Source organism: Micromonospora sp. NPDC003197 (assembly GCF_053590565.1).
Genome location: NZ_JBSFTE010000004.1, coordinates 115344 through 230686 on the forward strand (window position 1 = coordinate 115344; position 115343 = coordinate 230686).

The window sequence follows — 115343 nt, forward strand, 5'->3', positions numbered from 1 at the left end:
TCTTCCCGACGGCGGTGTACCCGGCATGAGTAGTCCGGAGCGCAGCAGAGGGGGCGGCATGAGCGCAGACGGGATGAGCGAAGTGGAGGGGAAGGCGTGAGCCTGCTGACCGACGAACTGCGCGCGCTACTGGGCACCCGGAAGGTGTATACCGCGCCGGAACCGCTCGGCGCGGCAGCCGGCCGGTACTTCGGCATGGCCGTCGGCGACGACAACCCGCTGTACTCGGACACCGAGTTTGCCCGCGCGCAGGGCCTGCCGGGCGTGACCGCCCCGCCGACGCTCATCTGCGAGACCAACCAGTACGCGAACCTCCCGATGGACCGCGACGGCTACGCCGGGCACTCCTGGCACCTGAACGTCCCCGGCACCCGCCAGGTCCGGGGCGGCAACAGCTACACCTTCCACCGCCGGGTACGCCCCGACGACGTCATCACCGCGACCTGGGAGATCCACGACCTGACCGAGAAGCAGACCCGTACCGGCGCGGACATGCTCGTGGTCTCCTCCCGTGCGACGTACACCAACCAGGACGGTGAGCTGCTCGCCGTCAACGAGGAGACGATCATCCTGGTCAGCCTGGACGGTGCGGCATGACCGCCCAGCTGCCACCGGACGTCGGGGATGAGCTGCCCGCGCTGGAGCGCACCATCACGCTCACCGACATGGTCGCCTACGCCGGCGCCACCTGGGACTGGTACCGCCTGCACTTCGACCCCGAGTTCGTGGCCGCCGCGCAGGTCCCGGGCCCGGTCGTGGACGGGCAGGTGTTCGGTGCGCTCTTCGTCGAGCTGCTGCAGGACGCGCTCGGCCCGCGCTGCTTCGTACACGAGCTGTCGTTCACGTTCCGGAACCTGATGTTCGCCGGCGAGACCGTGCGGTGCGCGGGCACCGTGGTCGAGGTCGGTGCCGACCGCGTCCGGGTCGAGCTCTCCGCGACGATCCTGGCCAGCGAGTACGGCCCGCAGCGGCCGGCGGCCCGCCCCGCCCACGCGACGGTCCTGCTGGGTACGGCCGACGGGCCGGGCGCGCGGTGACCGGCGTCGCGATCGTCGGCGCGGCCGAGTGCGACCTCGGCCGCACCGGAAAGTCCACCCTCACGCTGCAGACCCAGGCCGTCACCCGGGCGCTCGCCGACGCCGGGCTGACCCTCGCCGACGTCGACGGACTGGCCACCACCGGGGTGTCCCGCTTCTCCACCACACAGCTCGCCGACTATCTCGGGTTGCGGCCCCGCTGGGTCGACTCGACGTTCGTCGGCGGGTCGGCCACCGAGATGATGGTCGCCCGCGCCACGCAAGCGATCGAAGCCGGTCAGGTCTCCACCGTGGTCATCAGCTTCGCGTCCAACCAGCGCTCCGCGCGCTCGCGCAGCCTCGGCGGGGTCGTCGAGGAGCACACCCCGGAGGCCCAGTTCGAGACCCCGTACGGCCCGCTGTACCCGCTGTCGTACTACGCGATGGCGGCGCAGCAGTACTTCCACCGGTATGGCGGAACACGGGAGAAGCTGGCCGAGATCGCGGTCGCCGCCCGGGAGTGGGCGCTGCTCAACCCGGCCGCGTTCCGCTACGGTGCCGGGCCGCTGACCGTCGACGACGTACTCGCCGCGCCGATGGTCTCCAGCCCGCTCACCGTTGCTGACTGCTGCCTGGTGACCGACGGCGGGGGAGCAGTGGTGCTCACCGCGCTGGACCGGGCCCGCGATTTGCGGCACCCGCTGGTCCGGGTCCTCGGATACGGCGAGCGGTCGACGAACAATTCGATGACCGCCGTCGAGGACCTGACGGTCACCGGTGCCCGCGAGTCCGGCCGGGAGGCGTTCGCGCGGGCCGGCATCACACCATCGGATGTCGACGTGCTCCAGGTGTACGACTCGTTCACCATCACCGCCGCGCTCAGCATCGAGGCACTGGGCTTCTGCGGGCCGGGCGAGGTGCTCGACTACATCCAGGACGGTCGGATCCGGCCCGGCGGTGAGCTGCCGCTGGACACCTCCGGCGGCGGCCTGTCGTACTGCCATCCCGGGCAGTACGGGGTGCTGCTGCTGGTGGAGGCGGTCCGGCAACTGCGCGGCGAGGCGGGCGCCCGGCAGGTGCCCGACGCCCAGGTGGCCGTGGCACACGGCACCGGCGGAATCCTGTCCACGCACGCGACGGTGGTGCTGGGGGTGCCGCGATGAACGTACCGCCGCCCGACGACGTGACGGCCGACTGGTGGGAGGCCACCCGCCAGCACCGCTACACGCTGCAGACCTGCGGGTCCTGCGGACACGTCCAGCACCCGCCCCGAGCGCTCTGTACCGCCTGTGCGTCGACGGCGGACCTCGGGTTCGTCGAGGCGTCGGGCGACGGCGTCGTGGACACCTTCACCGTGGTGCACCGGGCACCCGTTTCGGGGGTTGCCGTGCCGTACACGATCGCCCGGATCCGGCTCACCGAGGGGCCGATCGTGTTGTCCACGCTGGATGGTCAGGACTGGCGGATCGGAGACCCGGTCCGTGTCGGCTGGCTCGATCTCGACGACGGCCGGGCACTGCCGGTCTTCCACCGTTGAACGACCGGGCACTGCCGGTCTTCCACCGCTGACGGAGGCTCACCATGGACTTTACGCTCACCGAGGAACAGCAGGACTTCCGCGCCCTGCTCCGTACGTTCGTCGACCGCGAGATCATCCCGGTGGCGCGGGAATGGGAGCACGCCGGGCGGTACCCGACGGAGATCGTGCGGGGGATGGCCGAGATGGGGCTCTTCGGCATTACCGTGCCGGAGGAGTACGGCGGCCTCGACCTCGATCCGGTCTCGTTCGCGCTGGTGTTCGAGGAGCTCTCGCGCGGTTGGATGGGCATTGCCGGCATCCTCGGCAGCCACTCCCTGGCCTGCCGGATGATCGCCATGCACGGTACCGAGGAGCAGAAGCAGGCATACCTGCCCGACCTGGCCACCGGTGTCCGGCGGACCGGCATCGGCCTCACCGAGCCGGACGCCGGCACCGACCTGCAGGGCATCCGCACCACCGCCCGCCTCGACGGCGACCACTACGTGGTCAACGGCACCAAGATGTGGATCACCAACGCGCGGTACGCCGACCCACTGCCGGTGCTGGTCAAGACCGACCCGCACGCCACGCCCGCGCACACCGGCATGAGCGTGCTGCTCATCGACACGACGCTGGAAGGCTTCCAGGTCCTGCGGGACCTCCCGAAGCTCGGCTACAAGGGCACCGAGTCCTGCGAGATTCTCCTCGACAACGTGCGGGTACCGAAGGACCGGTTACTCGGCGGCGTCGAGGGTGTCGGCCTCAAGCAGGCGTTGTCCGCCCTGGAGTGGGGCCGGGTCAACATCGCCGCGCGCTCGGTCGGCATCGCGCAGCGCGCCCACGACGAGGCGCTGGCCTACGCCCAGCAGCGCAAGGCGTTCGGTAAGCACATTGCCGAGTTCCAGGCGATCCAACTCAAGCTCGCCACCATCGCGATCCAGTTGCAGGCCGCGCGCCTGATGGCGTACTGGGCGGCGGACGCGGTCCGGCGTGGGCGCGCCGACGGGCAGACCGGGATGGCCAAGGTGTTCTGCTCGGAGGTTGCCCTCGAGGCCGCGATCGACGCGATGAAGGTGCACGGCGGCTACGGCTACTCCACCGAGTTCGAGGTCGAGCGCCTTTACCGGGACTCGATCCTGATGAGCATCGGCGAGGGCACGAACGACATCCTGCGGACCGTTGTCGCGAAGGCGCTCGTCCGCGGCGAGGTGACCATCTGACGAGAGCCGCATGCGGGTCTACTGAACTGGCCCAACTCGACGGTCTTGCTGGCGCGTAGGTATCCGTCGATACTTCCTCTGGAGCCGGCCGCAATCGAGGGACGAGGGCAACTCTCGATCGTCACCCGTCCATGCGCCATGCTTCGAAGGACCGACTCTCATGAGCCCTCTCCACCGCAGACTCCCGCGCCGCCTGGCACCCGCCGCCGTACTCGTTCTCGCCGGCACCCTGGCCCTCGTGCACCAACCCGCAGCCGTCGCCGACGTCGTGCCCGTGACGGTCACCGTGAACACCAAGGCCGGCCTGGCGACCGTGCCGGACACCGCCCTCGGCGTCAACGACGCGATCTGGGACGCGCAACTGGGCACCACCGCCGTCTCCGACCTGTTGCAAGCCGCCGGGGTGCAGATGCGCCGGTATCCGGGCGGCTCCTACTCGGACATCTACCACTGGGAGGACCACACCGCGCCGGGCGGCTACGTGGCACCCGACACCGACTTCGACACCTTCATGGCGGGCGTACGCCGCAGCGGCGCGCAGCCGATGATCGTGGCGAACTACGGCACCGGCAGCGCCGAGGAGGCAGCCGGTTGGGTGCGGTACGCCAACGTGACCAAGGGCTACGGCGTGACGTACTGGACGGTTGGCAACGAGAACTACGGCAACGGCCACTACGGCGCCAACTGGGAGGCCGACGACCATCCCGACAAGAGCCCACGGCAGTACGCCACGGAGGTCATCGCGTACGCCGACGCGATGAAGGCGGTCGACCCGACCATCAAGGTGGGTGCCGTGCTGACCATGCCGGGCAACTGGCCGGACGCCGTCGTGGCCACCGGCGACGCCGGAAGCTGGAACCAGGTCGTGCTCTCCCTCGCCGGCTCGAAGATCGACTTCGTCGACCTGCACTGGTACCCGGGCGGCAGCACCGCCGCCGAGGCGGTGGCCAAGACGGAACACGTCGTCGACGCCGTGTACCTCGCCCGGCAGCAGATCACCCGGTACGCGGGCGCGAACGCCGACCGCATCGGCATCAGCCTTACCGAACTCAACGTCGGGGTCGGGCAGAACACCATGCCGGGCGCGCTCTTCCTCGCCGACGCCTACAGCGGCCTGCTCGCGAACGGCGTCTTCACCGTGCAGTGGTGGAACGTGCACAACGGCATCGGCACCGTGTCGACCGTCGCCGGGCAGACCGACTACGGCGACTTCGGCCTGCTCTCCAGCGGCAACTGCACCGCGGACAACAGCGTCTGCCAGCCCCCGATGAACACGCCCTTCGCGCCCTACCACGGGCTGTCGATGATGGGCAGGTTCACCAACACCGGCGACCAGTTCATCCGCGCCGGCAGCGACCAGGCGCTGGTCACCACACACGCGGTACGCCGACCGAACGGCGACGTCGCGGTGCTGCTGCTCAACAAGGACCCCGACAACGCGTACGCGGTCGCGCTCGACTACGCCGGTTTCACGCCGGCCGCGTCGGTGCCGACCGTGCACACGTACACCAACGGCGCCACCTCCATCAGCACGGCCCAGAAAGGAACGGCCACGTCCCAGACGCTGCCGCCGTACTCCCTGACCGTCGTCGAGACGCGGAGCGCGAGCGTCGTGACCGGCGCTCCCACGGCGCCGGGCCAACCCGTCGCCGACGCGGTGACCGACCAGGCGGCGACGATCAGCTGGCCGTCGGCGCGGGCCGGGGCCGACCCCATCGCCAAGTACGAGGTCTACCGACAGTACGGCCCGGTCAGCGAGCAGTTGGGGGAGACAACCGGGACCTCCTTCACCGTACGGAACCTGAGCCCGGGCACGCGGTACACGGTCAACGTGCTGGCCCGCGACACGGCGGGCCGGATCTCGTGGTCGTCGCCGCCGCTGACGTTCGCCACGGGTAGCCCGGCGGAGAGCACCTGCGCCGTGCGGTTCGGCGTCGTCACCGACTGGGGCAACGGGTACGTGGCGAACATCGACGTGACCAACACCGGCCCGGACGCGATCAACGGCTGGACGCTCACGTTCGACTGGCCCACCGCCTGGCAGCGCCTCGACAACGGCTGGAACGCCAACTGGTCACAGCACGACCGCGCCGTCCGGGTGACCAACACGGAGCACAATGGCCAGCTCGCGGCCGGCGGCGGCACGACGTCGGCGGGCTTCGTCGGCGGGTACGGCGGCCCCAACGTGCCGCCGAGCACGTTCCGGCTCAACGGCACGGTCTGCACGATCCGCTAGTACGAGCCGCTAGTACGAGCCGGTACGCATCGCCGGGACGGGCGGACAGGGCAGTGATGGGATCGCCAGCGCTGTCACCCGCACCGTCCCGGCTACCCCGGGACTTCCTGTGCATCACCGGTGGCGTCGTGGGCAGCCATGGTTGCCTGCCGGTGGGGTTCCTCGCGCAGGATGGCGCAGTGCAGCCACCGGTCCGGGATGGCGAAGCCGTCCACCAGGGTGCGCATGTGCGGGCGCAGCTCCTTGAGTAGACCGTTCACCACACCGGTGATCGCCTTGGAGCGGGCCGGCGTGATCCGGCCGTGCTCCAGGAACCATCTCTTGTCGGCCTCGATGACGCTGAGCGCGTACAGGTCGCAGACCCGGGAGAGCAGCGCCCGGACCGCCGGGTCCGCAGTGTCTTCGATGCCGGCGACGAACGCCTCCAGGGTGACCCGGTCGATGTGCGCGGCGGCAACGGCGAGGACGTGGTCCTGGACGTCGTTGAAGATGTCGAAGGGGCGGTCCTTCTTTGTGGCCGCGCCGTCGCGCAGACGGCGGACGGCACCGTCGAGGAGGTGTCGCTCGCGGTCCTCGAAGGTCTTGAGCTGCCAGCCGCGATCGGTGACGGCGACCTCGTCGTCGCGGCCGGGCACAGCGCTGATCAACCGTTCGATCAGCGAGCGCGCGGCGGTGCGCTCAAGCACCATGTCACGAACCTGTTCGGCGACGAACGAGGCGCGGCCCCAGCCGTCCAGCGAGCCGAACTCGTCCCGGTAGCCGGTGAGCAGCCCCTTGGCCACCAGTTGCAGTAGCACCGTGTTGTCGCCCTCGAACGTGGTGAAGACGTCGGTGTCAGCCTTCAGGCTGGGCAGCCGGTTCTCGGCCAGGTAGCCGGCGCCGCCGCACGCCTCGCGGCACATCTGGATGGTGCGGGTCGCGTGCCAGGTCTGCGCGGCCTTGAGACCGGCGGCCCGGGACTCCAGTTCTCGTTGCCGGTGCTCGTCGACCGGCCCGTCGCCGCCCTGCAGCTCACTCAGCGCGGCGACCAGCTCGGCCTGGGCGAAGTGCAGTGCGTAGGTGGTGGCCAGGGCGGGCAGCAGTTTGCGCTGGTGGGCCAGGTAGTCGTTGAGCAGCACCTCCCGGTCCGCGTCGGGCGTGCCGAACTGGCGGCGGATGTCGCCGTAGCGCACCGTGATGGTCAGCGCCGACTTGGTGGCCGCCGACGCGGCACCGCCCACGCTCACCCGGCCCCGGACCAGGGTGCCGAGCATGGTGAAGAAGCGCCGGGAGTCGTTCTCGATCGGGCTGGAGTACGTCCCGTCCGCCGCGACCTGACCGTAGCGGTCCAGCAGCATGTCCCGAGGCACCCGCACGTGGTCGAAACTGATTCTGCCGTTGTCCACGCCGAGCAGGCCGCCCTTGGGCCCCGCGTCGCCGATGCTCACGCCGGGCAACGGGTTGCCGTGCGCGTCGCGGATCGGGACCAGGAACGCGTGTACGCCGTGCCGCCGACCATTGGTGATCAGTTGTGCGAAGACCACCGCCATGCGACCGTCCCGAGCCGCGTTGCCGATGTAGTCCTTGCGAGCCGCCTCGTACGGGGTGTGCAGATCGAAGGTCTGTGTCTGCGGGTCGTACGTACAGGTGGTGCGCAACTGTTGGACGTCGGAGCCGTGGCCGGTCTCGGTCATCGCGAAGCAGCCGAAGATCTCGCCCGAGATGATGTCCCGCAGGTAGGCGTCGTGGTGCCGCTGGGTGCCGAGGGCCGCGACCGCACCGCCGAACAGACCCCACTGCACGCCCGCCTTGACCATCAGCGACAGGTCGACCTGGGCCAGCATCTCGCTGGCGATGATCGAGCCGCCGACGTCGGATCTGCCGCCGTACTCGGTGGGGAAGGCCGACGCGACGCCCAGCTCGACGGGGAGTTCGTGGAGCAGTCGGGTGATCCGCTCCCGTGCCTGGTCACCGGTCTCGCCATACACCGGGAGGAACTGCTCGTCGAGGTGATTCCGGTGCGCGTTGCGAACCTCGGCCCACGGTCCGTCGAGCATCTCCTGCAGGTGGGCGAGGTCGATACGGCCGGATGCGTGATCGGGCATGGTCACCCCTCGAGCTGGCGGACATATAGGTACAGTCTGGTCTCGATCAAGACTACCGGCCCGTCCGAGGGCCGCGCGTGCGGTGGCCCGCCCCCTTGCTGAGATTCATTCGCAGGCGTAGGAAGAACAGCACGCCCCACCCGCCGTGATCCGCCGTCCGATGTCGAAGGAGACGCGCGTGAGCAGACCCCGACGGCTCCGTCTCGCCGTGTCCGTGCTGGTGACCGTAGGCGCCGTCCTGCTCGGCACCGGCGCCACCGCGGCACCGCCCGCGACGGCGACACCGGGCGGGCACCCGGGCTGCGACCCGATCGACCCGACGGCCTGCCTCCTGCCGTTCCCGAACGACTACTTCACCGTGCCGGATCGGACCAGCCCCACCGGCAAGCGGGTACGGTTCGCGGCCTCCGCGATGCCCGCCAACGCGCAGGGGACTCCGATCGACCCGACGGAATGGAACCGGCAGGACGGGTTCAGTCCCGGCTCGCCGATCCTGGTGCGCGTGCCCGGCCTCGACGCCGCGGCGACCGGGATCGCACCGGTCACCGACATCGGCCGCTCGCTGGCGCCGGACGCGCCGATTGTGCTGCTCAACGCCCGGACCGGCAAGCGCACGCCGTACTGGGCCGAGCTGGACGCGCACGCGGCCAGCCAACCGGACCAGCAACTGCTGATCATCCGGCCGGCGGTGGCGCTGACCGAGGGCACCCGGTACGTCGTCGGCCTACGCGGCCTGCGCGACGGCACCGGGGCGCTGATCCCGGCCCCGAAGGCGTTCACGAAGTACGTGACCGGTGCCGGCCTCGACCATCGGGACCGTCGCGTCCCGCAGCTGAAGCGGATCCTTGCCGACCTGACCAGAGCCGACGTCAGGCGGCACAGTCTTTACCTGGCCTGGGACTTCACCGTGGCCAGCCGGCATGGTCTGACCGGGCGGATGCTGGCGATCCGGGACGGCGCGTTCGCTGCCCTCGGCCGGGCCGCACCGTCGTTCACCGTGACGCAGGTGACCGACTACCCGCCGGAACGGGATCCACTGATCGCCCGGCAGGTGGTCGGCACCGTCGGCGTGCCGTCGTACCTCACCGGTGACGGTAGGCCCGGCTCCCGGCTGCACTACGGGCCGGCCGGCGGCGACGGCAGGCCACCGACGCCGGACGCCCTGCCCACACCGTCCGGCGCGACGGTGGCGGCGGACTTCGTCTGCAACATTCCGCGCAGTGCCTCCGCCACGAAGCCGGCGCACCTCTCGCTCTACGGCCACGGCCTGCTCGGCCGGCCAACCGAGATCAACGCCAGCAACGTCAAGACGATGTCGGACACGTACGACTTCACGTTCTGCGCGACGAGCTGGATCGGCATGGCCACGGCCGACGTCCCCTATGTGGCCGGCGCCTTCACCGATCTCAGTGCCTTCCCCTCGGTGGCGGACCGGCTGCAGCAGAGCTACCTGAACTTCCTGTTCCTGGGCCGGGCGATGATCCACCCGGGAGGGTTCGCCGCCCACCCGGCGTTCCGGGACGCCGCCGCACGGCCGCTGATAAACGTGGCTGGCGGGCTGCACTACGACGGCAACAGCCAGGGCGGCATCAACGGCGGCGCGCTTACCGCCATCGCCCAGGACTGGACCCGGTCGGTGCTCGGTGTGCCGGCGATGAACTACTCCACGCTGCTGCAACGCAGCGTGGACTTCGCCCCGTTCCAGGAAATCATGAACGGCTACTACCCGGACAAGGCCGACCAGCAACTGGTCCTCGCGCTGCTGCAAATGTTGTGGGACCGCGCCGAGGCCAACGGGTACGCCCAGCACATGACCGATCGGCCGCTGCCAGGCACCCCGGCGCACCAGGTGCTGATGCACGTGGCCTTCGGCGACCAGCAGGTCTCCACGGCCGCGGCGGAGGTCCAGGCGCGCACCATCGGCGCCCGCCTGCACACCCCCGCGCTCGCCGACGGCTGGTCATTGGACGTGCGGCCGTACTGGGGCATCGCGCCGATCCGCAGGTATCCGTACACCGGCTCGGCGATGGTGGTCTGGAACAGCGGCACGGCGTACGCGCCACCGCCGACCAACCTCGCCCCGGCCGGGCCCGAGTACGGCGCGGACCCACACGAGTTCCCGCGTGCCCAGACCGCAGCCCAGAGACAGAAGGCGGTGTTCCTGCTCACCGGCAGGATCGTCGACGTCTGTGCGGGGACGCCCTGCCGGTGACGCCGACCCGGAGGCCGTGCTGGACCCTGTGCCCGCCGATGACGGGCCGGCCGCGGCGGTCGGCAGAGGGCGGGTGATCATTTCTGCTCCTGCAGGACCTTCTCCTCGCCGGCGATGACCGCCTTCGGTGCCACGTCCACGGTGGTGCGCAGGGAGATCGGTTCGAGCAGCACCGCCGCGACGACACCGAGGACGGCGACGGCCGCGGAGATGAGGAAGATGCGGCCGGTGGCATCGCCGTACGCCACCGCAGCCGGCTCCCCGGCCGCCGTGCCGGTACTGACCTGGCGGGCGAGGACGGCACCGAGCACGGCGACGCCGATGGTGCCGCCCAGCGATCGGAAGAACACCACGGTGGCGCTGGCGGTGCCGATGTCGGAGAGCGGGACGCTGTTCTGCACGACGAGGACGAAGTTCTGCAGGGTCATGCCGACGCCGGCGCCGACGAGCAACATCGCGACCGCGATGAGGACCATCGGCGTGCCCTCGTCGATGAAACCGAGGACGGCGAAACCGACGGTGAGACTCAGCGCGCCGGTGACGAGGAAGGGCTTCAGTCTCCCGGTACGGGAGACGAGCCGGCCGGCGACGATCGAGGAGATCAGGATGCCGGCCATCATCGGGATGGTGAGCAGGCCCGCCTCGGTGGGGGAGTGGCCGCGGCTGCGCTGGAAGTACTGCGCGAGAAACACGGCGGCGCCGTACATGGCGGTGCCGGCGGCGAGGCTGCCGAGGATGGCCAGGGCGGTGGCACGTTGACGGATGATGCGCAGCGGCACGAGAGGTTCCGGAGCCCGCGACTCGACCCAGAGCGCGATTCCGAGCAGGATCACCGTGCCGCCGACCATGGCAGCGGTCTGCCAGGAGGCCCAGGCGAACGCGTCGCCGACGAAGGAGACCCAGATCAGCAGCAGGCTGACGCCCGCCGTGATGAACGTGGCACCCCAGTAGTCGATCTTCACGTTGTCGCGGCGGTACACGGGTAGGCGCAGGGTGAGCTGCAGGATGATCAGTGAGGCGATCGCGAACGGTACGCCGACGAAGAAGCACCAGCGCCAGCCGAGCCAGGACGTGTCGACGATGAAGCCGCCCAGCAGTGGGCCACCGATGGTGGAGATCGCGGTGACGCTGGAGAGGTAGCCGGCGTAGCGGCCGCGTTCGCGCGGGGACACGAGCGCGCCGATGGCGATGCTGACCAGGGTCTGCAGGGCACCGACGCCGATGCCCTGCAACCCCCGCGCGGCGATGAGCTGTCCGGCGGTCTGGCTCAGTCCCGCGGCGATCGAACCGGCGACGAAGATCAGGACACCGATCTGGATGAGCGCCCGTTTGGAGAACAGGTCGGCGAGCTTGCCGAAGATCGGGGTGGCGACGGTGGCCGTGAGCAGGGTGGCGGTTACCACCCACGTGTACTGGGTGGGCGAGCCGTGCAGGTCGCCGAGCATTCGGGGCAGGGCCGTGGCGACGACGGTGCTGGCCAGCGTCGCGACGAACAGGGCGAGCAGCAGGCCGCTGAGCGCCTCCAGGACCTGGCGGTGTGATCTTTCGGTGGTGGTGCTCATGGTGCGGCCTCCGTGCGGTTCGTTGCTACGACGCTGCCCTCGCCGTCGGCAACTCGCCCACGCGCAGGCCCTCGATGCCGGTGCCGTGCAGCCCCGCCGGTGAGCAACCCGTAACAGCCGTCGCCCGCGGCGACCGCCTTGATCCGGTCGTGCAGGGCAAGCTATCCGGGTCGGCAAAATTAAGTCAAGTGATTGCTTTGCGGTATCGCGTGCGTCACCGCGCCGGGCCGGGGCGCTCAGGGGCGGGCGTCGGCAGGCGCGCGGTACAGCCCTTCGATGGCGTCGACGAGACTCGCTGCGGTCACCGACCAAGCGGCCGCGGCGGCCTCGCTCTCCGCCGGCAGCGTGCGTTCGCGCTGTGCGCACATGTGCACGATCAGCGTGCGCGCCATCTCGTCCCGCTCCCGCAGGACCCGGAGGCTGAGCGCCGGGAGGCAGCGGTGCAGGCCCTCGGTCACCGCGTGCCGCATGGGCGCCTCGTGCAACTCCGCGGCGGCGAGCTCGCGCAGCTTTGGTTCGGTCAACAGTTGTGCGGCGAACCGGGCGTACCAGGTTGGTGCGTCCAGCGACCTCAGGTGCTCGGTGAACGGGAGCACGACGCAGCTGACCCAGTCCCGCAGTCTGGTGCTGCCACCGTGCTGGGCCAGCAGGCCTGCGCGGATCTGCTCCATCGACGTGGCATGGCGCGCGACGATGGCCCGGACCAGATCGGCCTTGGTGCCGAAGTGATAGCCGACCGCGGTGTTGTTGCCCTGGCCGGCGGCCTCGCTGATCTGACGGTTGGAGACGGAGTAGACGCCGTGCCCGGCGAAGAGCTGTTCCGCCGTCGTCAGGATGCGCTCACGCGTCGGGCCTGCCTTCGGTATGACCGGTTCGGCGACGGGACCCACGATTGCCGCCGTACCGCCCGCCGTGAGGGCGAACATCCGGTCGATGATCTCGAACAGCGCGCTCAGGCCCTCCTCGGCGTGCCACACCGTGAGGCTCTCGCGCACACACGTCAGCGCGAGACCGGTCAGCACCCGGCCGGGCAGTTCCCCGACGCCGCGTTCGGCGAGCCAGTACAGGATGGTCTTCTCGAGGTGGGCGTCGGCGACGACGTGGTGGTGGCTCAGCTCCGGCTGGCGCTCGATGATCCGCCGTCGCGAGGCGACGACGCGGGACTCGGCCGCCAGGTACGCCTTGAGGGTCCGGGTCAGTGCCGGCCACGGCTGGGCGTCACCCTCGAAGGCCAGCAGTTCGGAGACCCGGGCCGCCTCGTCGGGGTCCGGGTCGAACAGCACCCCGAGCTTGGAGTCGAAGTGGTTGAAGAACGTCCGGCGCGAGACGCCGGCCGTGGCGGCGATCTCATCGACGGAGACGGCGGCGAAGCCGTGCTCCTCGAACAGCACGAGCGCGGCCTCGCGCAGGCGCCGCCATCGCCTGAGCCGGTCGGGACCGGGGCTGGTGGTGATCACCTCTAGACAGTAGGCCGTCGGCGGACGAGTTGCACTTGGTGCAAGTCGTCCGCCGATGCCAGTGGGATCGGTTTGAACATCTCCGGCTCGTCCTCCGGGAAGAGCGCGGTCGGGCCGTAGATCCAGTCTGTGAAGGAGTAGTCGTGGACCGCCCGGGCGCGGAGCAGGATGTTGCGCTGCTCGCGCTCGACGCCGTCGAGGTGCCAGAGGTTGCCCCACGCGCGACCCGTCAGCAGCACACGTCGGCAGTGCTCCGGTCGGACCGCCTCGTAGGCCGCGAGCGCGCCCGCCCAGTCGATGACGCCATCGCCACCCCGAAGTCGCTTGACGTGCTCGGCGAGTACCCAGCCGTCCTCGATCGCCATGATCGCGCCCTGCGCCATGTACTGCAGCGGCGGGTGCGCGGCGTCGCCGAGGAGGGCGATCCGGCCGTCGACCCAGGTGCTGATCGGGTCGCGGTCGTACATCCGCCACCACTTGTCGCGCCACATGTGCGGCAGCCCCTGCTGAACGGCGTCGCAGGTCCCGGTGAAGGCGGCGTCGAACTCGTCGGGGGTGCCCCAGTCCTCCAGCCCGGCGAGTGCCTTGGGCGACTCGAAGACGGCAACCTGGTTGAGCAGGTCACCACCGCGCAGACCGTAGTGGACGAAGTGGCAGCGAGGGCCGACGTACACGACGACCTCGGAGACGTCGACCGGGCGGCCCACCTCCGCGATCGGCACGGTGCCACGGTAGGCGACGTAGGCCGAGGAGACGGGCTGATCGTCGACGAGGAGCTTGCGGGCGACGGAGTGCAGACCGTCGGCCGCGATCACCACGTCCCCCTCGTGAACGGTGCCGGATTCGGTCGTCGCGGTGGCCTTCGCCCCGTCCTGTGCGTACGCCACGACCCGCTGCTCGGTGAGCAGCTCGACGCCAGCCTCGCGACAGGCCGCGAGGAACAGTCCGTGCAGGTCACTGCGATGGATGACCAGGTACGGGAAGCCGTACTCGCGCTCGAGGTCACGCAGGTCGAGCGCGGTCAGATCGCTGCCGTCGACCGCGTCGCGCATCACCATCTTGTCGGGTACGACGCCGCGGGCCTTGGCCTTTTCCAGCAGTCCGTAGTCATCGAGGATCCGGGTGCAGTTCGGTGCGAGCTGAAGGCCCGCGCCGACCTCGCCGAACTCCTTCGCCTGCTCGAGGACCCGCACCTTCAGCCCGACGCGGGACAGCGCGAAGGCGGCGCTCAGCCCGCCGATCCCGCCACCGACGACGACAACGTCAGGGGTGCTCACGTTCCTTGCCTCCTCAGAGCCAGGGGCCGAGGTCGGGAACCCCGGCGAGGGAGTGGGGACGGCCGGCCAGGTAGGCGACCACCTCGGGCAGCGGCCCGTCGGGAACCTCGGTGAGACCGCGCTTGGCCTGGATCTCCACCAGCAGCGCGGAGAGGAATCCGTCGGGAAGGTCGGCGAAGGTCAGCCCGGTGCCGAGATCGACGGCGTGTACGCAGACCTCGCGGGCACGCATCCAGGGGATCTCCGTGGCGGGGACGGTACGGCCCTGCGCGGTGACGACCTCGGCGCGCCATTGCTCCGTGCTGAGGGTGCCGATCGCGACCGCGAGATTGCGCGCGGATTCGGTCACCCACGCCGCCAGTTGGGTCGCGGGAAGCTTCGCGCCGGAGGTGATGTCGGCGTTCCGCTGCTCCATCGAGGAGTACATCGGTGTCCGCTCGCCGGTCCGGGCCCAGTGCACGAGGTTGCCGAGCGCGTCGGCGTTGGCGGCGACGTGCGCCACGAGATGTTTGCGGGTCCAGCCGGGCAGCGCGCTGGCCTCGGTCATCGCCGGTTCGTCCAGCGCGGCGACCTGCGTGGCGAGCAGCTCCGTTCCGCGCTCGACCCACTCCAGCGAGTCGACGTGCGTGCGCGACATCAGGACTCCTTGACGATCCGGTTGGTGCAGGCACCGATACCGGCGATCTCGGTCACGACGGTCTCGCCGCCGACGAGGTACACCTTCGGGTCACGCGCGTGGCCCACCCCTGCGGGCGTACCGGTCGCGATCAGGTCGCCCGGGTTGAGGCGGATGACGGTGGAGACGTACTGCACCAGGTGTACCGGGTCGAAGAGCAGCGTGCCGGTGTCGTCCTGTTGCATGACCTGGCCGTCGACGGTCGTCTTCACCTCGAGCGCCGGGCGGACGCCGCCGACCTCGTCGGGCGTCACGACGTACGGGCCGACCGGGGTGGAGGAGTCCCAGATCTTGCCCTGGGTCCACTCGATGGTCCGGAACTGCCAGTCGCGGACCGAGATGTCGTTCATGACCGTGAAGCCGGCGATGGCGGCCTCGGCCTCCGCCTCGGTGGCCCGCCGTACCGGCTTGCCGACCACGACCACCAGCTCGACCTCCCAGTCGAGGGCGTCGGTCTCGGCGGGCTTGGCGATGGGGTCGTTGGGGCCGATGAGGGTGTCGGCGAACTTGGGGAAGAGGGTCGGGTACGTGGGCAGGTCGCGACCCATCTCCTTGATGTGGTTGGTGTAGTTGTGGCCGACGCAGATCACCTTCGACGGGTGGGGCACCACCGGCGCCAGGTCGGCGCCCTGCGCCGGCCAGGTCTCACCGCTCGCGGAGGCGGCGATCGTGGCCCAGTCGTCCTGTGCGAACAGGGCACCGAGGTCCTCGTAGCCGAGGTCGACGAGGACGTCCCCATCGAGGCGGACGGCACGGGTGCCGCCGTTGACGCGGAGGGTGGCGAGCTTCATCGGAGGGTCTCCTGACGGTCGAGTTGGAGCGCCGAGAAGATGGGCGCGTCCGAGAAACGGAACAGGTCGAGGGCACCGGAGTCGGAGTCCGTGGTGCCGGCCTCGGACCGGGCGGAGAACTGCTGCCAGGACGGGACCACGAACAGGTCGCCCCGGGTGACTGACCAGGTCTTGTCGCCGACGGTCACCGTGCCGGAGCCGTTGAAGACCTGGTAGACCGACGACCCGGTCTCGCGAACCGGGGCGGTTTCGGTACCGCGAACGATCCGGTGGAACTCCGCGCGAATCGTCGGAAGCACGTCCGTGCCGTCGTGGGGGTTGCTGAACCGGATGGCTGCGTGGCCGGGCTCGACGGTGCCGCCGTACCCCTCCTTCTCCAGCAGTAGTTGGTCGTTGAGGGCGGCGTCGGTGTGTTCCCACTTGTAGGCCAGCAGTGGCGATCCGGGGGCCACCTCGGTCACCGAGAGCGGACGCAGGCCCGGATGGCCCCAGAGCCGCTCGGAGCGCGAGCGCGTGGGTGTGATCCGTTCAGCCTCGCTGATCTCGTCGCGGCCGAACTGGAAGAACTGTGCCTCGGTGACGTACTGGAACGGGATGTCGAGGCCGTCGATCCAGGCCATCGGCGTGGTGGTCGCGTTGTGGTGCGCGTGCCAGTTCCAGCCGGCCTGCGGCAGGAAGTCGCCGCGACGCATCGGGACCGCGTCACCGACCGCCGTCTCGCCGTTGCCGCCGACCACGGTCCACACGCCGGAGCCTTCGACGACGAAGCGGAAGGCGTGCTGGGTGTGCCGGTGCTCGGGGGCATCCTCGCCGGGCATCAGGTACTGGATCGCCGCCCACAGTGTCGGCGTCGCGAACGGCCGACCGCCGAGCGTCGGGTTCGCCAGGGCGATCGCCCGACGTTCACCCCCGCGGCCCACCGGGACGATGTCGCCGGCCTTCTCGGCCAGGCGCAGCAGGTTCTCCCAACGCCACAGGTGGGGCACGGCGCGTGACCGTGGGTGTGCCGGCATCAGGTCGCCGATCTCGGTCCAGAGCGGCACCAGCAGTTCCTGCTCGAAGCCGCGGTACAGCTCCTTGAGCGCAGGCGTCACGTCCGGCTGGTCCGGGGCCGAGACCGCCGTCAGGCGGACCGGGGTGTCAGTCGTGCTCATGTCGCCTAGGATGAACCTTGTCGAGCCAGCAGAACCAAAGATTCTGGAAGACGGAACGAGCAGGCCATGGGCAGTGTCGAACCGAAGGCCCCACCGACGTACGTCGTGACCAGTGCCGACCATGCGCTCCGGATCGCGGTCATGCTGCAACTGGAGGGTGGGCTCACGGTGAGCCAGGTCGCCGAGCGGCTCGGCGTGGCCCGGTCGACGGCCCACCGGTTGCTGCAGACGCTCGTCTACCGCGACTTCGCGGTCCAGGACGATCATCGGGTCTACCACCCGGGGCCGGTGCTGGAGCTCGCCACGCACTCGCAATCGCGTACCTCCCAGCTCCGGCTGGCGGCGCTGCCGCATCTGCAGCGGCTCGTCGACACCGTGGGGGAGTCGGCGAACCTGGCGATCCGTACGGGCGACACGACGCGGTTCATTGCCAGCGTCGAGTGTCGGCAGGCACTGCGGGTGGGGTCACGCGAGGGGATGGTGTTTCCTGCCCACCGCACCACGGCCGGGCTCGTGCTGCTCGCGCAACTCCCGCCAGTCGAGGTGGACGCGCTCTACGCCGCTGAGCGGTACCTCCGACGCCCCGACGAACGACCGGACATGGCGACCCTTCGTAGCCGGCTCACCCGCGTCCGTCGGGCCGGGTTCGCACTCAACAACGGGCTGTCGGAGCGGGGGATCGTCGCGATCGGCGTGCCAATCCGCGACCCGGACGGTACGGCGTTGGCCGGGCTCTCCATCTCGATGCCGGCGGTCCGGTACGACCGCCCGCAGCTTCCGGCGCTCGTTGCCACCCTGCACCGGGTGGCCGGAGCCATCGAAGCAGCCGGGACCGTTCAGACAGCCGGAGCCATCGACGCAGCTGGCGACTGAGCTCGACATATGCACTGTGTGCATGTCGCGTCATGCGAAACATGTGTTTGCCTGATGTGGTCGTGCTCACTTCAATGGGGTCACCGAACTACCGAACCAAGGTGAACCGATGAGCGAATCAGTCGCACCCGTCTCCGACATCGACCTGTTCGACGACATGGTGCTCGTCGACCCGTACCCCGCGTACGCCGCACTGCGTGACATGGCCAGCGTCGTCCGCCTTCCCGCGAACGACGTCTATGTGTTGACCAGGTACGACGTCATCCGCAACGCCCTCGGTGACTGGGAGACGTTCTCCTCCCAGGGGGCGATCGGATTCAACCCGATGGTCAACGAGGCCCTCACCGGCACGTCCCTCGCCTCGGACCCGCCGGTACACACGCAGCTGCGGGCGGCCCTGACCGAGAACCTGTCCCCGCGTGCACTTCGCGGTCTGAAGGACGGCATCCGCGCCAAGGCCGACGCCCTCGTCGAGGAACTGGTCAGCAAGGGCTCGTTCGAGGCCATCGACGGGCTGGCCCGCGCCCTGCCGCTCGCGGTCGTCGCGGATCTCATCGGGTTCACCGGTCACGTCCGGGACAACATGCTGCGCTGGGGGCAGGCCGCGATGCAGGTCATCGGGCCGATGAACCAGCGCACCGCGGAGAGCTTCCCGATCGCCGGCGAGCTGTACCAGTGGTGTTCGACCGTCACCGCCGAGGACCTGACACCCGGCTCGATCGGCCGGGGCATCTTCGACGCCGAGGCGCGCGGCGACATCCCGCCCCACACGGCGGGCCACATCATCCACCAGTATCTGGGGGCCGGGCTCGACACCACGATCGCCTCGATCGGCAACATCGTGGCCCTGTTCGCGGCCCACCCCGAGCAGCTCGCGCTGGTTCGGGCGAACCCTTCGCTGGTGCCGGCCGCGTTCAACGAGGTGCTCCGCTACTGGGCACCGATTCATGCCTGGGCACGTCGGGCGACCCGGGACGTGGTGATCGACGGTGTCCTGGTCCCGGCGGGCGCGAAGGTCGCGGTCCTGTTCGGCGCCGGTAACCGGGACCCTCGGCACTACCCGGACCCTGACACGTTCCTGGTCGAGCGCAACCCGATCGACCATCTGTCCTTCGGGTACGGCCCGCACGGCTGCGCCGGACAGGGGCTGGCCCGACTCGAAGCACATGCCGTCATCGAGGCGCTGGCCAGCCGTGTCGGTCGCCTGATCGTCGGGCCGGAGGTGCGGAAACCCAACAACGTCACCCGCAGCATCGAGGAGCTGCCCGTTCTCGAGGTGGTGGCGGCATGAGGATCGTCCTGGACCGTCCGCGCTGCGAGGGGCACGGACTGTGCGAGGAGGCCGCGCCCGACCTGCTGCACCTCGACGACGACGGCGAACTGGTGCTCGACCGCGAGGAGATCGGCGACGCCGACGCGGCACGGGCCAATGCCGCTGTCCGGGTCTGCCCGGTCGCGGCCCTGCGCCTGTCATGAGTACGCCGATCCACCGGGTCGTCGTCGTCGGAAACGGCATCGCGGGCCGCACTGCGGCCGACGCGCTCCGGGAGGCTGGTTTCGACGGGGAGCTCACCATCGTTGGCGACGAGCCGCACGCCGCGTACAGCCGTCCGGCGCTGTCGAAGGCGTTGCTGCTCGACGCCGACGACGCGTCGTCCCACGAGCTGCCGCCGAGCGGTCACGGGGCAACCGAGTTACTGGGGGTACGCGCGACCGGTCTCGACGTCGACCGTCGACTCGTCACGCTCGACGACGGCGCGAACCTTCCGTACGACCGCGTCGTCCTTGCCACCGGGGCCCGTGCGCGTCGGTTGTCCGACCTTCCCGAGGAGTTCGTCCTGCGCGGCCTGGACGATGCGCTTGCCCTGCGCGAGCGCATCGCTGGCCGCCCGTCGGTCGTCGTGGTCGGCGGGGGCCCGCTCGGCATGGAGATCGCGTCGGGCTGTCTGGCCGCCGGGTGTCAGGTCACCCTCGTCTCCCAGGGCCTGCCGTTGATCCAGCAACTGGGCCCGTACCTGGCCCAGGTCTTTGTCAAGGCAGCGCTGGAGCGCGGGCTCACCATCGTCGAGACCGGATCGGCGCGACTCGGACAGCGGGACGGCGGGGCACGTGTCGTACTCGATGACGGCACTGTCCTCGAGGCCGAGTTGGTGGTGAGCGCCGTCGGCGACATCCCGAACACGGAATGGCTCACCGACACCGGCCTGGCTGACCAAGGTGTCGTTCAGGTCGACTCCCGGGGACTGGTCCGGCCCGAGATCGCTGCCGTCGGCGACCTGGCAGTGTTCCCGACGCCCTACGGCCTGCGCCGCATCCCGCTCTGGAACAGCGCCATCGAGCAGGCGAAGGTGGCGGCAGCTGCGCTCGTTCGTGGGGACGACACGCCACCGCTCCAGTTTCAGCCGTACTTCTGGACCGAGCAGTTCGGGATCAACCTCAAGGCCGTCGGCTATCTTCCGCTGCCCGGAGAGCCGACGTATGTCGAGGGCGGGCCCGGCGGGCCAGCGCTGATGCGCTGGCCGCGCGACGACGGCCCCGGCGCGGCGGTGGCCCTCAACTACCGGATACCGATCCCACGACTGCGTCGGGTGAGTCGGGAGGCCGGGTAGCCTTCTCCTCGCGATGAGCGATGACGGAGAGGGCACCACGAGTTCCGGGTTGTATCGACTGACCTCGGTCAACCTCAACCTGCTGGTGCCCCTCCTCGCGCTCTTGGAGGAGCGCTCGGTGACAAAGGCGGCTGGGCGCGTGGGTCTGACGCAGCCGGCGATGAGCCATGCGTTGGGTCGCCTGCGGCGGCTCCTCGACGACGACCTGCTCGTCCGGCAGGGCGGCGCTGTCACATTGACCCCGCGCGCGCTTGAGTTGATCGGGCCGCTGCGGGCCACGCTCCAGCAGGCCGCGCACGTGGTCAATTTTCCGGGCTTCGATCCGCTGACGGATCGTCGGGTCATGACCATCGCGATGACCACCAGCACGGCCTTCGTCATCGGGGCGCGGCTGGCTCGACTCGTAGCGGAACGAGCCCCGCAGGCGATCCTCCGTCTGCGCACCATCACCGTGCCGACTGACGCCACCTTCACCGAGCACGGGGTCGACGTCGTGCTGCTCTCCGAGGGTTTCGCCTCGCCGTATCCGCGGGAGCGCCTGTACGACGACCGCATCGTGGTGGTGGCTTCGGCGGACACACCACCGGAAGCCAGCGCGCTCGACCTGTTGACCACGCAGCCGCATGTCGTCGTCGACACCGAGCGGCGAGTTTTTCCCTACTCGGTGCTCGAGGAGCAGGGGGTCACCTACCGCATCGGTCAGCTGATCTCCGATTTCCTGCTCGTGCCGTACCTGGTCGGCCGTGCCGGCGGAGTCGCCCTCCTACGGCACCGGGTCGCGGCGGAGATGCGTACCCTGGTCGACCTGCGAATCGAGGAATTCCCGTTCCCACTCCCCGGGCTGGGCATCGACATGGTGTGGAATCCACACCTGGGTGACCGCTACTTCATCTCCTGGCTGCGTCAACTCCTGTTCGACGCCGCGAGACCCTGAGGCCGCATCAGAGCCCTGGCGGGCATCAGAGAGCGCTGAGGCGTATCGGGGCGCTGCGCGTTCAGTGGCGTCCGATCGCCCCGATCCAGCTCTCGGTGAGGACGTCCAGCATCTCGTCGCGCTCGACACCCCAGGTCCCGGCTGTCCAGTGGCGCGCGACGTGGTCGAGTGCAGTGATGGCGATGACGCTGCGGATTTGGCGGGTGTTGGCGGAAAACCGGTCCGCGCGGTCGAGCCCGTCCTTGATGTCGCTGATGGCCTCATTCATCCACTCATCGAAGAGTGCCCGGATTTCGGGGTCGACGGCTGCGGCGGCGAACGCGGTCGTGGTGTAGGGGCGGATCTCATCCCATCGTTTTGAGGTCGACGCGAGCCACGCGCGGATGCGTTCGCGGGAGCCGTCCTCGACCACGGCAACCAACCCCCGCTCGGTCGATCCGTGCTCGGCAGAGGGGACCCGGTCGAGCGCGGCGTTGAGCCGTCCCGATACGAGGGCCTTCATCAGGTCGACCTTGGAGGGGAAGTACGCATAGAAGGTCATTCGCGTCGTCCCCGCCGCTGACGCGATATCGTCGATCGTCGTCGCTACATAGCCCTTGGACACGAACAGGTCCAGGCCGGCGTCGAGGAGGAGTTTTCGCGTCATCTCCTTCTGCGCCTTACGAAGCGTAGTCACGCCGGTCAGCATAGGCCACCGCGAATTTCATCTGTTCTTGTCGATTGTTTTGTTTGCGCGTTGCGCGGACTCCTGACGCTCGGTAAAGCACTCCGCCTTACGGCGAGTAACTCGTCGCCACCGTCTGACGAGGGGTGCGTCCTCGAGGGCTAGCTGGCCTGGGGTCGCCGAGGCTGAATCGAGGCCCCGGCTGCGCTGGGGGGTGGGCCTCCGACCTGCGGTGTAGCATGAGTCAAAAGAATTTACTTGCTCAACATTCTCTTGACACGCCGTAAACCTACGTGACACCGTTCACGTCGGCGGCGTGACCCCAGTCACTCGCTGTGACCGAGAGGAGTGCCAGGGATGGGCGCAGAGACTGCCGAGAACACCGTCAACACCGTGCTTGGTCCTGTCCCCGCGCAGCAGTTGGGGGTTGTCGCGGTCCACGAGGCGCTGCTGTCGGTCGTCCCTGGGGCGGAGTACGCGTTCGACATCACCATCGACCGTGCGGAGATCTTCGAGGCCCTGGCCGAGAAGCTGACGGACTTCCGTACGCACGGCGGCGGGACGATCGTCGACAGCACCGGCATGTTCCACGGGCGCGACGTACGGCTGTACGAGGCTCTCTCGCGCACGACCAACGTGCACATCATCGCGTCGACCGGCCAGGGCCCCGAGGAGATGCTCGGCGGCTACTTCCTGACGCCGCAGACCAACCCGCCGACGCCATGGCCGGCGGAGAAGTTCGCCGATCTCTTCGCCAAGGAGGTCACCGAAGGCATGGTGGTTCCCCGGGTCGAGCGGCGGGGTGCCGCAGGACTCGTGGCCACCGTGGCGACGCCCACGGGCATGACCGCAACCGACGAGAGCCTGTTCCGGGGTGCGGCCCGCGCCGCCTTGGCCACCGGTGTCCCGGTGTCGATCCGCTACGGCGACGACGCCGTACACGATCTTCAGGTTGTCCTGGACGAGCAGTTGCCAGCCGACCGCGTGGTCGTCGGCGGTCTCGACCGTACGGACGCCGTCGCCGCCGGGGCACCGTTCGAGGTCGCGACCTGCGGTGCCTATGTCGGCCTGGACCACGTGGGCACCGAGGACGACGCCCACATCACCGATGCCGAGCGTGCGGCCCTGGTCGCCAAGCTGGTGGAGAACGGCCACGGCAACCGGATCCTGCTCTCGAGTAGCGCGACCGGCGTTGCCAAGGGGCACCCGGCCAACGACCTGCCCTACAGCTATGTCCTGACCACGTTCGTCCCCCTCCTCAAGGCACAGGGCCTCAGCGATGAGGACGTCCGACGGATCCTCGTCGACAACCCGCGCGACCTGCTGACGGTGCGCTGAGCGCCCGGCAGCCCAAGACATCGATCTCTTCTGCAAAAGGTGGGTGTTGTGTCGAGAGTGAACACGGTCCTGGGGCCGATCCCGACCGAAGAACTGGGTCTCGTGGCCATCCATGAGCACATCGGGTACGGCATGCCCGGTTCCGAGCTGGACACCAAGTGGTGGAAGAGCCCCGAGCAGCGCTACCAGGAGACCGTGCCGAAGCTGCGCCAGTTCCACGAGTATGGCGGCGGCACCTTCGTCGACGCGACCGGCATCTGCAACGGCCGGGACATCGACTACTACAAGTCGCTCTCCGCGAAGACCGGCGTGCACATCATCGCCAGCACCGGCTTCGTCGGCGGTGACACCGCCCTGCCGTACTTCGCCCGGGCGAGCGTGGAATACCTGGCCGCGCACTTCGTCCACGAGATCACCGTCGGCATCGGCAACACCGGTGGCCGCGCCGGCATCATCAAGGTCGGTGTGAGCCGCGGTGGCCGCATGACGGACCTGGACAAGCGGATCTACCGGGCTGCCGCCCGGGCGGCCCTGACCACCGGCGTGCCCATCTTGACCCACCTAGCCATCGACGTCGAGAACGCGATCGCCATCTTCAACGCGGAGGGTCTTCCGCTCGACCGTGTTCTGTTCGGGCACGTCGACGACGGCGTCAACGCCGAGAAGACCCGGGTCAGCTGGATCGCGGAGCAGGGCGGCCGGGTCGGGTTCGACACCTTCGGCTACGAGACCGAGCTCGAGGACCCGCCGTTCTGGGCCCGCCCGCGCAAGGAACGGCTGGACCACTTCCTCCGGATCATCGGTCAGGGGCACCTGGGCAAGGTGCTCGCTTCGGCTGACGCCAACTGCAGCCCGCTGGGCTGGCCCGGGGTCAAGGACCACACCATCAACTACATCTTCGAGGACCTGATCCCGGACCTGCGCGCCGCCGGTCTCAACGAGGCCGAGATCAAGACCATCTTTGTCGACAACCCCGCTGACTTCCTGACCATCAAGAACTGACCAAGGACAGAACCATGCAGACCTCAGACCTTGAGCGCCTGAACGTCGCCATCGTCGGCGCCGGGTACGCCGGTGCGGCCGCAGCCAAGGCTCTCTCGCTCCTCGGTGCCAACGTCAACGTGTACGAGCAGGCGACCCAGATCCGGGAGGTCGGTGCCGGCATCGGCCTGCGCCCCTCCACCATGGATCACTTCCGTCGGTGGGGAATCTTCGACGCGATCGCCAAGGTGAGCTCGCCGAGTGACTACTTCGAGATCCTCACCGCCACCGGCGACCCGATTACCCGAGAGGCCTGGCCGGAGATCGACACCTTTGGTGCGAAGACCCACCTGATCCACCGCGGGGACTTCATCGAGGCGCTGGTCGGCGTGCTCCCCGAGGGCATGGTGCACCTCGGGCACAAGCTGGAGGCCATCGAGGACCGGGGCGACCGCTCGGTCCTCACCTTCACCAACGGCACGACCGTCGAGGCAGATCTGGTCGTCGCCGCGGACGGCATCAAGTCGGTGGTGCGTCAGCAGCTCTTCAGCGAGAAGAGCCCGGTGTTCTCGGGTGAGCACGCCTACCGTGCGGTGATCTCCGCAGACGACGCCTACGGCTTGTGCGTCGACGACAACCTGCGGATGTACATCGGCCGGGGCACGAAGGTGTACTTCCTGCCGCTGCGTCACCGCAACCAGGTCTCGTTCGATATCACCGCGTTGTGCCCGGACAGCACCTGGGCACCGCAAACCACCAAGGACGACCTGCTGGCGATGGTGGAGGGCTTCGACGAGCGGATCGTCAAGATCGCCCGCGACCTCGACATGGCCACCGTGAACGTGCGCGCGGTCTACGACATCGACCCGGTCGACACCTGGCACTCGCGTTCCGCCGTCCTCGTCGGCGACGCCGCCCACTCGATGCTGCACCACCAGGGCCAGGGCGCGAACTCGGCGATCCTGGACGCGGGTGCGCTTGCTGACGCCCTTGTCCAGGCCGACTCCGTACAGGAGGCGCTGGCCCGCTACCAGGCCACCCGTAAGCCGGTGACCGATGAGCTGCAGCGAATCTCGCGCCAGGGGTGGAGCGAGGACGAGGTCAACGATGTCTTTCCCGGGCAGAAGCCCGCGTCCCAGCAGCCGAGGAACTGACACCATGGCACTGCATCCCAAGATTGCCGAGATCCTGGCGAGCCTGCCGGCCCCACCGGACGGCCCGCTCGACCCGGTTGCCATGCGGGCAGCCGAAGAATCGCAGGTTCCCCCCGTCGAGGAGCGTTTGCCGCTGCACTCGGTCGAGGACACCACGGCCCAGACTCCGACGGGCGATATCCCACTGCGGATCTACACGCCGACCGACGCAGCGGCGTACGGCCTGCTGGTCTACTTCCATGGCGGCGCCTTCTTCCTCGGCAGCCTGGAGACCCACGACCACATCGCGCGGTCACTGGCGACGGAGACCGGGCTCAAGGTCGTCTCCGTCGGCTACCGCCGAGCACCCGAGGCCGCCTTCCCAGCCGGCCTTCAGGACTGCTACGCCGTGGTCCACTGGGCTGCCGAGAACGGCGAGCGCCTCGCCTGGGACGGCACCACGCTCGCCATCGCCGGTGACAGCTCGGGTGGCACCTTCGCTGCCGCCGTTGCCGCGATGGCCCACGACGACGGATTCGATGGGATCACGCATCAGGTCCTCTTCTACCCCTCGCTCGACCTCGACTTCGACGTCGACCGCTACGCCTCGCTGCGGGAGAACGCCGTCGGCTACGGCCTGGAAACGGCCGGGCTGAAGCCGTTCAACGCCTTCTACCTCGACAGCGGGGCCGACCCGGCCGACCCGCTGGTCTCGCCGATCAAGCGGGCCGACCTTACCGGCCTGCCGCCCGCGCTGATCGTTACCGCGGAGCACGATCCCATGCGGGACGAGGGCGAACGCTACGGCCAGCGGCTCAAGGAAGCCGGAGTCGACGTCACGGTGAGCCGCTATCCGGGTGCCGGCCACGGCTTCGTTCAGCACTTCTCCTGGATCCCGGAGTACCACCGGGCCTTCGCGGAGACGGCTGCCTTCCTCAGCGGTGAGCCATGGCGCGGGTAGCCGTCCATCCCCTGGTCTCGCCGTGGGGTCGGTTCGGCCTGTACAGCTTCTTCATCGACGCCCCCGAGCCGGCCATCGTCGACACCGGGATCGCCTCCTCGCCCGCCGAGGGGATGGTCCCGGCGCTCGCGGCCATCGGGCGTCGCATCGAGGACGTGCGCTGGATCCTGCTGACCCACGGTCACATCGATCACGTCGGCGGGGCCTACGCCCTGTGGGAACTCACCGGCCGGCGTGCGCAGGTGGTCATCCACGAGGCCGACGCCGCGATGCTGCGCTCGCGCCGGGCCCACGTGGACGAGTACCTCCACGGTCGGGCGCAGTACCTGAACGACCCCGAGGGCGCGGCGAAGGTGACAGCCGCCACCAATGCGGTCATCTCCGGCGAGATGGAGCCGACGATGCTGCTCAAGGGCGGCGAGACGCTTTCGCTCGGCGGCGACGTGACCGTCTCCGTGCACTCGGTGCCGGGTCACACGCCCGGATCGGTGGCCTATGTGATCGACGGCCAGCGCTCGGTGTTCGTCGGTGATGCCGTCCAGGTCCACGGGGCCGCCAACAACTTCCCCGGCTACGTGGATCCGGTGGCGTACCGGGCCAGCCTGCGGTACCTGCGTGACGAGATCCGTCCGCAGCACCTGTACCTCGGGCACCCGTACCGTCGCGCAGACGGCACGCCGTACGGCGTCGAACTCGACGCCGACCAGGCGCGGGAGGCGCTGCAGGGGAGTCTGGACATCGAGGCCGGGGTCAGCGAAGCGGCCTGCCGCTGTCTTCAGGACGGTCTGCGGGCCACGGACTCTCCGTACTCCCCGTTTGCTCCGGTCGCCGAGCGGCTCGGCTACACCGGCGACCCCGCGCTTGAGCCGTCACCGTTCTTCACCTCGATGCACGGCTACCGCACGCACTTCCACCAGAACTCGTAACCGAGAACAAGGAACTTCGCATCATGGCTGACTTCCAGACCACCCGGGCAGGCGAGCAGACGATTGCCGTCCGCAAGGACCTGCGGGTGCCGATGCGCGACGGAATCACCCTCGCCGTGGACGCGTACCACGGCCTGGCGGACAAGCCGCGGCCGGCCCTGATCGCGATGAGTGCCTACGGCAAGGAGCTACAGGCCCTCGCCCTCACCACGCCGCCACAGCGTCGCCCGAGCCCGATGTGGGACGGCTGCATCGAGGCCGGAGACATCGCGCGCGTCGTCCAGGAGGACTACGTCCATGTCATCGGTGACATGCGGGGCACCGGTGACTCCGACGGCGTGATGATCGGCAACTACAACTTCGGTGGTGTCTCCCAGGGGCAGGACCTGTACGACCTCATCGAGTGGGTCGCCGAGCAGCCCTGGTGTGACGGCAATGTCGGCATGATCGGCATCTCCTATTTCGGCTCGATGCAGGTGCTCGCCGCGGCCGAGCGGCCACCGCACCTGAAGGCGATCTTCGTCAGCGGCGGCCATTTCGACTTCTACGAGACCACCTACCACGGCGGCGTCATGTGGTTCATGCCGCGCGCTGCCCGCGAGGGACGTGGTGGCGACTCCGGCATCGCGCACACCAACGTCAAGTCCCGCATGCAGGAGATGTACTCGCCGGAGGAGCTGAAGAAGCTCGTCGCCGAGCGGCTCCGGGACCCGGACGTGGCCGCGTGGCCGAACCTCGTGCACGTGCTGAAGTACCCGAAGAACCGTGAGCTCTGGTTCGACATCGTGATGAACAACCTCGACGGGGAGTGGTACGAGGAGCGCAACCCCATCACCCTGGCCGAGAACATCGACATCCCGGTCTATCTGCAGATCGACCAGGGACGCGGCTGGACCGTGGACGGACACATCGAGCTGTTCGACGTGCTCAAGGGGCCCAAGAAGCTGGACATCGGTTCCTACCCGCCGATGCAGTCGCGCCCCTGGGTCGAGGAGCACGACAAGATGTTCCGCTGGTACGAGTACTGGCTCAAGGGCATCGACAACGGCATCATGGACGAGCCGGCCGTGAGCGTCTTCGTGGAGGGCTCGCGGAAGGTGGTCACCGCAGCACAGTGGCCACCGAAGGAAATCGAATACAAGCCGCTGTACCTGCGCCCACGGCACAAGCTCTCCGCAGAGCCGGAGCTGATGGGGGCGGAGTACGCCGCCCCGGACGGCTTCTACCAGGCACCGCTGACGGTGACCGACCAGGTGGCGACGGTCAGCTGGAGCACCGAGCCGTTCGAGGAACCCACGGAACTCATCGGCACCGGCGCGGCGCACCTCTTCGCCGAGATCGACCAGGACGACACCAACTTCATCATGCGGATGTGGGACGTCGCCCCGAACGGCAAGCGACAGCTGATCACCACAGGTTTCCTCAAGGCGTCACACCGCGAGTTGGACGACCGGACGACCGAGGGCAACCCGTACCACCCGCACACCCGCAGCGTGCCGGTCGAGCCTGGAAAGATCGAGGAGTACGTCCTGCGGCTCTATCCCTTCGCGGCGACGTTCAATCCCGGCCACCGTCTGCTGGTGGAGCTCTCCAACGACGAACCACTGGCCGACGCGCACAACGCGTTGCTGCCGCCGGACGCGTTCCACCTGCCGGTGGGTCGCCCCGTCACCCACAAGATCTACCGTGACGCCGCCCACCAGTCCCGGCTCGTGCTGCCGTTCACGACGCGCACCGCAGCGGAGAAGGGGTAGTCGAACATGGCATTCGTCTACGCAGCGGCCCGTACTCCCTTCGGCCGGTTCAACGGAGCGCTGGCCGGCGTACGTCCCGACGACCTCGCCGCGACCGCGATAGCCGGTGTGCTCGCGAAGGCACCGGCGCTGGACCCGGCCGGGATCGGCGAGATCGTGTGGGGTTGCGCGAACCAGGCGGGCGAGGACAACCGCAACGTCGGCCGGATGGCCGGACTGCTCGCCGGAGTCTCGGTGTCGGTGCCGGCGACCACGGTCAACCGGCTCTGCGGCTCGTCGCTCGATGCCGCGATCATCGGCTCCCGCGCGATCGACACCGGTGACGCCGATGTCGTACTTGTCGGCGGGGTGGAGTCGATGACCCGGGCGCCGTGGGTACTGCCGAAGCCGGACCGGGCATTTCCGGCCGGCAACACCACCGCCGTTTCGACGACCCTCGGTTGGCGCCTGGTCAACCCCCGGATGCCGGCGGAGTGGACGGTGTCGTTGGGGGAGTGCAACGAGCAGCTACAGGAGCGGTTCTCGATCTCGCGACAGCGGCAGGACGAGTTCGCCGCACGGTCGCACCAGCTCGCGGCGGCGGCCTGGGACGAAGGCTTCTACGACGACCTGGTGGTTCCGGTCGACGGTGTCGACCTGACCCGGGACGAAGGCATCCGCGCCGGCTCCACGCCGGAGAAGCTCGCCAGCCTCAAGCCCAGCTTCCGCCCCGACGGCACGATCACCGCCGGCAACGCCTCGCCGCTCAACGACGGGGCGTCGGCGGTGCTGCTCGGCTCGGAGGCCGCCGCCGCGCAGATCGGGCGCGACCCGGTCGCCCGGATCATCGGACGTGGTGCGTTCGCGCTGGAGCCGCAGGCCTTCGGCTTCGCCCCGGTTGAGGCGGCCAACCGAGCGCTGGACCGGGCCGGCATCGGCTGGGATCAGGTGGGTGCGGTCGAGCTCAACGAGGCCTTCGCCGTCCAGTCGCTCGCCTGTGTGGACGCCTGGAAGATCGATCCCGCGATCGTCAACGTCAAGGGGGGCGCGATCGCGATCGGGCACCCGCTCGGCGCCTCGGGGGCCCGCATTCTCGGCACTCTCGCCAAGGTCCTTATCGAGAAGCGCGAGCGGTACGGCGTTGCCGCGATCTGTATCGGCGTGGGTCAGGCGCTCGCGGTGGTCCTCGAAAACGTCACCGGAGGAGCGGCGTGAGCAGAACCCAGATCTTCGGATCGCCGGCTGAGGCGGTGAGTGTCGTCAAGGATGGCGACACCGTCCTGGTGGGTGGCTTCGGATTCGCCGGCATGCCATTCGATCTGATCGACGCCCTGATTCGGCACGGCGCAGGCGACCTCACAATCGTGTCCAACAATGCCGGCAACGGCGATGTGGGCCTGGCCGCCCTGTTGAAGGCCGGCCAGGTGCGGAAGGTTCTCTGCTCCTTCCCGCGGCAGGTCGACTCGTACGTCTTCGACGACCTCTACCGCCGTGGGGAGATCGAGCTTGAGGTTGTCCCGCAGGGCAACCTCGCCGAGCGGATGCGGGCGGCCGGGGCGGGCATCGGTGCGTTCTACTGCCCGACGGCCGTCGGCACGCCGTTGGCCGAGGGCAAGGAGACTCGCTCGATTGGCGGGCGGGACTACGTCCTTGAATACCCGATCAAGGGTGATGTCGCCCTGATCGCGGCGCACGTCTCCGACACGATGGGCAATCTCGTGTACCGCAAGACCGCCCGAAACTTCGGCCCGGTGATGGCCACGGCCGCCACGACGACCATCGTCCAGGTCTCGTCGATCGTCGAGGCGGGGCAGATCGACCCGGAGGTCGTCATCACCCCGAGCATCTACGTCGACCGGGTGGTCCAGGTCGAACCGCGTCACTACACGGTGCAGGGAGCCCGCTGATGTCACTCAATTCCGACCAGCTCGCGGCCCGGGTTGCCCAGGACATCGAGCCGGGTAGTTTCGTCAACCTCGGCATCGGTCAACCCACCAAGGTCGCCGACCACCTTCCGGCCGAGCTCGGCATCGTCCTGCACACCGAGAACGGCATGCTGGGCATGGGCCCCGCAGCTGTTGGCGACGAGATCGACCCGGAGCTCACCAATGCCGGCAAGGTGCCCGTCACCGAGCTGCCTGGGGCGGCATACTTCCACCACGCAGACTCCTTCGCCATGATGCGTGGCGGCCACCTCGACGTGTGCGTCATGGGTGCCTTCCAGGTCTCGGCAAGTGGTGACCTCGCCAACTGGGACACCGGTGCGCCCGGCGCTATCCCCGCAGTCGGCGGCGCGATGGATCTGGCGATCGGAGCCAAGCGGGTCTACGTGATGATGACGCTCTTCGCGAAGAACGGCAGCCCGAAGCTCGTGCCCACCTGCACCTACCCCCTCACCGGCGTCGGCTGTGTCAGTCGGGTCTACACCGACCATGCCGTATTCGAGATCACTTCTGCTGGCGTCCGCGTGATCGAGTCGTTCGGCATCTCCGTCGAGGAGCTTCGCGCCCGGCTGGACGTCCCTCTTTTGGTGGACGTCAACTAACCGTCGTTGCTTCCGGCTTCCGCCGCCCTCATCGAGGTCGGCGGCTCCGCCACGTACGTCCGGCTCTCTGGTTGGGCTGTGCCTGGCAGAGGCGTTTTTCTATCCCTTGTGGCTTGGCTACGCCTATTTCTCTGATGTACGGTTCACACCGAACTGACTGAAGTGCGTAACTGAGCGGGCCACCGGTCAGGTCCGGAGTGCCGCTCCACCGGCTAAGCCGGCTGGGCGGCGGTGGGCGACCCAGGGGAGTCGATAATGGCCAGGCCTTATGACTGGTGGGTGTTGGACCTGGACCGGGATCCGACCCCGGGGGCACCAGAGCGGCTTGACGTGATGGGCGACCGCTTTCTGGACTTTGCCGACGTCGCCCACCGGGCGTACCGGTCAGTGCAGTCGTTGCAGGGTGACGGCGCGGTGCTGACCTGGGTGGGGCTCTCCGGCGACGCGTTCCGTGAGCAGTTCGGTGAGTTGCCGGAGCAGCTGCGCAAGTTGCACACGTCGCATCAGATGGCGGGCGACGCATTGCACGTGTACGCGCCGAAGCTCACCACTGCCCAGGCCCAGGCCGACCGGGCGCTGGCCGACGGGCGGGCGGCACGTGAGCAGCTCAGTAGCCTCAACAGCCAACTAGCGATAGCTGAGAGCGACTTCGCCGCGATCTCCCGGCAGGCCGACGAGTTGCGGGATCTGCCGTCGGAGACCAACAGGCCCGATCCGGAGCAGGTCCGGCAGGCGTTGCGTGACGCGGAGGTCGCCGGGCAACGCCTGACCACCGTACGCGGCCAGGCGGCCTCGGCCGAGCAGGCGTTGCAGGCCGCGAAGATCCTGGCTGACCAGGCCCGGCAGATGCGCGATGCGGCAGCCCAGACGTGCGAGCGGGAGATCCGCGAGGCGTCGGATGTCGGCATCCAACCACGCTCGTTCTGGCAGAAGCTGGGCGACGCGTTCAAGGCCATCTGGGACGTGATCTGCGAGATCGCCAAGTGGGTGGCACTGGTGGCGGGGGTGATCGCCCTGGTCATCGGCGGGCCGCTGGCCTGGGTCGCGCTGGCCGCCGGGGCGGTGCTGCTGGTCAAGGCAATAGTCGACTTCGCCCAGGGGAAGGGAGAGATTCTCGACCTGGTCTTCGGCGTTCTCGGGATCATCCCCGGTGTACGTGGCCTCACTTCACTGTCGAAGTTGCAGTCGCTCTACAAGGCGGGCGGCCTGAAGGAGATCGGCAAGGCCGCGCTCGGCTCGATGAAGAACCTCGCTACCGAGCTGGCCGCGGTGGTCAAGAACGTCGGTGCCGGCACTGTCACCGTGGTCAAGAATCTTGGCGGCAGCCTGGACAACATCGTGCCGAAGATCAGCTTCGGTGGGCGGGGCGGGCGTAACAGTCAGGCGATCGTCAATTACGGGGGGTGGGGGGATGACGTCTCCGATGCGGCGAAGATGGTCGACACCAAAAATATCGAGTCCCACCCGGTTGTGGCCAAGCTGCGGACCAGGGAGGGCGGGAAATGGGTGACCAAGGATCAGGTCATCGGCGTGAGCTTCCCGGGCAAGGAGGGCGACCTTCCGCGGCAACTCAAGTGGGGTGAGAAGAAGAGTTCGAACAACACCTCGTACTTCAGGGTGGGCGACACGCGGCCGATCAATGCACCCTGGAGAGAAGGACGCGGCAGCCCAGAACCGATCTTCGTCATTGCCCATTCCGACCAGACCCGGGTAGGTCTTACCGCAGTCGACATCGGAAAGATTTCGGTGGATGGCTCGACCTTCGCGAAGATCCTCGGGGACAGCAACGCGTTCCAGCAGGCTCGCAGCGCCAATCCGGACGGGCCGATCGTGCTTCTCGCCTGCAACTTTGCCAGGTCCGATGATGTTGTCAACGAGGTGGCCAAGCCCTTCTCCGACACCCTGCGTAACATCCTCAACAACAACGATCTGAAAATCTTCGGGGCGACCGAGAAGGTCGATGTCACCGACGACGGCAAGTGGCCCGTCCACAAGGGTGGGGAGTTCAAGAGCCTGTGAGCACGGACGAGCACGGCGGAGTGCCCAACCAGCGTGAGGCGCAGCAGCGGTGGGTGGTTCTGCTGGACGCGCCCTGGTCGGGGGAGGCGGACGGGCCGGTCCCGACCGAGGCGATGATCGGTGGCTGGCCGATTCGTGACGACGGCACTGCGTTGCCGTTCGAGCCGAATCCGGACTACCGACCGAGGCACCCCGACGCGCCGACCGACCCGGTCGACGCGGCGACCCGGATGGTGGTGGCCGGCCACGCCAGCGGCGAGACGGTGCTCTGGGCGCTGCGTGACTCGGTCCTGTGGTTGGCGGTCGACGAGACCGGGGCACCCGAGGTGGACGTGGCGCCGGACGGAGTGCGGTGCGTGCTGGTGGCGACCAGCGGTCAGCACCGGGACCGGATCGATGGACCGCGCTGGCGCCAGGTGTCCGGCGCGCAGCTCGCCGTAGCCCTTCCGGAGCACACCGACGTGCTGGTCAACCTTGGCGGCCCGGCCACGATGCGGCTGATCGGGGACGTGGTCCGGGCCGCGATGACCGACCCGGTCGAGTCCTGACCGGTCGGGCTCACCGGTGAGCCCGACCGGCTATGGGCGGATTTGACCAAGACCCGTCAGGTGGTCACGGTCCAGGGAAACTCTCTGTGCTGCCAGCGAGTCAGGCGCGGGAGCGGGCCATGTGCCGGGCGGCACGCATGCCGAAGACGACGGCTGGGCCGATCGTGGAGCCGGGACCCGGGTACGTACGGCCCATCACCGAGGCGGAGTTGTTGCCGGCCGCGTACAGGCCCTCGATCACCGTGCCGTCCTCGCGCAGCGCACGCCCGTCGGAGTCGGTGACCACTCCGCCCTTGGTGCCGAGGTCGCCGATGACGACCTTGTAGGCGGTGAACGGGCCTTTCTCCAGCGGGCCGAGGCAGGCGTTGGGGTGCACGGTGGGGTCGCCGTAGTAGCGGTCGTAGGCGGAGTTGCCACGACCGAAGTCGCCATCGACGCCGGAGCGGGCGAAGCCGTTGAACCGGTCGACTGTGCCCTGTAGCCGGGCCGGGTCGATGCCGATCCGGCCCGCGAGCTCGGCCAGGGTGCGGCCCTTCGCCATGATCCCGGCTTCGCGCATCGCCTTGTTGTTCTTCGGGTCCAGGGCGAAGGTCCGCAGGTAGCGGTGAGCGTGCCGGGCGTCGGCGATCATCCAGTACGAGCCGTCCTTGTCGTGTTCGAGCATGTGGTGACCGAGGTCGACGTAGGACTCCGACTCGTTGGCGAACCGGTCGCCGTGGGCATCCACAATGATCGAGTACGGCAGTGAACGTTCGCCGACGATGAAGGACGGATCGTGGCCGGGGGTGGCGGCGATGGATCCTCCCCACCAGGCGTCGTCCATCAGTTCGAGCGCGGCGCCGGCCTGCTGGGCCAGTTCGATGGGCCGTCCCAGGTTGGCCGGATTGCCGGAGGGGGAGCCGTCGATGCCGTGGTATTTGCGCCGCCACTCGACGTTGTGGTCGAACCCGCCGCCGGCCAGCATGACGCCCAGGGAGGCGCCCACCGTCACCGACTTTCCGTCGCGCGTGACGCGAACCCCGACGACCCGGCCGTCGGTGACCATCAACTCTTCTAGTGGGGAGTTGAGCCACAGCGGTACGCGATTGTTGAGTACCACCGTGCGCAGGAACGATGTGGCCAGCCCGGCGCCGATACCGACCAGCCGCTGACCACGGACGACCCCGCCCAGCGCCCGGAACACGAACTGGGCGCCGCGGACGAAACCCGCAGGGGTGGACCAGGCCCGGCCCAGCAGCCAGACGTCATCGGTCTTGATCGGCATCCCGGCAGGCGCGCTGATGGTCTTCCACCAGTCGCCGATCGTCTTCGCGTTCAGCGGTTTTACTTCGATTGCCCGGCCGATCTTCCCGCCGGGCAGCTCAGGGTAGTAGTCGGGGTAGTCGGTGGAGCGGGCGAAGACCATGCCGTGCCGCTCGGCGGTGGTGACGAAGTCTTCGACGCCGTCGACGAAGGCCTCCTTGCGTTCCCGGGAGGTGGCGCGTCCGGTGTCACCGACCGTGGCCTCCAGATAGGCGAGCGCCTCCTCTCGGGAGTCGCCGACTCCGGCGCGCCGCATCAGCGGGTTGTCCGGCAGCCACATCCCACCGCCGGACATGGCAGTGCTGCCACCCCACTTGGCGCTGCCTTCGAGCAGCAGCACGCTCAGTCCCTCGTCGGCCGCGCCGAGCGCGGTGGCGAATCCGGCTCCGCCGCTGCCTACGACGACGACATCGTAGGTGTGGTCGAACGTCGCGGCGGACCGTACGTTGGCGTCGGTCATGGCGGGCTCCCTCCGGACTCCCGAAGAACCGGACAAGGTTGTCCGGTTGTTAGAGTGCAGCATGCCCACCAGCAGCGGTCGCGTCAACCGTGGTCCGGCCGCAGCCTCGGAAAACCGGCAGGCGGTGCTCGCCTCGGCGCGCCGACTGTTCACCGAGCGTGGCTATCACGTGCCGCTCAGCGCCATCGCGAAGGGCGCTGGAGTGGGGCAGGGGGTGCTATACCGACACTTTCCGACCCGACTCGATCTGGCGCTGGCAGTGTTCGAGGAGAACTTCTCGCAGCTCGAGGCAATCGCCGGTGACCCGGACCCGGACGCTTTTCACCGGCTCTGGGACCGCATTGTCGAGTTGACCGTGGAGTCCGCCGCGTTCGTGGAGATGGCAATCGACGCCCGGCGCAGCATGCCGGAGTACACCGGTGGCGAGCGTCTGCAGGCCCTGATCCGCGACACTCTGCCGCGTGCGCAGGCAGCCGGGCTGGTGGACTCCGGGATGACCGTGGCCGACGTGCTCCTTGCGCACCGGATGGTCTACGGCGTCATCGCTACCGCTGTGGAACCGGTCGACGTCGAGGCGGCCGTGCAGCGGGCGCTGTACCTGCTTGGTTGGCCGACCACGTGAGGCGATGGAAGCAGGATGGACCGTCCGCGATGCTCCCGTCAGGACCGAGTGTCGGTCAGCATGCTGACCATTGCCGCTGCGCGGTCGAGTTGCTTGCCAACGTCGCCGACCGCAGAGAGCACGATACTGTCCGCGCCCGCATCGTGCAGTTCGTGAATCCGGCGTACACCCTCGGCCGGAGTACCAACGACGACGAGTTCGTCGACCCACGAGTCCGGTACGGCGGCGGCGCGTTCGGCCTCGGGCAGCGCGGCAATCTCGGCGAGCTGCCCGAACAGTTCCAACGGGGCGAGATGGGCCGACCAGGCCGGGTCGGTGATCGCGGCGGCCAGGAACGGACGTACGGCGTCGCGGGCTGTGGTGGCGTCCTCGTCAAGATGGCATAGCGCGTAGGCGGTGATCGGGTGCGGGCGCCGGTGGCTGCCCTGTCCACGCTCAATCGAGGCGCGTGCCGCCGCGAGGTAGGCCGGCGTGACCGGCTCGGCCAGCAGCGTTCCGTCGGCGTAGCGACCCGCCACCTCAAGCGACTTGGGACCGCGTACCCCGGCAATAACCGGCGGCGGCTGTTGGGGCGGGAAATTCAGGGCAACATGGTCCAGCCGTACATAGCGGCCCTGCGCGGTGACCTCCTCACCTGCGAGGAGTCGGCGGACCGCGTCCAGGTGCTCGCCAAGCGCGCTCAGCGGCGAGGCCGGTGCTGCGCCGATCTGGCGCATCCAGTCCGGCATCCCATGACCCAGTCCACAGATGAGCCGGCCTGGATACATCTCGGCCAGCGCGGCAACCTCCATCGCGGTGAACGCCGCGTTACGCGTGACCGCCGGCAGAATCCCGATGCCGACGGTGATGTGTTCGGTCGCAGCTAACGCCGTTGCCGACGCGGCGATCCCGCCGGCAAAGAAGCAGTCCTCGACCACCCACACCTCGTCGAACCCGGCCTGCTCCACCGACCTCGCAAATGCGGCGATCTCCGGCGCTGGCCGGCGGCACGGGAACTGAAAGCCGATCTTTGGGCGGTCCATGGGCACTCCTGAAGATCGATCTATTCGGGCCCCGACAGTATCTCCGGGCGGCCTACGAAGTGGTCCCCCCTTCTCCAACTCACCTGCTGGGCCGGGTAGCCGGCAAATCCCTCGATTCGCAGTCCCCTGGAGTCAGGGGCGGCGGATTGAGATGACGCGCTCGGCGCTCATGTCGCGGATGGCGTAGGCGGGGCCTTCGGCCCCACCGAATCCGCTGTCCTTCAGACCGAGAAAGGGCATGGCGTCGACCCGGCTCGCCGAGGTGTCATTGATGTAGACCGTGCCGGCGACGATCTTGTCGGCGGCGTGCAGTGCGTTGCCGAGGTCCCGAGTGAAGATGCCCGCCGCCAGGCCGTAGGGGGTGTCGTTGGCCTCCGCGATCGCCTGGTCGAGGTCGTCGAATCCGCGCAGCACCAGAACCGGACCGAAGATTTCGTCACGCATGATTCGAGCGGTGGGGGAGACGCTGGCGAGTACGGTCGGCTCGACGACGTTGCCCACGCGGCCGCCTCCGGTGACCACCTCGGCGCCCGCCTCGGTCGCCGCACCGATCCAGGCGTGCACCCGTTCGGCCTCGCTGGGGGCGATGAGCGGACCGACACCGGTCGCCGGGTCGTAGGGATTTCCGGCCGTATGGGCACCCGCTTTTTCCCCTAGCAGGGCAGCCACCTCGGCCAGCACGGCATTGTCGACATAGAGGCGCTGCACCGAGGTGCAGACCTGCCCCGACTTGCGGAGCAGGCCGCTGTTGACGGCGGCGGTGGTGGCGGCGTCGAGGTCGGCGTCAGCACAGATGATGGTGCTGGCGAGGCTGCCCAACTCCAGTTGGGTGCGGCGCATCCCCACGGTGGTGTGGATGTGGCGGCCAACGGCGGTGCTGCCGGTGAAGGCGTAGTAGGCGAGGCGGGGATCCTCGGTGAGCCACTGCCCGACGGTGTGGCCGGGGCCGTGTAGCAGCGCGATGAGGTCGGGCGGCATCCCGGCATCGAGCAGGACCCGCACGAAGGCGTCGGCGGTTGCGGGAGTCTGCTCCGCTGGCTTGAGGACAACCGCGTTGCCGGCAGCGATCGCCGGCCCCACCTTGTGGGCGACCGTGTTGAGCGGTGAATTGAACGGAGTGATGGCGCAGACGACGCCGAGCGGATCCAGCCGGGTGTAGGCGAGGCGCCCGGCTCCACCCAGCGCCCCCTCCATGGGTATGACGTGCCCAGCCAGCCGCTTGGTCTCCTCGGCGCACAGCGTGAGGGTCTCGGCGGCCCGCTCCACCTCCTTGACGGCGTCGGCGGCGACGAACCCGGTGTCCTGCTGGACGAGCGCCACGAGCGTGTCCCGCCGTTCCAGCATGAGGGTGGCGGCCCGGGTGAGGATGTCCGCGCGCTCGCGCTGTCCGAGTCGTACCCGGGAGTGGGCGGCGACCAGTGCGGAGACGGCCCGTCGGACGTCGTCCGCGCCGATCGCGCTGACCTGGGCCACGGGGGCGTTGTCGAACTTGTCGAGGACGACGTTGCTCGGGCCGTCAGTGGGCAGCCACTCTCCGTTGATGAAGGAGGTCAGAACAGGCGGCGAGGGGGGCATGCAGGCCTCCATTTCGATCATGTAACGCATACGTTTCCGCAGTTGCCGACCTGTTGTCGACCATCGTGACTTCCGTTACTGTGCGATGAACAATACACCTGCATACAGACGTGCACGACTCCGTACCGCCCTGTACATCCCCCTGTACCACCCCCGAGGGATCAGTCATGACACAGCTTGTAAACAATTCCGCAGCGCCACCGGCGCCTCGACCAGGGAGCGGCGCGCCGAGCCCGAAGATCGTCGTAGCGGGCGTGCGGAAGTCCTATGGACGGCACAACGAGGTCCTGGCTCTCGACGGCATCGACCTCGTCGTCAACGAGGGTGAGTTCCTCTGCCTCGTTGGCCCGTCGGGCTGCGGCAAGTCGACCCTTCTGCGGATGATGGCCCGGCTGCACTACCCGACCGCAGGTGAGGTCAGGCTGCTGGACAACGGCAACACCCATCTCGCGGCGATGGTCTTCCAGAACTACAGCATCTTTCCCTGGAAGTCGGTGCGGAAGAACATCGAGCTTCCACTGCGGACCCAGGGCATGGCGCGGTCGGAGCGCGAGGCCAAGGCGACCCGGCTGATGGAGCGGCTCGGTCTGATCGACTTCGCCGACGCCTATCCGGCGGCGCTGTCGGGCGGCATGGCCCAGCGGGTCTCCATCGCCCGGGCGCTGGCAGTGGAGCCGCAGATCCTGCTGATGGACGAGCCCTTCGCCGCCCTTGACGCGCAGATGCGCCGGGTGCTGCAGGACGAACTGCTCAGCCTCTGGCAGGAGGACCGACGCACGGTCGTCTTCGTGACGCACTCGCTCGAGGAGGCGATCCTGCTCGGAGACCGCGTCGTCGTGATGAGCTCGCGGCCGGGGGTCATCATCGCCGACCACGCCGTACCGTTTGACCGCCCGCGCCGTCCGGAGATCCGGGGTACCAGCGAGTTTGCCGAACTGGAACAGCGCATCTGGTCGCAGATGCGAGACGAGATTGAGCGGTGCGAGCAGTGACGACTTCCGCGAAGGTTTCGCCCGAAACCGCAAGCAAGGCCGCAGACGAGCCTCAGACCGGATCGTCGGACCCGACGAAGCCACCCGCCGAGATCCATATCCGTCCCCGTCGCCAGGAAACCGACCCGGCCGGTACGATCCGTCGCCGCCGGGGGCTGTCGGTCGGCCTGGGCATCGGCACACCGGTGCTGCTGCTGGTGCTGTGGCAGTTGTCGGCGCAACAGGACTGGATCGACACCCGGTTCTTCCCCGCGCCAACCACGATCCTGACCGAAGCCGGCGAGATGGTCGAGTCAGGCATGCTCTTCGAGGACCTGTGGGCCAGCCTCAAGGCGATCCTGTTGGGCTATGTCTTCGGGCTTGTCACCGGAGTCCTCACCGGCACCGTGTTGGCACTGTCCAAGGTGGTGCGCTATGCGCTGGAGCCGTTGCTCTCCGCGCTGTACACCATCCCCAAGCTCGCCATTCTCCCTCTGCTTCTCCTGATCTTCGGCCTCGGTGACCTGCCCAAGGTCATCCTGATCACGCTCGGCGTCTTCTTCGTGGTCTGGGTGAGCGTCCTGGAGGGGATCGAGGACCTTCCGCCCGCCTATGCCGAGGCGGCCCAGATCTTCGGCATCAGCGGTATCAACCGCTGGGTGCACGTGATTCTGCCCGGGATCCTGCCCAACCTGTTCACGGGCATGCGTATCGCGCTCGGCACCTCGGTGCTCATCGCGGTTGGCACCGAGTTCGTCAACGGTGACCAGGGCATCGGTTACCGCATCTGGCACAGCTGGTCGCTGTTCCAGTCGGAGCAGATGTATGTCGGCATCGTCGTCGTGGCGTTCATGGGCTTCGCCCTCACCTGGATCGTCAAGTACATCGGCGCTCGGGTCGCTCCGTGGGCACCCCGCCAGGCCCGGCGCCACAGCGAGTAGTGCCGCCCAAAGCTCGTATGAGCACGGCAAATGCGACCGATAGGCGCTGGTTCACTGTCCATACATCCGAAAGGAATCCACGTGTTTGCGCATAGCCGGCTCCGGCGCGCACTGGCGGTAGCCAGCGCGCTCGTCGTGGGCCTCACCCTTGCTGCTTGCTCCGGTAAAGAGGAGTCAAACCCGAATGGGCTGAAGACCGTCAAGGTAGCGGTCTCCTCGAAGATCGCCTACTACCTTCCCTATCTCATGGAGCCCTACTGGAAGGAGTTCGAGAAGCAGGGCATCGCCATCGAGATGGAGTACGGCCCCGCGCCTGACACGTTGGTCCTGCTGACCACGGGCCGCGTCGACGCGATGATTACCGGCCCGAGCGCCAACATTCTCAACGCGGCCTCCCAGGGCGTCGACCTCAAGTTCGTCGCCCCCGGTGCCGTCGAGGCCGAGGCATCGCCCAACGGCTGGTATGTCAGCAAGGCGGCGCTGGGTAGCGACACGTACTCGCCGGCGCTGCTCAAGGGCAAGACTCTCGCCTCGTCCTCGGGGGTGGCCGGTCCGCCGTTGCTCCCGCTCTCGCAGGAACTCGCCAAGGCCAACCTGAGCCTGGCCGATGTGACTATCCGGCCGCTGTCCTCCGCCGACAGCCTGGTCGCCCTTGAGAACGGGGCTGTCTTCGCCGGCACGGTTTCGTCCCCGAACACCACGACGGTCGAGAAGTCGGGCACCGGCACCTTCTTCACCCGCAGCGCCCCGATTGGCTGGCCCTCGGTTGGCGTCTTCTTCGGCCGAACTCTGCTCAAGGACTCCCCGGAGATCGGCGAGCGCTTCGTCACCGCGCTGCTCAACATTTACAAGAAGTACTTCCAGGGCGACTTCATGAAGGGGGAGTGGGCCGACGAGTTTGCCAAGGTGTTGGAAACCGACCTTGACCAGGTAACTGACTCGGTGTCACCGGTATATCCGACCGAGCTCACCTTTCCGACCCGCTACTTCGAGGAGTACGAAGCGGCGTGGCGGCAGATTCCGGATGTGCTGAGGTACGACCCGGGCAAGAACGTTGCGCCGAACCTGATAGACACACGCTTCGCCAACTACGCCAACTCGAACGCGAGCTGACGCGAGCCAACTCGAACGCGAGCCAACCCGAACACGAGCCAACTTGAACGCGAGCTGACTCGGACCAAGGACCTGGGGCCCACTGGCGTGATGCTGGTGGGCCCCAGCTTCATCCACCCGGAGAGCCCGCTGAGAGTCGTGCGGGCCATTGCCGCCACCGGCGCGGTTTCGGTTTGCGGCCTGAACGCGAGCGCGACCCCTGGGACGACAGCAGGAGAGGTTCGTTTTCGACGATGGCTGGGCGCTTCGCGACCATGTCTGAACTGCTCGTATTGCTAGAAAGGGTGCTCGAGTGGCAATCGTTACCCGAGTTGGGGTAATGGCGGACAGTGCAGGCGTACAGCGTCGAATACAATCGTGTACGTTACGTGGTTTCGGAGAGGAGCGGGGGGCAGATGAAGGCGATTCCACCGCCGAGTAGCACCCTGAAGGAAACGCCCTACGACAAGATCCGCGACGCGATCGTGTCGGGCGAGCTCACTGGCGGGACGCAGCTGACCGAGTCGTCTTTGGCGGCCTGGTGCGGGGTCAGCCGTACGCCTATTCGGGAGGCGTTGCTGCGGCTGGAGCAGGATGGGCTGGTCGCCCGGACCGAACGTGGTCCCGTGGTGCGCAGCCGCAGTCCGGAGGAGATTCTCGACATCTACGAGGTCCGCATCGGCCTGGAGGCGACCGCCTCTCGCAGCGCAGCCCACCGTCGTACCGACCACGACCTCCGGGCGATGCGTCAGGCGCTCGCCCTGGCCGGTCCCGAGGCGAGTGATCCGGCCGAGCTGGTGCGTGCCAACGTCGCCTTCCACCGACGGGTCTGGCGCGCCGCTCACAACGAGGCCGTCGTCGACCTCCTGCAGCGATTGGAACTGCAGATCGCGCGCTACCCCGAGACCACCCTGTCCTATCCGGGCCGATGGGATCGCGCCTGCCAGCAGCACGCCGAGCTGATCGATGCGATTGAGGCCCGCGACGCCGACCGAGCGGCGGCGATCGCCCACCAGCACTTCACCGAGGCTCGTGACATCCGGCTCAAGCTCGCCACCGAATAGCTGCCGGCCAGGGGGTGGGGCAGCTCGCCAGGAGCGCCGACAGCCCCTACAGCCAACGGATTCCGTGCATATGCCGGAGACCGGCCCAAGGCCAGAACAAACGCGGGTTGATCGACTGCTTCCGATCAACCCGCGTTCCACATCAGTCGCCTAAGCGATCGCGCCGGCCCGCCGGCCGAAGACGGCCCCTGCGGCGAGCCCCGCCCCACCGGGGTAGTTGCCGGCGAAGAGGCCACCGAGCATCTCGCCACAGACGAACAGCCCCGGGATCGCCTCCCCCGAGTCGGTCAGCACCCGACCCGACGTGTCGGCCCGCAGACCGCCGAAGGTGAAGGTGATCCCGCAGGTCACGGCATAGGCATAGTACGGAGCGGTCTGGAGCTCGTGGGCCCAGTTGCTCTTCGGAGGCTGGGTGTCTGCGGCCCGGCCGTCCTTCACTGTCGGGTCGAACTCCTTCGAGGTGTCGATGGATGCGTTGAAGTCGTTGATGGTGCGTTCCAGGGCTTCGGCGGGCACACCGATCTGTTCGGCCAGGGCCGGGATGGAATCCGCGACCGCGACTGAGATGCCGGGCATGTCGTACTCCTCGGCGCGCAGCATTCCGCGCAGTGGCGCGTCGAAGATCTGCCAGGCCACAGATCCCGGCTGCTCAAGCACCTTGCGGCCATAGCGGGCGTAGGTGTAGTTGCGGAAGTCGGCGCCCTCGTCGAGGAAGCGCTGCCCGTCGCGGTTGACGAGGATTCCGATCGGATAGCTCTGCCGGGTGAGTCGGTTGGTGAGCTCGAAGTTCGACTCGTTGTCCGCGGCGAAGGCGTCCCACTGTACGGAGTGGCAGGTGGACCAGTCCCCGCCCCGGGCGGCGCCGATAGCCAGTGCGGCGTCGAGCAGGCGGCCGTCGTTGAACGGCGTACCCCGTACCTTGGCGTTCTCCCAGCCCTCGCCGAGGTGCGTGCGTCGGCGCTCCGGGTCCGCCTCGAAACCGCCGGCGGCGAGGATCACCGACTGCGCGTGGGCGGTGAAGTCGGTCCCGCGTACGCCGATGACCCGCCCGTCCGCCACGATGAGGTCGATGACTTCGGCGTCGTACCGGATTTCGACGCCGAGCCGGCGCGCGATGGCTGTGTAGTCGTCGATGAGCGCGACACCGCCGCCGGTGTTGCCGACGTGCAATCCACCCCAGAAGAGATAGGAGCCGTCGGGGCGGGCGTAGGCCTGCCGTTCGTACATGAGGCGGTAGCGCGCGCCGTGGCCGTGCAGCCAGCGCAAGGTGGGGGCCGATTCGTTGACCAGAACGTCGGTGAGGGCGGGGTCGTTACGTCCCTCGGTGACCCGTTCCATGTCGTGTCGGTATTCGTCAGCCTCATAGGGCGGTACGGCAGTCCGCTCATGGCGCTCATCGTGGTCGATGAGATCGAGCAGGTCGGCAAGGCCGCTGTGGGCGATGCGGGTCGCGCCGGCGGTGAAGTAGCTGTTGCCGCCGCGCATTGCGGATGGTGCCCGTTCGAGGAGAGTGACCGACCGGCCTCTTTCCGCGGCAGCGATGGCAGCGGTGAGTGCGGCATTTCCGCCGCCCACAACGACAACGTCGGCAATGATCTCGGGACTCATGATCGGCCTTTCGAGGGACTCGTATGTTGCGCTATGCTAGCGTATACAGCGGCATGGCGAGATGGGAGTCCCAATGGCGTACGACTCGATGACCCTCTGTCTGTCCCATAGCCCAGGGTTTGCGCGGGACCGCGACGAGAACTTCGGGCACGCCTTCCGGGCCGGGCTTCACCGGGTTCGCGACGCCGTCGCCGCATGGAAGCCGTCGCTGGTCGTCTTTTTCGGCTCCGATCACCGCCGGGCGTACGGCGAGGTGCTGCCGTCGGTCTCGGTGGTGCTCTCCGCCGAAGGGCTCGGCGACTCTGGTTCCCCCACGGGCCCATATGACGTACCCGTCGACACTGCTGCGCAGCTCGCCGCTCGCCTCATCGATTCCGACTTCGACATCGCCATCACCCGGCACGTCGCCCTCGACCACGGCTTCGGGCAGACTGCGGCCGATGTGCTCGGCGCGCTCGACGCGGTGCCGCTCATCCCGGTCTTCATCAACTGCGCTACCCCGCCGCTGGCTCGCCCGGCGCGCTCGGTGGCGCTCGGTGCCGCGATCGGCCAGATCCTCAGCGAACGCGACGAGCGCGTCCTCTTCATCGGCTCAGGTGGGCTCTCGCACAACCCGCCCACCCTCGCCCTGACCGACCAGGGGCTCTCCGACGAGGAGCGGCGCGCGATCAGCGCGAAGTTCCGTGAGGCGGCCAAGGACGACATTCGCCCGGAGTGGGACGAGACCTTCCTCGCCAACCTCGCCCAGCCCGACACCAGGTGGGCCGAGGCCCTGACCGCCGAGGACCTGGCCCCGGCGGGTATCGGCGTGCACGAAATCCGTACCTGGCTCGCGGCGTACGCCGCCGGTGGCAAGCCGATGACGAAGGTGACCTACGAGCCGGTCCGGGAGTGGATCACCGGAATGGGCATCGCCATCTCCCACCCCGAGCTTGCCGCCGCCTGAACTGTTCGTCGCCCCTGAAGGAAGTCTCGATGCTCGAATATGACAGCGACGTCGCGGTCGTCGGTCTGGGTCCGGTCGGCGGTATGGTCGCCAACCTCCTCGCCCAGGCCGGCCTGCGGGTCGTGGCGCTGGACCGCGAGCCCGACGTCATGCAGATCCCGCGCGGGGTCGGCATCGACGGCGAGATCATGCGAATCATGCAGACGATCGGCTTGGCCGAGGAGTTGGAGCCGCACCTGAAGGTGTTCCGTGGCGCGCAGTATCTCGACGCCGACGGCAACGTCGTCTCCACCCGGCCACCGATCACCGGTGCCGGTCCGCAGGGCTGGCCCAACCGCTACAACGTCCACCAGCCGGAGCTGGAGGAGACCCTGCGGGCCGGGATGCGCCGCCGGTCAGAGATCCGCGAGCTGGTGCAGCACGAGGTCAGCGACATCGCCGACCTCGGCGATCACGCCGAGGTGACGGCCCGGGACCTGCGCGCCGGCGAGGACGTCGTCGTACGCTGCCGCTACGTCGTCGGCTGCGACGGTGGCCGCTCGACCACCCGACGCAGCATCGGTGCCGACTACGAGGACTACGGCCTCAACCAGCCCTGGATCGTCGCGGACTTCCGCGCGCTGCCCTCGGCTGACCTGCCCGAACTCAACACCCACTACGCCGACCCGGTCTCGCCCGCCATCTACATTCACGTGGTGCGTGACATCCGACGGTTCGAGTTCCGCGTCGCGCCGGGCGAGGATCTCGAGGGCGCGACCGACCCGGAGGCGATCTGGCGGCGGGTGGCGCGTTGGTTGCGGCCCGACCAGGCCGAACTGCTGCGGGCCGCCGTCTACACGCACCGCTCCCTCGTGGTACGCGACTGGCGTCGCGGCCGAGTGTTGCTCGCCGGGGACGCCGCCCACCAGACCCCGCCGTTCCTCGGGCAGGGGCTGTGCGCCGGGGCGCGCGACGCCGTGTCGATCGCCTGGCGCCTGCGCGACGTGCTGACCCGGGGCGCCTCCGACGAACTCCTGGACAGCTACAGCGCCGAACGGGCCGAGCACGCCCGCCGATACATCAAGACCGCCACCGAGCTCGGCTCACACCTGACCGCCCCGACCAAGGAGGCGATCGACGCCCTCAACGCCCGCGTCGGTCGGGAGGGCCAGGGCTCGGCACCGAAGCTCGGCCCCGGCCTGTTCCTGCCCGACGACAAGTTAGGCGGGTCGCTGGCACCCCAACCCCGCGACGGTCAGGGGCGACTCCTCGATGACGTCGTCGGCTACGAGTTCGCCGTGATCGCGCAACCAGCCATTCTGGAAGCCCTGGATCCCTCGGCCCGGGAGGCGGCCGCACGCCTACAGGCCGTGCTGGTCACCGACAGCGCCCTGACCGCGTGGCTGGACGAGATCGACGCCGGAGCCGTCATCATCCGGCCCGACCGCTACTACTACGGCGCCTTCACCGACGCGACCACGCTGGGCAAGGCGCTGGCCGAGATTGCGGGCTGCTATGCCACGGCCTAACCGCTTCGTCGCAGCCCTGGCCGGCGGTGCCCCGCAGATCGGCCTGTGGCTCAACCTCAGCGACCCGACCGCCGTGGAGATCGCCGCCTCGTCGGGTTTCGACTGGGTCCTCGTCGACAACGAACACGCGCCACGAGCGCTCGACGTGACCGCGCGCTGCCTGAACATCCTCGACGCGTACGGCACCGCCGCGATCGTCCGGGCGGGCGGGCACGAGCGGGAGACGATCGGGCAGCTACTCGACATTGGTGCCCAGACCCTGCTGGTGCCGATGGTCGACACCGCCGACCAGGCCCGGCAGGTCGCCGCCGCGTGCGAGTTCCCGCCGCGCGGCACCCGGGGTGTCTCCAGCCAGACGCGAGCCGGCTCGTGGGGCCGCGACCCAGGTTTTCTGACCCAGGCCCGCGACCACATCCGGCTGATCGTGCAGATCGAGTCGGCCCGCGCCGTCGACAACGTCGACGAGATTCTCGCGGTCGAGGGGATCGACGCCGCCTTCGTTGGCCCCGCCGACCTTGCCGCGTCGATGGGGCACCTCGGCAACGTCGGCCACCCCGACGTACGGGCGGCGGTACGACGGGTGACCGAGGCCGCCAAGGCCCACGGCATCCCGCTGGGAACCCTCACCCGCAACCCCGACGACGCCCGTGACTATCTGGCCCAGGGCTACGCGTTCGTCGGGGTGGGCACCGACACCGCGTTGCTCGCCCGGGCGTTGCACGCACTCCGCGACGAGTTCGCCTGACCGAGCCTTACCCGAGCAACTGCCCACGAGAGGAACCCAGATATGGCCGTCAAGGACGATTACTCCAGTATTTGGCTTTCGCTGTGTGAACTCGAGTTCACCCAGCGGTTCATCGATGTGGACGGGGTGCGTACGCGGCTGGTGACGGCGGGCGACCCCGCCAAGCCGGCGCTGGTCTTTCTGCACGGCACCGGCGGGCACTGGGAGGCATTCTCCCGGATCATCGGGCCGCTGAGCGAGCACTTCCACTGCATCGCCTACGACATGGTGGGCAACGGATTCAGCAGCAAGCCCGACCACCCGTACGAAATTCCGGTCTACGTCGCACACCTGAACGGCGTCCTCGACCACCTCGGGGTCGACAAGACGAGCCTCATCGGCTCCTCGCTCGGCTCCTGGGTCGCCGCCCGCTTCGCCCTCGACCACCCCGAGCGCACCGAACGGATCGTGCTCAACTCGCCGGCCGGCCTGGTCGCCAGCGCGGAGAACATGGCCCGGATCAAGCGCCAGCGCACGAAGGCGGTGAGCGAGGCCGACTGGGACTCGATGAAGGCCATCTTCAACCACCTCATCGCCGACGAGCGCAACCGCATCGACGACCTGATCGCGCTGCGGCTGGCCGTCTACCGCCGCGAGGACACCCGGGCGACCCTCGCGCACCTGCTCACCCTGCAGGAGTCCGGGGTGCGCGAGCGCAACCTCATCACCGAGGAGCAGTGGCGTTCCATCAAGGCACCCGCGCTCGTTGTTGCCGCTGGCGCCGACTACGCCGAATACACCAACACGGCGCGGCGCATCCTCACCATGCTGCCCAACGGTGAGGTGCTGGAGATGCCGCAGGTGGCACACTGGGCGGCCTTTGAGGACCCGGACGCCTTCCTGGCCGGGGCGCTGCCGTTCCTGCGGGGGAACTGACATGCTCAGTGCGCAACGGATCCGCGAGTTGGCGGAAGCGCTGGAGAACGCCGAGCGTACCCGGGTGCCCGTGACCCAACTGTCGGTTCAGCACCCGGACATGACCGTCGACGAGGCCTATGCCGTGCAGACGGCGTGGCGGGAACTCAAGCTCGCCGCCGGTCGTACGCTCGCCGGTCGGAAGATCGGCCTCACCTCCCGCACCATGCAGAAGGCGCAGGAGGTCGACGAGCCCGACCGTGGCTTCTTCCTCGACGACATGATCTATTCCGACGGTGCGGTCATCTCGCTGAGTCGCTTCATTCGGCCCCGCGTCGAGGTCGAGATCGTCTTCGTGCTCGACCGTGATCTGCAGGGCCCCGGGGTGACGATGCGGGATGTCCTCGACGCGACCGCATGGGTGCAGCCAGGGCTGGAAATTCTCGACGCCCGGCTGGAGATGCGCGATCCGACCACCGGCCAGGCCCGCAAGATCGTTGACGCGATCGCCGACAACGCTGCCAACGCTGGAATGATCATCGGCGGTCGTCCGATGCGTCCCGACGCGCTCGACCTGCGGTGGGAGTGCGCGATGCTCTATCAGAACGAGAGCATCGAGGAGACCGGCGTCGCTGGTGCCGTGCTACACCACCCGGCCGCCAGCGTCGCCTGGCTCGCCAACAGCCTCGCCCCGTACGGGGAGAAGCTTGAGGCGGGCCTGCCGATCCTCTCCGGCTCGTTCACCCGGCCAGTCTTCATCGGTGCGGGCGATGTCTTCCACGCCGAATACCGCACGCTCGGTACGGTCAGCTGCCGGTTCACTGCCTGATCTGAACACAGGAAGCGTGTTGCCAGGCGGCCCTACAGGTGTGCAGCGAAGCCGGTAGGGCCGCCGGCTCAGGCGAAGTCGCGGTGTTTCAGCTTGGCCCTCCGGCCGTCCGGGTGATGCCACACGATGCCCTCGTACTGCGGGTGCGCCAGTAGCCAGTCACGCAGGCCGTCCAGGTCGCGCGGCACCTCCAACCTTTCGGCGTCGTCGTGTGGCACCAGCTCGTGGCGCTGCACACCCTCCGGGTTCCCGTTGACCTTCGGGCCGATCAGCTCGTAGGTGCCGGCACGTCGCTGCTCCGGTGAGCTGGCGAGGGCCTCGGCGTGGTACCGCGCGTACGGCGATTGTGCGATCGGTTCCCAGCCCACGGTCTTGCCCGTGACCTCGTCGGTCATCACCGGCCGGTAGTCAGCGGGCCGGGTCCGGCCCGGCCGGACCTCACGTCGCGCCCACCACATGCCGTCCTCGTCGAGCAGCACGCAGGTGCCGTCGTACTTTCGGGTCGGTGTTCCCTCGCCGTCGAGGACCCACTGGCAGGCAGGGTTGGCCTCGGGCAGGACACGTCTCCGGTTGTCCGGGTCGCGGCGGAACACCGTGGGAATCTTCTCCATATGGGCATGGTCCCATCAGTACACAATGGAATTTCCGCATGTGACGCGTTGTGGGCGGCGCAGGCGTGGCGGCAGCTACGCCTTCTCGGTCACGCTCGGTCGGTTGCGCCGAACAGGTAGCGCAGGTCGTCCAACATGACGACCAGCAGGCCGGCGACCAGCGCGCCGGCGACGGCCAGGACCGTTTCGCCCAGGCGTACCGGGCCGGTCGGTGCGAGCATGCCGACGATGGCGCAGCCGACGAGGAACGCGTTGCGCCACACGTGGTGCCAGCCCAGCGGCGCGGCGGTACGGCCGAAACAGCGGCACGTTCCGCCACCCCGCCGCAGGTTCATGACGATGGCGGCGGTGAAGGCGAGCATCAGGGCGGCCGACACGAGGAATCCGGCCAGCGGCAACACGGCCAGCAGGACGACTGCGGTGAACTCGGTGGTGATCACGGCTGCGGCGAGCGGGCCGGCCGGTCGGAAGCCCATGTCACTTACCGAGCGGGTGAACTCGCGGTAGGCGGCCCGCCCGGAGACCTTGCCGACCGCCGCTGCCAACAGGACCAGTCCGAGCAGCACTCGGCATCCGATCTCGACGTACATGTGTCATCGCCTTTCTCTGGCCACGCCGAGGATCGCCTCGGGTGGCACCGCCCCGAAATGCCGTGAATCCTGGCTGCGGGGGTTGTCCCCGCGTACCGTCACGGCACCGTCAGATTCGATCCGTTGTACGCGTTTGACCATCCAGGTCAGGTCCGCATCGGGAACGACGGCGCGGGCACGAAAGACGACGAGGTCACCGGTGGTCGGTGGCCGTCCGACGCGGACGATGAGCCGGTCGCCGTCGTGCAGCGTCGGGGACATGCTCTGCCCGCGTACGACCACCAGGCGCCAGCGGCGGCGCAGCCAGCCGATCATGACAGCGTCATCTGGTAGCCGTCGGCCTGGAGACGGAACAAGCGCGCGTATTCACCGTCGGACGTCATCAGCTCGTCGTGCGAGCCCGATTCGATGACGCGTCCGGCGTCCAGCACGACGATGCGCTGCGCGTCGCGCAACGTGCTGAGCCGGTGGGAGATCAGTAGCCCGGTGCGGCCCTGGCGGATCCGGGCCAGCGATGCGTGTACGCGGGTTTCGGCGTCGGCGTCGAGCCCGGAGCTGGGCTCGTCCAGGATGAGCAGGTCGGCGTCGGCGCGCATCAGGGACCTGGCGAGCGCGACCCGCTGCCACTGGCCGCCGGAGAGCGTCACCCCGGGCTCGCCGTCCTGGTCGGCGAAGGTACGACTGAGTAACGTGTCGTATCCGTGGGGGAGGGCACGAAGGCGGTCGTGGATCTCGGCGCGCGCGGCAGCCTCCTCGACCTGCCCAGCCGTGTACGGCAGAAGGCCGATGCCGACGTTCTCCGCTGCGGTCAGGTCGTAGCACATGAAGTCCTGGAACACCGCCCCCATCCGCTGGCGTACCGTCTCGACCCGCAGCTCGCGTAGGTCCACCCCGTCCCAGGTGATTCGGCCCCGGTCGGGGTCGTAGAACCGGCAGAGCAGTTTCACGAGCGTGCTCTTACCGGCCCCGTTGAGGCCGACGAGCCCGACGGCCTCACCGGCGGGGATCGTGAGGTCGACGCCCCGCAGGATCCAGGGGCCGCTCTCGTCGTAGCGGAACCACACGTCCTCGAACCTGATTGCGGCGCGCAGCGGCGGTGCCGGCAGGGTCCCGTCGGCCAGGTCGGCGGGACTGTCGAGAACGGCGACGTAGTGCCGGAACAGTCGCATGGCTGCGCCAGCGTCGCCGAGTTGGCCAGCGATGCCGGCCAGGCCGGCGTGTGCCGCGCCGAACGCGGCCAGCAGAAGGGTGAGATCGCCGAGGCTGAGCCGGCCGCGGACCGCGGCGTTCACCGCGATCACCGTCGCGGTGAGGGTCACGGCAGCACCGGCCAGCGCCCAGCAGGTCTGCACCACCGTGGCGTGCCGCGCAGCGGCCAGTTCGATCCGGGCGGCCCCCCGGACGGCACCGGTGAGCCGGTCGTGGAAGAACCGGCCGAGGTGGTAGAGGCGCACCTCCCGGGCGGCGCGCAGGTCGGTCAGTACGGTCTGGAACAGGAATCGGGCCCGGAACAGACTGGCGCTGTCCTCCACGGCCTGCGCGGCCCGCCGGGACAGCCGCAGTTGGATGAGGAAATCGGGTACGGCCACGGCGAGCAGGAGCAGGCCAGCCGGCGGCCAGAGGGACGTCAGGATCGCGGCGAAGCCGCCGAGGGTGATGACGTTCTGGGCCACGTCGACCGTGAACATGACAACCGCGTACGGCGCCTGGTTGGCGGCCTGCTGGGCCAGCGCCAGCCGGTCGCGCAGTGCCGGCTGCTCGAAGGGGCCCATACCGATAAAGGTGTTCAGTTTCCGGTACAGCTGCACGTCGGCGGCGATCGTGATCGCGTTCTGCAGCGCAGTGGTGAAGTAGCCGGACACGCGGTTGGCGATCGCTGTCAGGGCCCCCAGGACGGCGATCGTCACGGCGTACCAGGTCGCGGTCGACGGGCTGGCCGAGCCTCCCTTGCCGACCTCGTCGAAGAGCAGTTTCGTGAACCAGGCGACGCCGAGCGGCGGTGCCGAGCCGACGAGGATGAGGGCGAGCATGGCGCCGAGTGCCTTGGGGTCGGCGCAGCCCAGCCGCAGGGCGGCTCGCAGCGTGGCCACGCCTCAGGCCAGGACCGGAAGCTGATGGTCGGCGCTGACGACGACGCCGTCGACGAGTGACAGCACCGCAGGGAAGCCCTTGACCTGGAACTCTTTCTCAGCGAGCGGTTCGGTGATCGTCGCCGTGTCGAAGTCGGTCAGGCGTGGTGCCATCGCCGCCGTCTCCTGCGGTGTGCCGATCATGAACACGAAGGTGTCGTGGCGGTAGCGCTCGGCCTCGGCGGTGAGGGTGTCCAGGAGGGTCTGGCACGGTGGACAGGTCGGGGTCAGCATGACCACGGTACGGCGGCCGGTGGTCAGGTCGGCGTACGGGAGGGTACTGATCTTCAGGCCCGGGGCGGGCAGCACCTCGGGGATGGGCTCGCCGTCGTGGTCGTGGGCGTGGCCGGCCTGCGTCTCGCGCAGCCGCCGGGCGAGGGCCAAGGTCAGGACGAGGTTGAGCACGGCGATCGCGCCGATGACAGCGATGGCGGCGTAGGCGAGAGCCTGCATGGGAACTCCTCGGCGAGTCAGAGCGGTGGGGGCCGCGCCGACCGGCGCGGCCCCCGGCGGAAAGCCCGGTCAGCAGGCGCCGGCCTTCTTGACGTAGCAGAGCGTCCGCGACGTCGAGGTCACACACGCGCCGTTGCAGTTGTAGTAGCCCTGCCGGTAACGGCGGAAGTAGTCGCCGCCCGAGCAGTAGCCGTCGGACGCGACGCACGAGCACTTCTGGCCGTTCTCCGGCACGCAGGCACCAGCCTGCTCGCTGCCGAGCACCTTGCCGAGGATGGCGTCGCCAACGCGGGTGATGATCCTGGTCATGGGATGACCTCCTTTGTGGGTGGTTGCCGATCACTGTGCTGGTCGCCGCTGCGCTCGCGCTGCGCTTCTACTGCGCGCGGGCTGCGCTCCGATAGCCCGCCAGCCGTTCGCGCAGTTCATCGGCGTACGCGGCGTCGAAGTGCTCGAAGATGCGCAGTGCCTCCTCGCCCAACGCGACGGCCAGGTCGTGTCTGCCCAAGGTGGCCTGCGCCCGGGCCAGCAGACTCAGCGAGTTCGCCAGCGGGAACGGCTGCCCGATTTCGCGAAGCATCGCCACCGACCCCGCCAACTCGACCACCGCACGATCCGTATCGCCCTCCTCAAGGTGCACCTTCCCGAGCAGCCGGCGGGAAATCGCCTCGCCCCACTCGTGGCGCATCTCGCGGAACTCCGACGCCGTACGAGCCAGCAGCCGACGTGCGGAGGCGCTGTCCCCGGCAGCGAGGTGCGTTGCGGCCAGCGCCTGCTCGGCGGTGGTCACACTCATCCGGTCACCAAGCCGGCGTGCGGCGGTTACCGCCTGCCGCAGCTGCTCCAGAGCCTGCGGCCACTGCTCAGCATGGCGATGCAGCAGCCCGATGCTCTCCCGCGCCAGCGACTCGCCCCACAGATCGCCACCATCCTCGAAGAGACGCAGGCCCGCGGCGCAGGCGGCGTAGGCGAACGGAGAGGTGTGCTGGTACTGCCCGTACTGCATGCCGAGGGTCAACAGCACGTGTCCGCCGACCGGGCCAACCGGCCAATGCTCGGCGCACAACCGCACCATCAGCAGCAGCGCGGCGTTCGCCTCCCGGACCCGGCCGAGCTGACGGCAGCACAGCGAGTAGCCCTGTAGTGCGACCAGCCGGTGCACCACCAGCGGCCCACGGCTGTCCCGGTGCGCCGCACGCAGCAGTGGCACGGCTTCGGCGTGGCGGTTCAGCATCCGGTAGGCCGTACCCAGGTGGAGCCGTAGCGACAGCCGGGTCGGCAACGGCAGGTCGGCGTGGCGGTCAAGCACGCCGCGCAGGCAGTCGACGAATTCGGGCAGGTACTGGCTGCGCATCATCGCGAAGTTGCCCAGCGTGCAGGCCAACCGTCCGGCCAGGTCGGCCGCGTCCAGCTGCAGCAGGTCATGCACCGCCGAGACCAGGTTCTCCCGCTCCTCCTCGAACCAGTCGACGGCGTCCCAGGCGTCGATCACGGACACCGCGTCGGCCACCGGCAGGGTCTTGCAGGGCAGCGACGCATCGGCCCGTGCGGCGTACGCATGCAGTCGCGCGTACCAGGCGATCACCTGGTGGGTGGCGACGTCGGTGCGTTCTCGGGCGTGTAGCCGGACCAGGTCGTGCATGCGTACCCGGCCGCTGGGATCGGCGGTCAGCAGGTGGGCCCGGCACAGCTGTTCCAGCAGCGGCTCGGTGGTCTCGTCCCACATGCCGAAGCTGCGCAGCGACGTACGACTGAGCACCGCGAGCAGCTGTGCGGCGGTCGGTGGTAGCCGCTCGAACCCAACGGTGAAGCTGGTGCGCACGTCGAGCCCGTCGAGCGACAGCTCATCGAGGCGGTGCCGCTCGTCGCGCAGCCGGTCGCGCAGCCGTGCCACGGTCATGGCCTCCCGTTCGGCCAGCCGCACGCCGACGATGCGCAATGCCAATGGCAGGCGACCGCACAGCTCCACGACGTCAGCGGCCGCTGCGCCCTCCCGGTCGATCCGCTCGATGCCAGCGAGCCCGGCCAGCAGATCCAGGCCGTCGTCCACCGGCAGGACGTCGAGCGGGACGACCTCGGTGCCCGCTAGGCCGGGCAGCGCCGCCGTACTGGTGATGAGAGCACTGCTGCCCCCGGGCGGCAGCAGCGGGCGCACCTGCGCCGCGTCCGCTGCGCTGTCCAACATCACCAACATGGTCTGGTCGGCGAGTACGGATCGATACAGCGCCGCGCGTTCCTCGGCTGCAGCCGGGATGGCCTCGCCAGCCACCCCGAGGGCCCGTAGGAAGGCGCCGAGCACCGCGCCGGGCCGCGCCGGGTCCGTGGTGTTGCCGCGCAGGTCCGCGTACAGGCATCCGGCAGGAAAGCGATGGCGGCTCTCGTGCGCCGCGCGCAGCGCCAGCGTGGTCTTGCCGGTTCCGGCGAGTCCGGTCACGACGACGACCTGGGCCGCCCCGGCGGCTGGTGGGGTACGCCCCAAAAACGACAGCAGCAGCCCGAGTTCCTTGCCCCGCCCGACGAAGTCGCCGGTGACGCCGGGAAGCTGATTGGGGCGTACCCACGCTCGTGGTGCGGTCTCCTGCTCGCTGCCGAGGATTTCCTGGTGCAGTTGCCGCAGCTGGGGTCCCGGGTCGATGCCGTGCTCCTCGGCGAGGATCCGAGCCCCGACCCGGTACACGGCGAGGGCCTCCGCCTGTCGGCCGCTGCGGTGCAGGGCCATCATGAGCTGGCCGCGCAGCCGCTCCCGCAGGGGCCGATCACGTACCAGGGTGGTCAGCTCCGGCACGAGTTCCTGGTGCAGGCCGAGGGACAGCAGTGCCTCGACGCGCAGCTCGACCGCGTGCTCGCGCAGCTCGCTCAGGCGATCACGTTCCAAGTCGACCAGGCTCGCGGCGACGTCGACGAACGCGTCGTCGCGCCAACGGGCCAGCGCCTGGTCGAGCAACTCCACAGCGTAGCGAGCGTCGGTGGCGGCCGCCGCAGCCTGTACGTCGGTGGCGAACTCCGCCGCGTCCGCGCCCACCGCGCCGTTCAACTCATAGCCGGGTGACCTGGTGTGGATCAGCTCCGGTGTCGTACGGCGTCGAACCGAGGCGACGATCGCCTGGACCCGGTTGCGTGCTCCCGTCGGCGGGTGATCTGGCCAGAGGCCGTCGATGAGGCGGTCGACGGAGACGATGCGTCCACGGTGGGCTGCCAGGCTCGCGACGAATGCCCGTTCCAGCGGGGGAAGCGACACGGCTATCCCGTCGACGCGCAACTCGATTCGCCCCAGGACGCCGATTTGGTACTCCTGCACCGGGCAAAGCTAGCGCGATGTCCACTAACTACGGCCGGGCGTCCAGACAGGGGTGGGTCCCCTTGCACTCCAGGATCACAATCTTCACATCGCTGCGCCGGCCGGAGCTGTGGTGTCCCAGCAGAATGTCAGCTCTGGTTGATCAAGAGATTTAGGTCAGGAATCCAGCATCAGCGCGACGTAAATCTCTTGATCAACCGAAAGGGGAGCAGCCGCCCGGCGTCGTCCTGGTGAGGGACACCAAGGACCGTGACGGCGGCACCCTGGCCTTCGGCCCGGCAGCGTGGGCGGGCTTCGTCGCCGCTGCCAAGTCCGACGCGTGCGAGCTTCGCTAACGCAGCAACGACCAAGTCGAACCCCTGGCCCTCCGATCAAGGGCCAGGGGTTCGCTGCCGTGATGAGCAGGACGATGACTGCCAGCGCTGGACCGCCCTCCACGAGACCTCCAGCGGTCTGCGTTGAATAGGAGCCGCTGTGGCGTTACTCGGCGGCGTGAAGGGTCGCGCCCTTCGCCTCCACCTGCCCGTGACCTTCGGCCCTGCGGGCCGCAGCCTCCCCTGAGGAACATGGAAGCGGAGGCTCCCGTAGGGACATTGGCGGATGAGTCCGCCGCAGGGGCCGGGATGGAGATCGCATCATGAGCGAGCAGCGTTTCGCCGAACGGGTCGCGGTCGTGACCGGAGCCGGGTCGGGTATCGGCCAGGCGGTCGCCCGCCAGCTCGCGGTGGAGGGAGCCATGGTCATCGGCTGCGACGTCGATGTCGAGGGGCTCGCCACGACCGCCAAGCTGGTGGAGGAGGACGGCCACTCCGCGACGATGATCGTCGCCGACATCACGGCACAGGTCGACATCGACCGGATCGTCGCGGCGCTGCCCGACCAGCGCATCGACCTGCTGGCCAACGTGGCGGGAGTCATGGACCACTTCCTGCCCGTCACGGAGTTGGACGACGACACCTGGGATCGGGTCCTGGCGGTCAACCTCACCGGTCCGATGCGGCTGTGCCGGGCGGTGCTGCCGCTGATGACTGCGCAGGGCCGGGGCGCGATCGTCAACGTCTCGTCCATCGGCGGCCTTACCGGAGCGGTTGCCGGCAGCGCGTACGTCTCCTCGAAGCACGGCCTGGTCGGCCTGACCCGCTCCATCGCCAACCTGTACGCCGAGGACGGCATCCGGGCCAACGCGGTCTGCCCGGGGGGCGTCCAGACCAACATCGGCCGCAGTGCCGCACCGAAGGTCCCGTGGGCGTACCAGCGTCTGGAGCGGGCGTTCGGCCGAGTAACCCGGACGGCCACGCCCGCCGAGGTCGCCACGTTGATCTGCTGGCTGGGATCCGACGAGGCGGTCAACGTGAACGGGGCCGTCGTCGCCTCCGACGGAGGTTGGACCTCCTGATCCGCTTGCCGGGCCACCGCATGGCCAACCGGCTAGGCCGCCTTGACGATCGATTTCCATTATCACGAGGAGCAGAGATGAGGGTCTTGATCGTCATCGAGTCGTGCTTCGGCAACACGTCCCGGGTTGCCGACGCCGTGGCCGCCGGCCTGCGTTCCAAGGGGGCCGACGTTACCGTCGTCGAGGCGGCCGTCGCGCCCCCGCTCGATGGCGTGGACCTGCTGCTGGTCGGCTCGCCCACGCACAACATGGGGCTGCCCGGACCGGCGTCGCGCAAGCAGGCCGCGACGAAGGGCGGCCACCCGGCGGCCACCGGCGTGGCCGAGTGGCTGGACACGCTGCCCGCCACGCTCGGCGGCCGGGCGGCCACCTTCGACACCGTCACCGGCACCGGTTTCTTTTCCGGCTCCGCTGCCAAGGGCATCCAGAAGCGGCTGCGCCGCCACCAGGTGGACGTGATTGCCCGGGAGAGTTTCGTCGTCACCGCGACCGAGGGGCCGCTGGCCGACGGCGAACTGGACCGGGCCGAACGCTGGGCTGCCGCCCTGGCCTGACCACGGCCGACCCCGATCGGGCTGCCGCCCTGGCCTGACCGCGGCCGACTCTGATCGTACGAGCGTTCTGGACATCCGCGAGAAGCACGGGATCTGATACGGGGCGCTAACGTTTCAGCGCCCGGTACTTGCGGAGCAACGCCGTGATCTTGACGTAGTCACGTGTGCCGTTCAGCTCGGCAAGCAGCTCGTCCGGGCACAACTCGTAGAGCTCGCCCCACCATCGGCGCGCGCGGTTGTCCCAGATCCGGTAGCCACCGTCGGCGCCCCTCGCCACGTATCTTCGCCTCGCCATCGTCGGCAGGGTAGCAACGCAGACAGCCGTTGGCTGTCCGCTGGCACCATCGCCGTTGAGGCTCGACACCCGGCTCTTTCAGCTCGGCAACCAAGCGAAGGTGCGCGGATTGCGGCTTAAGTCCAGAAGAGTGGATTAAGTTCAGCACGTGACGTCCGACTTCGAGACCCAGCTACGGGCGGTCTCGTTGCGCGTGACCCGGCCCCGGTTGGCAGTACTCGCAGCGCTGCGCGACCACCCGCACGTCGATACCGACACAGTGATTGCCCTGGTCCGGGCGGAGCAGCCCACCGTCTCCCACCAGGCGGTGTACGACGTGCTGCGGGCGCTCACGGACGCCGGTCTGGTGCGGCGCATCCAGCCGGCCGGGGTGACCGCCCGGTACGAAACCCGGGTGGGGGACAACCACCACCATGTCGTGTGCCGCTCCTGCGGCGCGATCGCCGACGTCAGCTGTGCTGTCGGCCGGGCTCCCTGTCTCACCGCCTCCGACGACCACGGCTTCCTGGTCGACGAGGCGGAGGTCGTCTACTGGGGCACCTGCCCCGGCTGCGCGACCGAACGCACCTCCCCGCGATTCGCCAGTTCGGAAGGAAACAGATGAGCGATCCTCAGGACAACGCCCCGGTCAGCGCGCAGGGCGTGGACAAGAAGGAGGCGGCCGGTTGCCCGGTCGCGCAAGATTCCGTGACGGCGCACGGCAGCGAGAGCGAGAACCCGGCGATCGCCTCGCCGAGGCCGAAGACCGGCGGTCGTCCGCGCACCAATCGGGACTGGTGGCCCAACCAGCTCGACCTCTCGGTGCTGCACGCCCACTCGGCCAAGGGCAACCCGCTGGGGGAGAGCTTCAGCTACGCCAAGGAGTTCGCCAAGCTCGACGTCGAGGCCCTCAAGCGGGACATTGTCCAGGTCCTCACCACCTCGCAGGACTGGTGGCCGGCCGACTTCGGCCACTACGGCGGCCTCATGATCCGGATGAGCTGGCACTCCGCAGGCACCTACCGCATCCACGACGGCCGTGGCGGTGCCGGCGACGGCGGCCAGCGCTTTGCCCCGCTCAACAGTTGGCCGGACAACGCCAACCTCGACAAGGCCCGCCGGCTGCTGTGGCCGGTCAAGCAGAAGTACGGCCAGAAGATCTCCTGGGCCGACCTGCTGGTGCTCGCCGGTAACGTCTCCATGGAGTCGATGGGCTTCAAGACCTTCGGCTTCGGCTTCGGTCGGGAGGACGTCTGGGAGCCCGAGGAGATCTTCTGGGGTCCGGAGGACACCTGGCTCGGCGACGAGCGCTACGTCTCCGAGAGGGAGATGGCGGCCGGCGTCGGGGCGACCGAGATGGGTCTCATCTACGTCAATCCGGAGGGCCCGCTCGGGAACGCGGACCCGGCTGCCGCGGCCCACTTCATCCGCGAGACCTTCGCCCGGATGGCCATGAACGACGAGGAGACCGTCGCCCTCATCGCCGGAGGGCACACCTTCGGCAAATGCCACGGCGCGGCCCTCGCCGACGACCACGTGGGTCCCGAGCCCGAGGCCGCTCCGCTGGAGGCGCAGGGACTCGGCTGGCTGAGCACCTACGGCAGCGGCAAGGGCGGCGACACGATCACCAGCGGTCTCGAGGTGACCTGGACCGACGTGCCAACCCAGTGGAGCAACCGCTACTTCGAGATCCTCTTCGGTTACGAGTGGGAGCTCACCACGAGCCCCGGTGGCGCGAAGCAGTGGGTTGCCAAGGACGCCGAGGCGATCATCCCGGACGCCCACGACCCGTCGAAGAAGCACAAGCCGACGATGCTCACCACCGACCTGTCGCTGCGCGTCGACCCGGTGTACGAGCAGATCTCGCGTCGTTTCCTGGAGCACCCCGACGAGTTCGCGCTGGCGTTCGCCAAAGCCTGGTACAAGCTGCTGCACCGCGACATGGGTCCGGTCAGCCGCTTTCTCGGGCCGTGGGTCGCGGAACCCCAGCTGTGGCAGGACCCGGTGCCGGCCGTCGACCACAAGCTCGTGGGTGACGCCGATATCGCCGACCTCAAGGCGAAGGTCCTGGAGTCCGGCCTCACGACCGCCCAGCTGATCTCCACCGCCTGGGCCTCGGCCGCCAGCTTTCGCTCCACCGACAAGCGCGGCGGGGCCAACGGCGCCCGGATCCGCCTCGACCCGCAGCGCAGCTGGGAGGTCAACCAGCCCGAGCAGCTCGCGTCGGTCCTGGCGACCCTGGAAGGCATCCAACAGGAGTTCAACTCCGCTGGCGGTGCGAAGATCTCGCTGGCGGACCTGATCGTGCTGGCCGGCTCGGCCGCCGTCGAGAAGGCGGCGCGCGATGCCGGCGTCGAGGTGACCGTACCGTTCCACCCGGGCCGCACCGATGCCAGCCAGGAGCAGACCGACGTCGAGTCCTTCCGGGTCCTCGAGCCGCGCGCCGACGGTTTCCGCAACTACCTGCGGGCCGGCGAGAAGACCCAGCCGGAGACGCTGCTACTCGACCGTGCGTACCTGCTCAACCTGACCGCGCCCGAGATGACCGTACTCATCGGCGGCCTGCGTGCCCTGGAAGCCAACACGGGCGGTACGCGGAACGGTGTGCTCACCGATCGGCCCGGCGTGCTCACCAACGACTTCTTCGCCAACCTGCTCGCCCCGGGCACCCGGTGGAAGGCGTCGGCGTCCGACGAGCACGTGTACGAGATCCGCGACCTGGCCACCGACGAGGTGAAGTGGACCGCCACCGCGGTCGACCTCATCTTCGGCTCCAACTCCCAGCTTCGGGCCCTCGCGGAGGTCTACGCCAGCCAGGACGCGCGCGACAAGTTCGTGAACGACTTCGTGGCCGCCTGGACCAAGGTGATGGAACTCGACCGGTTCGACCTCTGATCTGGTGGTGAACGACGAGCCCCGGTCGATCCATCAGCGATCGACCGGGGCTCGTCCGCCGATCGGCCGGGCCGTATTGCGCGGCCCGTCCGACACTGGTCAGGCTCGGACCGGCAGCGTCCAGGTGCTACCCGAGCAGGAACCCAGGTAGAGGCCGGACAGGCCGTTCGGGCTGGGCGCGGTCAGGCACAGGCCGGACGCGGTGTTCCTCAGCGCGTTACCGGCTTCGACGGTCCAGACCTGGGTCGCGTCCGTCGTGCTGCACGTGCCGGTGCCGACCTGCGTGCCGGACGCCGTGCCGCCGCCAAGCGGCATCATGCAGGTGTTCTGTACGTCGATGCGGCCGTCGGCGCGGATCGTGAACATCTGCGCGCCGCTGTAGTTGCACCCGAACAGCCACAGGCTGCTGTTCGGGCCGCCACGGTCGACGCAGTTGCCGGCCGGGTGGATGATCAGCCCAGCCGCGCCCGGCGCGATGACCAGCCAGACGAACGACGCGGTGGACACGCCGGACGTTGACTGCGCGCGCACCGACACCGAGTACCTGCCCGTGGTGGTGGGCGTGCCGGAGATGGTGGTGCCGGAAACGGCCAGGCCGGCAGGCAGCCCGGTCGCGGTGACGGTGGGCGTCGGGCCGCCGTTGTACGTGACACCGAGCACCAGCGACACGGCCGTGCCGGTGACAGACTGCTGCGGGACCGGCGTGATGATTCGCGGTGCGGTCGGCAGCGCCCAGATCTGCAGCTCCGTCGCCGCACAGTCCGCGAGGGTGACCTGCACGTCGTAGGCCAGCGACGGCGCGGTCAGGCACTTGCCGGAGGCCGGGTTGCGCAGTTCACCGTTCTCGGTCGCCTGCCACACCTTGTCCGCAGCGCCGTCGCAGCTGCCCCGCGCGATGGGCGCGGACGCGACCATGCAGCCGCCCTGCACCTGCAGCCCGCCGTCCGTGCGGACGATCCACTGCTGGGTGTCGCTGTCGCTGCAGCCCCAGACCAGGATCGGGTTGCCGTCTGCGGTCCCGCCGCGCGAGTTGTCCAGGCACCAGCCGCTCGCGTTGCGGATCTGACCGTGGAAGACGGTCCACTGGAACGACGTGACGCCGACGCCGCCGGCCGAGTCGGTGACCGTGACGATCGCCTCACCGGATCCGATGACTGCGGGCGTGCCGGACAGTGCGCCGGTCGACGCGTTCAGGGTGACGCCGGACGGCAGGCCGGTGGCCGCGTACTGGCTGATGGTGTGGGACGACCGCGCGACGATGGTCAGCGCCGACGCGGCGGAGGTCGCCCACTGCCGCTTCGTGACGCCATCGAGCGTGACCGGGGCGGTCGGCAGGTTCCAGACCTGGCCGGCGCGGGTGGCGCAGACGTCGATCGTGAGCTTTGCGTAGGTGTCCCCGGTCGGCGCCGTGAGGCACTTCCCGGTCGCGGTGTGCCGCAGCGTGCTGCCGGACACGGCCCAGACCTGCGCCGCCGCGGTGCCGCAGTCGCTCAACACGACGGAGACACCGTCGTCGGCCACGGTAATGCACTTGGCGAACACCTCGAGGCGGCCGTCGGACCGGACCGTCCACAGCTGTGCGTTGCCGCCGTTGCAGGGGTGAAGCTGGATCGGGTTGCCGTTCTGGCTGCTGGCGTTGGCCGAGTCGGCGCAGTAGCCGTTGATGCCGAGGATCCGGCCGTTGCCGACCTGCCAGGTGAAGGACGCGGTACCGGTCTGGCCCGCCTCGTTCGCCACAGTGAGTGTCACGGCGGACGTCGTGATCGTGGTGGCCGTACCGCTGATCATCCCGGTCGAGGCGTTGATCGACAGGCCAGTCGGCAGTCCGGTCGCGGACCAGGTGAGCCGCTGCGTGGTGTCCAGGTTCGAGGCGAACACCGCCTTGCGGACCACAGTGCCCTTAACCATGCCCTGGAAGCCCGGGTTCTCCACCGAGATCACGTCCTGGCCCAGGCCGGACGGCGCCTTGAACGTCTGGAGGGTCCCCGCCGCGCAGGTCGCGAGCGACAGCCGCGCACTCCAGTTCGTGGACGCGGCGGTCAGGCACTGGCCGGTGGCCGGATTGACCACCTCGCCGCTGCTCCGCGCGGTCCAGACCTGTGCGGAGGAGCCGTCACAGGTATACAGCACCACCGCAGACCCCGCGGTCATGCACTTGCCCTGCACCTCGAACCGGCCGTCGGCGTGCGCGGTGAACAGTTGCGCGCCGTTGCCGCTCGAGCATGGCCAGAGTTGGAGCGGGTTGCCGTCCGTGGTGTTGCTGCTGTTGTTGTCCACGCACAGCGAGCCCGGCCCGCTGAACGCGCCACGTCCCAGGATCACGTTCCAGCGGAACGACGTGGTGGTGCTGGCGCCGGCCGCGTCGGTCGCGGTGACCTGCGCGATGCTGGTGCCTCCCGTGGTTCCGGTGCCGCTGATCACGCCGGTCGTGGCGTTGATCGACAGCCCGGCGGGCAGGCCGGTGGCGGCGAAGCGGACCGCGGTCGGCGCGGTGATCTTCCTCAGCGTCACGACCTGGCCGACCGCCGTGTACTGCGCGCCCGGGTTCGTCACGGCGGGGCCGCTGCCGCAGCGTGTGTTCAGCAGCCGGTCCGGCGATCCGGCGCCCGGGTCGGAGATCAGGCCGGTGGTGGCGCAGTCGACCAGCGCGTCCCGCACCTGCGCGGACGTGGCCGACGGGTGCGCGGCCAGGTAGACGGCGGCGGCACCGGCCACGATCGGCGCGGACAGCGACGTGCCGCCGGAGGTCACGGTGGCGTCGTCCGCGGTCCAGGCACCGGTCTTGATGTCGGTGCCGGGCGCGAAGATGTCGACGCACGAGCCGTAGTTCGAGAAGCTCGCGCGACGGTCCCGGTTGTCGGTGGCACCGACCACGATCGCCTCGGAGACGCGCTGCGGCGAGGTGGCGCATGCGCCATCGTTGGAGTTGCCGGCGGCGATGACATAGGTGACGCCGGCAGCGGTCGAGGCGCGGATCGCGTTGTCCAGTGCATCCTGCGGGCCGGTCGACCAGCTCATGTTCACCACGGCTGGGCGCGGCGCGGTGCTGGTGACCCAGTCGATCGCGGTCAGCGCGTCGGCGGCCGCACCGGCACCGTCGCAGCCGAGCACGCGTACGGGATGCACGGTTGCCTTCTTCGCCACGCCGTAGACCGTGCCGGCGGCCGCGCTGGCCACGGCGGTGCCGTGCCCGCCGCAGTCGTTGTGGTCGGTGCCGGGGGTGCTGTCACCGATCCGGCCGGCGAACTCGGAGTGGGTGGCGCGCACGCCGGTGTCGAACACGTAGATGTGCGCGCCGGAGCCGTCATTGTCGTAGTCGTAGGTGCCACTGGGGGCGCGGCCGGTCTGGTCGACCCGGTCCAGGCTCCAGGAGGGATCGGTCTGGGTGCCGGCGGCGGTGACCACCAGGTCCGGCCGCACGGACGCGACGCGCGCATCGTGCGCGAGCCGCTCGGCATCGGCCGCGGACATGCGTACCGAGAAGCCGTGCAGCGCCGTAGTCCAGACGTTGCCGAGCTTGCCCGAGTATTCGGCGGCCAGGTTACGCGCGTCCGAGCGGATCCGGCCTGCTTCGTTTGCCTTGACGGTGACGATGTAGCTGCCGGGAATCGCCGTACCGGCTTGCGGGGCGGCACCCTTCGCGGCCGGGGGCGGGGCAGCGGCCGGAGCGACTGCGGGTGTGGCAGCGGCAGTAGCGACCGTCGTGCTTGCCGGAGCGGCGGAAGTCTGCCGGGCGGCTGCCTGGACGGCGGGCGTGCCGTCGACCGGCACGGTCGCAGCGGTGCCGGAGTCGGGGAAGCGCGGCGGGACCGCCGAAGCGGTCAGGGCCAGCAGTGGGAGCACCAGCAGTGCGCCAGCCGCCGGTAGAAGACGGTGCCGGGGTGCGGTACCCGGCCTTCGGAGATGATTCATACAGACGCTTCCTCCCGGTTGAGGGCTGTCATCACGTGCCGGTACGAAGTGGTGCAACCGGCCGCATTCAGGCGCGTCATGCTATACCGGCCATCCATGATGGACTTTCGATGGACGTCACGAGAGCCCCTTTTCGAGGGCTCTCTTGACCCCGTCGACTCCGGTCAATCAGCACGCAGGTATCTGCCGAATGGCCGTGTACCGATGGCCTGTGTGGCGGGATCGGAGTGGATGAGTTGGGCGAGGTGGGTACGGGCCTGGTGGAGCATTCGCTCGGCGGTGAGGACAGCGCTACCCGTGTCGAGGAGGCGATGCTCCCAGGCGGGATGGGGGATCGGCAGATCGACGGGCATTAGCTCGTTCATCATGGCGACGAGTTCGTAGACCAGCAGGTGTGCGGCCAGGGCTTCGCGTGCGGCGTACTCGATGATGTTGTCGATGGGGCTGTCCGGGTCGGGCAGGCAGGTTGGTGCGGGCAGTCGCGCCCGACGGACCTTGGCGCGGTGACGTTCCAGCTTTTCGGCGGTGATGACGGCCAGGAGGCTAGCGAGGATGCCGAGGGCAGCGGCAACGGCCCCGGGCAGGTCGGCGGTGCCGGAGAGGGCGGCTACGCCAATTCCGACGACGACGAAGAGGTCGAACTTCCGGTGCCAGGTGCGGTGGATGTTCTGCGCCCGGTCGAGGGCATGCGCGGCGTCGCGGAGGGCGTTGGCGGCGTCCCTGCCGGTGGGCTGGTCGCCGTGGGTGGCGTGGATGAGCCAGGCGACATCGCGTACGTGTTCGGCGGCGATGGCGGCATAGTCCGAGATCAGGCGGCAGGTGCCTCGGCTCGGTGGCGGTGCCGTGCGGCTCTCCGCCACGGTCGGCGGTGCGGAGTGTGTGGAGCCCTGGGGTGTCACAGGATCACATCCGAAGTGGGACGGGTGGTGAGGATCGGGGATGTGTGGCGGGGCCGCCGCTGAAGGGTTGGCTTTGCGGCGGCCCCGCCGTTTTCGGGTGCCCGTCGGGTTGCGTTGCCGCGCAGGTCGACGGGGGTCTTGGGGATGGTCAGGTGTCGACTTTCGGCGTTCGGCCGGGTCGCCACATGGGGTGGATGGTGTGGTGGCGGGTGAGGTGCAGCGGTGGCCGAGCCTGGTAGCCGTGGTGGCTGAGTAGGTCGCGGTGTTCGGTGGTGAAGGCTTCGGTGTAGGCAGCGGTGCCGTAGCGGTCGAGCCGGCTGTGGTGATGGTCGAGCAATCTGCTCGCAAGGCCGGTGCCGCGATGATCGGGGTGGATGGCCAGCAGCGCGAGATGTTCGTGGCCTATCTCGGGGCGTTGCCCGTCGAGGAGTCGGCCGAGGGTGGTGAACCGCTCGGTGTGCTCGCTGCAAGCCGCAGCCAGCCGGGCCTCGTACGCTGCCGGTGGCGGGATCGGCCGATAGCGGTGGAACCAAACGCCGGCCCCGATGGGCCCATCAGCATCGGCGAGGATGTCGACTTCACCGAAGAAGAGGGCGTGTTCGACCCAGATCCGAATGGCCTCGGTGAGAGCGGTGGGTAGCCGGTCCTGGTCGGGAACGAGCCAGCTGGCCAGGGGTAGATCGTGGGCGGCGTCGGTGACAAGCGCGGCGATGGTGGCGACCTCGGCGTAGCGGGCCCGTCGTACGACGGGGGCGTGGGCGCTGACCATCAGCTCTCACCATCGCCTTCGTGGTCCTCTGATGTTGCTGCTGTTTCCTCGTCCGGTGTGGGGTCCGGCGGCGGTACAGGTTTGGTGGGTGGATTCGGAATCGGTTCGTAGTCACCGCTGTACATGACGAACCACCTTTCGATCATGAATTGGGTGGGGGCCACCGCCCTTGTTTGCGGGAGCGGGGCGGTGGCCCCCTATCTGATGCGTTCCCTCTTGTGGCTATTTTTTGCCACCGCATCTGATAGGGACATGTTGGTATGCGAACGACTACGCTCGGAATACCTACGAGGTTGGCGAGTGCGGATCGTGCTGGTTGCTAGTGGGTGAAGGGCTCGCCGAATGACTTGAATGGAAACTGAAGGCAGGGGGAAGGCGCGGGTGAAAACCGGAATCGACTTCTTGATCGCGGAATTGCGCGAGGCGCGGGTATCCCGTGGTATGTCGCAAGAGGAGTTCGGACGACTCATCAACTACAGCGGTGCGCATGTCGGCAACGTCGAGAGTGGGCACCGTCCGGTGAAGGCGGACTACATCCGGGCGGTGGATCAAGCGCTGAACACCGGTGGTCTCTACATGCGGCTGTTCGAGAGGCTGGGCGCGCCGATCTGGCTGCGTGAGTGGATCGAGGACGAGCAGCGGGCAGTGTCCCTACGCTGGTACGAGCCAGCGTGGGTGCCTGGCGTGCTGCAAACCGAGGAGTACGCCAGGGCAACCCTCGCCGACGAAGTGCTCAGCCCGGACGAGGTTGACCGCCTCGTCTCATCCCGGCTCAGCCGCCAAGCGCTGCTGTGTCGAGACCAACCGTTACTACTGACCGTCGTTCTCGATGAGAACGTGATAGTTCGGACATCCGAAAGGCACCACGAAATTATGGTGGCCCAGCTTGCCCACCTGGTGCAGTGCGCTGAGCTGCCGAACGTTCAGATTCAGGTCGTTCCAGCGAGAACCGGGCTCTATGGCGGAATGGGCGGTCCGTTTGTGCTTGCCGAGCTGTCAGAGGGGCAGCGTGCGGCGTGCGCAGATGGTCAACTCAGTGCGCAGGTGACGGACAAGCCTCAAGATCTTGTTACTCTCGAAATGCGGTGGGAGCGGATCCGAGGCTATGCGCTACCCTGCCGCGAGTCCCTCGATCTCATCCGGAAGGCGGCAGCATGGACGTGACCGGCGCCCGGTGGCGCAAGAGCACACGTAGCGGGAACAACGGCGGCAACTGTGTCGAGGTTGCGGACAACCTGCCTGGCGTCGTCCTGGTTCGGGACACCAAGGACCGTGACGGCGGCACCCTGACCTTCGGGCCGGCTGCATGGGCGGGCTTCGTCGCCTCGGCCAAGTCCGGCGCGCTCGAGCTGCACTAACGCAGCGACGGCTCCCTCGAACCCCTGGCCCCTTTCTCGCGGCCAGGGGTTCGTTGTTTTTCTCGACAGCGGTGCGTCCGGTCGCGCTGCCGAGCGAGCTGCCAGTCGTCAACGAACTGGCAGCGGGCCGACAAAGGTGGCGCGGCCCACCTCAAGTGGCGCACATCAACATGTACTCGCCCGGTCGATTGGCACGACCAGGACCACGGCGATGACCAAACCCAGTGTCGAGGCGGCCAGCCAGGGCCAGGGATTCCTGCTGTGGCCCGAGATGCCCCACCAGGCTACGGCGAGGGACAGGATGGCGGTCAGCGTCATCAGTGCGCTGAGCACGGCTCGGGTGGTCATCTCTTGTTGGAGAGAATCGATCGTGTCGTTCGGGCATGGTGCTGAGGGCGCGAATGTCACCAGGGTGAGAAGGCAGCCGAGAAGTGCGACCAGACCGAGTAGCACGGTCAAGATCGTGGCCGCCAGGACAGCCGCAGGGGATCGCATAGGCGCGAGGTTACGCATCCGTGGTCACGAGCATGACACGCCTGGGTGACAGCCGGTACCGGCATTACTGACCCTCTTCCAACCTGATCTTGCAGGTCGGCGCGGTCGGGAAAAGCGTTGATCGATGAGGGCGATGCTCCAGGTAGGACAGCAAATCGACCATAACCCGATGCCCCGACCGGGAGCCTCGCCATGCTGTCCTACCCTGCCACGATTCCGTTGTCCAACCGGACCCTGAACCACCTCGCCGAACGAATCCGCGGCCACCGCCAGCAGCGCAACTCCCGGTGGAGGCGACTGACCCCGGGCCGCCAGGCACTGCTCGCCCTGACCCACCTGCGCAACGGCGACGCCTACACCTGCCTCGCCGCCGGCTTCCAGATCGGGATCGCGACCGCGTGGCCTCTTCAAGAAGCGATCGCCCTGCTGAGCGCTACCGCCGACGACCTGCACACTGCAATGCAGCGCATCCGGCACGCCGTCAAAGACGCTCATGGCCACTACAACTAGCGGTCTATTATTCCGACGATGACACTGCAGCCCACTGACGAGCTCTCTGCTGCGGCGTGGCTGTATGCGACCGATGTCGGCCCGACGCGGTTGATCACGTTCGGGCCGGCCTCGTTCCCCGCGTACGCACGCCTTCGCTACCTGCCCGATCCGGTCCTTCCGGATATGCGCGAGTCGGACGTGCGGCTGCCATCTCGCCGATCCACTGAGATCGACATGGCCCGAACAGCGTTGGAGGCCCTCGCCGACTACAGCTCCTCCACGCGCGACTGCTATGTCTGCGTGTGGGAGGGTGGCGCGACGTTCCGGAATCCTGCACTGACTGGCGGACCCATGCTGGACCTTCCGCACCGGCGATACGTCCTGTTCACCGGTACCCTGGACGACTTGATGGGGTGGAGCGACTTGTTCGACTCCGAAGTTTACTCAGCGCCGGCATTCGTCTGGCCGGCGGATCATGCGTGGTGTTTCGCCAGCGACGTCGACCCTCATTGGGCTGGCATCGGAGCCGACCGTGGGGTTGTCGACCGCCTCGTCGCGGACAGGAACCTCGATGTGGTGCATGCGGACCCGGAAGAGCGGCAGCCGACGTACTACTGACAGCCATTTTCATCGTGCGTAGCGGTTGGCTTCGACGTGGTGCAGGACGAGGATGGCTTGGACGATAGCGGTGGCGTACGCGGCCCCGAGGGAATCATGGTCGCACTGGCCGAGCAGCTCCACAAAGACTGACGAGCGCGGCAGCCGAGAAGGATTCCTGGCGCGGGCCTGGTGTTGTGGTCAGAGGTCGTAGAACCGGTCCGCCATCTCGTACTGGAAGCTCTGGTGCGAACGTTCAAGATATTCGCGGCTGAAGTGTGCGCGGTTTTTCTCGTACCTCGCTCGACCGCGTGGAGTCCAGAAGCAGGATTCCGGTACGGCATCCGTGCCGTCGGGAACGAACTTGAGGATCTCGCCGATAGCTGCCACCCCGAGCGCAAATGTCTGCCGGCGCGCGGCGTTCACGGCCGGATCACTGGATTTTGGGGCACCGCCCTCGTAGATCGCGGCTTCGGAGATGAGCCGCCACTCGCCTGCGTCGAACAGCCGGGAGGGCTCCGGCCCGCCGAAGAAAACCAGGTCATCGGGGCCGGGTACGGCAGGACGCTCCGGCAACTGGAAGATGAACTCCCGGTAGGTCCGACAGCCGGTGCAGGTGCCGTGATAGCGCCGCGCGGGAGCCCCCTGGTCGCTGGTCAGCGCGCTTTCCCAGGCGACATCGACGCCACCGCACTTCGTGCAGGGGTGCAGGTCCAGGTAGAGGTGAGCCTCGTCCCTGCTACGGACGATTGGCAAAGCCATCGGATGCCTCCCATTGACTGGCCAATACGAAACTAGCAGCGACTGGGCGCTAGCTAGAGCTTGCATTGAGCGCCCCGGATCGGGATCGGGTCGGTGGTGTAGATGTGGCGGCCGTCGGTGGCCCGTACCTGGAAGCAGTATCGGCGCGTCGGGTCGACCGGCACCCGCATGGTGCGCTGCCGGTTGGCGACCAGCACCATCGTGTCGATCCGTTCACCCGCTACGACAACGGCGAAATCCAGGTCGCCATCGGCTCGCCAGGTCAGATCGACGTGGTTGCCCCGGTCGGCTGGCGGGGCCAGTTCGAGGTTCACCTTCGGAGGTGCGGCCGACGGTGGAGCCTGAGCTGCTTCCTCGACGATCGTCGGGGAAGCAGCCGGCTGCGCCGGGCCACCCTGTTGCAGGACCAGCGGTACGACGGCCAGCCCCACAACGACCGCGCCGAGGCCGACCAGCAGGCCCGGCCGCCAGCGCGTACTCGGCCGTTTGGATCGGTCGGATGAGGTGTCCCCACCGGTGCGATAGACGAGGACGCGCCCCACCCCCGCATCCTCAGGCAGCGCGGTGTCCGTCGGCTCGACCGGACTGGTCGCCACGGCCGGCGCAGGTGGCATCTCTTGCGGCGCAGGTGGCCCAACTGACGGGGCGGACCCCTCGGGAGTTGGGCCGGAAGGATAGCTGCCAGCGAAGTCGTCGAAGTCGAAGTCGTCCAGGTCGCCGGAGGTGTCCTTCTCGTCCTGCTCGCCGCTGGTCAGCTCATTCGCATCGTCCGAGATAGTGTCGTCCGAGTTGGTGGCCTCGTCACGGTCAGCGCTGGTCGGGCTGGTTATCGGCACCTGGGCGGGCAGCGCCTGCTGATCAGCGGGTGGGGCGGTCATCGCCTGGTGCAGATTTTGGAAGAACGATGCCACACTCGCCGCGTCCGATGGCCGATCCGCAGGGTTCTTGGCCAACAACCGGCCGATCAGGTCGGAGAGTTCGGCGGGGACGGCCGTGCCCTGGGCTGGTGGCACCTGATCCCGCAACACCCGCAGAATCCGCTCGCCCGGCGGCTCACCGAGGCGGCGCGGGAACGGCGGTGCGCCGGTCACCGCGGCGTACAGCACCGCGCCCAACCCGTACAGGTCGGATGCCACGGACCGGCTGTCGTCGCGCAGTGTCTCGGGGGAGGTGTATTCCAGGGCGTGCATCGGGTCGCGAGGGAACCGCTCCCGGAGGGCCAATCCGAAGTCGGCGAGGACGAACTCACCGGATTGTCGGCAAAGCACGTTGTGCGGCGTTACGCCGCCGTGCACCACACCCACGCGGTGGGCGGCAGCCAGGGCGGTGGCGACGGCCGATCCGAGGTTGAGGAGATCGCCCACGGCCAGTGGGTCGCCGCCAGCATCGAGCATTCCCGCCAGCGAACCCGGACACCGCTCCATCCGTACGCCTGATCGGCCGTCCGGGTGCTCGACCAGGTCGTCGATGGGCAGGATCGAACGCACCGACCGTACGCTGTGCAGCGCTTGGCGCTCGCGGTGGTGCCGCGTGACGGTGTCGCGATCGAACCTGTCGGCGTACATCTTGACCGCGACCTCGGCGTCGGTGTTCGCCAGACGACCGGCGTAGACCGTGGCGACCGGACCGGTGGCGAGCACTGTCGAGCCGAAGACAACGTCGCCTACCGTAATGTCCACCGGTCCACACCCTCCGCTTCACTGCCGGCGATATTCGGAACTTAACGTAAGGATGCCGAACAGCCGCCAGTGCGGTACGGCAGCTTCCTGCCTCTGCCAACCGCTGCCGGCTGCCCCGGGCGAAGCTGCTCTGATGCAGAGTACCGGCCTGGTCAGGGTTACCGTCGCCACTGCGCACCGTCGAATCGACATGGCATTGCCGGAGCAGGCCGCCGTCGCCGAGATCCTCCCCGGCATTCTGGTCCGGGCCGGCGAAGGGCTGGCCGACGACGGCGTCGACCACGGTGGTTGGCTGCTGCGCAGGGCCGACGGCTCGGTGTTCGATCTGGATCGGACGCTGGCCTCGCATCGGGTGCGGGACGGGGAGATCCTGCACCTGACGGATCGGCGGATCGACTGGCCGGAGTTGGAGTACGACGATCTGGTCGATGCCATCGCCACCGGTTCGGGCCGTACCGGGGCGGCGTGGGGCCCGCGGCATACTCGGCAAGCCGGGCTGGCGGCCGGAGTCGTGGCGATGCTGCTCGGCCTGCTCGCGGTGCTGAGAGCCGGACCCCCGTGGACGTTACCGGCGCTGTGGGCGCTCGGCGTGTCCGCGTTGCTTCTGGTCGCTGCCGTGGTGTTGGCCCGTGCGATCGGTGATGCCGGCGTGGGTACGGTGCTCGCGGCGATCGCGTTGCCGTTCGCGTTTACCGGCGGTGGGCTGCTACTTGCCGGTGACAAGCCGCTGACCGAGCTGTCCGCCGGTCATCTGGTGGTTGCCGGGGCGATGTTGCTGCTGGTGGCGCTGGTGGGTCAGGTCGGGGTGACCGCCGCTACGGCGTTGTTCACCGGGGCGGCCATGGTCGGCCTGCTCGGTGTGGTCGGTGGCTGGCTGACCAGCATCGACGAGTTCGAGTCGTACGAGGCGGCGGCCATTGTGGGCGGCGTTGTTCTGGCAGTCTCCACCATGTTCACTTCGTTGGCGTTGCGGCTCGGTCGGGTGCCGATGCCGGTGTTGCCGCGATCTGCTGCTGATTTGGTCCGGGACGATCCGCAGCCGAGTCTCACGCTGGTCCACGCTGCGGTGGCCAGGGCGGAAGCCCTGCTCACCGGCATGCTGACCGGGTCGTGCGTGGCGGTGATGTGCTGCCAGGTGGTGCTGATTCGCAGCGACAGTACGGCCGCCGTGGTGTTGGTCGGGGTGCTCGCCGCCGGTTTCCTGCTTCGTGCGCGGCTTTATCCGATTCTGCGTCAGCGAGTGCCGCTGCTGGTTACCGGGATGTTCGGGGTCGGCTGCCTCTTCGTCGGTCCGCTGATGGCCGACCGGTCCGCGCTGCTGGTGTCCACCGGGCCGCTGCTGCTCGCACTCGCCGTTGTTGTCATCGCGGCTGGCATCGTTTACAGCACTCGCGTTCCTAACCTCTATCTGGGCCGGTTCGCCGAGTATTCCGAAATTCTGGTTATGGCGGCTGTTGTCCCGGTGGCCTGCTCGGTGCTCGGCCTGTACGGCTACGTACGCGGCCTGGGGGGCTGATCCGATGGCGTCGAAACGCGACCAGCTTCAGGCGTACCAGTTTCTTGTGCAGCGGGCGACCTCGGCCCTGGTCATTCGGGAGAGCGACCCGGAGCAGCCGCCGTTTCGCCGGCCGGCTGGTGCGTCGCTGGCCGGCGTAGCACTGGCCATCGTGGCCCTGGCGTGCGTCGGCGTGTACGGAATGATCGTGCCGGGCGGCAACAAAGCCTGGCGCAAGGACAATGTGGTGATTGTGGAGAAGGAGACTGGTAGCCGCTATGTCTTTCTGAACGGGCGGCTGCATCCGGTCACCAACTACGCCTCGGCGCTGCTGCTGATCGGTACGCACGGCAGCACCGAGCGGGTGTCCAGGAATTCCCTGGTCGGTGTCCCACGCGGCCCCCGGATCGGCATCCCGGACGCGCCTGACGCGCTACCCGGCAAGGATCGGCTGCTGTCAGGGTCGTGGTCCCTGTGTTCGGCTCCGGCCAGCGACCTGGCCGGCAGTCGGATCGAGGAGTCCGTGCTGTTGGTCGGTACCGCCCCTGCTGGTGGCGTCAGCCTGGGGGACCAGGCCCTGCTGGTGGAGTTGGTGCCGACCGGTGACCGGTTCATGATTTGGCGCGGCCACCGACACAAGATCAACAACTACGGTGCGGTCGGTGCGGGACTCGCCCTGACCACACAGCCGTGGGCCAGGGTGGGCCGGTCGTGGCTGGACGTACTGCCGGAAGGGGCCCCGATCGGGCCGATCGAGGTGCCCCAGGCGGGAAGCCCGTCCACCGCGGTAGCCGGGCGGACCGACATCCGCGTCGGAACCCTGCTGGTGGTGCACACCTCCGGCGGCGGGCAGCAGTACTACCTGACCGAGCGGAATTCGCTGCGGCCGATCACCGAACTGCAGTACGACATCCAACGGGCGTTCCTACCGGTCCTGGCCGCATACCCCGGCAGCGAGCCGGTAGCGATTCCGCTGGCCCCGTCGCTGGCTGCCACGGCACAGCAGCTTCCGCCGGTCGACACCGCTGCGGGTGCGGCGCCTGCCGCACGGCCGGAGATACTTCGGCCGACCCACGACGAAGCCACGGTCTGCGCCACGTTCGAACCGGGTGAGGCCGTACCCCGGTTGGGTGTCGACGCCACGCTGCCGCAGGCAGACCCGCTGACCACGACCACCCGCCGGTCCGCGTACGGCACGCCGCTCGCGGACCGGATTCATGTGCCGCCGGGTCGGGCCGCTGTGATCGAGGCGATGCCGTCGACGCTCGCGCCGGTCGGCACCCTGACGGTGGTGACCGACATGGGTCGGCGCTACCCGTTGGCCACACCCGAGGTGTTGGCGATGCTCGGTTACTCGGCGGCCCGCCCGGTGCGGCTGCCGGCGAGCCTGGTCGCGCGCCTGCCGGAAGGGCCCAGCCTCGACCCGAACGCCGCCGCGCGTCAGTCCCTCGGCGGTTGAACCTGCACCACAACAGTCTCAGGCCGAACCGGGCTGGCGGGGCTGGGCAGCACGTCGCTCCCGGCCCGCCAGCGGCAACAGGGGTCGAGGATCCAGTGCCGCTCGCAGCCGAAGAGCGAATGGTTGCCCGGCCAGGCCTCGGCGGATCGCGCGCACCTCAGCCCAGGCGCGGGTAGCGGCGTCGTCGGGTAGCTGCACACCGGACCACAGGGTCGAGTCCAGCATGCGTCCCAACTTGATGATCGACTCTGTGGTCGCTTCGCCAACCATGGGGGCTGCCGAGTGGGCCAGGTTTCGCGGCGTCATTCCGATCCGATACGGCACCCCGTACGCCAGCAGCCACTCGCACACCTCGGCCCAGGCACCGATCACCCCGTCGGCGCCAGTCCGGCGACGCCGCCGGGTGGCGCGTACCGCCTTCGCCAGCGGCACCCCGACCAGCCAGCCGACCAGCAACCCGGCCAGCATCGTCGCCACCACCATCGCGGATTGGCGGAGATCGAGGCCGGCAGCCCGACCGCCCACGACCTGCTGCGGTGCCGGTGGCAGCTGCTGCGGATACAGATCCTGCTCGGGCGGAAGCTGGGCCCGCGCCTGCGCGGCCGCCTTGGCGAGTCCGGACGGTGCCTTCTCCGGCTCGGTGACCTTGGCCCCGACTGCGGTCGGGTTGAGCGGCACCCAGCCCACTCCGGCCACCGCCACCTCTGGCCAGGCCAGCACGTCACGGTTGCGTACGACGTAGGAGTCGCCGTCGCGCTCGGTCGATCCGCTGTAGCCGACGACCAGCCGGGCCGGGATGCCGTTCAACCTGGCCAGGACCACGTAGGCGGCGGCGAACTGCTCACTGGTGCCGCGCTTGCTCTCGGTCAGGAAATGCCGTAGCTGCGGCCAGCCGTGCCCGGTGGACAGGTTTCCGCCGATCACCACCTGGTAGTTCTCGCTGAGGAACCGGTCCAGTTGTAGGGCCGTTTGGAACGTCGGCCGGAGGCCCTGCGCCGCGTCCTTGGCCAGCTGGCTGATCTCGGCGGGTACGACGCCGAGGTCGCCGAGCCCACCCACCGCCGTACGGTCGACCGAGCCGACGCCCAGGGCGTCGGCGTCGGCCGTGGGCTCGGACCAGGTCAGCCGGTAACGTCTGTCGTCGTCGGCACCGGTGAGCTGATCCAGCAGCAGCGTGCCGGCGGTTTGATCCACCAGGGGCGCGAGTCCGTCCACGGCCAACGGGATCGACTGACTCGGCAGCCATGGCCCGGGCAGGTCCCGTACGTGCACCTCGGCCGAGCGGGTGGTGCTGCCCGGTGCCCCTTTCAGCGGGGCCCCCAACCGATACAGCTGCGGGTCAGCGGACCAGTTGACGCCGTCGAAGCCATCCAGCACGACCAGGCTCCACCGGTCGACCGGCCGGTCGCTGCGGTAGCGGAACACCTCCCGGCCCGGGTCGGCCAGCCGCGGCGCGATCTCCTGCAACGGGCTGCTGATCCGGTTCTGCGGCAGCGGTGCCGGGTGGCGGTCCTTGAGCCGGTACGGATCCTGGTCGGCCGGATCGAGGCTGCCGATGACGACGGCACCGGCCGCCATCGCGAGCACGGTCGGCACCGTCAGCCAGAGGTCCATCCCGGATGGCCGTCGACCCGACCTGCGGATGCCGTCGCGTGGCCGGGACCGGCTCGGATGATCGGCCCACAGCAGCAGGGCAACGGGGATCGCGTAGCACGCCACGGCCAGCAGCGCCGTACCGCCGGACAGTGCCTGGTACGCCTGGGCGAGCCCGACCACCGCCAGGCCGGGCAGCACCGCCACCAACGGCTGGCGCAGTCGGAGCAGGAGTTCGATGCCGAGCACCGCCGCGAGCAACACGGCCAGCGGGACGAACAGCAGTTGCTCAGCCTCCGGCTTGGCGGGCCAGGTGGACTGTAGGGTGAGCAGCCAGCCCTCGGTGAACCCTAGCCAGAGCGCCCGCAGCGACGTCGCAGTGGGCAGCCCGGCGACGGTGGTCGAGAACAACCCGGATTCGATCAACCCGAGCGCACCGGCGAACAACATGAGCAGCGGCCGTACCGCCGCCAGGCGTGGTTGACGCGCGGCCAGTTCGACGCAGCAGTAGCAGGTCAGAACGACCACGAGCACCGGCACCAGCAGCGCGGGCAGGCCGAACACCGGCCAGAACAGCAGACCGGCCACCGCAGTCGAACCGAGCAGCCCAATGACCGCGACCCGGTTGAGATCAGCCCGGATCACCTCGACCCGGTTGAGGTCGGCGGCCGGCTGGACGGGCTCGCTCATGCGGCACCGGCCCGCGATGCGTTCCACCTGGCCACGACGTCTGCCGCAGCCACCGCAGCGATCAACCCGGTGCCGCTGTGGATGATCGGTTCGGTGCCACCGAGCCGGATGACGGTGGTCGACCGCCACCGGCGAGCCGCACCGACGTCGGCATCCGGCCCGGTGACCACGACAACCGCCCCGCCGGGCCGGGAGGTGGCCAGCGCGGGCGGCACCAGTGGCGCTTCCCCCGTCGCGTCCTGGCTGATCAGGCACAACTCGTCCAACAACAACCGGGCCACGCGCAAGCCACTGTCCACCGGGGTGTCGGTGCCGGAGGGGGTGATCAGCCGGCACTGCTGTCCGGCCGCCGCCGACGCGTACAACAGCGAGGTCGCCACCTCGACCGCCTCCTCGAACATGGCAGGACTCATCGCGGTCACCCTGGTGTCGAGTACGACCGTGAATCTCGTCCGGGCCGGGTCGGCGTACTCGCGCACCATGAGCTGACCGGTGCGGGCGGTCGCCTTCCAGTACAGGTGTCGCACCTCGTCGCCGGGCACATACTCACGGACCGCACGCAGGTCCGTCGAGCCGCGCAACGGGGGATCGGTGATCGGCCCGGCGTAGTGGTGCTGAGGATGCGCCTCCTGCGCCGGACGGGCCTGATGCCGGCGCGGGTACACCCACAGACTCGCGGTAGCGCCAACGGTCTGCTCGGTGCGGACGAGGCCGAACGGATCAAGCCGAGTCAGCAGGAGCGGGCCCACCTGGAGCCGGCCGCGTACCGAGGTGGGAAGTTCGTAGTGGTAGGTGGCCTCCGCGCTCGGCAGAAGCGGTCTGACCTGGATCTTGTGCAGCTCAGCCCCGACCCGGTCACCCGCGGCGAAACCACCCTGCCGACGCGCGGTGATGTTGCGTACGACCAGGGTCGCCAGCGCGGGCTTTCCGCGTTCGAGCCGGTCTGGATACACGGTTCGGCTGACCTCGACCTTCGGTCGGAACAACGTGGTGCCCACGGCGGCCAGGAGACAACCCACCGCGACGCCGCCCAGCATCCGGAAAAAGGCATAGCCGGCCAGCTCACCGACGGCGTAGCAGCAGATCGCTCCAGCGAGGACGGCGACGCCCCGGCGAGTGAGCCGCACGCCTACCTCCCGGTCGCGGCCGTGGGCGCAGCGGTGTCGGCCAGCAACTCGTCCACCACCTGGCTGACCGGCCGCTGGTTCAGCTCCGCGTCCGGCGTGAGTACGAGGCGGTGGCACAGCACCGCGTGCGCCACATCCTTCACGTCGTCCGGGATCACGTAGTCACGGTCGTCGGTGGCGGCGAGGGCCTGGGCCGCCCGGATCAGGGCGATGCTGCCGCGCGGGCTGGCACCGTACCGGACCGCCGGGTGCGCCCGGCTCGCCGCCGCCAGTCGGACCGCATAGGAGACGATCGCCGGAGCCACCCGGGACTTGCGCACCTCGCCGATCACCCGCTGTACGTCGGCGATGTCGAGCACCGGGCGCAGCTCGTCGGGGTCCATCCCGGCGCAGTCCGCCAGCACCACCCCCACCTCGGCGTCGTGATCGGGGTAGCCGACCGACAGCCGCATCAGGAACCGGTCCAGCTGCGCCTCAGGCAACCGGTAGGTGCCCTCCAGCTCGATCGGGTTCTGGGTGGCGACGACCAGGAAGGGCCGGGGCATGTTGTAGCTGACCGCGTCGACGGTCACCCGACGCTCGGCCATGACCTCCAGCAGCGCGGACTGGGTCTTGGGCGTACCCCGGTTGATCTCGTCGGCCAACACCACGTTGGCGAAGATGCCGCCGGGGTGGAACAGGAACCGCTCGGTGCTCTGCTGGTACACCGTCACACCGGTGATGTCGCCGGGCAGCAGGTCGGGAGTGAACTGGATGCGGTGCCACTGGCCGCCGATGCTGGCCGCGATACATCGTGCCAGGGTCGTCTTACCGACCCCGGGCACGTCCTCGATCAGCAGGTGCCCCTCGGCGAACAGGGCTGCCACAGCAAGCCGTACGACATCCGGCTTACCCCGCATCACCAGCTGTACGTTGTCGGCGATGAGCTGGTAGGCCGCCCCCGGTGTTGGTGTCACGATGCTTTCCCCTTTGTCGACGCTGCACTCAGGCCCGGGTCCGCCCTCCCGGGTACGTACCTAGACCTCCGGCACACCTGTCCAGGTGTCGCTGCGGGTGCCCGCCGAGTTCTTGATGGTGGCCGTGACCGAGATGCTCCCGAACCAGATGATGTTCGTGATAGTGAGGTTGGTGACGCCGTTGCAGGCGACGGAAGGGGACGTGACCTGGGCGAAGGTCGCCTGACAGGTCGCCGAGGAGCCCTTGTTGTCGGCCCGGACGCTCACGACCAGGCCGGAGGTTGTGCTCCGTACCCGGAGGATCTCTATGGTCGGCGGCGCGGTGGGGATCCGCGCGGAGCCAGCCGCCCCACGGACCGTCGGCGAGCCGGACGGGCCGAACCGGGTCACCGCGCGCACCGTGACGGTACCGGAGATGCCGGTGTACTGGGTGCTGCGGCCGGTCACCTTACGGTCGGCCTGGCCCGACACGCTCACCAGGTAGTGCACGAGCGTGCCGCCGTACAGGTTGGGTTGGGTCCACGTCACGGTGTACGTGCCCGAGGCGGAGTTGACCGTGACCTTCGGTGCGGCGGCCGGGCGACGCGGGACGACCGACTGGGAGCTCGCGCCGGGGCCCCGACCCACCGCGTTCTCCGCGACCACGGTTATCACGTAGGACGAGCCGTTGGTCAGCCCGGACAGGGTCGCGCGCCGTGTCGCACCGCTGACCCTGGTCGACCCGCCAGACCAGGACAGGTGGTACGCGGTGACCTTCGCCCCGTTTCCAGCGGCGGCCCGCCAGGAGACGGTGACCGAGCCGTCGCCGGCAGTGGCGTTGACCCTGCCCGGCGCGCCCGGCGAACTCGCCGGCACGCTCGGCGGGGTCGGCGCTTCGGTTGGTGGAGTCGGCGTCCCGCTCGGCTCGGGTGTCGGCGCACCGGTCGGCTCGGGTGTCGGCTTCGGATCTTCGCCATCGATCGGCACGTCGGCAACTGACCCGTTGTCGCCGTCGACGACCAGCACGTGTGAGCCATCCGGGCTGTCCACGTAGATCTTGTTGTCCTCGCCCTGGGTCGCCCTGGGCGATCCGCCCTTGCCGGGAATCTCCATGCGCTTCTTTTGCGTGCCGGTGCCGTCGTAGGTCAGCAGCACGTTGCTGGTCTGGTCGACCAGCGCGATGACCTTCGAGGTGGTGACCGGCTCGGAGAACTGGCCGTCCTTGGGCAGTTCGACCACGACCGGTTGGGCTGCCGGGCGTTTGTGCAGCCCAGCGGTGTCGACCAGGAGCAGCCGATTGCGCTCCGGGTCGACAACGGCCAGCCGACCGGCAACGGTCCTGTTCGCGACCTGGGCCGACGCGGGCAGGTCGATGCCGATGGCGGCTGGCTCGCCGAAGCCTTTCTCCCCGACCGTACGAAGCGTGTCCGAAGTGGTGTCGACCAGGACGGGCTGGTCGTCGACGACGGTGAGCGAACCGCTGTGCCCCGGTGCCAGCCGTGCGTGGCAGACCAGCCGGGTGGCGGCCCGTGTCAGTTCGCAGAGTGAGCCGGTGTCGGTCCGGTGCAGCCACACGGTTCCGTTACCGGTCGCCGTGGGCCTGGACAACGGCCCGCCCGCCGGCACCGTCGCGGCCGGATCACCAAGCCGGACCACCTGACCCGCGTTGCGGTAGACCAGGTACGGACCGCCCGCCACCTCCAGCACGACCGGCTGTTCGGTGGCGGGTGGCGTACGGGTGTCCTCGACACTCAGCGTGGACTTGCTGAATGCTGTGACCCGCGACCGCTCGATCACGTAGCCGGACCGCTCGCCCTGCGCGACCTGGCTACCCGGCTCGGCACCGGGCACCATGGCCCGTGCGTCGATTCGGCCGGTGGACCCGTCGACGTGGAACGCCGACTGGAACTCGCCGTTGTACACCCAGTGGCCTACCTGGATGAACTGCAAATCAAGCGCGGCCGGGTTCTCGCCTGCTACGGCCGCGCCAACAAGTCCCACGCAGCTCGCGACCAGGGCCGCAATCGTCACGCGGGCCCGCGCCGTAGCACTCAGCTTGCGGCGACCGGGAACTCTTGGGTGCGTCGAGTCCATGGGCACCCCGCGACCATATCGTGGGCGGATTCATCCGCGATACATCGATGACCGCAGCCGCACTGTCATCGGAACCTCATGTCCGTCGCCGCAGGCTCAGACAGTGACCAGTTTCGGGGCGACCCAGATCGGCGAGCAAGCTGGTGCGTCGGCGTCGCCACCCACCGCACAGCCGGTGGCCATCGCCGCCAACCCGACCATCCAGGTGCCGGCCGATGCCACGACGGCATCGCGCGACGCGGCCCGCGAAGCCGCCCTCGCCGCGCTCTCCGCCGCCAGATCCGCAGGTCATCAGCCAGGCTCGCCCGGGACCCTACCGGGCACGGTCGGCCCGGCCGGGAAACCGCAGCGGCTCGACCCACTGGTGCCGAGGCCCGAGCCGGGCTCGCCGCGACCCGGGTCGACCTCGCGGCGAGCCCGTGGCCCACTTGGCGGGGTCGGGGTGCTGCAGCTCATGTGCTGGCAGCTCGTGCTGATCGCCGTTGTCCTGGCCCTGGCGGGGCAGTGGCCCAGGATCGTCGTGACCATCCTGGTGGCCCTCGTGGTCATGGCACTGAGCGCTGTGCGTATTCGTGGCCGCTGGCTGTACGAATGGCTCGTGCTGTCGTCGAGATACCTGCTCCGGGACCGTGCCGGGGACCTACCCGACGCGAGCAGGAGCGGCGACCCCGACGTGGGCAAGACCGGCGAGGCGCTTCTCCGCCGGATCTCGCCGGAGGCAGCGGGAATCACCGGCATCGTCGACGACGGCAGGGACAGCACCGCATTCATGATCAGCCGGGCCGAGGGGATCACCGCCGTACTGCAGCCGGTATCGGCCGTACGTGACCTGGTAAGAGCGATGCCTGCCGCACAGGTGCTGTTGCCCGCCTCGGATGAGCCGGCGCTGGCCGGTGCCGTACAGGTGGTCCACCACGTTGGAGTCGATCGGGCGCGTCCGCCGCGCACCTGGGTTGCCCTGCAGGCACTGCGCACCGTCGAGTTGTATCGGGACACCGACCTCCAACAGGCACTGGGTAACACCGTCCGGCGGGTACAGCGCCGGCTCCGCCGCGACGGCCTGCCGACAAGGACCCTTGCCGAGCACGAGACGTTGGCGACCTTTGCCGCCCTCGCCCATGTCAACGCTGGCCGAGGCAAGGTCCGAGAGCAGTGGCGACTGTGGCAGAGCGGACCGATCAGCCAGGCGGTGTTCCGGCTCAACGGTTGGGCTGAGCTGTCCCCGGCGACCGGCCCGCAACTGTTGCGCTGGCTGCTCAGCGCGGCACCACAGACGGCGGTGACCGTGGCCGTCACCGCGCGTCGTACGTCTGCCGAGGCCGAGCCCATGGTGAGCGCCGCGTTGCGGATCGCGGCAATGAGCCCAGCTGCGGTGGAGAGCGCCGCAAACGAGCTGGCCCAGCTGGCTCGCGAGCGGAATGTCGACCTGGCGCGTCTCGACGGCGAGCACGCCTGGGGACTGGCGGTCACCCTGCCGCTCGGCGTGGTCGACAACGCCTGAAGCCAGAGGCGCTACGGAGTGATCGAATAGCCGCGCCCGCGCACCGTGCGGATGAGCGGCGGGTCGTGAAGCTTGCGGCGCAGCTGGGCAACGACGACGTCCAACACGTTCGAAGCCGGGTCGGCCATCTCGTCCCAGGCATAGGAGATCAGCTCGTGGCGGGACACCACCTGCCCCGGCACCGTCATCAGCCGTTCCAGCACCAGGAACTCCTTGCGGGTCAAGGTGAGCAGCACCCCGGCTCGGGCCACGCGATGCCGACCACCATCCAACTCGACATCCGCGCAGCGCAGCACCGATGGCCGGCCCACCATGCTCCGTCGGCACAGGCTCCGTACCCGGGCCACCAACTCCGTCATGGCGAAGGGCTTGACCAGGTAGTCGTCACCACCGAGACGCAGACCGTCGATCCGGTCGGCCTCGCTGTCCCGCGCGGTCAGGAACAGCACCGGCAGTTGCCAACCCTCCCTGCGTCTGCCGTGTACGTATCGCAGGGCATCGCCGCCAGGCAACATCCGGTCGAAGACCGTGCAGTCGTACGAGTTGACGAACAGCGACTCGTCGGCGAGCGGCAGATCGGCCACGGCATCCACCGCGAATCCGGCACCACGTAGCGCCGTCTCCAGCGCCGTCCGAAGGTTGTCGTCGTCCTCGGTGACCAGAACCCGCATGGACAGCAACGCTAGCGTGGCAGCGAGCGAGCAACACGTCTTCCTGCCCGTAACCAACGGCACGTCAGTCCACTGTTGACTTCAGGCGCCGGGCTGGTTCGTGACCGGCAACGCGCGGTTGGGCATCAACTCGCCTGCTGTAGCAACCAGCCACGGTCTGCTGCCTTCACCCCAGCCTGGAATCGGCTGCGTGCACCGAGCCGGTTCATGATGTCGGCGACCATTCGTCGGACCGTACGAACCGAGATACCGAGCCGCGCTGCAGCCGACTCGTCGGTGCTGCCCGAGCAGAGCAGGGTGAGCAGCGCACGCTCCCGGCTGGTCAGCGTCGAGGCGTCCGCCCCTTCGGGCAGGTCCATCGGAGTGAGCGGGACCGCCGCCGGCCAGATCCGCTCGAAGAGCCCCGTCGTCGCGGTGACCACGCTGGGCAGCCGGAAGGCAGCGACACTGGCGAGGTGTTCGGCACCTGCGCGATTTGCTGGCAGCACCGCGGTCACACCGTCGATCACGATGGCCGCCATCGGGATCTCGGTGTCGGTGCGTACCTCCGCGCCGGCAAGCGCCAGGCCGCTGAGCCTTCTGGACAGTCGCGCCGAGTCCGGGAACAGGACCCGGTACCGTATCCCGCGCCGTAGGTTATCGCGGTCGACCCGACGCAGCGTCCCGATCGGTGCGGTGCCGACGTCGTTACTCATGATCAGTACGTCGCTGACAGCCGACGCAAGCAGCGCGTCGATCCCGGCGTCTCCCGGAACGTGACCGTTCTCCGCGACCAAGCTGAGCCTGCCGGATTGCAACGTGTTCATCACTGGAAAACCTCCGAGGAGAGCGAATCAGGCAACTCGGCTGTGTGCCGGCGATCGCCGGCCGTCAGCAAAACGGTCTTCGCGGAGCCGGACGCGTATCCGGTCGCAGATCGTGTCCAGCACCGTGCGCTCGGCACCAGTGAGCAGCCGACGGTACGGACCCAGCAGCGCGGCGAGATCGACGTCCGGATAGCCGTCAGTGTCTTCGTCCTCGGTCCATGACCGATGTGCCGCGATGCGAGCCGACGAGCGGCGCTGTACGGGCTGCCATGTCTCGCTGCCGCGCAGGACCTTGCCCTGGGCCGCGACGAGGTCGGGCCCCGGCTCGATGCCGAGCTCACCAACGATGACCCGCCTGGCCTGGTCGTACGCGGCCAGCGCGTCGGCTGGCCGACCCGCACGATGTAGCGCACTCACCAGTCGGGCCCAGGTGCCCTCACGCAGCGGGTCCTCCTCGACGAGGTCGCGGAGCAGCGCCGTCGCATCGGTGTGCCGGCCAAGTGCAAGCCAGGCCTCGGCCAGGAGTTCGCGTAGGTCCCGACGCAGATCGTCCAGCCGGGCCGCCTCCGACCGCGCGGCGTCGCAGGTCAGTACGTCGAACGGCCGGCCCCGCCACAACGCCAGCGCGTCGGCGAGTTGCCCGGCTGCCTCGGCGTACGCGCCGTGGGACATTGCCAGCCGGGCCGCCGTGGCGAGCGACGTGACCTGGTCGGTGTCCAACTCGCCGGGCAGCACCCGGAGTCGGTAGCCCCCGGGAAGGCTCTCCAGCCGGTCACCGAGCTCCCCACGCAGCCGCCACACGTAGCTGCGCAGGTTGCGCAGGGCAGACGCGGGCACGGCCTGTTCATGCCAGATCGCATTGATCAGGTGTTCTATGCTCACCAACGCGTTAGCGTTCAGGAGCAACATGGCCAGCAGCGCCGCAGGCTTCCGTGCATGCAGCCTGACCGGCACACCTGGTGCGGTGTGTGCCTCAAGCGGACCGAGAACGTGGAACTGCATACGTCAACTTTCCGGTGCCACATATGAGGTTTCGATGACACGAGTGCTGGTGGTCGAGGACGACGAAAACCTGCGGGTGGCGGTGGTCGCGAAACTGCAGGCCGAGGGCCTGCGGGTGGACTCGGCCCGAGACATCGCGGCAGCGGACCGAGCAGTGTCTGACAGTCGTTACGACTGCGTGGTCTTCGACCGCATGCTTCCCGACGGCGACGCGATCGGCTACGTCTACACACGACGTCAGCAGGGATGGGGTGTGCCGGTGCTGTTCCTCACCGCACGTGACGCCCTCGCCGACCGGGTGGCCGGGTTCGAGCACGGTGGCGACGACTACCTGGTCAAGCCCTTCTCCGTGGCGGAACTGACCGCGCGGGTGGCCAACCTCTGCCGCCGATCAGGCACCGGGCGGCCCTCGGTATTGCGCCACGCCGACCTGGAAGTGGACTGCGCCCGTCGCGAAGTACGCCGGGACGGCATCCTGCTCACCCTCTCCAGCAAGGAGTTCGCGGTATTGGAGTACCTCATCGCCCGGGCCGAACAGGCGGTGGATCGAGCCGAGCTGATCGAGCACTGCTGGGACTCGGGGACTGATCCCATGTCGAACGTGGTCGACGCGGTGGTCAAACGGCTGCGGCGCAAACTGCGCGAGCCAGAACTGATCCACACCGTGCGAGGCCGAGGCTACCGGCTGGGGCACGAGTGACCGGGTCGTCCGCCGACCGGCTACGCCGGCTGCGTTGGGTACTGACCGCGGTGTTCACCGCGACGAACATGCTCGGGCTCGTGGCATTCGCCACGTGGATGATCAAAGACGACACCCGACAGTCCGTCGCGCGCACCGACGCCGCACTGCACCGGGTGACCTCATCAGTGAGCCGGACGATCATCTTCGACGAGACCATCGACTTCAGCCTGGTCAACGTCGACGAACTGAACGAGGCATGCCCGCAGTTCGCGATCATGCCCGGCGGTGCGCCCGCGTTCCAGGCGTACCTGTCCCGGCGCGAGTGCGTACGCGTGGACAATGCGGTGCTCAGCGGCCTGGCCAGCAGCGCCGTACGGTCCGGCACGGTTGCCACCGGCTACCAGCGGGGCACCGGCGGCGAGCTCGTCCGGGTACGGGTGGAACCGCTGCTCAACCGGGATCGTAGGCCCATCGGGGCGATCGTCGCCGTCGCCGACATGCGCCCGGAACAACAGCAGCACAACGCTCTAGTGTTGCTGGTGATCGGCGGCTGCGTGGTGCTGATCGGTGGACTCGGACTGGTGGGGCACCTACTGTCGGGCCGAGCAATCCGACCTGCCGCCGCGGCCCTGCAACAGCAGGAGGTGCTGCTCGCCGAGACCGCGCACGATCTGCGTACGCCGGTGGCGGCGCTGCGCGCGCTGGCCGAGACCGCGCTGGACGATCCGACCCAGCGGGGCGACCTGTTGCCGCGTACGGTGCGGCTGGCCGTCCGCATGGGCGGGATCATCGACGGCCTGCTCGTGCGCGCCCGGCTCGCGGCCGGGGTCGAGCAGTTGGCCATCCAACCCGTGTGGCTCGACCAGATGGTGGTAGGCGTGGTCGAGGAGACCCCGACCGACGGTGCGAAGATCACCGTCACCGCCGCGCCGACCAAGGTGAACGCCGACCCGACCCTGCTCCAGCGGGCCATCGGAAACCTGCTGGAGAACGCCGTACGCTACGGGCGTCAGCCGGATGCCGAGGCGATCGTGCACATCACGGTCGCCGGCGGCACGGTCACGGTGGCCGACCACGGGCCGGGCATCGACACCGCGCTCGCGGACGAGGCGTTCGACCGGTTCTCCAGCACCGGCGGGTCGTCCGGGCTGGGACTGTCGATCGTGCGCTGGGTGGCCCAGGCCCACGGTGGCACGCTGTCGGTCTACAACGCCGACGAGGGCGGCGCGATCTTCGAGTTGACCCTTCCGGTCAGCGCACCGTGAACTGCTGCCACGGCGGCAGGTCGACCCAGTCGCCGTCGAGCTGATAGGCCAGGTAGTAGGTATAGACACCGGGCGCGGCGAGTTCGCGTTGGAGCACGACCTCCTGCGACAGCGTGCTGAGTGCGATGTTCTCCTGCTCGGGGAAGTCGTGAAAGGTACCTGCCTCGTCGCGTACCTTGACGGTCAGCTTGGGCAGGGTGACCACCCGGTCCGCGCTGATGACGGCGCGTACCGTGACCGTGCTGCCCACGGCGGGCGCCGCAGGCTCGACCGTGAGCCGGCCCGCGATGGTCACGTTGCCTGTCGGCGGACTGACCGGGATGAGATCCGGCTCGCTCATCTGGTTGAACACGACGACGGCCAGCGTGATCGCCACCGCCGCTGCGGCCAGATATGTCCACGGCGGACGAACACGCGTCGGCATGGGCCATACGTTACGGGCAACCGGCTTGAGAAGGGCAGTACGGCCTGTTCCGGCCATCGCCCTGTCCAGAGGTCGCCAACGATTGTGGCGGATATCGTGGTGGCGATTGGGGCGGCGGCTTGGGGAAAGCACGGTCCCACTGCCGCCGGCCACGACGCGGGAGTTCAATCGTCGAGCAGTTGCACGGAGCCGTACCCGGTTTCCCGAGGACGCTGGCCGCGCACCTGGCTGAAGGCGGTGGGGTCATCTTTGCCTGCCCGGCCCTGCAACGTCACCGGTACGCCATGGGGGCCTGGTGCGGGCCGGTACCCGCTGCCGGAGCGCCCGCTGGACTGCTCGCCTGACCCCGGTCGTAGGGTGCCGGTGGTGGCGGGCTGTTGACCGGCCATCGACGGCATCGTCGGCGGTATCGCACCGACGGCCGGTTTCGCCACGTCAGGGGTGACCACACCCGGCCGCACCTCGGACGCCAGCGTCGGCGCGCGTCTGCCGGCAACCGGCTTCGCCAGCGGTGTCACTCCCGCCCCGCCGACCACGCCCGCCCAACCCGACCCGCCCACTACCGGAGGGCTGCCCACCGACAGACCCCCACCGAACGATGCGGCGGACGCCGGATCGAAGGTCGTGGGGCTGGGAACCAAACCGGCCAGCGAGGGCCCATCCGAGCCATCCAAGCCATCCACACCGGACAAATCAGGTACGCCTGCTGACCCGCTGCTGATCGACGAGGCGAGGTTCTGCAACTCCGATATCACGGTGACACCGGCGGTGGCCGCCTCGATGAAATCGGCCGGCGAGTTGCCCTCCGCCGGGATTTCTCCCAGCAGGTCGGCGGGCGACTGGATACCGGCACCCGCGGCCACCTTGAGCATCGCCATGTCGAACTGCGACCCCAGCGCGGTCATCCTCGCCCCCGACAACTGCTGAAGTCCGGGTGCCACCAACAACGCGGTCACCGGGTTTGAGAGGGCGCTCTGGTAGGCCGCGTGAAGAGCAGTTACCTCTTGGACTACCGGCGGAATTGCGTTCGCCAGCGTGATGAGTGTCTCGGGCACCTGGGCCGCATCGAGCCGATCGGCCCACATCTTCAGCTCGGCGAGGATTCGTTGCGCCTTTTCCTCGTGTTCCCGGCCAGCGTCGTCGGTCCAGTAGGGAGTCAGCTCGCCCACACGCGTGTGCAACTCTGTCCGGGCGGTCTCGATCCATTCGCGTACCTCGGTCCACATCCTCGCCGCGTCGATGAGGACCGGGACGTTGTTGCCTTCGGCTTTGATCAACTCCCAGTGGACTTCGATGGGCAGCAAGTTGTAAGGAATGGCCATGGTGGCACCTCAGACAGTTAGCTGCGGGTCGTCGCCCGCAGACTCATCGGCGGGTTTGTCGGTGTCGGGCTCCCCGGAGGACTGGGAGGCGCTCAGCTGCTTGGCAAGATCGACTCCTTGCTTCAGGACCCTGACACCGGCGGCGGCGAGTTCAAGGGCGCTGGCGACATCAGCAGCGGTGTAGATCCCAGCGGCGGCCCTGACGTCACCCGAGTCGGTAACCAGGTCCTCGGTGATCTTCCCCAGGACGGTGGCCAACTCGGCGGTGGCCACCTTGTCCAACACGGACATGGCGATGCCCTCGAATATCCCGAGCAGGTTCGGCGGTGTGCCCAGGCGTGCCAGCGACGGTGGCATCGGTGGAGCGTAGAACCTACCGGAGTATGCGTTCATCGCCTCGGTGTCGCCATTGATGTATGAGGCGGTCATGTGGCTCTCCTCAAGGTCGGTTCGTTCTCGGTTTACGGGCTTGCTGGTTTACCTGCCACAGCTCCTCGTCGAGAAGTTGGCCGTTGTCTTGCTCGGTGCTCCGCTGTTGCTGCGGTGCCAACGACGGCGGTGGTGCCAGGCTGTCCTTGGTCGGGCCTACCCGCCGGGCCCGGCCAACCAGGGAAACCCCCGGGGTGTCGCTGGTCTTTCGCTTCCGCGGACTGCCCGGTGCCACTGGCGCGGTGGCTGCCGGCCTGACCCCGCTGCCCGGGTTCGATCCTTGGGTCTGCGGTGGATACATCGACGGCATCCCCCCGTATCCGCCGGTCCCGGCCGTCAGACCCGTTGCGGACGACAGTGCGCCGGATGGCAGCACTGCGTTGGTCGAGCCGCCGAGCGGCACCGGGTTCGCCACTGGCGAGACAGCTGTCATGCCAGCGGCCCCACCGCCGCCGATATCGACACCGCCGCCGGCCAGGCTCGGGGAGCCCATCCGTTCCAGGTAGTCCGCGTATTCGTCGGGTGACATCGAGCCCAGGTCCGACGGGTCGAACTCGCCCACCGGCAGGGTCACCGGGTTGGACATGCCCCCGGCGGCGCCGAGCGACTGCATCGCCTGGCTCAGCGCGTTCAGCGCCTCCGGCACCCCTTCGAGCAATTCCTTAGGATCCGTTGGGTTGGCAGGGGTATCAGTGGGCGATGGTTTCAGTGTCGTGTCCAGATTGGGCACTGATCCAGGGCCGAGGGAGCCTAACCCACCGCCCAAGCCCGCAGAGCCCGAACCTCCCATGCCCCCTGGACCACCCGGGCCGATCCCCGCCAAGTCCGCACGCGGTCCGACCCACTTCAGTGCCTCGGACACACTTAGCACAGCGTCCTTGGTCTCCAAGTATTTGTTAGCCAACTTGTCAAGCGCCATCCCGGCGTCGAGCTCCATTTGACGTAACTCGCTTATTGAAACTTGTCGCCCTAATGTTTGAGCTTGAAATATCCTATCTGCGTAGTCAATGTAGAGATTCCCGGCCGTCGTGTGGGCTTTTTCGATTTCGCCGGGGAGGCTTTCGAACTTCGCAACCAGATTGGCGCCGTTGATCTCATCGATCATTTTGCGGATCTGGCCTATATCGCTGTCAATGCGCCGTTTAAATTCATCGAAAGCCAGATCCCACCAGCATCTTTTCAGAAACTTGATCACATCTTCGAGGCCCTTGGCCGCATTTTCCAAGTGGCTGATCATGTCGGCCCACGTTTCAGCCTCGAGTATGCTCTTTTCGACGTGTTGCTCAAATTCATGTTTGGAAAAATCAGAAAGTTCAGACAGGCTGTATTGAAAGGCGTACATGTTGCGGCCTCAAGCCTTGTCTTCTGGAATGGGATCCAGGAAGACCTGAGCCTTGTCGGGCAGGTTTTGTTCTTGGTGAGTTATAATTCTCTCAAACTCGATCTCGCTCATGTTATTGCCATCGATGTAGCAGGCTGCGCAAGAAAGGATCATCGACTTGTATGCCGCGAAGCCTTGCATGATATGGGTGATCGTGGTCTCGATCGATTCGATGGCTTTCTTGTTGGCTTCGGTCAACTTGTCGCACTCCTCCGTCATCCCGCCTACGCAGGCTGACTTGGGCCGGTTAGTGGACGTCCTGAAAATGAACTCCGGCGAGGAGAAGGTCGTACCGTACCGATGCATATCCTCTGGTATGGCTCCCGCAAAATCGGCCATCTTGCTCCCCAATACTGTGAGTCTGTTTTTTCAAAGCCAAGCAGGTTCGTCGCGTACGGTGCCGGTCGCGACAGCAACCGGCCACCGGGGGGTTTACTCGCGAGGCGGGAGCCAGGCGATCTGGACCAGGCCCTTCTGGCCGCGCCGGTCCACCAACCAACCGCGCCCGGGTGGCAGCACCTGGGCGCGCATACCGCCGAGCAGCGGGCCCTCGTCTCGGTCACCGGACATCATCAGGCCGGGCGTGCCGACCTCCCGTACCCGGTTGAGGAACGGCTCGAAGAGCCCCCGGCCGGCACCGCCGGTGCGCCGGGCCAACACCAGGTGCAGGCCGATGTCACCGCCCTGCGCGACCAGGTGCAGCAATGACATCAGCGGGTGCGCCTTGTGTGTGGCCACCATGTCGTAGTCGTCCACCAGCACGAAGATCTCCGGCCCGCGCCACCAACTCCTCGCCCGCAACTGCTCGGGCGTCACGTCCGGGCCAGGCAGCCGCTTGGCCAGCGCCTCGGCCGTCTCCGCGAGCATGCCGCCGCTGTGCTCGTCGTTGGTGCCGTAGCCGAGCAGGTATTCGTCGTCGACTTCCCCGAGCAGGCTTCTGCGGTGGTCGACCAGGATGATCCGGGCTTCGCTGGGCTGGTACGCATCCTGGATCCGTCTGGCCAGCAGTCGCAGGAACGACGTCTTGCCGCACTGGGTGTCGGCCAGCAGGAAGAAGTGCGGGTCGGCAGCGAAATTAAGCCGCATCGGGGACAGGTCCCGCTCATGGATGCCGACGGCGAGCCCAGGCTCGGCCCCGGTGGGCTCGTCGGCGGCGGGCAGCTTGTCGAACGGGAGCACCCCCGGCAGCAGCCGAATCGACGGCGCGGGCTCGCTCGGCCAAGCGGTCCGGACCGCCTCGACCAGTGAGCCGATGCCAGCGGCCAGATTCTCGGTTTCTGTGACCCCGTCGATCCGGGGCAACGCCACCAGCATCTGATGCCCGCTCATCGAGATGCCCCGGCCAGGGGAGTCGGGAGGCACACTCATCGCGGCCCGCCGGTCGACGATGGAGTCGATCGGATCGCCGATCTTCAGCTCCAGTCTGCTGGCAAAAAGGTCTCTGACGTTCATCCGTAGGTCGAAGGAGCGGGCGCAACCGGCTACCACGTGCATGCCGTAGGACAGTCCGCGGGCGGCGATGTCACCGACCATCTCCTCCAACTCGACGAAGTCGTTGCGCAGGGTCAGCCATCCGTCGATCACCAGGAATACGTCGCCGTGTGGCTGGTCGGCGAACCGGCCCTCGGCGCGTCGCTTGCGGTAGGTGGCTATACCGTCGATCTGATGCTCGGCGAATAGTCGCTCCCGTTGTGCCAGCAGCGTGGCCACCTCAGCGACGGTGCGCCGTACGGCTCCGGTGTCCAACCGGCCAGAGACGCCGGCGACGTGGGGCAGACCGGAGATCGAGGCGAGTGTGCCGCCGCCGAAGTCCAGGCAGTAGAACTGCACCTCCCGCGGCGTGTGGGTGAGCGCGAGGCTGGCGATCAGCGTGCGCAGTGTCGTGCTCTTGCCGGTCTGTGGGGCTCCGATCACCAGCACGTGCCCGGCCGCGCCGGACAGGTCCAGCGCCAGCGGGTCGCGCCGCTGCTCGAACGGCCGGTCCACGATGCCGAGCACCGGTCGCAGCGAACCGGCCAGGGCGGGTGCGTCGACGGTCAAGCCACGCTGGGGGTGGGTGGTCAGGGCGGGCAGCAGCCGGTCCAGGGTCGGCGAGTCGGACAGCGGTGGCAACCACACCTGGTGTGCCGGCGTGCCCCGGTTTTGCAGTCGGTCGACCAGGACGTCCAACAGGGTCTCGCCGGTGGCGGTGTCTTCGTCGGGCTCGGGCGTACTCTTGTCGTCCTCGTCGATGTCGAGGTCAGGGGCGAGGTAGGCGGTCGTGTACTCCTGTAGCACCAACTGTTCGCCGGCGGAGGTAACCACCCCGCCGCGTGCGGCGCGCTGGTATACCCCGGACACATAGGCCGCGCGAAACCGGCTCATCAGATCGGTGCCGACCTTGAGGAACCCGTGGCCCGGAGCCCTTGGCAACTGGAAGGCGTCGGTCATGCCGAGCACTGCCCGGCTCTCCATCTCGGAGAAGGTACGTAGGCCGATCCGGTAGGAAAGGTGTGTTTCCAGGCCACGCAACCTGCCCTCGTCGAGCCGCTGCGAGGCGAGCAGCAGGTGCACGCCGAGCGACCGACCAACCCGTCCTATCTGGACGAACATGTCGATGAAGTCGGGCTTGGCGGAGAGCAGCTCGGAGAATTCGTCGCAGATCACCAGCAGCGTCGGCACCTCGGGCAGTGGGGCACCCGCAATGCGCGCCCTCTCGTAGTCACGCAGGGACGAGAAGTTTCCGGCCGCCCGCAGCAGCTCCTGGCGGCGGATCAGCTCCCCGTTGATCGCGTCGGTCATCCGGTCGACCAGGTGCAGCTCGTCGGCCAGGTTGGTGATCACCGCGCTGGTATGCGGCAACGCGTCCAGCCGGGTGAACGTGGCCCCGCCCTTGAAGTCGACCAGTGCGAAGTTCAGCGAGTTCGGTGGGTGGGTGACGGCCAGCGCCAGCACCAGGGTACGCAACAGCTCCGACTTGCCCGAGCCGGTCGCCCCGATCAGCAGACCATGCGGGCCCATGCCGTCCTGGGCCGATTCCTTGAGATCGATCTCGATCGGGTTGCCGTCAGCCTGGATACCGAACTTGACCCGCAGCCGGTCGCGGTTCGGCCGCGGCACCCACGTCTCGGCCGGGTCGAAATCGTACGGGTCGCCCAGCTCCAGCAGCTCGGCAAGGCCCAGCTCGGTGGTCATCGGCGCATCGCCATGAAGACCGGCGGTCAGCCGCAGCGGTGCCAGCTGGCGGGCAAGCCCTTCGGCAGCGACCGGACCGAGGGTGTCTGCCTGACCGAGGCGGGCGTTGCCGTCGATCGTCTCGCTGGCCAGGCTGCCATCGGGGCCCAGATTCAGTACCACCGTGGTCCGGTCCAGTGTCCTCGGCGGCATCGTGGTCAGGTCCACGAGCGTCACCCCTTCGACACCACCGCCAGTCATCAGGTGGTCGGAACCAGCGACTGAACCGCCGTCGAACACCACCACCAGGTGCGGCCCGGCGAGTCGGGTAGCCATCTCCGGGTCGAAACGTGGCCGCTTGACCAGCTCTTCCTCGAGCATCGACTCCAGCGCTGGAATTGTCGGTGCCACCAGGCGCAGCGGGCCAAGCGCGTCGGTCCGTTCCGGGTGCAACGCGTGCGGCAACCATTTCACCCACTCCCAATCAGCACGGCGCTCGTTGTCGACACACACGGCGATCCGCAGGTCGTCCGGTGCCTGCAGAGTGGCCAGCTGTGCCAGCATTGCGCGCAGCATGCCGAGTGCGGTGTCCCGATGGCCACGTAGGTAGATTCGGCTGAACCCGTTTACCGCGACCGCGATGGGTAAACCGTCGATGGTGGTGTAGGTAGTGATAAACCGGCGTAGCGCGAGTGCAGACAGCGGTTCGAGCTCCTCCAGCGGCTTGGTGTCGGGGGCGACCAGCGTGGTGGCCGGGCTCTGCGCACCACGGCCGATCCGGGCGACACCGAAGTCCGGGGCGTCCTTGCGCCGTTCCCACAGCCGGTAGCTTGCCGCCAGCGACCACAGCGCCGCCGGGTCCGGGTGCAGGTACTCCATTGCGTCGCGCTGCCTGCGTACCGAGCGCCGCAGCCGCAGCCGGTGCTGGGCCAACTGGCGGAGGTACTGGCGTCGCGCTTGGCCCATCTCTCGCCTGCTCGGGCCGCCGCCCTGGAGGAGGCTCATGACGACCATGCCAAGCATGCTGACGCCCATTAGCCCGTAGATGACAAAGCGGATGGACCCGCCCATCGAGCCAGAGAACATCAGCATCATCGACGCCGTCATGGCCACCATCGGCAGCACGGTGAGTAGCTGAGTCCACTGGCGGGCAGGTGGCGGCGGGATCTCCGGCGGAGCCTGGAGGATCAGCTCGCCGGCTGGCATTTCCGGAGCCGGCCGGCGGCTCGGTCTCTTCACCACGACTGTTGCCACATCAGGGATCGTCCGCGAGCAGGGGCGGTGGTAGGGGTCGATGGCAGGAAAGTGCCGCGAGCCACTGGCGGCGGTTCTTTACGGCCTAGCCTGGACCGACCATCAGGAAGCTCGGTCCCACCGAGCAGAGGCCGATTTGGAGGAATGATCCGGTGGATAAAATGTACGCCGATCTCGCCGCCGTGATGCATACGGCGAATAAATTTTCCGGAACCAGCAGTGATGTGGAATCCATCTCCCAAGGCCTGGCAAATTCGGTCCGAAACAGTATGGCTGGGAGTTCCGGCGGATGGCTCGACCAGTTCATGTGTGGCGAGGAGCAACGGTTCAGCAGCGCTAAAGGCCAGGTAGTATCGCCCTTACAGGAGCTTGCAGACGGATTGCACCTGCTCCGCTCCGAATACGAGGAGGGCGACGTTCAGGCGGCGCGAAAGTCAGATAACCTGGCCTACCTTAGTAAGGTCGACTACAAAATCGCAGATCAGATCATCGTCTGACTTGGAGAGAAACGATGACAGGTTCGTATTCTGAAAAACCACTCATCGCCTACAGTGGCGTTAATCAGACCGAGGGGAAAGGTCGGGTAAAGTCTGCGGAGCACCAGCGTCAGCTCACCGACGAGCAGATCCGTCACGTGGATTACACTTACGAGAACGATTTCCAGGACGAGGCCGGCCAGGCCACCCAGCAGGAAGCGCGCCGTTTCCAAAAAGGAGCCAATGAGGTCCATGACTTAACGGCGGCGTCGGGGCATGGCCTCCTCAACGCCGACGATATCCTGATGGGCGTTGTGAGCCGAGCCGCTAAGAACATAATCGGTCGTTTTTGACCGGCGGGGAGACGAGGCGGATGCCCCGGAGGGTCGTCAGGCTTCCGGGGCATCCGCCTGTGTGATGCCTCCAGCCAATGGTCAGTTCGTCCTTATCATCCGTGAACAATCTCCGATGTCGGATGGCTCACCGCTTACGCTCTGGTTCGGAGATGAGGAACATCTGCTCCGGCGGCTCGATGACGGCCGGCTGGGCTGCCACGGTAGTCGCCCAGCCGACTTGCCACCGGCGCCGCCGCCCGCGTGGCAGGATCGCCGCCACCAGTCCGGCCAGCACGATTCCCCCGGCCACGGCGGTGGCCAGCCACTTCGCCGTGACCGCCGTGTCGTGCTCCCACGTGGCTCGGTCGAGATGCGCTTGGTCTGGCGGCTGCGGGACGTGCGCGGGTAACGCCGCCGGCTTGTCCAGGTCGAGCCCGTCGGTCACGGCCCGATAGGGGTTGACCAGACCGGCACCGTAGGCGTTGCTGTCTCGACCACCGCGAGCTGGGCTGGCCGTGGCCACCAGCCGCTGGGCAACCTCGGCGGCGGTGAGCTTGGGCCAGGCGGCGCGGACCAGCGCTGCAGTTCCGGCCACGAACGGCGTGGCGAAGCTGGTGCCGTCGACATAGGTGTGGCCGCCTACCCTGGTTGGGGCCAGCACCTTAGCACCAGGCGCGACAAGATCCACATGTGGGCCGATCTGCGAGCCGGACAGCCGGGCCCCGTCGATGTCCACCGCGCCCACACCGAGTACGCCGTCGTAGGCGGCGGGGTAGGCCGGTAGTTCGATGGTTGTGTCCCGTTGCGAGTTGCCTGCTGCGGCCACGACCAGGGAGTCCTTGGCCACCGCGTATGCCACTGCGGCCCGGATGGTGGGGAAGTCGTTGTGCCCGGCCAGCGACAGGTTGATCACCTTTGCCCCTCGGTCGGCGGCGTAGCGGATGCCGTTGGCTACCACCTGCGGGTCGATCAGCAGCGATTCGCCCTGCCCGCCGATATCCCTGTCACTGATTCGCACCGGGAGGATCTCGGCGTCCGGGGCTATGCCGTGGAAGCCAATGCCAGGCACCGGGTCAGCGGCGATGATGCCGGCCGTCCCGGTGCCGTGAGATACACAGTCGAATGCTCCCGGTAGGGCCCCTGTCAGGTAGAAGTCGCGGCCCCGATGCACCTTTCCGGACCCGCGTAGCTGCGGATGGTCGGCGTCGACGCCAGAGTCGACGACCGCGACGAGTACGCCAGCGCCCCGGCTGTACGGCCAAGCCCGTTGCGGGTCGAGGACCTGCTGGGCCCAGGGCTGCGCCCGTACCGGGTCGCGTGCCGGCTCTGGATTGTGGCAGGCACCAGCGGGCGGCACCGCGCTCGCCGTAGTCGCGCCGCCAATGACATGAAGCGCGGTCGCAGCCAGAGCGGTGGCGGCCGCGGGCACAAGACGTGTTCTCACCCTTGGATCGTCGCGGTGTCGTGCCCTGCAGCGTCCCTTCGTGGCCGCAACAGGTCAGCTGCTCCTACCGTGTCGTGCTCGGCGTGACACTGGCCGGAAGCGATCTCGGGAGGCAAACCGTGGAAACGTCCCTTCACCTGGAGATGTACGAAGAGTACAAGCAGATGGCCGAGGACGTCCGGTCGATACAGAAGCGGATGACCGAGATCCGGGCGACCGCCGATTCCGGCGACGGGCTGATCAGTGCGACGGTTGGTGGTGCGGGAGAGCTGATCGAGTTGTGGCTGGACCCGCGTATCTACCGCGCTCCCGATTCGACCGCGTTGGCGCAGGCTATCACCGACACCATTCGCCAGGCCGTCGCAATCTCGAAGGAGGAGGGTGTCGTCATCGTGGCGAAGTTCCTGCCCGACGGTGCCACGGCCGAAACGGCCGATCTGCGGTTCGACCCGGTTCTGAATGAGCTCGACCGTCAGGTCGCGGGTGGGGAGCGGCAGTGAACAAGGCGAGTGCGAATAACTCGACTGTGAATAGGTCGATTGATGTTAACGGCGACGGGGTTGCCGACATGTACCCTGCCGGGACCAGGGCTTATTTGAATAAAGTGGACAATGCCGGTGCGGAGTTCGAAGCCGCCCGGCGCGCCGCTTATGCGGTTATCGATAATACGACGATCGGCAGGGGGCCGATGGGCGAAAAGTTCATGGAGAACTACGAGCCCCCTGCCGAGGAGATGCGCATGTTCCTGGTTCAGGTTGCCGACGCCTACCAGCAGGTGGCGACTGGTGGCCATGAGGCGGTGCAGATGTACGAAAGCGCGGACGCCGAAGCCGCTCAAGGCTTCCCGGGTAACTAAAGCCGTGACATGGGTGATGTTCCAGAGCCCGTAGGTGACCTGTGGGAAGCGGTCAAGAATTCAGGCATCGCGGCTTACGAGTATCTTTGGCCGCCGGACAGTGAATCGGAGGTCCGTGGCCTAGCGGATGCTTACAGCGCTCTTGCGGCGGCCCTAACGAAAGCCAAAGAGGATTCCGGTGCCGCCGCAAGGGGAATGGCTGACGAGACCTGGCGGGACTCGGCCGGGTTCCACGCCTACTACACCATCGATTCCTTGAACAACAAGGACCTGACTCTGGCCATCAGCGGTCTGGAGAAGTTGGCGGCTGACTGCCGCGACTACGCCGAGGATATCAGCGAAGCCAAAACGGGGATCTGGATAGAGCTGCTCATCTGTTTGGCGCTGTTCTTGCTTTCTCTATTGGCTGGCGGACCGGCTGGGGTCGGGGCGCTAATCGCGGCCGGTTTGGCCAGGTCGATCCTGAAAAAAACGGCCGAGTATGTCGCCAGAATAGGTCTGCGGGCGATTGGGACAGGCGGGCTCAAGAGACTCGGTTTGGTACTCGTCGGCGAAATGGTGCAGGAGTTTGCAGAGGAGAGCCTGATCGACCTGGGCTCCCAGACCTGGAGCATGTTTCGAGGATACGGCGGGGTCGACTTCAAGCAAGTCCTTGCCGCTGGCGTGAGCGGTGCCGCCGGGGGATTCATGGGCACCGTTATTAACAAGTCCGTAGGGGAGAAGCTCACCAAGAAGTTGAATGATGCAGTTGCCAACAACATTTCGGAGAAACTCGCTCCGTACGTGAGCAAAAATGCCAACTCGGTTGTCATCAACGGTTTGACCTCGCCGATGGCCAGCGTGATCGGGCACGGGTTGGTGTACAAGAAATGGGAAATGCCGAGCTGGCAAGACTACCTCGGTAACGCGGTAGTCGCCGGGACATTGGCGGGTTTGCGCACGACCTCACAACTCGCCGGTACTCAAGCGTACGAGAGTCGCACTGGTAACCCAGCCCCGACCTGGACGGATGCCCTACACAAGCTCGACCCGAGTCTTGCGCCCCCGAAAGCTGAAGCCACGACAAACGACGAGCCGCCGCCTAACGGCCCGCCGCCTCGCGTGCCTGCGATGTCGGGCGAGCCATCGGGCGAGATGTCAGAAAGCGGGACGCCTTCGTCATCCGGTGCTGCAGCAGGCGGCACTGGATCGTCCCGTACTGGCGGAGGCCCGTCTCAGCACGCTGGCGGGAGCTCGATGCAATCCGGCTCGCCAGATCAGGAGCACACCGATGATGCGCCGAGCCACGCCGATACGGCGTCGGACGTCGGCCGCGACGAGGTTCCTGCGGAACCTAAAAAATCGGCGGACTTAGTCCCTCCAACGGATTCGGTACCGCCCGCTGATTCGCATCCTCCAGCAGATTCGGTTCCCCCAGCTGAGAACCCAGCGGAGCACAAAACACCGGATTCGGAAGGCAACCAAGCCGAGCCGGCCGAGTACCAGGACCAAGCAGGCGAGCCGGTATCGACCGAGGAGGACCCTGCTCAGCCAGCCGAAACAGGGCCGAAAGATTCGACCTCGTCGCAATCTGACCCTGCCCAGCCTGGCCCCACCGGTGTTCAGCCTGCTCTCACTCATACCGGGCCGCCTGCCGAACGTACCTCAACCACACGGACTGCCCCGCGCCCCTCATCGACGCCGACAACTGAAACAGAGACAGCAGCAGAACCGACGGTGGATCCTGCGGCCACGGATTCGAACCCGCGCCACGACTCGCAGGGCGAGGACGCTGCCGCAGAGTCACCTGAGGTGCGGGGAGGTAGCCAGAGCGAGGAACCGCTGGGCATAGCCCCTGGCCAGCAGGGTGTGCCGTCAGAGGATCCGTCTGTACCTGCCAACCCTGCTAGCGAGGAGCCCGGTACCGAGTCGCACGATCAGCGCGGCGATTCCGCAGCGCATCAGTCCGGCATGGATAACCAGGGCGAAGCGGTTACCTCCGCGGACACTGCATCCGATGTGCCCAGGCCAATGCGGCTCAACGAGTACGAAGGAAAGATTACGGCGATCCTAGAGTGGATCTCCTCGAGGCTCCAATCCTTGCGGGAGGAAGATGCCGAAATCGACATCGACGCGTTTTTCGCGGAGCTGGTGGATTCAGCTACACAGTTAGAGTTGGCGCTCAACGAGGACAGCGCGATGCTCCAGCAAGGTGTGGCGAGCCGGTTGAAGCAAGCGAAGGAGGCCCGGAAAGCAGCGGCGGAGGCAAAGAAAAAGCTGAAAGCCCTGGATCGAGAGGACCAGCATGCTGCCCAGCGACGTAATAGCACGCGAAAGGAGGTTGATCAGCACCGAGAGGACGCCGCTCGACACGAGCGCTTTGCTAATGCGTACCAGCGAGCCTCAGATCGGGCCAAGGCGGCAGGTAAGGAGTATGGCAAAATTGCCGCCCTGGTCACCGAGGTTCGGGAAATCGGAGATGCCAGCCCTGTCCGCTCGGTGAAGCGCCTCAGGAGGCAGTTGGCGTACGCGACGGTGGCTGCGGAATCTCATCTCAAGGAATATCGACGCGCGCTTGTCGCGACGCAGCCGCTGGCGCGGGTATTCCATATGGGAAAGCCGACTGGGGATTTACCGTTCCTTGATGTATTGGCTGCCGATATAAACGAGAGGCTAAAGCAGTATGGCAGCGACGGCAAGATGCAGCCGGACGCGTTGGAGATGGAGCTGCTGTCGCGATGGAGTGAGGTATCGGGCCCGGACGGGGCCGTGATCGTCGGGGATGATATGGCCGACGAGATCTGGGTTCGTTTCCTGCCAGGCATTCCGGTCGAGGTGTTGAACTCGTGGGCGGAATCGTCGGAAATGATAGATGGGCAGATGCCGCAGGGCAACGTAGGGCAGAACGCCGTCGTCAGCACAGTAAATGGAGTGTCCGCGAGCCTTCCGATCACCGGAATAATCGCCTCGCTGTTGCAGCTTGCTCCGGAGGATAACGCCGCTGCTAACGTTTTGCGGTTTGTGTTAAAGCATTTCAAGCTTGAACTTGTTGGCGGATTGAATCGGAACAGTTCGGTGCAGGGCGGTGGAAGTGGCTACTCGTTGTTGGGTGGGGTCAGCGACATCCGTGGCGATTCGACCCAATACGAACTACCTGGCGTCTTGCAGGTGGCAGTTCGCACCCGGGCCATGCGGGAGGCGAGCCACGACCAGAGCGGTGCAAAGTGGTCGCCAATACAGGCAGTCGGTCAGGGCCGCACAGATGAACAGGGCCTCGACGGTGACCAGAGGCTCGACAACACTAGACACAGTGTGTGGTTGCGGGTTGGACATGTATATACCGAGCCGGGTCCTACACAATTGGTGTGGCGCAGCCCGACAGTAAATGCCGATCCCGTGCCGTTCCCGGAGGGGGTCACAACCGGGATGACCGGGTTGGAAGGTCTTAGTGATCAGATAGCGCAGAAGCTTGACCTGGCCGGCGAGGATGTGGCTCGGCAGCAGGTGCGCGACATGGTTACCCATGATCTTCCTGGCCAGCTTGATGTGGCGGTCAATCGGGGTCTGTCGAGGATGATCACCATCGACGGCATTCCGGTAGCGTACGTGCAGCTCGGGGTCGAGTTGGGGATCAAAGAAGGTGCCGACCCAGCGGCGGGGCAATGGGATGCTAAGCCGATAGGTACTGCAGGCTCACAAGACTTTCTTGAGCGCCTCCGGATCGCCTTCGAGCAATCCTTTGGATCGGTGACGATGGCCGGCTCGTACTGGGGGCAGGTGCTCGGTGGTCTAACCAATATTTTGTCATTTGGTTACATTGGCAAGCGTCAGCGTGGCGGAAGTAGTTCTTTCACGGTAGATTCCGGGCGTACCGCGATTAGAGTTATGGTCAATCGCAAGTCTGGTCATAACCAGGCCTACGAGCTAAGGGGCATGAGGGTAACAGCAACTGTCCAGCGGTTAGATCGCGACGCCAAACCGGTGACTTTGAGTGCCGCAAGTAGTGCGTTGTTTCGCACTACCGAGTCGGACGCCTTCCGGTTCGGGTTTCCGGTCGACGCGGCGGCCGTGGTGGGTAACAGGGACGGTAAGGTGGTGCTTCGGGATGACCCGGTCACCGATTCCCCTCCACCGGGACGCAAGGGAAAATTGCCGAATTGGCTGGGGGCAAGCGGAGCACCGGGGGTGGGGCCGGCTTTGGTGCAAGAAGTTACCGGCGTGGACGGTCCGAATGGCATTCGGGCGAAGCTTCAGGCCAAAATGGAAGATGGGTGGCTGCCGAAACTGGATAAGAGCGGAGTCCCGAGATTCTCCCGAAATCCGCTTTCGGCAAAGTACGAAGCGGATAATCTGCGCCTGATATCGGAGCTGACCAACGCCGAGCTGGAGACCCGGTACAACCAGGCGTCCCAAGACGGGTTCACGATTACGCTGACCCGCTATCGGCTTAAATCGGGAATAGAGCATCTTACGTTACGGGTTCAGCTGATCCAGGACTTCGGCCAGGACCAGGACCAGGACCAGGACCAGGACCAGAACGTCGACCAGGGCCAGGACCAGAACGTCGACCAGGGCCAGGACCAGGACCAGTTTAAGTACTCCGGGCTGACCGAGGCGGACACCGTGGTTGGTCTGTACATCGGATCGGACTGGTTGGGGCGTACACGAAGTGAGTCGCGAAGTCGACTGAAAGGCAGGGAGGCGAATGTTGGCATCGAGCAGGAAAGCGGCACAACATCGTTGACCCAGGGCGCGGTCAACTATAGCTCTATAGAGGGTCACAGCGCGAGCCAGTCGGTTAGCAATATGCTTAACGACGTCATCCTGTTCGAGGGCACAGGCCCGTCGGCGATTTTCCAAGTGCCGCACACAATCGAGGTCTACCAACTTCACGAGGATGGCAAGGAAGAATTTCTGGTCGGGGGGGCGGGCAAGGCGCGGGTGCTACTGCCGGAGGGTCTGCTGCCAGCGGACGGCTATCCCGATCAGGCGTACGCTTTGGCACCTGATGCGACGACGTCAACCACCTCATTAGACGTCCTACGTGCCGCGATCCCGTTGTTCATGGATGGGCGGTTTTGGGAGCCCGTGCAGGAAGTGTTGCCAAAGGGCAGCTTGCCTGGATCCGCGGGACACGGGCATTTGCGAAGCTTTGTCAGCCTGGACAGCCTGCTCGCCCATCCAGAGTGGTTGTTTGCGGACTATCGAACGGAATTCGCGGTGGATCCGACTGGGCTACTACCGCTGGAGTCGACGTTGTCGATCCACGGTACGCCGGGCGCGTCCCAGATTGTCGCCGCATCGGGGTTGATCGTCGGCGCCATTCTTATGACGATGGCCACCCAGGGGCACACGGTTGGTGTAGACAGCAGCAGGGGTGGGGGTGGGTCACTCAAAGGCGGCCCGCGAGGACTGGGCGAGGACCCAACCAATAGAGACGACGATCCCTTGGGCAATGCTGGGTTTGCCTACTCCACTTCCGAGTCGAAGGCAAGCTCGCTCAGCGTCTCACAAACCAACGCGCGGGAACGACTGATCATAGATGGTGGCATAGCGTACGTCTTCCAGATGCTGGTCAAGTTCAAGGTTACCGGTACGGAGCAGTACCGGGTCGGGTCGCGGACCAAGATTGCTGAAATAACGCGCAACGTGGTATACGCGCTGCCAGAGCGGATCGCACTGCAGTTCTACGCATCCGGGGAGTTGTCCCTGTCGCTGGATGTCGTCGTAGACGCGCTCACGCGGTATGCCAATGGTGACCTCGAGCTCGATCCGGCCGTCATCGCGGGCGTGATGAGCCAATACCGCAAGGATTTTAATGAACTGGAGAAGAAAAATGAAGGGCAGGGCGTACTCGATAGCCGAATCCAGATCGGCAATGAGATCGTGGGGAAACTCGCGGACCGGTTGTGGAAGTTGCAACCCGAGATAGTGGTTCCGCCAGAATACGGCGAACTAATTCCCCGGGGTTACTACCTTGCTGAACAGGTGCGGCAGATGCCTCCACCGTACGATTTGATGCTGCCCGAGCATCTGATCAACGTGATAGGCGAGAGCGGTCTTGAAAACATTAAACTGACTGATACCCATGGTCGGCCGGTGGAGATGTTCGACCAGGTAATGAACCGCCTGAACGAGGAAGCACCGTACGCTACTGACCGGCTTCGGGGCCTGTATCAGGGCTTGTCTGGCATCTTGTCTGGCAAACGTTGGCCAGGTCACATCGGCGAAATGCTCTCCCGCAAGGGTTTTGAGATAACCTTATATGTTCCGCTGTCTAAGCTGTTTACTGAGACCATCAAGATTCGGATACATGCCGATTTTTTTGGCCCCGGACGATTGGTCGGGCACAGTGACACTACAGGTGTGATCGACCAAATCTACAGCTATCTGAAGATTGCGAGAAGCAATAGCACGGGCCGTAATCCCAACGCTCCATCGTCCATCGCCGGCGATCCGGTCGGCGGGTTCGCTCACAGCCCGGATTTCGGTGGCAGCGTTGGTCGCGGCTGGTCCGGAAAAGAGACCATTAGTAAAGAGTTTACCCATATTCAACGCACCGGATTCTTCGATGGTGGCGTCGATATGTTTAGCCGTGACCTTGGATTCGTCATCACGGTAACCCGGTCTCGCCCCCGTTGGGCAAAGCTAGCTCTAGTTGTGCGCCCAACGGACTGGCTCCCGCGGCGCGGTTTGCCGATTTCGACTTTTCTGTCTGTGCAATCTGTGCAGTTGGTGCCGGCGGGGATGGCTCTACCGGCTCGTCCTTTCGACCCTGCTAAGGACGCGAAGTTAGGCCGACCAAAGCTGGTCCCCGTTGACGCGAATCAGCAGGAGGTGTTTAAGGGTGACTTTCGACTACCGAGATTCCACAAGCTCAGCTCAGTAGATTTTGATGGATTGCATGCTCTTCTTCGAGAATGGTTTGTCCACAAGGGCAAACTTGGTGAGGCTGGGATGGCTGCTCGGGATCCCGACCTGACCCAGATGCTTTCCGACATCGCGGCCAGCGCGACACTGGCAGAGATGGTCCAGCCGGCTGGGCACGAGATGGTTCCGCTGGTGGTGCCGGGAGAGCCGAATCGTGCCTTCCGGGTGATTGTCAAAGCCGTGCCGCGAAGTCTGCGGGTTGTGGAAAAGATCACCATCAACTCCCCCTATCCCGTTATTGATGCCGATGCCGATACTGGGGCGAAAGGAACTGCGGAGCCGCGCCGCTCGAATTTTGAGCTTGGTGAGGCCAATCGATTCCAGCGTGCCATTACCACGGAAATTGTGCGTAACCTTCTCCTCCCGACCAGTAAAACCTTTGGCTATAAGAATGAGAATGAGAAATCTGGCGGAATTCATTTAGGTTTTACTCGCGGCAACGATACCAAGCAAGGTAGGGTGTCGAGCACTGGTACCCGTTTCGAGTACACCAACAACTTAAAGGTCATAGGGAACGTCGTTGCGGTCACACTCGATTATCAGGTGACTATCGAAGAGATCGTAAGGCAAGGCCGAAGCAAAGTGGTGAGAGCCAAAGAAGAGCTGCCGGCCATCGCCGGTGAGGCCTATATCATCGTGTCCGACTATCATCTGAACGAGATGCTGGCCCAACTCAAAAGGCAGATGCTGGCCCAACTCGAATCGGCGAAGAAACACCAAGGTGACCCGCATGATCCGTCAGGGGAATCTTCGGAGCAGGCGAATCCGGTTTCAGAGGGCCAGAACCCGGATGAGGACGGTCCCGCGACGGGTGGGCGGATCACCGCCGCCTCGGTGCCCGGCTCGACGTTCCACGGGCTCGGTCGTCCCACCGCAGATCCGGCGGCAATATGGAACCTGGCCCGGGAGGTGTTCCCGACGGTGGCCCGGGCGGCTGGCGTCTCCCAGATCGTCGAGGTTGGTTTGGGGCAGTATGAAATCCGGCCTGCTGACGGGCCTCCGATTCGGGTTCGGCTCGCTGCGGGGACGGTGGATGGCGGGCATCCGGCGCAGACCGTGCGCAACGCCGATGGGACGCTCACCTTAATGCTTTCGGAGCGGGCCTCCGACAACTCGGTTGCCCGAGCCTTGGCCCACGAAGCGGCGGAATTGGCAGACCTGCAGGCTAAAGGGCTGTCCAATGCTCCACTCGATCCTGGCAACGTCGCCGGGCCGATCGATCCGGCTGGGCTCAGTGCCCATGACCACGGTCGGATGGCAGAGATTCGCCAGCTCGCCGAGGAGTACAACACCGCTGACGCCGACGGGCGACGAAGCATCCGGGCCGAAATTGCGGCCCTGACCGCGGAACTGGGGCTCGTGTCCACAGAGCATGATGCGGTTGCCCGTTGGAATTTACTCCCGCTCGATGTGGCGGCACACCTGCACCAGCTGACCGTTTCGCCGATATCAACATCACATGTTGAGGAAGTGGTCAACAATGTATCGAAGCTCACCGAATTGCAGTACTATCGGATACGCGACTATCAGAGTCGATTAACCGATTCTGGCAAGGTGGTGTCCGAGGCCGATTTGCAGACTCGGCTGCACGAGTTGGCGATGTCTGCTGAGGACACCCAGGCCAGCTTGCCGAGGCTGCCCACGTACGCGGGTCAGATCGTTCAGCTTCCGGCCAACTTGTTGGCCGAGATCCGGGCTGTGTCCCCGCAGTTGGCCGACAAGGTCGCCGAGGAAGGGGTGTACGTTGACCTGGCTGGTCGCTTCGACCTGCGGCCGTACGTCCCGGTAGGCCCGCCGGAGATCAGGGTGAGCGGCAGCGAGCCGGCGTTCGATCTGAGTACCGAGGAAGGGCGGCGGTCGCTGCTTGAAGAGGACCGGACGCGATCTCGCGCGACCCTACGAACCTGGTACGCCGGGTACCCGAAAGGGCTGGCCATCCTGTCCACCCACAGTTTCCATTACGTGGGCAACTCCCGAGTGCTGGTGCTGGTGCCGGACGCATTGACCGTGGCGTTGCGCACCTTCTTTCCGCCGAGTGGGGTCCATTACCAGGAGGGCAGCGCGACGAAAATAGGCGAGGATGAAATCAGCACGGTTGCGCACCGTCTGTCGCTGCCACTGCGCAAGTCCGACGAGCCCGAGCTGCGCTACGGCCAACCGGTCGACTCCAATACCAGTCAACCATTTGCACTGTGGAACGGCACCCCAAGTCGAGAGCAGGTCCGGCAGGGGCGGCTCAACAACTGCGCCGTGGTAGCGACCATAGGTGCGGTGGCCTCGCACATGCCGGCCAAGATTGTCGGGCTTTTCCAGGCCAACCCCGATGGTAGCGTCGACGTGACCCTGCATGAGAGCACGCCACCGGGGGAGCACACCATGCCCACCGGCCGTCGCCTACGGTTCACGGTCTATCCCGAGGTGCCAGTAACCTCCAGCGCACCCGGTCGGGCTGCCTACATGCAGCAGAACGCGGTCGGCGTGTCCTGGGCGGCAATCCTGGAGAAAGCCCTGGCGGCCGCTGATCGGACCTGGACCGACGAACAACTCGATGACTGGCAGCTGCTTTGGGCAGACCAGCAAAAGGTCAAGGACCCGGACATCGCCGCCCCGCTCGGCTATGCCCGGCTCGACACCGGCTTGGATGCACCGTTCGTGGCTGAGCTACTTACCCAGTTGACCAGAGAACCCGCTCGGGTGGGGCTGTTCGACAGCACTCCGGGGCAGGAGCAGGCTGTCGAGGCGTGGCTGGCGACGCTACTCGCGGCCGGTAGTCCGGTGGTGGTGGGAACTATGAGCGAGAACGACTACCCGGAGCACCTGACGCAGAAGCTGCCGCATGATCTTGTCCTCGAGCATGCGTACGAGGTAATCAAGGTTGAAGGCGGATATGTGCATTTGCACAATCCGTGGCACTACCGCCACCCGACCCCGATCCCGATCGGTACCTTTCTCGACGTTGTGGCGCCGGAATACATCTACCTAGACCGCGTGCCTGGGCCAACACCTGCATCTGCGCCTACACCTGCATCTGCGCCTACACCTGTTTTTGCACTCACACCTGTTTCTGCATCTGCGCCTGTATCTGGGCCTGCCTTTGAGAACCAGCCGTCTACCTCGCCGCCCTTCCACCCGAATCCCGATTCTCAGGAGGACGAGGAAAAACCTGGATACACCTTTGCCTACTTCGCAATGACATCGCCTGACGGCACGGTCGAGGGCCTGATCGCAGTGGAGTCGGGAGCATCCGGTCAGCGGTCCACCCGCTGGACGACCGGCCATGCGGTTGACGCCGGCGGCACGCCGCCGGTTGGCCGGGCCGAGGCGGAACGGATCGCACAACAGGTGCTCGGATTCACGCTGCCGGACGAACCGACGTTGCATGAAATGCTGGGCGGGTGAAAGCCTGATGAAAGAACTTGGAGGTGAGCCCGTGAGGTCGTTCACCAATGTCGAGGTGATTCCCAACAACGTCCCGGTGGATCTGGGGCCCGCGCAGTTGGGTGTAGGTCGGGTCGACCCGGGCCCGCCGGTCTCGGCGGAGATCATCGTGATGCCGGCCAACAGTCCGGACAGCTACGACGTCACAGTCAAGCTGGGCGAGACCTTTCCGGTCGGCGAGGAGATCTGGCGCTTCGCCGATATCAACTTCGACAGCGCCGATGAGTGGCAGGTCACTGTTCGCCGGGTCGACGAGTCCGAGCCACCGAATCCGCCGCGCGGGTACGTCTGGGTCCCGGCTCGGCTGACTCCATACGGCCGCCTCGACGAGGAGCGGTTGGCCTCGGTCGAAACCGTGCTGGAGCAGAAGCTACCGCCGAGGTATCGACGGTGGTTGTCAAATAACAACGGTGCCATGCTTGCCGGCGACCATCACATCGCAGGTCTACCCTTCAAGCTGCTGTCGGAAAGTCCGTTGCTCGGTTTGCACCCCGAGGATCCAACGAGCGACCTGGTGTCCGCCCAGCGCCTACATCGGGACCGGTGGCTGACCCGGGAGTATCTGGTGATCGCCGTACCGTCCGGTGGGTTGTTGGCACTAAAGGTGAACCATTTGTACGGTGACGCGGTGTGGTTCCTGCCCGAGGACGACCTGCGGAGTGCCACCGGCATGCAGGGCGCCGCCGACAGAGGGCGGCGACCGGTCTACCTGGCGAAAGACATCGGCCATTTCATCGGTCGGTTGCAGCCCGTTCCGGAGGTGGCATCCGGCACGCCCGCCGAGTCCGACCCGGCCGACCTCGACTGGTTGGAACGGCTCGGACGCTACCGTCCTGAGTGAGCGAGCCGCCAGCCTCGGTCTTCCGCCAACTTTTTCGTTGTGGTGTGGGCTCCTAGCGAACGGCAGTGAATCGATCCGAGCTATTTTCTACCTCTCACGAGGTCGGCCATCGCGAGCTAACCCTGCGGTTGTATGGTGCTCACTGGCGTTTTAAGATCACTGTGACGGTGGGTAGTGGTCACGACGTTGTCGTGTCGTTTGGGGACGAAGCTCCGTTAGGACGAGGCCTTCTCAAGGATCTGGTCCACCCAGAGCTTCTCGTGCTGGATTCTGTCATCCCTGCTGTCGATCCTGTGCCCGCGCCACCGGCCGGGAACACCTCGTCCACGCCTTCGTGTCACGATCTGCTGGAGTCGTTGCTGGCGGTGTCCGACCGCCGCTCGGCGCAAGGCCGTGATCATCCGGTCACGGTCGCCCTAGCGCTGGTGGCAGCGGCGACGGCGGCCGGGTCGAAGGGACTACACGGCGATGGCAGGCTGGATCGTCGGCGTCTCGAACGAAGTCGTGAACAACCTGTATGAGCGGATCGGAGCGCGCCCGACCGGACGGCCGTCATGCTCGACGATCTGGCGGGTCTGTACCGACACCGATGCCCGACGTGCTGGACGCCGTGATCGCCGAGTGGACAACGGCCCAACAGGCCCAGAGCGCCGTGGACATGTCGACGCAGCTACGTGTGGACGGCAAGACCGTCCACAGCGCCGTTCACGAGGACGGTGATCAGCTACACCTGCTGTCTGCCCTCGTAGGAGCGCCGCAATCGGGCGCGGCCAGTGTCATCGCCGTCTAGGCACCGCCCGACGGGGCCAAGACCTGCCAACCGGCCGCCGCACGCTGCCTGCTGGAAACCCTCGACCTGCGCGGCGTGATGGTCACCGCGGACGCGTTACACACCCGGCGACCCCGACCACCCTCACGACCCGACGGCAAGCGCGGTGCCGCCTGCTGGCGTTTGCCATACCCCAGAGCCGGCACGAGGAACCTGTCAAGTCAAGTGAGACGTTTTGCCGGTCAGGTGTTCTGTAGATTTGCGAGTGAGCTGTGGATTTGTTGATCCATACGGTGGTCGCGCCGCCGATGACATGAAGCGTGGGCGTAGTCAAAACGGTGGCGGCCGCGGGCACAAGACGTGGTCTCACCCTTGGATCGTCGCGGTGTCGTGCCCTGCGGCGTTCCTGCATGGCCGCAACAGGTCAGCTGCTCCTACCGCGTCGTGCTCGGCGTGACACTGGCCGGAAGCGATCTTGGGAGGCAAGCCGTGGAAACATCCCTGCGCCTGGAGATGTACGAAGAGTACAAGCAGATGGCCGAGGATGTCCGGTCGATACAGAAGCAGATGACCGAGATTCGGTCCACCGCCGATTCCGGCGACGGGCTGATCAGCGCGACGGTCGGTGGTGCGGGTGAGCTGATCGAGTTGTGGCTGGATCCGCGTATCTATCGCACTCCCGATTCGACGGCGTTGGCGCAGGCCATCACCGACACCATCCGCCAGGCTGTCGCAATCTCGAAGGAGGACGGCGTCGCCATTGTGGCGAAGTTCCTGCCCGCTGGTGCAACGGCCGAAACGGCCGATCTGCGTTTTGATCCGGTCCTGAATGAGCTCGACCGCCAGGTTGCGGGTGGGGGGCTGCAGTGAAAAGTCGCGAACGCGAAGCGGTGCAGATATGCGAGAGTGTGGTTGCCAAAGCTGTGCGAGGCTTCCCGGGTAATTTAAAGCCGTGACATGGGTGATGTTCCAGAGCCCGAAGGTGACCTGTGGGATGCGGTCAAGAATACAGGTATCGCGGCTTATGAATATCTCTGGCCGCCGGACAGCGAATCGGAGGTCCGCGCCTTAGCGGATGCTTACAGTGCTCTTGCAGTGGCCCTAACGAAGGCGATGGACGATTCCGGTGCCGCCGCAAGGGGAATGGCTGACGAGACCTGGCGGGACTCGGCAGGCTTTTACGCCTACTACACCATCGATTCCTTGAACAACAAGGACCTGACTCTGGCCATCAGCGGTCTGGAGAAGTTGGCGGCTGACTGTCGAGGCTATGCCGAAGATCTCAGCGAAGCCAAAACGGGGATTTGGATAGAGCTGCTCATCTGTTTGGCGCTTTTCTTGCTTTCTTTGCTTGGCGGGCCGGCTGGGGCTGGGATAGTCGCGGCCGGTTTGGCTAGGGCGATCCTGACAAGAACGGCCGCTTATGTCGCCAGAATAGCTCTGCGGGCGAGTGGGACAGGCGGGCTCAAGAGACTCGGGTTGGTGCTCGCCGGCGAAATGGCGCAGGAGTTTGCGGAGGAGAGCCTGATCGACATGGGCTCCCAGACCTGGAGCATGGTTCGAGGCTACGGCGGGGTCGATCTCAAGCAAGTTTGGGCCGCTGGTGTGAGCGGTGCCGCTGGGGGATTCATGGGCACCATGATTAACAAGTCCATAGGGGAGAAGCTCACCAAGGGCTTGAATGATGCGGTTGCCAACAACATTTCGGAGAAACTCGCCCCGTATGTGAGTAAAAATGCCAACGCGGTTGTCATCAACGGTTTGACCTCGCCGGCCGCCAGCATGATCGGGCAGGGGTTGGTGTACAAAAAATGGGAGATGATGAGCTGGCAAGACTACCTCGGTAACGCGGGAGTCGCCGGGACGTTGGCGGGTTTGCGTACGACCGGACAGGTTGCCGGTACTCAAATGTATGAGAGCCGCACTGGCAACCCAGCGCCGACCTGGACGGAAGTCCCATACGCGCTCGATCCGAATCTTGTGCCCCCGAAAGCTGAAGCCACGACAAATGACGAGCCGCCGCCTAACGGCCCGCCGCCTGGCGTGCCTGCGATGTCGGGCGAGCCGTCGGGTGAGCTATCGGAAAGCGGGACGTCTTCGTCTCCGTCTTCCGCTGCCGCAGCAGGCGGCTCCGGATCGTCCCGTGCTGGCGGAGGTCCGTCGCAGCACGCCGCCGGCAGCTCGATGCAATCCGGCTCGCCAGATGAGGAGTACACCGATGGTGCGCCGAGCCACCCGGATACGGCGTCGGACGTCGGCCGCGACGAGGTTCCCGCGGCACCTAAGAAATCGGCGGATTCGGTGCCGCCAAGGGATTCTGTGCCCCCAGCGGACTCGGTGCCCCCGGCTGATTCGCATCCCCCAGTGGACTCGCATTCCCCAGTGGACTCGTATCTCCCAGCGGATTCGTATCTCCCAGCGGATTCGGTGCCGCCGGCTGATTCGGTTTCCCCGGCTGAGAGTTCAGCCGAGCACAGAACACCGGATTCGGAAGGCCGCCCAACCGGGCCAGCCGAGTATCACGACCAAGCGGGTGAACCGGTGCCAACCGAGCACCCTGCCCAACCTGCCGAAACCGGCCAGCAAGATTCGACCGCGTCACCGGTGGGGCCAGGCTGGACTGGCTCCGCCGGTGGTCATCTTCTTTCCAACCCCCATGTCAGGCAGCACACCGAGCGCGTTCCACCCGTACACGGTGCTCCGCGCCCCCCGTCGACGCCCACAGCCCAGCCGGAAAAGGCGCCAGAGCCGACGGTGCGCCGGGCGGCCACGGATTCGAGCCCGGACAGTCCGACGCCAGACAGCCTGACTCCGGATAGTCCGAGCCCGGCCAATTCCGATGGGGACGCGCTGCCGAATCGATCCGGCGAAGTCGCGCAGGAGAGCGGCACCGAATCGCCGACCCACACGCCTGACCAGACCCACACGGCCAGTCCGATTCCGGACAGCGGTTTCGTCCCTGATGGTCGGCCCGCGTATTTCCCGGACGTGACGCCCGATGAGTTCCAGGAGGCGGCTCGGGCGGTGTCGCCGACAGACTTCGGCTCCGGTGCGGTGGTCAGTGTTCGGCATGAGGGCCCGTTTGTCCGGGTGGAGACCCGTGACGGCCAGGTTCACCTGTTCCGGCCGGAGGTCGGCCATGGTCTGAGCAACGTCTCTGAGACGACGGTGCGCAGCGGCACGGCTCGCGATCCGCACCTGGTCCGGGTGAACCACCGGGTCGCGTCGGAGCAGTTGGCCCGTACCTGGGTGCACGAGATTAGCGAAACGCTGCAGACACATGCTGCTGCCCAGCGTTCCGAACCCCAAGGGCTGGTACGGCGAATGGCCAGCAGCCTCGGTTGGCGGGCCGATCCGTCCAGCCGTACCCCCGCGCCGGAGATTGACCCGCACACCGCCGCTCGTCTCGACGAGCGACGCTACCTGATACGGGAGTTCGAGCAGGCCCGGTCCCCGGGGGAACGGCTACGCCTGCGGCGGGAGATCGCGGCGGTCGACCGGGAGCTGTCCAACCTCGGATATTCGACGCGCGACCTGCCGCCCGTCGAGGTGGTACACCAGCCGGTGGACGATCCGCCACCGCCACCGCCATTGGGGAGCACCAACGACCACATCTGGCAGGACCCGCCGTGGCAGCGGGAGGGCCGCCAGCCGTCCCTGGACGAACTCATTCCGACGACCAATGCCGAGGTCGGCAGGTGGACCGAAGCGGTACGGGAGGCGTTCGCCCGTCAGTTGGACGGTCAGACGTTCGGCGACGTGCGGGTACAGATGGACCTGTC

Annotated in this window: 95 protein-coding genes and 3 pseudogenes (2 of these 98 cut by a window edge); 58 read left to right on the plus strand and 40 right to left on the minus strand. The window is 67.5% G+C overall.

Annotated elements, in window-relative coordinates:
• The 7 genes from ACWDV4_RS06120 to ACWDV4_RS06150 form a co-directional block, all read left to right on the plus strand.
• Nucleotides 1-29, plus strand: the 3' end of a protein-coding gene (locus tag ACWDV4_RS06120) for a Rid family hydrolase (RefSeq protein ID WP_449975286.1). It extends 1174 nt beyond the left edge of the window; only the last 29 of its 1203 coding nucleotides appear in the window; the start codon falls outside the window, past its left edge; its stop codon occupies nt 27-29.
• A gap of 67 nt (nt 30-96) precedes the next feature.
• On the plus strand, nt 97-597 hold the full coding sequence (locus ACWDV4_RS06125) for an FAS1-like dehydratase domain-containing protein (RefSeq protein ID WP_449975288.1): 501 nt from the start codon (nt 97-99) through the stop codon (nt 595-597).
• On the plus strand, nt 594-1037 hold the full coding sequence (locus tag ACWDV4_RS06130) for a MaoC/PaaZ C-terminal domain-containing protein (RefSeq protein ID WP_449975289.1): 444 nt from the start codon (nt 594-596) through the stop codon (nt 1035-1037). Before ACWDV4_RS06125 ends, ACWDV4_RS06130 begins: the two co-directional genes overlap by 4 nt.
• Entirely contained in the window at nt 1034-2179 is a 1146-nt protein-coding gene (locus tag ACWDV4_RS06135; RefSeq protein WP_449975290.1) for an acetyl-CoA acetyltransferase, read from the plus strand. The genes ACWDV4_RS06130 and ACWDV4_RS06135 overlap by 4 nt, the downstream gene beginning before the upstream one ends.
• Nucleotides 2176-2553, plus strand: a complete 378-nt coding sequence (locus tag ACWDV4_RS06140) for a Zn-ribbon domain-containing OB-fold protein (protein ID WP_449975292.1) — start codon at nt 2176-2178, stop codon at nt 2551-2553. Before ACWDV4_RS06135 ends, ACWDV4_RS06140 begins: the two co-directional genes overlap by 4 nt.
• Before the next feature lie 44 nt (nt 2554-2597).
• Nucleotides 2598-3755 carry an acyl-CoA dehydrogenase family protein gene (locus ACWDV4_RS06145; RefSeq protein WP_449975294.1) on the plus strand — a complete coding sequence of 386 codons (1158 nt, stop codon included), beginning with the start codon at nt 2598-2600 and terminating at the stop codon, nt 3753-3755.
• 160 nt (nt 3756-3915) lie between these two features.
• Complete coding sequence (locus ACWDV4_RS06150) at nt 3916-5991, plus strand: cellulose binding domain-containing protein (RefSeq protein ID WP_449975295.1); 2076 nt, start codon at nt 3916-3918, stop codon at nt 5989-5991.
• Nucleotides 5992-6083: 92 nt separating this feature from the next.
• On the opposite strand, the gene ACWDV4_RS06155 is transcribed toward ACWDV4_RS06150, so the two are convergent.
• Nucleotides 6084-8075 (minus strand): acyl-CoA dehydrogenase family protein, encoded by a 1992-nt coding sequence (locus tag ACWDV4_RS06155; protein ID WP_449975296.1) that lies wholly within the window; start codon nt 8073-8075, stop codon nt 6084-6086.
• Nucleotides 8076-8253: 178 nt separating this feature from the next.
• Between ACWDV4_RS06155 and ACWDV4_RS06160 the strand changes: the two genes are divergently transcribed.
• Nucleotides 8254-10287, plus strand: coding sequence for a hypothetical protein (locus tag ACWDV4_RS06160; RefSeq protein ID WP_449975298.1), 2034 nt, complete (start codon nt 8254-8256; stop codon nt 10285-10287).
• 77 nt (nt 10288-10364) lie between these two features.
• Here the strand turns inward: ACWDV4_RS06160 and ACWDV4_RS06165 are convergent, their stop codons facing one another.
• From ACWDV4_RS06165 to ACWDV4_RS06190, 6 genes are all read right to left on the minus strand, one after another.
• Nucleotides 10365-11849, minus strand: a complete 1485-nt coding sequence (locus tag ACWDV4_RS06165; RefSeq protein ID WP_449975299.1) for an MDR family MFS transporter — start codon at nt 11847-11849, stop codon at nt 10365-10367.
• A 236-nt stretch (nt 11850-12085) separates the two neighbouring features.
• Nucleotides 12086-13306 (minus strand): TetR/AcrR family transcriptional regulator, encoded by a 1221-nt coding sequence (locus ACWDV4_RS06170; RefSeq protein ID WP_449975301.1) that lies wholly within the window; start codon nt 13304-13306, stop codon nt 12086-12088.
• 2 nt (nt 13307-13308) lie between these two features.
• Nucleotides 13309-14583 carry an FAD-dependent monooxygenase gene (locus ACWDV4_RS06175; protein ID WP_449975302.1) on the minus strand — a complete coding sequence of 425 codons (1275 nt, stop codon included), beginning with the start codon at nt 14581-14583 and terminating at the stop codon, nt 13309-13311.
• A gap of 13 nt (nt 14584-14596) precedes the next feature.
• Complete coding sequence (locus ACWDV4_RS06180; RefSeq protein ID WP_449975304.1) at nt 14597-15220, minus strand: maleylpyruvate isomerase family mycothiol-dependent enzyme; 624 nt, start codon at nt 15218-15220, stop codon at nt 14597-14599.
• Nucleotides 15220-16050: a fumarylacetoacetate hydrolase family protein gene (locus ACWDV4_RS06185; protein WP_449975306.1), complete on the minus strand. Its 831-nt coding sequence runs from the start codon at nt 16048-16050 to the stop codon at nt 15220-15222. The genes ACWDV4_RS06180 and ACWDV4_RS06185 overlap by 1 nt, the downstream gene beginning before the upstream one ends.
• The gene (locus ACWDV4_RS06190) at nt 16047-17204 is read right to left on the minus strand and encodes a cupin domain-containing protein (RefSeq protein ID WP_449975308.1); all 1158 of its coding nucleotides are present in this window, start codon (nt 17202-17204) and stop codon (nt 16047-16049) included. Before ACWDV4_RS06190 ends, ACWDV4_RS06185 begins: the two co-directional genes overlap by 4 nt.
• A gap of 66 nt (nt 17205-17270) precedes the next feature.
• Here ACWDV4_RS06190 and ACWDV4_RS06195 point away from each other — a divergent pair, with 66 nt between their 5' ends.
• From ACWDV4_RS06195 to ACWDV4_RS06215, 5 genes are all read left to right on the plus strand, one after another.
• A complete protein-coding gene (locus ACWDV4_RS06195) occupies nt 17271-18077 on the plus strand; it encodes an IclR family transcriptional regulator (protein WP_449975309.1) in 807 nt (268 codons plus the stop codon).
• 109 nt (nt 18078-18186) lie between these two features.
• Complete coding sequence (locus ACWDV4_RS06200) at nt 18187-19368, plus strand: cytochrome P450 (RefSeq protein WP_449975310.1); 1182 nt, start codon at nt 18187-18189, stop codon at nt 19366-19368.
• The gene (locus ACWDV4_RS06205) at nt 19365-19553 is read left to right on the plus strand and encodes a ferredoxin (RefSeq protein ID WP_449975311.1); all 189 of its coding nucleotides are present in this window, start codon (nt 19365-19367) and stop codon (nt 19551-19553) included. The genes ACWDV4_RS06200 and ACWDV4_RS06205 overlap by 4 nt, the downstream gene beginning before the upstream one ends.
• A complete protein-coding gene (locus ACWDV4_RS06210) occupies nt 19550-20686 on the plus strand; it encodes an NAD(P)/FAD-dependent oxidoreductase (protein ID WP_449975312.1) in 1137 nt (378 codons plus the stop codon). Before ACWDV4_RS06205 ends, ACWDV4_RS06210 begins: the two co-directional genes overlap by 4 nt.
• 13 nt (nt 20687-20699) lie before the next feature.
• Nucleotides 20700-21620, plus strand: coding sequence for a LysR family transcriptional regulator (locus ACWDV4_RS06215; RefSeq protein ID WP_449975314.1), 921 nt, complete (start codon nt 20700-20702; stop codon nt 21618-21620).
• A gap of 61 nt (nt 21621-21681) precedes the next feature.
• Here ACWDV4_RS06215 and ACWDV4_RS06220 read toward each other — a convergent pair whose 3' ends face one another.
• Nucleotides 21682-22296, minus strand: a complete 615-nt coding sequence (locus ACWDV4_RS06220; protein WP_449975315.1) for a TetR/AcrR family transcriptional regulator — start codon at nt 22294-22296, stop codon at nt 21682-21684.
• 345 nt (nt 22297-22641) lie between these two features.
• On the opposite strand from ACWDV4_RS06220, the gene ACWDV4_RS06225 reads away from it, so the two are divergent.
• From ACWDV4_RS06225 to ACWDV4_RS06275, 11 genes are all read left to right on the plus strand, one after another.
• The gene (locus ACWDV4_RS06225) at nt 22642-23622 is read left to right on the plus strand and encodes a phosphotriesterase family protein (protein WP_449975316.1); all 981 of its coding nucleotides are present in this window, start codon (nt 22642-22644) and stop codon (nt 23620-23622) included.
• A gap of 48 nt (nt 23623-23670) precedes the next feature.
• On the plus strand, nt 23671-24624 hold the full coding sequence (locus tag ACWDV4_RS06230) for a phosphotriesterase family protein (protein ID WP_449975318.1): 954 nt from the start codon (nt 23671-23673) through the stop codon (nt 24622-24624).
• Nucleotides 24625-24638: 14 nt separating this feature from the next.
• Nucleotides 24639-25757, plus strand: a complete 1119-nt coding sequence (locus ACWDV4_RS06235; protein WP_449975319.1) for an FAD-dependent oxidoreductase — start codon at nt 24639-24641, stop codon at nt 25755-25757.
• A gap of 4 nt (nt 25758-25761) precedes the next feature.
• Entirely contained in the window at nt 25762-26697 is a 936-nt protein-coding gene (locus ACWDV4_RS06240) for an alpha/beta hydrolase (RefSeq protein WP_449975320.1), read from the plus strand.
• Nucleotides 26685-27623 (plus strand): MBL fold metallo-hydrolase, encoded by a 939-nt coding sequence (locus ACWDV4_RS06245; protein WP_449975322.1) that lies wholly within the window; start codon nt 26685-26687, stop codon nt 27621-27623. The genes ACWDV4_RS06240 and ACWDV4_RS06245 overlap by 13 nt, the downstream gene beginning before the upstream one ends.
• A 23-nt stretch (nt 27624-27646) precedes the next feature.
• The gene (locus ACWDV4_RS06250; protein WP_449975324.1) at nt 27647-29377 is read left to right on the plus strand and encodes a CocE/NonD family hydrolase; all 1731 of its coding nucleotides are present in this window, start codon (nt 27647-27649) and stop codon (nt 29375-29377) included.
• Nucleotides 29378-29383: 6 nt separating this feature from the next.
• On the plus strand, nt 29384-30571 hold the full coding sequence (locus ACWDV4_RS06255; RefSeq protein ID WP_449975325.1) for a thiolase family protein: 1188 nt from the start codon (nt 29384-29386) through the stop codon (nt 30569-30571).
• Nucleotides 30568-31263, plus strand: a complete 696-nt coding sequence (locus tag ACWDV4_RS06260) for a 3-oxoacid CoA-transferase subunit A (protein WP_449975327.1) — start codon at nt 30568-30570, stop codon at nt 31261-31263. Before ACWDV4_RS06255 ends, ACWDV4_RS06260 begins: the two co-directional genes overlap by 4 nt.
• The gene (locus ACWDV4_RS06265) at nt 31263-31901 is read left to right on the plus strand and encodes a 3-oxoacid CoA-transferase subunit B (protein WP_449975328.1); all 639 of its coding nucleotides are present in this window, start codon (nt 31263-31265) and stop codon (nt 31899-31901) included. Before ACWDV4_RS06260 ends, ACWDV4_RS06265 begins: the two co-directional genes overlap by 1 nt.
• A 255-nt stretch (nt 31902-32156) precedes the next feature.
• Nucleotides 32157-33920: a putative T7SS-secreted protein gene (locus tag ACWDV4_RS06270; RefSeq protein WP_449975329.1), complete on the plus strand. Its 1764-nt coding sequence runs from the start codon at nt 32157-32159 to the stop codon at nt 33918-33920.
• Nucleotides 33917-34468: a type VII secretion system-associated protein gene (locus tag ACWDV4_RS06275; RefSeq protein WP_449975331.1), complete on the plus strand. Its 552-nt coding sequence runs from the start codon at nt 33917-33919 to the stop codon at nt 34466-34468. Before ACWDV4_RS06270 ends, ACWDV4_RS06275 begins: the two co-directional genes overlap by 4 nt.
• Before the next feature lie 100 nt (nt 34469-34568).
• Here ACWDV4_RS06275 and ACWDV4_RS06280 read toward each other — a convergent pair whose 3' ends face one another.
• Entirely contained in the window at nt 34569-36230 is a 1662-nt protein-coding gene (locus tag ACWDV4_RS06280) for an FAD-binding protein (RefSeq protein ID WP_449975333.1), read from the minus strand.
• 61 nt (nt 36231-36291) lie between these two features.
• Between ACWDV4_RS06280 and ACWDV4_RS06285 the strand changes: the two genes are divergently transcribed.
• Nucleotides 36292-36852 (plus strand): TetR/AcrR family transcriptional regulator, encoded by a 561-nt coding sequence (locus ACWDV4_RS06285; protein WP_449975334.1) that lies wholly within the window; start codon nt 36292-36294, stop codon nt 36850-36852.
• A 38-nt stretch (nt 36853-36890) separates the two neighbouring features.
• Here the strand turns inward: ACWDV4_RS06285 and ACWDV4_RS06290 are convergent, their stop codons facing one another.
• Both ACWDV4_RS06290 and ACWDV4_RS06295 read right to left on the minus strand, forming a co-directional pair.
• On the minus strand, nt 36891-37874 hold the full coding sequence (locus ACWDV4_RS06290) for an LLM class flavin-dependent oxidoreductase (RefSeq protein WP_449975336.1): 984 nt from the start codon (nt 37872-37874) through the stop codon (nt 36891-36893).
• A 132-nt stretch (nt 37875-38006) separates the two neighbouring features.
• A complete protein-coding gene (locus tag ACWDV4_RS06295; RefSeq protein WP_449975337.1) occupies nt 38007-39449 on the minus strand; it encodes an aldehyde dehydrogenase family protein in 1443 nt (480 codons plus the stop codon).
• A gap of 167 nt (nt 39450-39616) precedes the next feature.
• On the opposite strand from ACWDV4_RS06295, the gene ACWDV4_RS06300 reads away from it, so the two are divergent.
• From ACWDV4_RS06300 to ACWDV4_RS06315, 4 genes are all read left to right on the plus strand, one after another.
• Nucleotides 39617-40441: an ABC transporter ATP-binding protein gene (locus tag ACWDV4_RS06300; protein ID WP_449975338.1), complete on the plus strand. Its 825-nt coding sequence runs from the start codon at nt 39617-39619 to the stop codon at nt 40439-40441.
• Nucleotides 40438-41361, plus strand: a complete 924-nt coding sequence (locus ACWDV4_RS06305) for an ABC transporter permease (protein ID WP_449975339.1) — start codon at nt 40438-40440, stop codon at nt 41359-41361. Before ACWDV4_RS06300 ends, ACWDV4_RS06305 begins: the two co-directional genes overlap by 4 nt.
• A gap of 81 nt (nt 41362-41442) precedes the next feature.
• Complete coding sequence (locus ACWDV4_RS06310) at nt 41443-42474, plus strand: ABC transporter substrate-binding protein (RefSeq protein WP_449975341.1); 1032 nt, start codon at nt 41443-41445, stop codon at nt 42472-42474.
• A 395-nt stretch (nt 42475-42869) separates the two neighbouring features.
• Nucleotides 42870-43517 (plus strand): GntR family transcriptional regulator, encoded by a 648-nt coding sequence (locus ACWDV4_RS06315; protein ID WP_449975343.1) that lies wholly within the window; start codon nt 42870-42872, stop codon nt 43515-43517.
• Nucleotides 43518-43667: 150 nt separating this feature from the next.
• On the opposite strand, the gene tcuA is transcribed toward ACWDV4_RS06315, so the two are convergent.
• On the minus strand, nt 43668-45125 hold the full coding sequence (gene tcuA / locus ACWDV4_RS06320; protein ID WP_449975345.1) for an FAD-dependent tricarballylate dehydrogenase TcuA: 1458 nt from the start codon (nt 45123-45125) through the stop codon (nt 43668-43670).
• 61 nt (nt 45126-45186) lie between these two features.
• On the opposite strand from tcuA, the gene ACWDV4_RS06325 reads away from it, so the two are divergent.
• From ACWDV4_RS06325 to hpaH, 5 genes are read left to right on the plus strand one after another with little or no spacing between them, the layout of a single operon-like run.
• Complete coding sequence (locus tag ACWDV4_RS06325; protein ID WP_449975346.1) at nt 45187-46071, plus strand: 3-carboxyethylcatechol 2,3-dioxygenase; 885 nt, start codon at nt 45187-45189, stop codon at nt 46069-46071.
• 29 nt (nt 46072-46100) lie between these two features.
• The gene (locus ACWDV4_RS06330; RefSeq protein ID WP_449975347.1) at nt 46101-47579 is read left to right on the plus strand and encodes a bifunctional 3-(3-hydroxy-phenyl)propionate/3-hydroxycinnamic acid hydroxylase; all 1479 of its coding nucleotides are present in this window, start codon (nt 46101-46103) and stop codon (nt 47577-47579) included.
• Nucleotides 47566-48324, plus strand: coding sequence for an HpcH/HpaI aldolase family protein (locus tag ACWDV4_RS06335; RefSeq protein WP_449975348.1), 759 nt, complete (start codon nt 47566-47568; stop codon nt 48322-48324). Before ACWDV4_RS06330 ends, ACWDV4_RS06335 begins: the two co-directional genes overlap by 14 nt.
• 42 nt (nt 48325-48366) lie before the next feature.
• Nucleotides 48367-49239 carry an alpha/beta fold hydrolase gene (locus ACWDV4_RS06340; RefSeq protein ID WP_449975349.1) on the plus strand — a complete coding sequence of 291 codons (873 nt, stop codon included), beginning with the start codon at nt 48367-48369 and terminating at the stop codon, nt 49237-49239.
• Between the two features lies 1 nt (nt 49240).
• Complete coding sequence (gene hpaH, locus ACWDV4_RS06345) at nt 49241-50047, plus strand: 2-oxo-hept-4-ene-1,7-dioate hydratase (RefSeq protein ID WP_449975350.1); 807 nt, start codon at nt 49241-49243, stop codon at nt 50045-50047.
• A gap of 68 nt (nt 50048-50115) precedes the next feature.
• On the opposite strand, the gene ACWDV4_RS06350 is transcribed toward hpaH, so the two are convergent.
• From ACWDV4_RS06350 to ACWDV4_RS06380, 7 genes are all read right to left on the minus strand, one after another.
• Nucleotides 50116-50658 (minus strand): hypothetical protein, encoded by a 543-nt coding sequence (locus ACWDV4_RS06350; RefSeq protein ID WP_449975351.1) that lies wholly within the window; start codon nt 50656-50658, stop codon nt 50116-50118.
• 89 nt (nt 50659-50747) lie between these two features.
• Nucleotides 50748-51248 (minus strand): MauE/DoxX family redox-associated membrane protein, encoded by a 501-nt coding sequence (locus ACWDV4_RS06355; RefSeq protein WP_449975353.1) that lies wholly within the window; start codon nt 51246-51248, stop codon nt 50748-50750.
• Between the two features lie 3 nt (nt 51249-51251).
• On the minus strand, nt 51252-51563 hold the full coding sequence (locus tag ACWDV4_RS06360) for a S24/S26 family peptidase (RefSeq protein WP_449975354.1): 312 nt from the start codon (nt 51561-51563) through the stop codon (nt 51252-51254).
• Complete coding sequence (locus tag ACWDV4_RS06365; protein WP_449975355.1) at nt 51560-53338, minus strand: ABC transporter ATP-binding protein; 1779 nt, start codon at nt 53336-53338, stop codon at nt 51560-51562. Before ACWDV4_RS06365 ends, ACWDV4_RS06360 begins: the two co-directional genes overlap by 4 nt.
• Nucleotides 53339-53341: 3 nt before the next feature.
• Entirely contained in the window at nt 53342-53830 is a 489-nt protein-coding gene (locus tag ACWDV4_RS06370; RefSeq protein ID WP_449975357.1) for a hypothetical protein, read from the minus strand.
• 69 nt (nt 53831-53899) lie between these two features.
• Nucleotides 53900-54139, minus strand: a complete 240-nt coding sequence (locus tag ACWDV4_RS06375; RefSeq protein WP_449975358.1) for a hypothetical protein — start codon at nt 54137-54139, stop codon at nt 53900-53902.
• A gap of 67 nt (nt 54140-54206) precedes the next feature.
• Nucleotides 54207-57128: a BTAD domain-containing putative transcriptional regulator gene (locus ACWDV4_RS06380; protein ID WP_449975359.1), complete on the minus strand. Its 2922-nt coding sequence runs from the start codon at nt 57126-57128 to the stop codon at nt 54207-54209.
• A 215-nt stretch (nt 57129-57343) separates the two neighbouring features.
• On the opposite strand from ACWDV4_RS06380, the pseudogene ACWDV4_RS06385 reads away from it, so the two are divergent.
• The 3 genes and pseudogenes from ACWDV4_RS06385 to ACWDV4_RS06395 all read left to right on the plus strand — a co-directional run.
• Nucleotides 57344-57463, plus strand: a pseudogene (locus tag ACWDV4_RS06385) (DUF397 domain-containing protein); the annotation flags it as partial.
• Nucleotides 57464-57765: 302 nt separating this feature from the next.
• Nucleotides 57766-58524, plus strand: a complete 759-nt coding sequence (locus ACWDV4_RS06390; RefSeq protein ID WP_449975361.1) for an SDR family NAD(P)-dependent oxidoreductase — start codon at nt 57766-57768, stop codon at nt 58522-58524.
• A 77-nt stretch (nt 58525-58601) separates the two neighbouring features.
• Nucleotides 58602-59078, plus strand: a complete 477-nt coding sequence (locus ACWDV4_RS06395) for a flavodoxin family protein (protein ID WP_449975362.1) — start codon at nt 58602-58604, stop codon at nt 59076-59078.
• A gap of 106 nt (nt 59079-59184) precedes the next feature.
• On the opposite strand, the gene ACWDV4_RS06400 is transcribed toward ACWDV4_RS06395, so the two are convergent.
• Nucleotides 59185-59373, minus strand: coding sequence for a hypothetical protein (locus tag ACWDV4_RS06400; protein ID WP_449975363.1), 189 nt, complete (start codon nt 59371-59373; stop codon nt 59185-59187).
• Between the two features lie 148 nt (nt 59374-59521).
• Between ACWDV4_RS06400 and ACWDV4_RS06405 the strand changes: the two genes are divergently transcribed.
• Nucleotides 59522-59977: a Fur family transcriptional regulator gene (locus ACWDV4_RS06405; protein WP_449975364.1), complete on the plus strand. Its 456-nt coding sequence runs from the start codon at nt 59522-59524 to the stop codon at nt 59975-59977.
• A complete protein-coding gene (gene katG, locus ACWDV4_RS06410) occupies nt 59974-62247 on the plus strand; it encodes a catalase/peroxidase HPI (RefSeq protein ID WP_449975365.1) in 2274 nt (757 codons plus the stop codon). The genes ACWDV4_RS06405 and katG overlap by 4 nt, the downstream gene beginning before the upstream one ends.
• Before the next feature lie 99 nt (nt 62248-62346).
• Here the strand turns inward: katG and ACWDV4_RS06415 are convergent, their stop codons facing one another.
• The 3 genes from ACWDV4_RS06415 to ACWDV4_RS06425 all read right to left on the minus strand — a co-directional run bounded on the left by ACWDV4_RS06415 (nt 62347) and on the right by ACWDV4_RS06425 (nt 67827).
• Nucleotides 62347-66159: a ricin-type beta-trefoil lectin domain protein gene (locus ACWDV4_RS06415; protein ID WP_449975366.1), complete on the minus strand. Its 3813-nt coding sequence runs from the start codon at nt 66157-66159 to the stop codon at nt 62347-62349.
• 164 nt (nt 66160-66323) lie between these two features.
• On the minus strand, nt 66324-67058 hold the full coding sequence (locus ACWDV4_RS06420; RefSeq protein WP_449975367.1) for a hypothetical protein: 735 nt from the start codon (nt 67056-67058) through the stop codon (nt 66324-66326).
• Nucleotides 67059-67206: 148 nt separating this feature from the next.
• Entirely contained in the window at nt 67207-67827 is a 621-nt protein-coding gene (locus ACWDV4_RS06425; protein WP_449975369.1) for a GNAT family N-acetyltransferase, read from the minus strand.
• Between the two features lie 381 nt (nt 67828-68208).
• On the opposite strand from ACWDV4_RS06425, the gene ACWDV4_RS06430 reads away from it, so the two are divergent.
• Both ACWDV4_RS06430 and ACWDV4_RS06435 read left to right on the plus strand, forming a co-directional pair.
• Nucleotides 68209-68991 carry a helix-turn-helix domain-containing protein gene (locus ACWDV4_RS06430; RefSeq protein WP_449975370.1) on the plus strand — a complete coding sequence of 261 codons (783 nt, stop codon included), beginning with the start codon at nt 68209-68211 and terminating at the stop codon, nt 68989-68991.
• Entirely contained in the window at nt 68982-69185 is a 204-nt protein-coding gene (locus ACWDV4_RS06435; RefSeq protein ID WP_449975372.1) for a DUF397 domain-containing protein, read from the plus strand. Before ACWDV4_RS06430 ends, ACWDV4_RS06435 begins: the two co-directional genes overlap by 10 nt.
• A 165-nt stretch (nt 69186-69350) precedes the next feature.
• Here ACWDV4_RS06435 and ACWDV4_RS06440 read toward each other — a convergent pair whose 3' ends face one another.
• A complete protein-coding gene (locus ACWDV4_RS06440; RefSeq protein ID WP_449975373.1) occupies nt 69351-69680 on the minus strand; it encodes a hypothetical protein in 330 nt (109 codons plus the stop codon).
• Between the two features lie 192 nt (nt 69681-69872).
• Between ACWDV4_RS06440 and ACWDV4_RS06445 the strand changes: the two are divergent.
• Nucleotides 69873-70154: pseudogene (locus ACWDV4_RS06445) on the plus strand (transposase family protein); the annotation flags it as partial.
• A gap of 54 nt (nt 70155-70208) precedes the next feature.
• Nucleotides 70209-70790 carry a hypothetical protein gene (locus ACWDV4_RS06450; RefSeq protein WP_449975375.1) on the plus strand — a complete coding sequence of 194 codons (582 nt, stop codon included), beginning with the start codon at nt 70209-70211 and terminating at the stop codon, nt 70788-70790.
• A 180-nt stretch (nt 70791-70970) separates the two neighbouring features.
• On the opposite strand, the gene ACWDV4_RS06455 is transcribed toward ACWDV4_RS06450, so the two are convergent.
• Entirely contained in the window at nt 70971-71531 is a 561-nt protein-coding gene (locus tag ACWDV4_RS06455; protein WP_449975376.1) for a hypothetical protein, read from the minus strand.
• Between the two features lie 53 nt (nt 71532-71584).
• Nucleotides 71585-73210, minus strand: a complete 1626-nt coding sequence (locus tag ACWDV4_RS06460; RefSeq protein WP_449975377.1) for a serine/threonine protein kinase — start codon at nt 73208-73210, stop codon at nt 71585-71587.
• 133 nt (nt 73211-73343) lie between these two features.
• On the opposite strand from ACWDV4_RS06460, the gene eccD reads away from it, so the two are divergent.
• Together eccD and eccB are read left to right on the plus strand one after the other, a co-directional pair.
• Nucleotides 73344-74726 (plus strand): type VII secretion integral membrane protein EccD, encoded by a 1383-nt coding sequence (gene eccD / locus ACWDV4_RS06465; RefSeq protein WP_449975379.1) that lies wholly within the window; start codon nt 73344-73346, stop codon nt 74724-74726.
• A gap of 4 nt (nt 74727-74730) precedes the next feature.
• Entirely contained in the window at nt 74731-76164 is a 1434-nt protein-coding gene (eccB, locus tag ACWDV4_RS06470; RefSeq protein WP_449975381.1) for a type VII secretion protein EccB, read from the plus strand.
• Nucleotides 76165-76182: 18 nt separating this feature from the next.
• On the opposite strand, the gene ACWDV4_RS06475 is transcribed toward eccB, so the two are convergent.
• The 4 genes from ACWDV4_RS06475 to ACWDV4_RS06490 are packed head-to-tail and all read right to left on the minus strand — an operon-like array spanning nt 76183 to nt 82540.
• Entirely contained in the window at nt 76183-78447 is a 2265-nt protein-coding gene (locus tag ACWDV4_RS06475) for a transglutaminase family protein (protein WP_449975382.1), read from the minus strand.
• Nucleotides 78444-79574, minus strand: coding sequence for a DUF58 domain-containing protein (locus ACWDV4_RS06480; RefSeq protein ID WP_449975383.1), 1131 nt, complete (start codon nt 79572-79574; stop codon nt 78444-78446). Before ACWDV4_RS06480 ends, ACWDV4_RS06475 begins: the two co-directional genes overlap by 4 nt.
• Nucleotides 79575-79576: 2 nt before the next feature.
• Nucleotides 79577-80530, minus strand: coding sequence for an AAA family ATPase (locus ACWDV4_RS06485; RefSeq protein WP_449975384.1), 954 nt, complete (start codon nt 80528-80530; stop codon nt 79577-79579).
• 60 nt (nt 80531-80590) lie between these two features.
• Nucleotides 80591-82540 (minus strand): fibronectin type III domain-containing protein, encoded by a 1950-nt coding sequence (locus ACWDV4_RS06490; RefSeq protein WP_449975386.1) that lies wholly within the window; start codon nt 82538-82540, stop codon nt 80591-80593.
• Nucleotides 82541-82706: 166 nt separating this feature from the next.
• Here ACWDV4_RS06490 and ACWDV4_RS06495 point away from each other — a divergent pair, with 166 nt between their 5' ends.
• Nucleotides 82707-84104, plus strand: a complete 1398-nt coding sequence (locus ACWDV4_RS06495) for a type VII secretion protein EccE (RefSeq protein WP_449975387.1) — start codon at nt 82707-82709, stop codon at nt 84102-84104.
• 11 nt (nt 84105-84115) lie between these two features.
• Here the strand turns inward: ACWDV4_RS06495 and ACWDV4_RS06500 are convergent, their stop codons facing one another.
• From ACWDV4_RS06500 to ACWDV4_RS06510, 3 genes are all read right to left on the minus strand, one after another.
• Nucleotides 84116-84775, minus strand: coding sequence for a winged helix-turn-helix domain-containing protein (locus ACWDV4_RS06500; protein WP_449975388.1), 660 nt, complete (start codon nt 84773-84775; stop codon nt 84116-84118).
• A 125-nt stretch (nt 84776-84900) separates the two neighbouring features.
• A complete protein-coding gene (locus ACWDV4_RS06505; RefSeq protein WP_449975389.1) occupies nt 84901-85581 on the minus strand; it encodes a LuxR C-terminal-related transcriptional regulator in 681 nt (226 codons plus the stop codon).
• 27 nt (nt 85582-85608) lie between these two features.
• The gene (locus ACWDV4_RS06510) at nt 85609-86583 is read right to left on the minus strand and encodes an AfsR/SARP family transcriptional regulator (RefSeq protein ID WP_449975390.1); all 975 of its coding nucleotides are present in this window, start codon (nt 86581-86583) and stop codon (nt 85609-85611) included.
• 34 nt (nt 86584-86617) lie between these two features.
• Here ACWDV4_RS06510 and ACWDV4_RS06515 point away from each other — a divergent pair, with 34 nt between their 5' ends.
• Both ACWDV4_RS06515 and ACWDV4_RS06520 read left to right on the plus strand, forming a co-directional pair.
• Nucleotides 86618-87283, plus strand: coding sequence for a response regulator transcription factor (locus ACWDV4_RS06515; RefSeq protein ID WP_449975391.1), 666 nt, complete (start codon nt 86618-86620; stop codon nt 87281-87283).
• On the plus strand, nt 87280-88530 hold the full coding sequence (locus ACWDV4_RS06520; protein ID WP_449975392.1) for a sensor histidine kinase: 1251 nt from the start codon (nt 87280-87282) through the stop codon (nt 88528-88530). Before ACWDV4_RS06515 ends, ACWDV4_RS06520 begins: the two co-directional genes overlap by 4 nt.
• Here ACWDV4_RS06520 and ACWDV4_RS06525 read toward each other — a convergent pair.
• The 6 genes from ACWDV4_RS06525 to eccCa all read right to left on the minus strand — a co-directional run bounded on the left by ACWDV4_RS06525 (nt 88517) and on the right by eccCa (nt 96493).
• Complete coding sequence (locus tag ACWDV4_RS06525; RefSeq protein ID WP_449975393.1) at nt 88517-88954, minus strand: hypothetical protein; 438 nt, start codon at nt 88952-88954, stop codon at nt 88517-88519. The two genes, ACWDV4_RS06520 and ACWDV4_RS06525, sit on opposite strands and share 14 nt — an antisense overlap.
• Nucleotides 88955-89118: 164 nt before the next feature.
• Complete coding sequence (locus ACWDV4_RS06530) at nt 89119-90276, minus strand: hypothetical protein (RefSeq protein WP_449975394.1); 1158 nt, start codon at nt 90274-90276, stop codon at nt 89119-89121.
• 9 nt (nt 90277-90285) lie between these two features.
• Nucleotides 90286-90705, minus strand: a complete 420-nt coding sequence (locus tag ACWDV4_RS06535; RefSeq protein WP_449975395.1) for a hypothetical protein — start codon at nt 90703-90705, stop codon at nt 90286-90288.
• 10 nt (nt 90706-90715) lie between these two features.
• Complete coding sequence (locus tag ACWDV4_RS06540; protein WP_449975397.1) at nt 90716-92047, minus strand: hypothetical protein; 1332 nt, start codon at nt 92045-92047, stop codon at nt 90716-90718.
• Nucleotides 92048-92056: 9 nt separating this feature from the next.
• Entirely contained in the window at nt 92057-92437 is a 381-nt protein-coding gene (locus ACWDV4_RS06545) for a hypothetical protein (protein ID WP_449975398.1), read from the minus strand.
• 81 nt (nt 92438-92518) lie between these two features.
• Nucleotides 92519-96493, minus strand: coding sequence for a type VII secretion protein EccCa (eccCa, locus tag ACWDV4_RS06550; protein WP_449975399.1), 3975 nt, complete (start codon nt 96491-96493; stop codon nt 92519-92521).
• A gap of 152 nt (nt 96494-96645) precedes the next feature.
• On the opposite strand from eccCa, the gene ACWDV4_RS06555 reads away from it, so the two are divergent.
• Complete coding sequence (locus ACWDV4_RS06555) at nt 96646-96990, plus strand: hypothetical protein (protein WP_449975400.1); 345 nt, start codon at nt 96646-96648, stop codon at nt 96988-96990.
• Between the two features lie 14 nt (nt 96991-97004).
• Entirely contained in the window at nt 97005-97322 is a 318-nt protein-coding gene (locus ACWDV4_RS06560) for a hypothetical protein (protein ID WP_449975402.1), read from the plus strand.
• 127 nt (nt 97323-97449) lie between these two features.
• Here the strand turns inward: ACWDV4_RS06560 and mycP are convergent, their stop codons facing one another.
• A complete protein-coding gene (mycP, locus tag ACWDV4_RS06565) occupies nt 97450-98748 on the minus strand; it encodes a type VII secretion-associated serine protease mycosin (protein ID WP_449975403.1) in 1299 nt (432 codons plus the stop codon).
• A 119-nt stretch (nt 98749-98867) separates the two neighbouring features.
• Between mycP and ACWDV4_RS06570 the strand changes: the two genes are divergently transcribed.
• From ACWDV4_RS06570 to ACWDV4_RS06605, 8 genes and pseudogenes are all read left to right on the plus strand, one after another.
• The gene (locus tag ACWDV4_RS06570) at nt 98868-99248 is read left to right on the plus strand and encodes a YbaB/EbfC family nucleoid-associated protein (RefSeq protein WP_449975404.1); all 381 of its coding nucleotides are present in this window, start codon (nt 98868-98870) and stop codon (nt 99246-99248) included.
• On the plus strand, nt 99245-99604 hold the full coding sequence (locus ACWDV4_RS06575) for a hypothetical protein (protein ID WP_449975405.1): 360 nt from the start codon (nt 99245-99247) through the stop codon (nt 99602-99604). Before ACWDV4_RS06570 ends, ACWDV4_RS06575 begins: the two co-directional genes overlap by 4 nt.
• Nucleotides 99605-99613: 9 nt before the next feature.
• On the plus strand, nt 99614-109912 hold the full coding sequence (locus ACWDV4_RS06580) for a WXG100-like domain-containing protein (protein ID WP_449975406.1): 10299 nt from the start codon (nt 99614-99616) through the stop codon (nt 109910-109912).
• A 31-nt stretch (nt 109913-109943) separates the two neighbouring features.
• A complete protein-coding gene (locus ACWDV4_RS06585; protein ID WP_449975408.1) occupies nt 109944-110792 on the plus strand; it encodes a DUF6406 domain-containing protein in 849 nt (282 codons plus the stop codon).
• A 589-nt stretch (nt 110793-111381) separates the two neighbouring features.
• On the plus strand, nt 111382-111582 hold the full coding sequence (locus ACWDV4_RS06590) for a hypothetical protein (protein WP_449975412.1): 201 nt from the start codon (nt 111382-111384) through the stop codon (nt 111580-111582).
• Nucleotides 111583-112050: 468 nt separating this feature from the next.
• Nucleotides 112051-112431 (plus strand): YbaB/EbfC family nucleoid-associated protein, encoded by a 381-nt coding sequence (locus ACWDV4_RS06595; protein WP_449975414.1) that lies wholly within the window; start codon nt 112051-112053, stop codon nt 112429-112431.
• 87 nt (nt 112432-112518) lie between these two features.
• Nucleotides 112519-112962 (plus strand): annotated as a pseudogene (locus ACWDV4_RS06600) (WXG100-like domain-containing protein); the annotation flags it as partial.
• Nucleotides 112963-114549: 1587 nt separating this feature from the next.
• Nucleotides 114550-115343, plus strand: the 5' end (the start) of a protein-coding gene (locus ACWDV4_RS06605) for a hypothetical protein (protein WP_449975506.1). Its footprint extends 7918 nt past the window's final position; 794 of the gene's 8712 nt are visible here — the first part of the coding sequence; the start codon lies at nt 114550-114552; the stop codon falls past the right edge of the window.

What these genes read in the sequence shown, in the direction of transcription:
- ACWDV4_RS06300 (WP_449975338.1), top strand. Translation starts at nt 39,617, where the DNA reads ATGACACAGCTTGTAAACAATTCCGCAGCGCCACCGGCGCCTCGACCA.
- ACWDV4_RS06150 (WP_449975295.1), top strand. Translation starts at nt 3,916, where the DNA reads ATGAGCCCTCTCCACCGCAGACTCCCGCGCCGCCTGGCACCCGCCGCC.
- ACWDV4_RS06335 (WP_449975348.1), top strand. Translation starts at nt 47,566, where the DNA reads ATGCCACGGCCTAACCGCTTCGTCGCAGCCCTGGCCGGCGGTGCCCCG.
- hpaH (WP_449975350.1), top strand. Translation starts at nt 49,241, where the DNA reads ATGCTCAGTGCGCAACGGATCCGCGAGTTGGCGGAAGCGCTGGAGAAC.
- ACWDV4_RS06155 (WP_449975296.1), bottom strand. Translation starts at nt 8,075, where the DNA reads ATGCCCGATCACGCATCCGGCCGTATCGACCTCGCCCACCTGCAGGAG.
- ACWDV4_RS06540 (WP_449975397.1), bottom strand. Translation starts at nt 92,047, where the DNA reads ATGTACGCCTTTCAATACAGCCTGTCTGAACTTTCTGATTTTTCCAAA.
- ACWDV4_RS06195 (WP_449975309.1), top strand. Translation starts at nt 17,271, where the DNA reads ATGGGCAGTGTCGAACCGAAGGCCCCACCGACGTACGTCGTGACCAGT.
- ACWDV4_RS06530 (WP_449975394.1), bottom strand. Translation starts at nt 90,276, where the DNA reads ATGGCCATTCCTTACAACTTGCTGCCCATCGAAGTCCACTGGGAGTTG.
- ACWDV4_RS06315 (WP_449975343.1), top strand. Translation starts at nt 42,870, where the DNA reads ATGAAGGCGATTCCACCGCCGAGTAGCACCCTGAAGGAAACGCCCTAC.
- ACWDV4_RS06425 (WP_449975369.1), bottom strand. Translation starts at nt 67,827, where the DNA reads ATGGTCAGCGCCCACGCCCCCGTCGTACGACGGGCCCGCTACGCCGAG.
- ACWDV4_RS06400 (WP_449975363.1), bottom strand. Translation starts at nt 59,373, where the DNA reads ATGGCGAGGCGAAGATACGTGGCGAGGGGCGCCGACGGTGGCTACCGG.
- ACWDV4_RS06205 (WP_449975311.1), top strand. Translation starts at nt 19,365, where the DNA reads ATGAGGATCGTCCTGGACCGTCCGCGCTGCGAGGGGCACGGACTGTGC.
- ACWDV4_RS06285 (WP_449975334.1), top strand. Translation starts at nt 36,292, where the DNA reads ATGCCCACCAGCAGCGGTCGCGTCAACCGTGGTCCGGCCGCAGCCTCG.
- katG (WP_449975365.1), top strand. Translation starts at nt 59,974, where the DNA reads ATGAGCGATCCTCAGGACAACGCCCCGGTCAGCGCGCAGGGCGTGGAC.
- ACWDV4_RS06510 (WP_449975390.1), bottom strand. Translation starts at nt 86,583, where the DNA reads ATGCAGTTCCACGTTCTCGGTCCGCTTGAGGCACACACCGCACCAGGT.
- ACWDV4_RS06290 (WP_449975336.1), bottom strand. Translation starts at nt 37,874, where the DNA reads ATGGACCGCCCAAAGATCGGCTTTCAGTTCCCGTGCCGCCGGCCAGCG.
- ACWDV4_RS06325 (WP_449975346.1), top strand. Translation starts at nt 45,187, where the DNA reads ATGGGAGTCCCAATGGCGTACGACTCGATGACCCTCTGTCTGTCCCAT.
- ACWDV4_RS06165 (WP_449975299.1), bottom strand. Translation starts at nt 11,849, where the DNA reads ATGAGCACCACCACCGAAAGATCACACCGCCAGGTCCTGGAGGCGCTC.
- ACWDV4_RS06525 (WP_449975393.1), bottom strand. Translation starts at nt 88,954, where the DNA reads ATGCCGACGCGTGTTCGTCCGCCGTGGACATATCTGGCCGCAGCGGCG.
- ACWDV4_RS06145 (WP_449975294.1), top strand. Translation starts at nt 2,598, where the DNA reads ATGGACTTTACGCTCACCGAGGAACAGCAGGACTTCCGCGCCCTGCTC.
- ACWDV4_RS06370 (WP_449975357.1), bottom strand. Translation starts at nt 53,830, where the DNA reads ATGCAGGCTCTCGCCTACGCCGCCATCGCTGTCATCGGCGCGATCGCC.
- ACWDV4_RS06590 (WP_449975412.1), top strand. Translation starts at nt 111,382, where the DNA reads ATGCCCGACGTGCTGGACGCCGTGATCGCCGAGTGGACAACGGCCCAA.
- ACWDV4_RS06395 (WP_449975362.1), top strand. Translation starts at nt 58,602, where the DNA reads ATGAGGGTCTTGATCGTCATCGAGTCGTGCTTCGGCAACACGTCCCGG.
- ACWDV4_RS06505 (WP_449975389.1), bottom strand. Translation starts at nt 85,581, where the DNA reads ATGAACACGTTGCAATCCGGCAGGCTCAGCTTGGTCGCGGAGAACGGT.
- ACWDV4_RS06140 (WP_449975292.1), top strand. Translation starts at nt 2,176, where the DNA reads ATGAACGTACCGCCGCCCGACGACGTGACGGCCGACTGGTGGGAGGCC.
- ACWDV4_RS06245 (WP_449975322.1), top strand. Translation starts at nt 26,685, where the DNA reads ATGGCGCGGGTAGCCGTCCATCCCCTGGTCTCGCCGTGGGGTCGGTTC.
- ACWDV4_RS06270 (WP_449975329.1), top strand. Translation starts at nt 32,157, where the DNA reads ATGGCCAGGCCTTATGACTGGTGGGTGTTGGACCTGGACCGGGATCCG.
- ACWDV4_RS06415 (WP_449975366.1), bottom strand. Translation starts at nt 66,159, where the DNA reads ATGAATCATCTCCGAAGGCCGGGTACCGCACCCCGGCACCGTCTTCTA.
- ACWDV4_RS06200 (WP_449975310.1), top strand. Translation starts at nt 18,187, where the DNA reads ATGAGCGAATCAGTCGCACCCGTCTCCGACATCGACCTGTTCGACGAC.
- ACWDV4_RS06180 (WP_449975304.1), bottom strand. Translation starts at nt 15,220, where the DNA reads ATGTCGCGCACGCACGTCGACTCGCTGGAGTGGGTCGAGCGCGGAACG.
- ACWDV4_RS06185 (WP_449975306.1), bottom strand. Translation starts at nt 16,050, where the DNA reads ATGAAGCTCGCCACCCTCCGCGTCAACGGCGGCACCCGTGCCGTCCGC.
- ACWDV4_RS06455 (WP_449975376.1), bottom strand. Translation starts at nt 71,531, where the DNA reads ATGGCTTTGCCAATCGTCCGTAGCAGGGACGAGGCTCACCTCTACCTG.
- ACWDV4_RS06535 (WP_449975395.1), bottom strand. Translation starts at nt 90,705, where the DNA reads ATGACCGCCTCATACATCAATGGCGACACCGAGGCGATGAACGCATAC.
- ACWDV4_RS06450 (WP_449975375.1), top strand. Translation starts at nt 70,209, where the DNA reads ATGACACTGCAGCCCACTGACGAGCTCTCTGCTGCGGCGTGGCTGTAT.
- ACWDV4_RS06130 (WP_449975289.1), top strand. Translation starts at nt 594, where the DNA reads ATGACCGCCCAGCTGCCACCGGACGTCGGGGATGAGCTGCCCGCGCTG.
- ACWDV4_RS06515 (WP_449975391.1), top strand. Translation starts at nt 86,618, where the DNA reads ATGACACGAGTGCTGGTGGTCGAGGACGACGAAAACCTGCGGGTGGCG.
- ACWDV4_RS06355 (WP_449975353.1), bottom strand. Translation starts at nt 51,248, where the DNA reads ATGTACGTCGAGATCGGATGCCGAGTGCTGCTCGGACTGGTCCTGTTG.
- ACWDV4_RS06435 (WP_449975372.1), top strand. Translation starts at nt 68,982, where the DNA reads ATGGACGTGACCGGCGCCCGGTGGCGCAAGAGCACACGTAGCGGGAAC.
- ACWDV4_RS06280 (WP_449975333.1), bottom strand. Translation starts at nt 36,230, where the DNA reads ATGACCGACGCCAACGTACGGTCCGCCGCGACGTTCGACCACACCTAC.
- ACWDV4_RS06500 (WP_449975388.1), bottom strand. Translation starts at nt 84,775, where the DNA reads ATGCGGGTTCTGGTCACCGAGGACGACGACAACCTTCGGACGGCGCTG.
- ACWDV4_RS06375 (WP_449975358.1), bottom strand. Translation starts at nt 54,139, where the DNA reads ATGACCAGGATCATCACCCGCGTTGGCGACGCCATCCTCGGCAAGGTG.
- ACWDV4_RS06580 (WP_449975406.1), top strand. Translation starts at nt 99,614, where the DNA reads ATGGGTGATGTTCCAGAGCCCGTAGGTGACCTGTGGGAAGCGGTCAAG.
- ACWDV4_RS06360 (WP_449975354.1), bottom strand. Translation starts at nt 51,563, where the DNA reads ATGATCGGCTGGCTGCGCCGCCGCTGGCGCCTGGTGGTCGTACGCGGG.
- ACWDV4_RS06250 (WP_449975324.1), top strand. Translation starts at nt 27,647, where the DNA reads ATGGCTGACTTCCAGACCACCCGGGCAGGCGAGCAGACGATTGCCGTC.
- ACWDV4_RS06440 (WP_449975373.1), bottom strand. Translation starts at nt 69,680, where the DNA reads ATGCGATCCCCTGCGGCTGTCCTGGCGGCCACGATCTTGACCGTGCTA.
- ACWDV4_RS06295 (WP_449975337.1), bottom strand. Translation starts at nt 39,449, where the DNA reads ATGCCCCCCTCGCCGCCTGTTCTGACCTCCTTCATCAACGGAGAGTGG.
- ACWDV4_RS06215 (WP_449975314.1), top strand. Translation starts at nt 20,700, where the DNA reads ATGAGCGATGACGGAGAGGGCACCACGAGTTCCGGGTTGTATCGACTG.
- ACWDV4_RS06330 (WP_449975347.1), top strand. Translation starts at nt 46,101, where the DNA reads ATGCTCGAATATGACAGCGACGTCGCGGTCGTCGGTCTGGGTCCGGTC.
- ACWDV4_RS06255 (WP_449975325.1), top strand. Translation starts at nt 29,384, where the DNA reads ATGGCATTCGTCTACGCAGCGGCCCGTACTCCCTTCGGCCGGTTCAAC.
- ACWDV4_RS06210 (WP_449975312.1), top strand. Translation starts at nt 19,550, where the DNA reads ATGAGTACGCCGATCCACCGGGTCGTCGTCGTCGGAAACGGCATCGCG.
- ACWDV4_RS06190 (WP_449975308.1), bottom strand. Translation starts at nt 17,204, where the DNA reads ATGAGCACGACTGACACCCCGGTCCGCCTGACGGCGGTCTCGGCCCCG.
- ACWDV4_RS06240 (WP_449975320.1), top strand. Translation starts at nt 25,762, where the DNA reads ATGGCACTGCATCCCAAGATTGCCGAGATCCTGGCGAGCCTGCCGGCC.
- ACWDV4_RS06475 (WP_449975382.1), bottom strand. Translation starts at nt 78,447, where the DNA reads ATGAGCGAGCCCGTCCAGCCGGCCGCCGACCTCAACCGGGTCGAGGTG.
- ACWDV4_RS06235 (WP_449975319.1), top strand. Translation starts at nt 24,639, where the DNA reads ATGCAGACCTCAGACCTTGAGCGCCTGAACGTCGCCATCGTCGGCGCC.
- ACWDV4_RS06560 (WP_449975402.1), top strand. Translation starts at nt 97,005, where the DNA reads ATGACAGGTTCGTATTCTGAAAAACCACTCATCGCCTACAGTGGCGTT.
- ACWDV4_RS06390 (WP_449975361.1), top strand. Translation starts at nt 57,766, where the DNA reads ATGAGCGAGCAGCGTTTCGCCGAACGGGTCGCGGTCGTGACCGGAGCC.
- eccB (WP_449975381.1), top strand. Translation starts at nt 74,731, where the DNA reads ATGGCGTCGAAACGCGACCAGCTTCAGGCGTACCAGTTTCTTGTGCAG.
- ACWDV4_RS06265 (WP_449975328.1), top strand. Translation starts at nt 31,263, where the DNA reads ATGTCACTCAATTCCGACCAGCTCGCGGCCCGGGTTGCCCAGGACATC.
- ACWDV4_RS06340 (WP_449975349.1), top strand. Translation starts at nt 48,367, where the DNA reads ATGGCCGTCAAGGACGATTACTCCAGTATTTGGCTTTCGCTGTGTGAA.
- eccD (WP_449975379.1), top strand. Translation starts at nt 73,344, where the DNA reads ATGCAGAGTACCGGCCTGGTCAGGGTTACCGTCGCCACTGCGCACCGT.
- tcuA (WP_449975345.1), bottom strand. Translation starts at nt 45,125, where the DNA reads ATGAGTCCCGAGATCATTGCCGACGTTGTCGTTGTGGGCGGCGGAAAT.
- ACWDV4_RS06350 (WP_449975351.1), bottom strand. Translation starts at nt 50,658, where the DNA reads ATGGAGAAGATTCCCACGGTGTTCCGCCGCGACCCGGACAACCGGAGA.
- ACWDV4_RS06225 (WP_449975316.1), top strand. Translation starts at nt 22,642, where the DNA reads ATGGGCGCAGAGACTGCCGAGAACACCGTCAACACCGTGCTTGGTCCT.